Genomic DNA, 115,343 nt, shown 5'->3' with positions numbered 1-115,343 from the left:
GCGTTGTTGTACTATCATCATTCGCTGGTAACGTAATGTCATTAGGTGTAAATCTTGTTGGGGTAGATTCATGGTCTAAACAAAACCCACGTTTTGATAGTAAACTTAAAGATGTTGCTGAAGTATCAGATGAAAATGTTGAAAAAATCGCTGAACTAGATCCAGATTTAATCATTGGTTTATCAAATGTTAAAAATGTCGATAAGTTAAAGAAAATTGCTCCTACTGTAACATACACTTACGGAAAAGTTGATTACTTAACACAGCATTTAGAAATTGGTAAGTTATTAAACAAAGAAAAAGAAGCAAAAACTTGGGTTGATGACTTCAAGAAACGTGCACAAGAAGCTGGTAAAGAAATTAAAGCAAAAATCGGTGAAGATGCAACAGTTTCTGTTGTAGAAAACTTCAACAAACAGCTTTATGTATACGGCGAAAACTGGGGCCGCGGAACAGAAATTCTGTACCAAGAAATGAAATTAAAAATGCCTGAAAAAGTAAAAGAAAAAGCATTAAAAGAAGGTTACTACGCATTATCTACTGAGGTATTACCTGAATTTGCTGGTGATTACTTAATCGTAAGTAAAAACAAAGATACTGATAACTCATTCCAAGAGACAGAATCATATAAAAACATCCCAGCAGTAAAAAATAATCGCGTATATGAAGCAAACATGATGGAATTCTATTTCAATGATCCACTTACATTAGATTTCCAACTAGACTTCTTCAAGAAGAACTTTCTTGGTAAATAATACAAACATGAGGAATTCTTAATTTAAGAATTCCTCTTCCTTTATTCTATGAACAGAAAAGATGTGAAACGAATGACAAAAGATCATGATAATCCACGTTCTATAGCTTTTACATACAAACTAATTTTAAGCTTAATTGCATTCTTTCTTATTTTTATGGTTGCAATGGTATTAGGTGCTGCAGATACTTCGATAAAAGATGTATGGTTAGCACTCACTTCCTCCGCTAAAGGAGACAAAATATCTATTATTCGAGAAATACGTTTACCACGTGAAGTTGCTGCTATTTTTGTAGGAGCTGGATTAGCCGTTTCTGGAGCAATTATGCAAGGATTAACACGAAATCCACTTGCGGACCCTGGATTATTAGGGCTATCTGGTGGAGCAAATGCTGCGCTTGCACTAACACTTGCTTTCAATCCTTCCATTAGCTATCTTTACTTAACGTTAGCTTGCTTTATCGGTGCTGCAATTGGCGCAATTATGGTATTTGGAATTGGTATGGTGAAAAAAGGCGGTCTTTCTCCTCTTCGAATTGTATTAGCGGGCGCCGCAGTTTCAGCATTTCTACTCGCAATTTCAGAAGGAATTGGCATTTACTTTAAAATTTCACAAGATGTATCACTTTGGACTGCTGGGGGCGTAATTGGAACAACTTGGAGCCAATTAAAAATTATTATTCCAGTCATTTCAATTAGTATCTTTATCGCTATCTTACTAGCAAAAAAATTGACAGTTCTTAGTTTCAGTGAGGAAGTGGCTATTGGACTAGGTCAAAAAATTATTGTTATTAAAACTATTTTATTTATCATTATTATCTTACTTGCAGGTGCATCTGTAGCGCTTGTTGGAAATATGGCATTTATCGGTTTAATGGTACCTCACATGGTACGCCCAATTGTCGGTCCAGATTACCGATTTATTATACCGATGTCAGCAATTGCTGGAGCTTCCTTTATGCTACTTGCAGATACAATCGGACGTACTATTAACGCTCCGTACGAAACACCAGTTGCGGCAATTGTCGCGATTGTAGGATTACCATTCTTCCTATTCATTGTACGTAAAGGAGGAAAAACATTCTCATGATGCAATCTATTTTAAGAAAACGGCGTCTCATTATACTCGCTTTACTTATAGTAATCATCACAACCATTGTAGTTGGAATGGGACTTGGTTCAGCATCTTTATCTTATGATCGACTACTCCCAACATTAATGGGGCAAGGGACTTTTAAAGAGGAGTTCGTTTTATACTCTTTAAGACTACCTAGAATTGTCATTACATTATTAGCTGGTATGGCTCTCGCTTTATCAGGGGCTATTCTGCAAGGAATTACCCGAAATGATTTAGCTGAACCTGGTATTCTTGGTATTAACTCTGGGGCTGGTGTTGCTGTTGCTATTTTCTTTTTATACTTTCCAATAGACGTAGGTTCATTTCTTTACTTACTACCTGTCGTTGGATTTATTGGGGCATTTCTGACAGCTGTTCTAATTTACGTATTTTCATATAGTAAATCAACTGGACTTCAACCAATACGATTAACATTAACTGGTATCGGTTTTGCATTTGCACTATCTGGAGCGATGATTGTCCTTATTTCATCCGCTGATCGTATGAAAGTGGACTTTATCTCAAAATGGATTGCCGGAAACATTTGGGGAGATGATTGGACATTTGTTTTAGCAATGCTTCCATGGCTAATTGTATTAATCCCATTTGTCTTCTATAAAGCAAATCGATTAAACATTCTAGCATTAAACGAACCGGTCGCAATCGGTGTTGGAATTGAAATTGAAAAAGAACGAAGATACTTATTAATCGCAGCCGTTGCACTTGCAGCCGCAGCTGTTTCCGTAACAGGAGGAATTAGCTTTATCGGATTAATGGCTCCTCATATCGCGAAATCTTTAGTAGGTCCAAGACATCAAATATTCATGCCTATCGCCGTTTTAATTGGCGGATGGTTATTACTACTAGCAGACACAATCGGGCGAAATATCGTTGATCCTAATGGCATTCCAGCAGGTATTGTCGTTGCTTTAATTGGGGCTCCTTACTTTATGTATTTGTTGCTTAAGAAAGCGTAAAAACATCCTCAATTTTGAGGATGTTTTTTCCTTTCGTTTCCTTCTCCTAACCCTTTATTCACCATTCATATTTCCTACCTCAATACAATTCCTGAACAAAATATTTTTGATTGTAAAATCTATTAATGTTATATTATCACATATAACTTTTACGTTTTAAGGAGTATCGTATAATGAAAGCTATTTCTATTATTCTTATCTTAATTGGAATTTTTGGTATCTTAATGGGCGGAATGATGTTCGGAGATATCGGTATTGCTGCAATTATTGGTTCATTAGCAGCACTATTCTCAGGAATCGGTTTTTGGAAATTAGATTCGCAACTCAAAAATATATCTAAATAATTAAAATCCTAAAATGGCCATGGAAGAATATATATTCTTTCACGGCCATTTTAATACACATTGAATAACATTTCCGTTAGATTTCTACTGCTGCCCATACCCTTCAAACTTCTTCGCCAAATTCTCCATCTCATCTTCTGGCAAAAGCTTCGGTTCTCCGACGCTTTTCGTTTGATAATAAATTTGAGCACAAAACTCAATCTCTTCTGCAATAGTAAACGCCATTTTTATATTATTTGCCCCAGCAATTAAACCGTGATTCGCAAGTAACACTGCACGGCGGTCAATCATGCCTTCAAAAGCAGCATCTGCTAATTGCTTCGTACCAAATGTCTCATACGGCGCACAGCGTACATTCGGGCCTGCAAAAGCAATTAAATACGATACTGCAGGAAGTTCCCATCCTAATGATGCAATCGTCTTTGCATAAGGAGAATGTGTGTGTACAAGTGCATTTATATCTTCACGCTTTCTATAATAAATAAGGTGCATATCTAGTTCACTTGATGGCTTTCTTTCTCCTTCTACTACTTCACCATCTAAGTTTAATATAACTACATCTTCAGGCTTTGTTTCATAATAATCTAAACCACTTGGACTAATCGCAACAAGACCTTGTTCACGATTAAAGATACTAATATTACCGCCCGTCCCCTTTGTTAAACCACTAGAAATCATTTTCTTTCCATACGCTACAATTTCTTCTCTTTCTTTTTGTAATAACATATACATCCCCCTAAGTATGAAGCTTATGATGACTGACTTTTATATTTATCTACTTATTGAAATAGCTTTTTTAAATTCTCCGTAAACGGTGCCTTTACAATCCCTTTTTCTGTAATAATCGCTGTTACATTTTCATGTGGAGTAACATCAAATGCTGGATTATATACTTTACTTTCTTTCGGAGCTGAATATTGTCCAAAGCGATTAATCACTTCAGAAGCATCTCTTTCTTCAATCGGAATTTCTTTTCCTGTCGATGTCTTTAAATCAATTGTCGGTGTTGGCGCTGCTACATAAAACGGAATGTTGTAGTATTTAGCTAAAATAGATACGCCTAATGTGCCAATTTTATTTGCTACATCACCATTTGCTGCCACACGGTCGCATCCAACGATTACTGCATCAATCTTCCCTTGTGACATGACCATAGCTGCCATATTATCCGTAATAACAGTAACGTCAATACCCGCTCGCTGCAGTTCTAATGCTGTTAACGTTGAACCTTGTAATCTAGGACGCGTTTCATCCGAATAAATTTTTAAATTCCATCCTTTTTCTTTCGCTAAATACATTGGAGCCGTCGCAGTACCATACTTAGTCGTCGCTAAAGCACCTGCATTACAATGCGTTAATACTCCCATTTCATCATGGAATAATGTTAATGCATGGTCTCCAATTTGATGATTAATTTCTTCATCTTCTCTATGAATTTCTTTTGCCTCTTCTAGTAATCTATTTTTCAGCTGTGAGATTGATAAGTGAGCATTATCTATCGCTACACTTTCCATTCTTTCAAGCGCCCAAAATAAATTTACTGCAGTCGGTCTTGATGTCGCCAAGTATGTACATACCTTTCTTACTTCATCCATAAATCCTTCTTCCGTACTTTCAGCAAATTCCTTTATCCCTAAATACACTCCATAAGCAGCTGAAACACCAATCGCGGGTGCACCTCGCACTTTCATTACTTGTATTGCATTCCACACACTTTCAGCTGTTTTAAAAGATTCATAGACAATTTCATTTGGTAATAACGTTTGATCTAACAAAACTAAAGCATCATCTTTCCACTGAATTGGTATTAATTGCTCTTCCATCATATTCTCCCCTTACTTCGCGTAGTGCATTGACTGTTCTTTTAACGTTTCTACAAAACTTGTGCCCGTTCTATATTGATTCGCTCGTAAAATAAAACTCTTCGCTACTTGAAGACAAATTCGCTCCGCTCTAGCACGTGCTTCCTCATTCCCAATACAAGTAATATCTTTTACTTTCGCTAATCCAACAATACGGCGAATTAATTCCAGACCTGTCACTGCAGCTGTATCCTCTAATACAGATTGCAAATAGACTTCGCTAAAGCCTTCTTCCTTCGCCATAATCTCGGTCACATGAATATCCCAAGCACCTAAAAACTTCTGCTTAAATAAATCAATTACCTCTACCATCGTAGTTTGTAACCAATCCATATACGTATCTTTCTCAGCTCCAGGTGACATCGTTGCATCTGCATTCACCCAAGCAAACATTAAATTCGCCATTACATTCCCAACGTCATATCCCATAGGTCCATAAAAAGCAAACTCAGGATCAATAACCTTTGTAGAATCATCTCTTACAAAAACAGAACCAGTATGTAAATCACCATGAAGTAATGCCTGTGCATTCGTCATAAAAGAAAATTTACGTTTCGCTACTTCCATACGAAGCTCTTTATCACTATAAATATGTTCCCTAATCCATCCCTCATTTAACGGAAATAACTCATTACGCTTATTATGATTGGTAAATGGTTCTGAATATACGAGGTCCTCTGTAATCTCACATAATTCAGGATTTATATAATTCTTCACAAATTCCTTCTTCTCTTTATGATTCATTACAACATCCGATGTTAACAAAAGTGTATTTACCATAAAAGTAGTTAAATCATCCGCAAGCCTCGGAAATATTTGATGATTTATAAGTGCTGTACGTAATATTGTGTGATTCGATAAATCTTCCATTACGCAACAATTCATCACACTATCAAATAAATACATCTTAGGAACAAGTCCAGGTGCTAACTCATCCTCTAACTGCAAAAGATCTGATTCTATACGAATACGATTCGTCGACAACTTAAACTCATCTGAAATGCGAGCTGTATCCCCAGCTTGCTTTACGATGACAGACATGTTCTCTTTTTCATCCCAAACGCGGAACACATAATTTAAATTGCCATCACCTATTTCTTTACACTGTAACCCCTTTGCATTTTCAAACTTAGATAATTTCTCTTTCACATATGCAATCACATCTTTAGCTTCCATTAAAAAATACTTCGTGAACTTAGACATGGTTTCCCCTCCACACTAATTGTAAGCGTTTTCTAAAAGCTATAAAAAATAATAGGTTGAATTTTTTCATCCTATAAATATATATTCTTCTTTTTGAAAGGTATATCTAGGTTTTATTATATCTTGTTAGCACTTTGAGTCAATGTTTCTAACTATCATCGTAATATACTTCCTAATTATATATTTGGGATGACAAAAATTGTTCAAAAATTTTCCGATTCATTTTATTTTATTTATCACAAAATTCTTTGTAAAATAGAAGTAAGCAGTTCCTTTTCAAAACTACAACTTCTAAGAAATATTTCCTTCCCAAGAAATTAAACTTACACACTATCTCTAACATACACACTAAACTTTCAACTACTCATCTAAAATTTATAGACTTAAAATTACCTTTCCATTCCCTGTTAGTCTTAATTGAGAATAAATATTAATTAAATTGGTATAAAGTTGGTTTATTCTCTTGACAAAATAACCACTTCTATATGATAATTAATATCGAATTAGAATTATTATAGTTAATTAAAAAATATATTTTATGAGCACACTATTTTTTGATGCTCAAAACCAACATTTAGGAGGAATTTTAACATGTTATTAATCGGCACAGAAGTAAAACCGTTTAAAGCTAATGCTTACCATAATGGAGAATTTATCCAAGTTACTGACGAAAGTTTAAAAGGAAAATGGAGTGTAGTTTGTTTCTACCCAGCTGACTTCACATTCGTTTGCCCAACTGAACTTGAAGACTTACAAAACCAATACGCAACTCTAAAAGACTTAGGCGTTGAAGTATACTCTGTATCTACAGACACTCACTTCACTCACAAAGCATGGCATGATAGCTCAGAAACTATCGGCAAAATCGAGTACATCATGATTGGTGATCCAACTCGCACAATCACTACAAACTTCAACGTTTTAATGGAAGAAGAAGGTCTTGCTGCTCGTGGTACATTCATCATCGATCCAGACGGCGTTATCCAATCTATGGAAATCAATGCTGACGGTATCGGCCGTGACGCAAGCATTCTTGTTAACAAAATTAAAGCTGCTCAATACGTACGTAACAACCCAGGTGAAGTTTGCCCAGCTAAATGGCAAGAGGGTTCTGCAACACTTAAACCAAGCCTTGACCTTGTAGGCAAAATCTAAGGAGTTCGATCAAAATGATACTAGATGCAGATATAAAAACACAACTATCCCAATACCTTCAGTTAATGGAGAACGATATTTTACTTAAAGTAAGCGCAGGAGACGATAACGTATCTAAAGATATGTTAGCTCTAGTAGACGAATTAGCTACTATGTCATCTAAGATTACAGTAGAAAAAGTTGAATTAGAGAGAACACCAAGCTTTAGCGTAAACCGCCCTGGTGAAGACACTGGTGTCGTATTCGCTGGTATTCCATTAGGACACGAATTTACATCATTAGTGCTAGCTTTACTACAAGTAAGTGGACGCGCTCCAAAAATTGAACAAAAATTAATCGATCAAATTAAAAACATTCAAGGCGAATATCATTTTGAATCTTATATCAGCCTAAGTTGTCATAACTGTCCTGATGTTGTACAAGCTCTTAACGTAATGAGCGTTCTTAACCCTGGTATTACACATACTATGATTGATGGCGCTGCATTCAAAGAGGAAGTAGAAAGCAAAGACATTATGGCAGTACCAACTGTTTACCTAAACGGCGAATCTTTCGGAAGCGGTCGTATGACACTTGAAGAAATTTTAGCTAAAATGGGTAACGGTCCAGATGCATCAGAGCTTTCTGATAAAGATCCATACGATGTTCTTGTTGTTGGTGGCGGCCCTGCTGGTGCAAGTGCAGCAATTTACGCAGCACGTAAAGGCATCCGCACTGGTATCGTTGCTGAGCGCTTCGGTGGTCAAGTAATGGATACTATGGGCATTGAGAACTTCATCAGCGTGAAAAAGACTGAAGGTCCTAAGCTAGTAGCAAGCCTTGAAGAGCACGTAAAAGAATACGACATCGATGTAATGAATCTACAACGTGCGAAACGTTTAGAGAAAAAAGAACTTATTGAAGTGGAACTTGAAAACGGCGCTATTCTGAAAAGTAAGAGCGTAATCGTTTCTACAGGTGCTCGCTGGCGTAATGTTGGCGTACCAGGTGAAGCTGAGTTCAAAAATAAAGGTGTAGCATACTGCCCACACTGTGACGGTCCATTATTCACTGGAAAAGACGTAGCAGTTATCGGCGGAGGTAACTCTGGTATTGAAGCGGCTATCGACTTAGCAGGTATCGTTAAGCACGTAACTGTTCTTGAATTCATGCCAGAATTAAAAGCTGATGCTGTATTACAAGAGCGTCTTAACAGCTTACCAAACGTAACTGTTCTGAAAAACGTTCAAACGAAAGAAATCACTGGTACTGATAAAGTAAACGGTATTTCTTACATTGATCGTGAAACTGAAGAAGTTCATCACGTTGAATTACAAGGTGTATTCGTACAAATCGGTCTTGTGCCAAACACAGACTGGTTAGGCGAAACAGTTGAACGCGCTCGCGGTGAAATCGTAACAGACAAGCACGGCGCTACAAACGTACCAGGAGTGTTTGCTGCAGGTGACTGTACAAATAATCCGTACAAACAAATCATCATCTCTATGGGTTCAGGTGCAAACGCAGCTTTAGGTGCATTTGATTACTTAATCCGTAACTAATAAAAAAACAGGTGCCTTGGCACCTGTTTTTTTATTACCCTAATGTATAAACTAAAAACCTCTCATTCCCATTCCTCTCATAAGCACCTGACAATCTAACTTCTTTCTTCAGCTCAAACGCAGTCTGATTTTCTAAGAAGAAAATATAGTCCTCAGAGGGATAATATAAAATAATATCCACTTCTCTCTCCAATTCTTCTACCGAAAGCAAAATGTTATTTACTACATTCATAAACACTTGTACAGAAAATGGATTAAAGAAATAAAAACGGTTATCGCGTGGATCAATCTCATATTCCTGCGCTAAACAACATTGGAATTGAATTTTCCCCTTACTGTTTCGTGCCTTTCGTGCATAACGATCTCGATTATCCATTGCTTCTTTATAAAACTCTTCATTCATTTCAATTCCAACTGCTGAAGCACCACATTTATGATGCATATAAAAGTTTAATCGCCCTTTTCCGCACCCAAAGTCTACAATTCGGTCGCTACTTCGTATCTCATATTGATTCAATAACTCATCTAACCCGCTATACGGCGTCGGTTCATAGCGGTGATAATGCATAGACTTGTTAAACCCTTTTTGCTCACCGACTGTTTTTATATGTAAAACTGCATCGTAATATTGTTCGTTCATTCGTTTTCTCCTATTAAAAAATGGTACTTATTATTATACACCATGTACTGGAGGCTCATTTTTCATCAAATTAATAGGTATGTGAAATTATATTAACGATTTTCTTAATATATCTATCGTAACTTCAAATATATCAACGATTTTCTCAATATATCTATCATAACTCAAAATATATCGATTTGCCGACAATTCACGACAAAAAAACAGGAGCTCTCTAGCCCCTGTCTTCTAACACTTTCAATACAGTTTGTTTCAATATTTCTACCCCATCCATAATACAACTATGATCGAACCTCATATACGGATGGTGTAATCCAGGTTGTAGATCTGCTCCTAGTCCAAGCATGACAGCTTTTAAATGTGGTCTTTTCACTGTATAGTAATGGAAATCATCACTTCCCGTCGTATAGAGAGGTCCCGTACATCTCTCTTCCCCATACGCTTCGAGAATACCTTTACGCATAAAGCGCTCTGCTTCTTCAGAAACCTCCGCTCCCGGTGCAAGATCCATCCATTCGTATGAAGTTTTTGATCCCATCGATGCAGCTGATTCTATTACATGCTCAATCTTTTTCTTTAATTCTTCTAATAGTATATTACTCTCTGCTCTTACATCTAAACTGAAATGACCATTTCCCGGAATAATATTTAAATTATCACCACCAGCTTGGCATCTCGTCATTTTTACTGAATAAGAACTTTGCGGTGGCAGCCAAATATTTTTCAAACCGATATTAATCATGGAAATGACATCAATTGCATTCACACCTTGGTGTGGTCTTGCCCCGTGTGCATCCTCCCCATGAATCATACCCTCTAAAAATCCTGCTGCTCCATGGCGAATAGATGAGGCTGCTTGTTTCAAAGTTAGTTCTTCAATCGGTCTTAGATGGACACCAAATAAGAAATCAGCATCATCTACAGCACCTTTCTCCACCATCTTCAAAGCACCATTCCCCTTCTCTTCTGCCGGCTGAAAAATAAATCTAACCGTACCACTTTTCCATCTCATATTTTTCAATTGTAAAATAAGTCCCATTACAATAGTCATATGAGCATCATGACCACATGAATGGTTCGCTTTAAATTCTCCATCTACTTCTTGCCAAAGTGCATCCATATCAGCACGAATCGCAATAACTGGATTCCCGCCTCCAATCTCAGCAATTACACCTGGACAATCATCAAATGTTCTATATGAAATTCCTTCTTCTTTTAAAAAGTCAGTAATATACGCTGTCGTTTCATATTCTTTCCAACTTACTTCAGGGTTTTCGTGTAAATGCTGAAAAATCTCCGTTAAGCGCTCTTGTAGTTCTAATGTTTTCAACGTTCCAGTCTCCTTCCCACATTACAAACGATTCGGGTTAATTATACTTATGAAAAACAGATGTTTTTATGAACATATTGAATTTTAAGAAAAAAGTCAATTGTTTATTTTTAAATACTTAAAAAGCTTACTCCTCACCTATATTACAAACTAAACAAACAACTAGAACATTCCTTATTTTCTGTTTTTTATATTGACGCTTACATAAACTTTTAGTTATCATAACCTAATAAACGTCTATTTTACGACAATTCTAAAAATACAAACAAACATACGTAACAAGGAGGAACTTTATGAAAAAAGAAATACCTTTTGGAATAGCGCTTATCCCTATTATCATTACCGTTGCAGTTATGATGGTTACAATTGTTGTATTAAAACAAACCCCTCACGTTCCACTTATTATCGGTACAACCGTTGCTTCTATTGTCGCTTGGCGTTACGGTTACAAATGGAATGATCTTGAAGAAGCAATGTATAAAGGGATTCGTCTTGCATTACCCGCTATCGTCATTATTATTCTTGTCGGCTTAACAATTGGTGCTTGGATTGGCGGTGGAATCGTCGCAACGATGATTTATTACGGTTTAAAACTTTTAACTCCATCACTATTTTTAGTTTCCATTACCGTCATTTGTTCTATCGTTGCATTAGCAATTGGTAGCTCTTGGTCTACAATGGGCACAATTGGTGTTGCTGGAATGGGAATTGGCCTAAGTATGGGAATTCCAGCTCCAATGGTTGCTGGTGCCATTATTTCAGGATCTTATTTTGGCGATAAAATGTCACCGCTTTCAGATACAACTAACTTAGCCGCAGGATTAACAAATACAGATTTATTCGCACACATTCGTCATATGTTATTTACTACAGTTCCAGGTTTAATTATTACTCTTATCGTCTACGCAGTCTTAGGAAGAGGCTTCGGCGCTAACAATATTGATGCGAAGAGCATCGATCAAACGTTACAAGTATTGCAACAAAATTTTGTTATCTCGCCTTTCCTACTCATTATACCCGTAGTCGTTATGGTATTGGTCGCTAAAAAAGTCCCTGCTATACCAGCGATTCTCGTCGGTATTATTTTAGGATTCTTATCACAAGTCTTTATTCAAGGTGGTTCTGTCTCAGCATCTGTCGGTGCACTCCAAGCTGGATTTGTTATAGACACTGGAAACAAGCTAGTAGACGAACTATTTAACCGCGGTGGCTTAGATTCGATGATGAATACAGTCTCTATGACAATTGTCGCTATGACTTTCGGAGGAGTATTAGAACATACAGGTATTCTTCGCTCAATTGTAAATCAAATTTTAAAGTTAGCGAAATCAGCAAAAGGGCTTATCGCTTCTACTATCGCATCTTGTTTTGCAACAAACCTTACTTGCTCTGAACAATATATTTCAATTGTTGTCCCTTCAAGAATGTACGCAAATGCATACACGGAAAAAGGACTACATTCAAAAAACTTATCCAGAGCATTAGAAGATGGTGGAACATTAACTTCTGTCTTCGTTCCTTGGAATACGTGCGGTGTATTTATTCTCGCAACACTTGGCGTAGGTGCATTTGAATATGCTCCTTATGCTATTTTGAATTTCATCGTACCTATTATCTCAATCATTTATGGTATAACAGGCTTCACAATTGTAAAACTATCAGACATTGAAAAAGCAGAACTACTAAAGAAACAAAAAGCTCAACTAGAAGCTTAAAAATAGCGGTAAATTCAGTTCATATAGTGCGCGAGGTCGCCCTTGTTGATAGGGCATTTCCTCGCCGCAAATATGAGCATACCCGTAATCAACTAATTTCTTTAACAACCTTTCTGTCGATCTTCGAGTCACTTGTAAGTACTCAGAAAGGTCAGCTGCTGTAAACTTCAATGACGGGTGCGATTGACTAAATTGAATGATTTTTGACAAGTTGGCCGGACTAAGCTTTGTTTCCTTCGCTATTTTCATTAGTTCCGGATTATCATTTTTCAAACTTTGTACTCTCTGTTCTTTCGGGAACGGACCAAACAAATCTTTATCACTTGTTAGTATATAAAAACAACGATCTATTGGATTGTTCTTTGCAAAACTTTGAGCAATTTTTGCATTTTGCTCCGCTTCTTTCACGGTTTTCCCATAACCAAATCCAATAGCTATCGTTCCTTCTACGCTCGCAAACAAGTTATCTATCGCATTTGTTTTAATAATTGATTCGATATCACCACGAGTTGTATACAAAATGCATGTCAGTTCATCCACTTGTTTAAATGAACCACGTAGTTCTTTTGAAATGACATCTAGTTTTTCAAGCAAACTCGCTCGTAATTCTAAGGAAGAAATTATACAAGCACCAACAGTAGCTGAATAGCTTTTTGCTAACTCAGCTTTTATTTTTGCATCTTTTAGCCCATGTATAATGGATTGTGTTGGATCAATCATACGCTCTGAAGGAACACCTCTTTTTTGAAGCTCGTCGTAAACAGCGTGAATACTAGTTAAAGCTAAATGAGCTTCTCCAGATTGATATTTAGCTACATGAAAATCAACAACTCTATTTATCTCATCTTTACTCCACAGCATATTTTCATAATCCAACACTTGCGGACTTTCTTTTATACCGATATCATGAAACACATTTGTAATAAACGAGCGGTCTACTAAATCGATGGAAATGTTATGTGGTTGAATACTTTGATGATACATGATAGAAAGAATTGAAGATGCGACAGTTGTCTCGTCTTGCTGTAAGTATGTACTTGGAATTCGTAATTGTTCTCTTATTTCTTTTGCCATATAATAAGGTAAAGCACCTGAGAAAAAGATGACATCACAAGGCTTTAAACACTTTAATAGTTCAGAAGATTCCGCTGGATGAAGGTAAATATATGGATCAATTTCTATTCCCTCTAATTTTTGAGCAATAGGAAAAAGGTTGTCCATAAATTCCTTTGAACCGACAACTGCAATTTTTATCATCATTTTCTCTAACTCCTTATCATTAATTAACGACTATTTAACGTCAACTATATCAAATGTATAAAACTATTGTAAACAGGAAGGGGTTTCTATTCAATGAAAATTACAGCTATTCATCTTTACGCAATTCGTTTACCGCTTCGCAATCCGTTTGTTATTAGTTATGGCTCTTATTCTGATATGCCCTCTATTATCGTCAAAATGGAAACAGATGAAGGTATTATCGGTTACGGTGAAGGCGTTGCTGATGATCACGTCACAGGTGAATCATGGGAAAGTACTTTCCATACTTTAAAACATACGCTAGCCCCTGCTCTAATTGGGGAAAATCCAATGAATATCGAAAAAATACACGACATGATGGACAATACAATTTACGGTGTTCCAACAGCGAAAGCCGCAATTGATATTGCTTGTTTTGATATAATGGGCAAAAAACTAAATCAACCTGTATATCAATTAATTGGCGGGCGCTACCATGAAGAATTCCCTGTCACTCACGTTTTAAGTATTGCCGATCCTGAAGATATGGCTGGAGAAGCTGCTTCTATGATTCAAAAAGGTTACCAATCTTTCAAAATGAAAGTTGGTACAAATGTAAAAGAAGATGTAAAACGTATTGAAGCTGTACGAGAACGTGTAGGAAATGACATCGCTATTCGCGTTGATGTAAACCAAGGCTGGAAAAATAGCGCAAACACATTAACAGCACTGCGTTCATTAGGACATTTAAACATTGACTGGATTGAACAACCTGTTATCGCGGACGATATTGATGCCATGGCTCATATTCGTTCTAAAACAGACCTCCCGCTTATGATTGATGAAGGATTAAAAAGTTCTCGTGAAATGCGCCAAATTATTAAATTAGAAGCTGCTGATAAAGTAAATATAAAACTAATGAAATGCGGCGGCATATATCCAGCTGTAAAGCTCGCTCATCAAGCAGAAATGGCAGGCATTGAATGCCAAGTGGGATCAATGGTCGAATCATCTGTTGCCTCTTCCGCAGGATTCCATGTCGCTTTCTCAAAGAAAATCATTACGAGCGTAGAGCTAACAGGACCATTAAAATTTACGAAAGACATTGGAAACTTACATTACGATGTACCATTCATTCGCTTAAACGAAAAGCCTGGACTCGGCATTGAAATAAACGAAGATACACTACAAGAACTAACCGTCTTTCAAGACGTTGTACGCTAAAGGAGGACTATCATATGACGGTTCTATACGAAGGAACATTAAAACAAAATAACGAATCATTTCACGTTACATTACTATCACTAGAGCATATCGAGCAAATCTTATCACTACAAAACATTGTAGTTGAAGCACTAGAAGATAAAAGTCGTTTACAACCACTCTCACAAGAAGAATTTCAATACATTCTAGAAGGAAACGGCATGATGATCGGTGCTTTTATCGAAAACGAACTCATCGCATTTCGCGCTCTACTCGTCCCTCCTATCGATGATGAACATTTAGGGCTCGATATTGGTTTGCCAGAAAGTGAACTACACCGCGTCATCTATCAAGAAATCTCAAACGTTCACCCGAACTGTCGAGGAAATGGGATGCAAAAAATATTAGCAAACGTCATCATGGACGAATTACAAAAAGAAGATAGCAAATATGATTATGTATGCTGCACCGTTGCTCCTTTTAACATTCCGAGCTTGAAGGATAAGTTTGCGCAAGGGATGGAGATTGCTGCGCTGAAGGAGAAGTATGGTGGTAGTCTGCGGTATGTTTTTGTGAAGGAATTGCGCAGAGATAAGGAAAACGATTGGACAGATGTTCAAAGTATTCTAATGAGTGATGCTAGTGGACAGCAGGCTTTGCTTTCGGAGGGGTATCGTGGGTATGAGATGGCGAAAGTGGATGGGGATTTTGTTGTGAAGTTTGGACGATAATCTATATACTCGAAAAGAGGAGATGCCTGCTGTGACCTCTTCTCTTTTCGATTTGTTGAACAATCCTGTGGTAAATGAAATTATATCAACGATTTTTCGAATATATCTATCATAACTTACAATATATCAACGATTTTTAAAATATATCTATCATAACTTACAATATATCAACGATTTTTAAAATATATCTATCAAAACTCACAATATATCAACAATTCGACAAGAAATATCGATTTACCGACAAAAATCGATATCCCTTCCTAAACCGTCATCTTCCAACTAGATAAAGCTAACCAGTTCTCCATTTCCTTATAATCAGGCATTATCTTCCCGACAAGACGCCAAAAAGAGCGATCATGATTTAAATGAACCATATGACACATTTCATGAACGACTACATAGTCAATTACTCGCTGTGGTGCCATCGCTAGCTTCCAATTGAACGTTAGTTGTAAATTCGAATCGCAAGTACCCCAAGTACGACTACTATCTGTAATACGAATAGAACGTGGTTTTGTCTTAAAGTTACTTTGATGCACTTTAATGCTCTTCTCTACTAAGGTTTTACACTGCTTATAATAAAATCGTTTTAAAGCTTGTTGTATTTTCTCATCCTTAAGCTCTTTCACATAAATATGTAACTTATCCCCTTCAAAAATCGCATTGTCTTGCTCAATGCTTACATCTTGGGAAATCTGTATCGGATACGTATTCCCTAAATACAAAAAGCCTTCTCCTTGATCGTAATCCTTTTCCTGTGGTCCACGCGCTCGCTCAGCCATCTCCTTACGGGTTGTCTGAATCCAATCCCACTTTTCCTCTAGCAACTGGACTAAGTATTCAACAGGTGTCCCTTTCGGAGCCTGCACTTCCACATTTCCATACGAATCCACAAAAAGACGCACGGACTTTTTCTTCTTATAAGTTATATGAAAATTAATTGTCTCGCCTAAATATGTATGTACCATTTCATCACCTAGCATAGTATTTTTACAAATAAAAAAGAGTAGGATACGAACGTCCTACTCTACCTATTATATCATTTACTGCTTTAACGAACTCATTATCCTCTATACTTTACACCTAATCCCTTAATGAAATTCCTTGCGTATCTATCGCCGCACTCTTTGTAATTTTTATGACCTTTTTTTCTTAATAGAGCGCCTAACTCTCCTTTTGTTACCGTAACGCCCACGCTATCTAATATATCAAGTACGTCCTCACTCGTTAAAGATAGTGCGATTTTCATTTTCTTTAGAAGAAGGTTATTGGCACTCTCCTTGCTCTGTACAGGTGCAGGCTGCCCTGGTTTCGGATCTTGCTTTCCTCTTTTTAAAGTAATAAATCCATTTAAAAATGCCTCTAACATCATCATATCGCATGTTTTTACGTACTCATCTTCAGCTACCTCATCATTTTCAGCTTCATGCTGAGGAGCTCTCTTTATTTTTGTAAGCATATCAACTACGTCTTCTTTCGTTACTTCCATCCCGCCAAGTTTAAAGATTTCCACCATATCTATATCTTTTATATCTAAAGCGTATCTTACTCTTTTTAATATATCGTTGTTGCTCATTGCCATTGGGTTTCCTCCTGAAATGTTGATTATAGTAATGCTTTTAGCATGTGTAAATTAATGTCGTTAAGTTACTACTTTAACATTTTAGGAGGAGGTTTTGTAGTCTTAACCAAATTTATGATTATAGAGGCTATACTACAATCCAAGCAATAATTTGATTCTATAGAAGGGTTACAGTAACTTTTCGGTTCATTTTTTCTTAGTTCATTAGATCTACATTCTAGTTTATATTTGTTAACTATAAAAGCAGTGCTTTGATTCCTCAAATACACTGCTCGTCTCTTACATTGTTATATTTCTTCTATACAAACTAGAGTTTATGGGTTTCGATGAATTTTATCCATATAGGAGACTATTGCATATCATAAATTAGCCACTTTCCGTCAACTTTCTTCAAATCAATAGTAATATTGTCAGGATTAGGGCCGTATAAAGGTTTTGGAGAGATATCTATCGTAACTTTTAATTTTGCTCTATCTCCAACTTTTCTTTCTTCTATATTCAATATATCTATTGACGCATTTTTTGGAATTCCAATACGTTTTCCAGCTTCTACATCCCAAGGGAGACTCGGATGTATATACTCACCTGCTTTGTTTAAATCTCTTGATTCAAGAGCTTTAAAAAAGCCTTTTACTGTTTCTTGTGGACTATTATTTTGAATTAGAACGTTAACTAATATAACTATAAACACAATCCCAATTATCCACACGTACCAAGGAGATTTTTTTGCAATTCTTATTAATTTTATGTTTTTATCATTTCTATTTTGGGGCGTAATATCGTTATGGAATTCTCCATTATCAAATAGTTCTTCTGATTCATCCAAATTTATTCTCTCTGTACCACAACTAGTACAGTACTTATTTGTTTTCAATAATTTCTTATTACATGCTGTACAATTCATTATTTTATTTCTCCCTGCCCTATTATTAAAATCAAATCCCCAAAGTTTCACATATTAATTTTCTATTATTTTCAATTTTTTTGATGTAGTAGCATTAAAATTACCTGATGAATCCAATTCTGTATGATAAATGTACGTTTTGACTCTAAAATTTTTATGTGGAAACTTTTTATTTACAGCACTTACCACTAAATTGTTAATTTCATTTCCGATTTTCACAGCTTCTTCTACCGTAGACTTATTATCAACTCGAACTTTTATCGGAAAATCAGCTGTATAATACATATTTGGATTATCATACAGCGTTGCTTGAAATAAAAATGGGGCTAATCCGGTTTGTTCAATAAGTAAATCCTTCGTATCATAAACTTTTATATTTGCAATATTCTTTCCTACTTCCGATCCTGCCTCTGCATCAAAGGGTTCTAATTTCTCGTTAGCAACACTTGTTTCATTTCCTACCGCCTTACCCTTATAATTCATTTCAATAAATTTCACATTACCATCCCGGTCACAATCCAACCAAACAGTACCTTCTTTATTTTTGAAAGCCCCATCCACACTTACAGATATGCTACCGCCCCCAGTTCCTGAAAACTTCTCAATCTGCACACTTTCCGCATCATTTCCTCGAACATCATATTTTGCATACCCTTCCGCCTCAGTGCCTTCTGATTCAATTTTAGTACCTAACATAATATCAAGACCTAATAATTTGAAGGCATCCTTATACTTCAAATCTTTTGGCTCTAATAATTCAATCTTAATATGATTAATAATTTTCCCATCACTTTCAAATGTATATTTAGCATAATTATCTACATATAACCATCTAGTTTCCTCTTTTGTTCTTGGGGATGAAAGCGTTCTCTCTAAATCTTCAAGTCGATAAGTTTTTTTTAGGTACATTGCTATTCCACTTAAATTTGAAGTCGAAATATCATTGCTCTCATTCGTCATAATTTTCTTCTCATCTTGCTTAACATTTTGGCTTACTTCTTTTGTTGGTACTGATTCTGTTGATTTTTGACAACCCGATGTAATTAATCCTGCTGTAAGTAAAGCTATTAATACTTTCTTCATAATTTCCCTCCAATTAAAATAAAAAAATTCTGGTAGCTCCTATAAGAAAAAATCTTCAAATCAGAAGAAAATTCCACAGTACTCTAAAATTATTATCGAATATTTAAAAATAACTATTATTCAAAAGATCTTCATACCAATACTAAATAATTAACTTTATAAATTATGTCGAAAGAAGTCGAAAAACAATATTTTTATAATCGGAAATTCAGATTTATTTTTTCCTCTGTTAAATTAATTAATTTAAACATAAAATAGGACCTCCTTACATGCACTCTGCATGTAAGGAGGTCCTATTTAGATAAAAATCATACATTTTCTTAACTTGATGGCCATGCTCAAATAAAGAGATTTTTTATTTCTGTCTATTATTCAGATTACATTTCATACCTCGATAGAGCCTAATGTACTCTACTCCAGCTCTTGTCATTTTTCTCCTTACGAGTATTCGTTAGTTCATTATATTCTCAAAGACTTCTTTTTTCAGCAAGCAGACTGTATCAACAAAAAAAGTTACATTCACAAAAAAACTCAAAACTAAATAAAATAACTACCCACAAATTAATACAGTCCATTTTCCTCTATCTTCAGAGCGTTAAACCGTCTCACTATCCTGAGCCACACCAACACTATCCTCAAACCTATCCAACAAAGCACGCACCTCATCAGTAGATTTCGTACTCATCAATTGATTTCTCAATTCAGCAGCTCCAGGGAAGCCTTTTACATAAATTTTGAAGAAGCGGTGAAGCCCTGTGATTGAGCGTGGCAGTACTTCTGCGTATTGATCTTGAAGATCAAGTTGTAGTCTTAAAAGATCTAGATGTTCTTTACTGCTATGCTCTCTTGGCTCTTTTTCAAAAGCAAATGGATTTTTGAAGATGCCTCGTCCGATCATTACGCCATCAATGCCGTATTTTTCAGCAAGTTCCAGCCCCATTTTACGATCAAGGATGTCTCCATTGATTGTTATTAACGTATTTGGTGCAATGCGGTCACGTAATTTTTTTATTTCCGGAATTAGTTCCCAATGCGCATCTACTTGGCTCATTTCCTCTCTTGTGCGTAAATGAATAGAAAGGTTTGCAATATCTTGTTTGAAAATGTGCGTTAACCAATCTTCCCACTCGCTTAACTCTTTAAAGCCAAGTCTTGTTTTTACGCTGACAGGTAGTCCGCCCGCTTTTGCTGCTTGGATAAGTTCTGCTGCAACGTCTGGACGTAGAATAAGACCACTGCCTTTTCCTCTTGATGCTACATTCGGTACTGGGCAACCCATATTAATATCGATGCCTTTAAATCCTAGTTCTGCCATACCGATACTCATTTGACGGAAGTATTCAGGATTATCTCCCCAAATATGTGCTACCATCGGTTGTTCATCTTCTGTAAAAATCAAACGGCCACGTACACTTTTCATACCTTCTGGATGGCAATAGCTATCCGAGTTTGTAAACTCTGTGAAGAATACGTCCGGACGACCTGCTTCACTTACTACGTGACGGAAAACAACGTCTGTCACATCTTCCATTGGTGCAAGTACGAAAAATGGTCGTGGTAATTCACGCCAAAAATTATCTATCATTTCAAATTCAAATCCTCTCACTATGAATACAATTTCAAAATCTCAATTTATAATTTGTGAAAATCAGCAATATTTATTTTAACTAAAATCGCTTATGAATGGTATTTTTGTAAACCAAAAAGCAGGTGGTATAGATTTTTTCTATATCAACTGCTTTCCTATTATACTAACTTAAGCCAAGCCACACACTCCACATGCGTCGTATAAAGTATATCATATCTTTTGGTGTACCCTATACTACTGTTGTGCATTCTTCTGCGAAGAAAATAAATCCAAATGCATTCTTTTTGTTTTGAATAAATTTAATTTATTTTAAGTGTGTGGTCATTTTTGTGGTCAGTGGTCAAATGAATCATTACTTTTCATACATTCTATAAATTGGTATGATTTACTTAATTTAAGGGGGACGATTATATGAAGGTTGTTCAGTCTATATTTAGAGGAATTCGCTTAATTAGTAGAATTGTGAATCCGATATTAAAAGCATTATCTAAAAGCAAATTTTAATAACATAAAAAAAGAGCCATCAAATGATGGCTCTTTTTAACCAAACTATTCTTTTGTTTTATTTTTTAATGTACTCGTACCACCATTTACCTTCAGGTCTAGTATCCATCCACCAAGTAATCTTGTCTAATTCCTGATTAGGCAATACTTCCGTTTGTAAGTATGCTATTCCAGTTGAAGAATCCGAGATAACCTTTCCTTTGATTCCACGCTCGTTCATAGCGTTTACAACTTCTGGAACCAACGAGACGCCAAACCCACCAGATTTAACATATTGATATCCACCATTAGAAATGGATTGTTCTGGTTGCTTTGCTTCTGTAAACCAAGATAAAGGTTTACTTCCAATTAGTTCATTCAAATCACATTTGCCGACACCAGGCACATTTCCTGTTTCAGTGTATTGCCAAATATCGCATGGATAATCTGGTTTCTTCCCTCCGTAGCGGGGAATCCATACAAAATCAGCTTTTACATTTGCCATGCCAAAAGGAGCGTACATGTGATGACCGACATATAAACCAACTTTCTTAGCTCCTAAACGGCGTAATTCATCAATAAATGCTTGTGCGCCTGCTCTCATATCTCCCATCGTTTTTACTTCTACATCTGCAACCCAGACTGTCGCACTTTTATCTCCACGGTTCCAGAAGTCACGAGCTTCTATCCGCGCATCATTTTCAGAAACAAAACGACAAAATGCATAGTTACCAAAAGGGATACCATGTTGCTTCATTGCTTCTACATATCCTTTGTATAAAGGATCTACATAATTCGAACCATCTTGTACACGAGCGATAACAAAATCTAAGTATTGCTTTGCTACAGGCCAATTAATATTACCGTTCCATTTTGAAATATCTACAGTGTAACCCATTATTTATCGTCTCCTTCGCTATTTACATCATGATCAGACCAAATACCTAATGCAATACCAACTGACAGCAAATAAGGTGCTAATTCATCCAAAAAGCTCTTAGCTTCTGGAACACCAAACTTTGTAAACAAAAATCCAAGCAAAGAAAAAACCGCAACCCATGTTTTCCAGTTGCGGAATCGTTTTTTAATATTCTCTTTTGTCATAATTAATTTATCTCCTTTTCTAAAGTGTCAATGCGTTTGTGTGCTTGTTTAGAACTTTCCTCTACTCTTGTAATTCTTTCTCCAAATAAAATCATTTGTTTTTCACTTGCCTTTTGATCAATCCGAATATCATCAACTCCTTTCCTGATATACCCTAATTCTGCTCTCATTTCTGCACTTTCTTGTCCATCAGACTTTACAGACTTTGTTCTATTCAATGAATAGCCCAAATAGCTAACGGCAAGTGATAACGCTGCAATAAGTAAACCAATTTCAATTGTCATTTCTTCACTCCTTTTTATGCTGCAAAGCAACTTGGATCCATTCCAAATATCTCAGCAATATCTTCTTCACTTCTGTCTTTCAAATAAGATTCAGTTGTGGAGATATCAGAATGATTAGCGAGTGATTTTAGTTTTTCAAGCGGTACTCCTTGAACTTTTAAATTATCTAATCTGCTGTGACGGAAACAGTGAGGATTAATTTTAAATCCCTTCCCTTCCTTTTCGTTCAGCATCTTAGCAAATATTTCGCACCAATAATTAAATACACTCTTGTTCAATCTTTTTCTCTCACCATTCTTATAAACACGCACAAACAAATCTGGAATAGTATCCTTACCTCGCTGATTTATATATAAACGAATACATTTCTGCACTCGGTGATTGTAATATAATCTAAACTTCTTACCGCGTTTTCCTCGTACCACATTTGTATAATATTGTTCTGTCAGCCCTTCTTTTTGAACCTGATATACCTCATTCTTTCTAGCTGCACTGTAATAAGAAAGTGCTAAATACGTTGCTAACATATATTTTTCTTGCTCAAGTAATTCATCGATTAGCCAATTAATCTGGTCCTCTGTTATAAATGTAATGTCTCGAATTGGATTCTTAGGTAAACCACGCACCCTTGAGCCTACGTTGAACTCGTAATTATAATCATCATCGTCAGCACAAAATTCAAGAGCTGAACGTAATGCACTCATCAATCCATTCACACGTGCGTTTGACATTCCCATCTCTTGAAAAATAATAGATAAATTCCGAATATCTTTACGTGTTAAATCAATAAGTTTTTTATTTTCGAAGTGTTCATGTATCAGAAACAGAATAATTCGTAAATCCCAACTGTATTGCTGTAAAGTGCTTGCCGCTTTCCCTTGCGATTTCTTTTCAATGAGAAAATCTTTGACTAGGTTTTTATTTTCCTGGCTAACATGCTTTTCATAAATTACTTGGTCTACTATTCGTTTCACACTGATCATCTCCTCAAAATAAAAAGAGAAGTGAAATCACTCCTCTTGATTGATGAATTGAATCAAAGCCGTATTTTATACAAAATAAAAAACAGCCTATAGCTGCTCTGGTTTCTTATCAATTAAATTTTGAAGTAACAGTTGTTCTAAAACTTCAATTCTACTGTTCATTTGTTTATTCTCTTCTTTTAACTCTTGAATTTCAGCATCTTTCGCTTGTTTTTCTTCTTGAAACGCCTTTATTTGAATGGCTACTGAAGAATATATTTCAGCTGCATTTCTTGTTTTTGTAACAAAACACTCAGGAGTATTTTCATCATCTGCAATCCACCCATAGTGAGTTTCTATATCCTTTGTTGTAAGGATTGGATCACCTTCAACACGATTCATTCGCTTCTCATATAAATCTTCTATATCTGTTTTCAAGTTGTATTGTTGGATTTGAAGTGCCATAATTTTTTCTATTGCGCTAAACTGCACGTCACGAATATTTGTCTTGTACTCACGTTTCGATGCCGTTTGGAATGCCGATGCCGTAACAGCGTTATATGCACTTCCTGACCCGTTTTTAACTTGAAGTGTTGTATATCCATCGATGATACCATTACGTAGAGTTACTGTTTGGAAACGAAGATCAGTTTCGTTATTTGGTGTCGCGACCACATCAAGCATGTTTTTACCGTTTAAATTGAAAACAATAGCAGACTGGCTATCTAACGATACGGATTTAGCTCCTCCTTTTAATGCAATCCCACCTGTTGCTTCCACCCAATAAGACCCGTTAGCGATTGTTGCGCTTAATCCAGCTGCAGATTCAAACGACATTAGGCTATCGCTTTTTAACCTTGTCGTTCCATCTTTACCTAGTGAAATGTAACTTACAAATTTAGGGTCACCATTTGCATCTTTACCTTTTACCGTACCTAGAAAACCTTGCGTTGGTTGTTGACTGAGAACAACAGAACCATCTTGAAAACCTGCATCTCCGCCTAATACAATCGTTGGTTGCAGTTGTTTTACTGAGTTTGTATAGTATCCAAGGAATACACGGGTTAAATTTGACTCCATCAAGCGTATAAATTGCTTTTGAATGTGAACATAATTAGAACTATTGTCTGTACGTATGGTTGTACCTTTAAGTTCCTGCGCTTCTAAATACTTTGCTATTGTTGTTCCATCTAATTGTATTTTACCTGCACTAATTTTAACTGCCTCTGCTGTTTGATTGATAGATGAAATAATATCGCCTTTTTTGACTGTTGAATTAATTTCATTAGACATTAATGTAATAGAGCTTTCGTGCTTTTCCACCATTGCCTTACTTCCAAATTGACCGTTCGCTTCTGTTTTGGTGTATACATCCGTTTTCTCTGCCTTTAGGTCAATACGGCTAGATTGCTGATTGATCGTTGTTTCCATTTTAGAAACTTTACTGTCAAAATCAGAAGTAGCCACTTTCTTTGCAATTTCGCCTACAAGTTGGTCATAGTTGGCATAGTCTTTCGGATTCTCCATGAAACTAGAAGGTGTAATACCTTGTTGTAATTGTGGTTGCGATACCCAAAGTCTACCGTTTTTTCTAATAACCACTACGAAACGTATCGTAGTAACACTAGATGCAGGAGATGGCATAGTTACACTAACAAATTTCCATGATCCATTAGTCAGTAATGGTACAAGTTGTACGACTTTATTCGTAACCCAAGTAGAACCATTGTAAAATTCAATCATTACAAATGCTGTATTATCTATGGTAGCAACTGCATCTGTGTAAAACCATGCAGATAACACATAATCACCGGAGTTAGGAGATACAGGTAATGATTGATAGAACGCTGCATTTCTGTCTACTGTCTGCCCGGACGATTCTAATTTAACGGAATTCATACCGTCATGGTTTCTCGCTGTTTCTGGTACAGCTGTAAAGTTACTGCCGTTTGGACCGACACCCCATTTAGAAATACTCGGTTTTCTACTCGTTACAGCTCCTGTAGTAGCGTTTATTACTCGATCTTCAAATGCAGTATTAAATAGTAAGTTTGTACTTCCTAATCCACCTACATATTCTTGCATTTGAGTATCTGTTACTTTGGATTTAATTTGATTATTCAACTGTGTGATATCACTCGTGTTTTGTTGTACAATTTCTCCTTGTTTGCCTTGTGTTTGAGATAGAGTTGTAATGGTTTGTGAATTAGAATCCGTTGTTTGTTTAACTTGATTCAAGGTAGTTTGCATTGCACCTTGGTCTTTTTGAACAGTTGATACAGTAGTTTTTACACCATCCACACTTTTTTCGATTTCGGTTGTTTTCTTCGTGAATTCATCGGTTGTTACTTGATCTTCTGCTGCTGGTTTATAGTCTGTTGCTTTATTTCCAATTTCAATTTGCCATTCTTTTAATTCGATCATGCCTTTAACATTACGTAATAGCGTTTGCGGATTGAAAACCTCAATTGCTTTATCTTTAAGATTATAAGTAAAGGAATATGTTTTCCATTCTTGATTTGCGTTAACATCACTTTCGCAACGAACACCAGGCCATAATTGTTCACCATCTTTATACTTTATCCACACTTCTACCCCAGCCCATGGATTCGGTGTTCCCTTTTCATATCCAATAGTTCTTGCTTTAAAGCTAATAGTAAACTGCTGCCCTTGTAGCATCGATAAACCATCCGGCACAATTTTAAATAACTTATTTACTATATTAGACACTGTTGTTCCTGTGTCAGATTTAAGTGTGCCACCTGTACTTAACAGAATGTTACGTCCGCCAATCTTCATATCATCAAACTTTTTCTCCACACTACTCAACTTCTCGGTGACTTTTCCTGCTTCTTCTTTAATTTCAGTTGTTGTTTTCTTAAGCTCACTTGTTGTTTGCTGCACATCAGAAATAGTCTTCTTCGTACCTTCCACAGTGGATTCAACCGTATTTAATTTATTACTGATTTCAGTATCTTTTTTTGTTAACGATTCAATAGAAGTTTTAAATCCATCTGCGGTTTGCTCTGATTTCATTACACGTTCAGTAAGCTTTCCTTGTTCATTTTGAATATTAGAAACCGTCGTGTTAATCCCTTTAATAGTAGTCTCAATTTCTACCGTCTTTTTAGTAAAATCAGTTGTTGTTACTTGATCTTCTGGCGCTGGAGTCCATGCTGTAGCAACGTTAGATAATTCAAGTTTGACGTTTTTTACATACGCTGTACCTTCAATACCTTCGCCACCATATATATACAATCTAACAGCTTTAGTAACGTCAAATTTTTCATGAAGTTTCATGGTAAACGTATAGCGTTCCCATCTATTAACTTCACTTACGTTAAACACATACTGACCACTGTGAAAGCTTTGTGCTGTGTTACCTTCAATAAAATGATGTAACCCACCGTTTATACGGAAACCTTTTGTATCTGACCAAATATCCATACTAATAGTAATTTCTTTACCCGCGACATTATTTCTCGCAAATTCTGCAACCACATCTTCAGCGATACCCAGCCATCTATTTTTTTGACCGATAATACTGTTTTTATTAATAAACGCTACAACTGGATAACCGAAAGTAGTTATATCTAGATGGGCATGATAACCTTTTGTTGGATCTGCTACACCACCGTTATACCCACTTCCCCAACCAGATGCCTGAAGATTACCATTTAACGATTTGTCCCAACTTATAGAATCATTAACAATATAACTAGAAAAATTAGAGTTTTTAAGCGAATTTCGTCCATCTAGTTTTGTATTATCTACTTGCGTTTTAAGTTCTGTAAGAGTCTGTTTCGTCCCCTCAGCTGTTGTCTTAATCTCGTTTGTTTTCTGCTCCAACTGTGACATGCCTTCATTCGTTTTCTTTAATTCGGACTTCTCCGCTTTCTGTGTAAGAGCTTCATTTGTTTGACCAATCGATGTATTAATATCCTTGAATTTCTGTACATTCCCTTGTTTATCAGTTTCATAGATTTGTTTCCCTATAAAACCATTGTTAATTTCCTCTTTTGTAAACACTCCAGATTTATCGGCTTTATCTTTTAACTGTGTATTAATCCATGTTTGATCCACTTTGCCATTAACTTGCTTTTGAACATCCACTATTTGTCCAGCTATCTCTTGCGCTTTACCTTCCACACTTTGAACCTTTTGATTTAATTCCGTTTTAGCTGTTTCAATATCTTTCTTAACATCTTTAATACTTTGCTGTAATGGAGCTGTATCAGGAACAACAGGTTCCCACGATACACCTGTCCATATTTTTAAAATACCAGGCTTACCATTACTAATATCACGCCATAGTGTTTTATTAGGTTTAAGATTAGTAGTAGGTGGATTATCTCCTTCTATAATATCTACAAGATTTTGATTCATATATTTTTGTGTTGCTTCTGCCAAGTCTTTTGCTGTTTGGCTTTCTTTTTGAGCCTGATCAGCTTTATCTTTAGCATCAATGATGTCTTTGTTTTGTTCCTTTACTTTATTATTTAATTGGTCAAATAACTCCTGCGGAACCTTGTCATACAATGAACTTAGTATCTTTTGGTATAATCTTCGCAACTCATCATTTTGATCCACGATTTCACGATAATCACCAAATACATAGTTATCTTGTATAGGATCTTTAAAAGATTCATCACCAGCAATAGCTCGCGCTTCAAGATACAACTTAGGTGTAAACCCTTCATCTATAATTCGAATTGTATCTCCTTCATTGATCTCTTCATGTGATAAATTAGGTATTCTAGCTATATTTTGTACATCGACTCCATAAGAAACGGAAGCATTCACAAGCTTTCTCATTTCCGTTTTCATTAAAGTTAAAAGTCTTTCTGGAGACATATTTTGGTCGTCTGTTTGTGGAGTGTAGAAAGCGAATTTATGTTTTCCGTTCTCATTCCAGCGTTGATAAGCTGCATCATCCACAAGATAAGGAACACCCTTATTTATGGATGAGATTGTAATAAATTCTCCATTTTCTTTTTTCACAAAACCTAATAAGGCTGTACAAATGTTTTGAGAGTTCTCAATACGTTTAATTCCTATTAAATCTTTACCAAAGGTTACTTCTTTTCTTGTATCTCGCCCTCGTCTCTTAACCATATCCACATAACGACCAACAATTTTAGAACCAACAACTTCAGCTCGATATTGAATTTCTATTTCAAATGAAGCGGCAATTTGTTTAAGAAAATCCAATGGATTTGTAAATTCTTCAATTTCCATTGAATGTGCTCCATCATGTTCGGTTTTACCTATTTTCCACTTCGTCCCTTTAAGAGCTATTTCCATACACTGTTTTAATGTTTTGCTTTCCAATTTTTGTGGCTCTATAATTGCTGCTTTAGCAAGCTGAATCCATTCACCAGATGCATAAACCATTAATGATCTATCCTTAGAATCCTTTTCCGTTTCTGTAATGACATAAGGAATGATTCTACCGCCACGTACTTCCTTTAGTACTAAATTTTGTTGTACAAGTGTCACTGCATGATCTGTATTCTCAAATACCCTAAACTCTAGAGTATCAATATTATTTTTAATTTCCCAATGTCGTTTGTCATCCCAATAGTCTTTAGTTTGTACGGCTGAAACGATTTGATTTGTTTTAAAATCAACAACATGTAAGTCTCCACTTGGTGTACTCATCTAAATCGCTCCCTATACGTTAATTTTGCTATTCCTACATTTGCTGGACGTATTATAACTTCATTTTTCCCTCTCTTTATAACAGGGAATGAACTAAATATATCTTTTAGTGCAATCGCATTTGTTCCATTGATTGTTACTAACGATCTTTCTGTGTCTATTTGAATTTTATCTCCTATATCAAAAATATAAGGTGTTACATCTTTATCGAAATGATTAATCTTGTAAAACTTAACATCTTCAATAAATGCGACTTCCATCGCATCATTATTTCCGTATTTAGTAACTGCTACAGCAATTTTTTTGGGCTTCATACTTGTGTATTTAGATGTATTGCTTATATCTATCCAATAATCTAATTCAGTATCGTTATCAATCTCTGTATTCGTTCTATATTTAGATGCTTTAGCAAACCACTTGTTGCCCTCGCGTTTCATTGACAAATGACCTCTAAAGTCATTGAACGATCCTTCACGAATACCACCTGTAGATTCGATAATTCTATAGTTATCTTTATTGACTTCGGATTCCATCCAACCTACACCAACTCTAGCATTAATATTCTGCATAGTATTGTAGTAATCTGTTAAATCCAGCATAGTCATAACTTCATCATTATCTCCTAGAAGAAATACAGCTACAGAACCCATTTGACCAACCCTAGTAGATTGTAGTGTGAATTGACAATCTAAAATAAAATCAGTAGCATCTTGAGGGATTGCCCTAGTCATTACAGGTCCATGCCATGCGGTACCATTACCATAATCTTCAGCATAGAATGCGTAACCTTGCCATACTTTAAAACTACCTGCGGGCTGAATATAACCGATTTTTTGAGTATACGGTGTCCATTTGGCTAAGTCCGTCATTTCATCCCATAAAATACGTTCCTCTCTAGATACCACAACCGTCTGTATTGGGACTGGATAACCAAGTCTGAAGTACTCTAGCCCGTTCCATACATCCAGAAAAGGACTCTTTGCCCCTACAGTTATATCAATAATTGGATTAGACTCTACAGATCCTTTGTTAATAAAGTTAGACTTTAAGTCACTGTTCTCAATAGCAAGGGTTTTATTTTGTATAGGACCTAACTTATATGGCATTGGACAAATGAACTTAAGTGTTCCTATTCCAAGTGTTACAAACTCATCTGGATCAAAACTGTCATCCACAACTGCTAAATATGTTCTATTGGGTTCTACATCAAAAATAAGCTCTACTGGTTGATCTGTTATTAACCAACTTGCAATTTCTTCTTTTAACATTTCTAAATCAGTATCACCAGGAACTATAATCCCTACAGGAATTGATAAAACACGCATTTCGGTTTGTGTATTTAATAATCTTGCTCCTGGATATCCTGGGGTACGTAGAAAATTCCGTTTCAATGGTGCCCAAGTTGGTCTTTTCCACCCTTTTGCAATTTGGATATACTTTTTACGTTCATTGTTAAATTTGAAAGAGCTCATTTTGACACCTCATTTCTTTATAAAATAAAAGAAACCCAAACCTAAAAGTCTGAGTTTCTTTTTTCTTCTCTTTCTTGATACTCGGTTGTATATCGATAAGTACCACGTGCCACATCTCGTCCATCTAAAACAACAGGAACTTCAACAACTAAATCACCGCCAAGCATTGGGGTTACTCCATTACTTGATGAACCAAAAGAATTATTAACAACTTGATTTGATACACTATTTGTCATCGCCTGTCTGCTATTCGACATATTTCCATACACACCACTCATGACACTTTTTAGTCCTGCCAATTGGCTTGCGGAACTAGTCATCATACGTCCCATGTCACTCATTAATTGATTTATTTCACCTGACATAGCAAATTGACCTCGAGGCATGGCTGCTACGATTCCCGCACCAATACCTCCAAGTGTCTTTTTATTTAAAGGTAAAACAGCTTCATCACCAGCTTCGCCAGCCCCTTGTAGATTGCCACCGTTCATTCCGAATATTGTCGGCTTAGTGAAGATACCACCTTTTGCACGCCAGTCCACATTAACGCCTGATGGAATAGTGATATTTTTCCCCATAACTGTCCATGTACTAGTCTGCAAGCTAAAGTGTGGTAATTTAGGCATTTCTGGAGATGGTATTTTTAATCTTAAATTACTAAAGAATGACTTGATTTTATCTACAAATCGCTCTACTTTATCAACCGCATCTTTAATTGGATCAATAATAAATCGTTTCGCTGCTTCAAATTTTTCTTGCGCTGCATTCTTTACGGAATCGAATTTTTCTCTAGCTGAATTATATAAATCAGTAAATTTTTGCTTTGCCTGATTATAAGCGTCTGTTACTGGCTGAATAACATATTGCTTCACTAAATTCCAGGCTGAGAGTGTATACGATTTTATAGATTCCCAATTTCCTAATATCCAGTTAGCTAAATCTGAAAGCTTTTGTTTCGTTGTATTCCACAATTCTTGAACCGGTTGAATAACATACTGTTTTATTAAATTCCACCCTGCTAGTGTGTAAGACTTCGCTAATTCCCACTGTGAACCAAGCCAAGAAACTAAATCACTAAATTTTTGCTTCACTAAAGTCCAAGTTTCCTGAACCGGTTGAATGATATATTGTTTAAATAATCCCCACGCAACTTGCGCTACCGCTTTTGCAATTTCCCATTGTGTACCAAGCCATGTAACTAATTCGCCAATTTTTGTACTTACCCATTCATAAGCTTGTTGAATTGGTTGAATAATATATTGAGATATTGCCGCCCAAGCAATTTGCGCTCCAGCTTGGATTAATAGCCATCCAGCTTGTAGTACCGTTGAAATTAATGAAATAATTGGATCTAAGAATGTAAGTATAGAATTCCAAATTTCTTGCCATTTTTGGTATAGTTGCATGAAAAATTGAGTTGCTGTTTCTACCAATGATGACCACCAAGTAGATGCCGTCTCAACCAAAGAGGAGAGCCAACCTACAGCTGTATCAATTAAAGAAGAAAACCATCCTGAGGCTGTTTCTACTAGAGAAGATAGCCATGTAGAAGCCGTTTCTACTAGGGATGACCAATAAGACGATGCCGTTTCGACAAGTGAAGATAGCCACGTTGTCGTTGATTCTACTAGAGAAGCCCACCATCCAGACACTGATTCTACAAGCGAAGATAACCAAGATGATGCTGTTTCGACTATTCCACTCCACAATTCAGATAAATATTCACCTATAGAATTAAAGGTGTCTATCGTCCATTGACTTATAGAATCCCAATTTTGATATATAGTAATACCTAAAGCAACAACCGCGGCTACAACAATAGCAATTAATGCTACCCATCCCATCATTGCAGCCCCTATACTCGATATAACGACAACGATTGGTGCTAAAGCCATAAATGCTCCTGAAATTACACCAATAGCTACTGCTATAGCTGCCAACGTAGCCGCTAATTTAGGATTGTTAGAAATCCAATCCGCTATTTTAGCAACAACATCAGCGATAACTCCAAGAACAGGTTTGAGAGCCATTTGTAAATCTTGCATTGCCTTTTGGAATTTAACCGCTGGGTTTGCATCCATTTTCTTAATGGAATCATTCAATTTATCTTGTTGTTTTCCAAAATCAACCGTTTTATCTTTCGCACCTAGCAAAGTATTAATGATGTTTTGCCCTTGATCTTCATACATTGTCATTTTGTTATCGTAGAGGCTTTTTATCCTCTACTTCTTACAGTTCATTTCCTGTAAGTTCGGCATATGTATTCACTAAAAAGTGTCGCGGTCTCGTGGAGGAATTATATCTTTTCACCCTCTATGCTCTGCCCCTGACTATACTTTGTATAGCCTTCGGTTCAAATTAGGATTCGCACCCTCTTTGCTTTATACCGCGATTTTACTTCGGCACAATTTATCATCTACCGAAAAATTTAACACCTAATTCATTACGCTTGGTTTCATCATCAACTTGCGATAAGGCTTGTGCAATCTCGGTCATAGCTGCTGAACCTTCTTTACCACCATTAGCGACAGCTTGACCCCATTTTTGAACTTGTTCCGCTGAAATTTGTGTACCTTCAAGTGCTTCTTTCATAGCTTTATCGACGCCTTGACCGAATTCAGCCGCTTTGATACGACCTTCTTTTAGTCCATCTAAAAGATTATCAATCATTTGTATTCAACGTGACTCGCAACGTCACGCCCGTTCTCTTATGAACTGCTATACGTCACCGCATAGATTAGACTATATCTTCAACTACTTGAGTTGCTCCCCGTTTCGAGTGTCATTCGCTTACACCCTACATCTTTCGACTAGTCGTTGCACGTTCCTTAATTAAAAGGCTTCGCTCAGTATTGTCTCATTTGAGAGTTTCACTGAATTAAAGGAGTTTTTCATTGCATGTCGCCATACAAGGGAACTATAATCTAATTCCATGTTCCTGTTTCAACCCCAGCTGCCATGATTGCTTGGACCTCTTCAGCATTGTAGCCTGCTCGCGTCAGCTGACCACCATACTCAGCGATAATATCTAATTGTTCGGGTGGAAAACCCATTTTTAATAAGGCATCAGCCATACCGAGAGCGCCTTCTTGGGAAATCCCTAATTCATTTCCTATTTCATTTGTTTCTTGAATTAATTCAGTGAAATCTATACCTGCATATGCTTTAGAGATAACAGCTGCGCTTTTTACAAATGAAGCATTTGCTTCATCACTAACATTTTTATTTAAAGCCCATTGTCTTCTTACACCTTCAAGCGATTCTTCAGCATCTAATCCATATGCTGAAATGCCTCTTACTGCTTCCTCTACTGATTTTTTTGAGGACTCAGGAACATCGAAAGAAATATCAATTTTTGTTTGTAGCTTTGACATATCCATTGCTTTTTCAATAGCCGTTGCAATTCCGCCACCAGCTGCCATTCCACCGATAACATTTTCTAATCCAACTTTTAGACCTTCAAACTTCTTCTCAGTTCTTCCAGCTTCTTGTTGTAAATCTCTCAGTTCATTTCGTACTTGCTGAATTGAATTACCAGCATCTACAGATCGTAGTGCTCGCTGTAATTTCTCTATATCTGTTTCTGCCCCTAATGCTTCGCGGCCAATAATTCCAATCGCTTGCTCTAACTGACGACTTGTAGCTGTTCCATTTCGAATTGCATTCACAAGACGATTTCCTAATGCTCCTGCAAAATCATCGACGCTTTTTCCTGTAGCTCTAAACAATGTTTCTAATTGCCTTGTGGAACTCGCTACATTCTCTTGCTCAGCTTTCATGTTTCCTAGTTTATTTTTAAGACCATTAAGTGACCCTTCTGTAAATTCAATCTCACGTCTAAATGCACGATACTGTTCTTCAGAAATTTTACCGTTTTGGAATTGAGCTTGTACTTGTTGTTCCGCTGCTTTCAATTTATCTAGCTTTTGCGTTGTATTTTCAATCTGTTGCGTAAGTAATTTTTGTTTTTGAGAAAGTGCCTCAATATTCCCAGGGTCAAACTTTAACAACCGTTCAACGTCTTTAAGTTCTTTAGTTAAATCATTACTTCGTTTATTTACATCTTTTAAAGCATTTTGAAGTCCTGTGGTTTCTCCGGCAATTTCAATCGTAATCCCTTTAATTCTTCCTGCCATTTTCTCACCCCTTTCTTAGAATGAATCGAAGTCTTTTTGACCTGCTTTTCTAATTTTTTCTTTATCTGGATTCTCTAACTCAGCGAATTCAGCAATGTAATCAAAGCAATCACCAACGGTCATTTCTTCTAAATCACCTTGTGTTAAATTTGCTTTATAACAAAGAGCAAGAAACAATTCAGTGGTAAATTCTTCATCACTGAATGCCCCTTGCTCTCCATTGTTTTTCTTTATTTTTTTTTTGCTCCCATAGTGAGCTGAACTAATTCCATTACCTCTGGCATAATTTCTTCAATTGGGAATTCTTCAAATTCATCCAGCCATGTCATAGGATCAGGAATATTCGGATCAGCTGTTTTAGCGTATAACCAAGTTAAGTCATAAATAAGTTCAAAATCCACATTGCTTAAATCAACATTAGACATATCAATTGGTTGTTGTGAGCCACCTGGTGAAGTTACTGCACTAATTGCCCCTAATCCCATCAAATCTGCAAATAAATTTCGTCGGAATTGTGCTTTATATCGTTTAACTGTTGCTGCTGTAGCTTTTAATCTGACTTTTTTTCCGTCTATTGTAATTGTCTTTTCCATTCACTTACGCCCCTTTTGGTACTGCAGGTACTTTTGTATACACTTTTTTGTACCAATTATCATAAATTTCTTGTTTTGATTTAGTTGTAGTTTTCGTTTTAACCATACGTTTTCCATTAATATCAATAGGGCTTGATACAAATTTAAGCTCATTTGTATTTGGCTCTGCTGAATTAGTTTTCGTTTTAGAGGCAATCGTTGGACGGCTTGCTGAACAGTTAAACATAACATGTCGAGTCGCTCGTACATCGCCATCAAATTCAAACAATAAAGCAAATGGTTTTCCTTTTGCGTCAGCTAATTCATTTAATACACCATCTTCTGTGTCTAATTCCTCTCCCAATGCATCAACTGCAAATTGCTCTGGAATAGTCGCAATAGATAGCGTCCCATCATAACCTTGGTTATTACTTGCTGCATAGTAAAGCATGTCATCAGCGTAGAACTCAATTAGATCTCCTCGTGGATCAAAGGTTAATTCAACTGCACCTGGCAATCGAATCGGTGTACTGAATGTAATTGCACCATCTTTAATTTCATAGAGTGCATAGTGGACATTTTTCAGACCAAAAGCTACTTTATTTTCATTCATTTATATCAACCTCGTTTCATATATTTTTTGATACATTTTTTCAGATTCAATAAAAGTCCCGTACGAGTCATAAGGAATTTCATGATCGTCTAGGACTTTTTCAAGTTTTTCTTCAGCAACTAAATCTTTTTTAGTTGTGTAAAGTTCAATATTTGCATCGTCTATCTTGTGATACACCTTGTTATCAGCCATTAAATTTGCTGATCCATCCACAAGGAAACAAATATAAGGTGGCGCTGGCGCTGGTACTGGCTTACCTGGTGTTGCTATGAAATGCGAATAAGCCACAGGATAACCTGTAGCTTCAAGGATTTTTATTAACTCACCTAATGTCATTATTCAAGCGCCCTTTCAATACGTCTTGGCAACTCATCAATTACATATTGTTCAACTGGAAGGATATGAACTTGTGCCGGTACACGGCCACCACCGACTTTCGCATGTCCTTTTTCTAAAAGATGTGTTAATTGTCCTTGTGTATTATGGATAACAACACCATTACCTTCTTTTTTCTTACGCCAACCTTTACGATATGCACCTGTTTTTTTAGGGCTACCTTGCCTTAATTTTTCTACAGCTATATCAGCTACTTCTTCTTCTGCTGTCATTAACTCTTCTTCCACAACATTTGCATATCTTTGTAATTCTCTAGCAAGTTCACTCGTAAAATCGTTCATATTAAACATGCTCCTTTGCGATAATAGTCAATGTTTGATACATTTCATCATCATTCATTGGCGGTTCGATAATGTCAAAGATACGATCCTTCATTTTAATTCGCATTAATTCTGTAATATCAGAAGTATAAGGAATCACAAAACGATAAACTCGTGTAGCTTGTGAAGCCGAAGCTTCAATGTACTCGGAACCTTTCACCGTTTTTATCATTGACCAGGCTTTCTTTAATTCTTGCCAAGATGTTTCGATTACTTGGTTTAATTCATCTTTTATTACTACAGGTTGTTCAATGCTAATTCGATTCCTGAAATCACCTGTATTTAATGGTTTTTTATACTGAAAAGGACGCATATTAATCACCGTCCAACTTAATTTCTTCTAAAGCTTTTCCAATGCTTAAACTATTAATCTGGCTTAAAAAGTTCTTATCGAAATACTCTAAGGCATCGTTATAAACATAACGAGAACGTTCAAAGACTAATTCCTTGAACACCTCGTCAATATTAAGATTGTAATTACCACAAACCCTAGTTAAATCTTCATTGGATGCAAATAGGATGCGTCTCAGGTTGTCATCTTCATCATCACCTAATCGCATCCTATCTTTGAATTGCTGTAATATTTCATTTGAAATTACCTTATCCATTCACATCATTCCTTATTTAGTTGCTGGTGGAGTTGGTGGTGTAAAAGAAATTTTTAAATCATAAACAAGAGCCGCTTTATTATCTTTTGGTTTACCATTAGCAAACTGTTTGATTGTATAAAGCGTAGCATCTTCAATCGCTAATGTTTGGTCAAACTTTTTAAGTTTGTATCCACCTGCTATTGCTGCGATATATTGTCCTTTCACAAAGAATAACGCTTTTCCAACTGGAACTTCTTCAGATTCAACAGTTTGAATGTTATAAGGTAATGCCATTACCCATTGGCCATTAGCAGTTTGAATTGTGTTACGTGCTTGTACACCAATTGCATCTACAGGATTGACAACCATCACAATTTTATTTAACACTTTACGAGATTTTCCTTTTCCATCAACAGATAAAGCTTTTACTACTTCATAAAGCTCACCAGCAATTACTTCACCATTTTCAGAAGGAGCAAATGTTAATGTGCCGGATGATTTTTTATCAGTAACTGCGCCTGTAGTTGCATTTACATCTTTCATTAAACCTACTGGTTGATGCGCTACTGATCCGCCACCATTTACAAAGCCAAACTCTAAACCAACAGAATAACTTTCTACTAATAATGTTCGAACGTAACGCTCAACCCATACTGGACCTAATTCAAGCATGTCATTTGGAACAGCGCTAAATGCAGTTAATTTAAGTTGTCCAATTTGTTCTTCTCTAAAGGCTGCATTTATTTGTCCTCTAATATCACCGAATAATTCTCCCCATGCATACGCTTTTGTTGCGTCAGAATAAATAAACTTCGTTACTGCTCCTAAATCTTGCATTCCAATTGCTTCAAGTAATGGATGTTCAGTTACTAAATCTTCAAATACACGTTCTTGTGTAGTATATGGAAGAATTGAATCATCCTTAAATCCCCCATCTTGTACAACTGCATTAAAGAATTTACGTTCTTCAGACGTTAAAACGTTTTGTCCACGTGACGTCAAAATTTGAGCGTCTTGCGCTTCGATACGTGCTTGTGCTGAAATTTTTTCTGATAAATCCGTTACAAGAGTATCAAACATATCATCAAATGCTGCAGATAAATCCTCCATTTTTGTATCTTCCGCTTTCACCAGATTCATATATGCTTGTTTTTTCGCTTCAAAGTTTTCCATTGTACCTTTAATTTTCATAACCATAATTGTTTCCTCCTAATTTTTGAGAATTAAAAAAACCTTTTCCGTTTTTGATTGCCCTCCACTTGTAAATGTGGTGGTTCTGGATTAGGTTTATTTGATAAATTCATATTTTGTTGTAAGTTATTCGTTACCCTATTAATAATCTGTTCCAACTGTTCATCAGTAATACCACTATCACTTTCTCGATTATCAAATTCTACTTTGTCAGCAAAACCTTCTTGTACTGCTTGTTCAGCAGTAAACCACGTTTCAGCTTCTAATAAATCTGTAATCTCTTCACGACTTTTACCTGTTTTTTGCTGATAAATTGAAACTATCGACTCATCATACGCTTCGAGTGCATTCAATGTTTTTTGAATATCCTGCTTGTTTCCATAAGCTATTGTTGACGCTTCATGAATCATCATTCGTGAGCCTGTGCGCATAACAATCTCGTCAGCAGCCATTGCAATAATCGATGCAGCAGAAGCTGCTAGTGATGTAACTTCCACAATGACTTTTTTATCTAAGTCCTTTAAGTAATTATAAATCTCAACACCTTGATCGGCATCGCCACCACCACTGTTTAATTTAATTTTAACTGTAGATGCTCTAACTTCTTTCAAAGCGCTTCTTACACTTTCAGCACTAATAGCATCGTACCACCAACTGCTACTACCGATATAACCTGATAACACCATTTCGTGCTCATCATTTTCTGGATTAACTGCATTAGAAAACTGATAAGGAATATGTTGTATTTTATTTTTCATTCTTATCACCTCCTTCAATTGAATTTGCAGATTGATAATTCTTCGTAATTACAAATTCGTCTAGTTCTGGATTATTAGAGCGTTCAGCACCAAACAACTTCCTCACCTCATTTCTAGTGAATGCACCACTTGCTACTAATTTATCAACAGCTTCAGCATGATCTATAATATCTTTCTCTTTCACACCAGTTACTTCAATTTTTTCTCCTAATAGGAAATTCTTTTTTTCAATTAATTTCGCATTTAATTCATCTTCAATCTTTTTAATTAGAGGACTAATACAGAACTTTATATAGGCTTTAATTGATGTTTCGTAGTCTCCCATATCACCACGAACTAATGCCGTAGGAATACCTAAAATATTAGCCACATGATCTATTAAATCTTTTTTTAATTTTGATAGTTCCTCTACAGACCTTCCATTATTTGAACCATCGGCAATTTCCGTATAGTTAAAACCTTTTATTTTTGGAACGATTGCAAAAGCGTTTTTCCGAAACGCCCCAAACAATTTATCCATAAAGCTTTGTAATTTAGTAAGGTTTTCCCCCTCCAAATTCTGTGCGGATTCCATCTCGGCAGTTGCACGTATTTGATTAGAAAACATATTTGTCTCAATCATACGACTAAAAAGTTGAGTGTAATCCTTGAATATTCCACTCATAAATTTTGTCAATTCTTCATTGTTATAAGTAATGTAAATAACCTCGTCCATTTGAAATGACCTTTGGAATGTATAATCCTTTACGGTTACATTTTTAAACACATCAGGATATACTGCATATTCAACACGATCAAAATGATCAGCAATGAGTAAATCATTTTGATCTGTAAGAATTGCCAACACTTCATTATCAAGAATCAATTTATACACAAAATCTTGCCAAAAATCAGCTGCGCTTTGATCTGTATTGGGCCTAATATTCAATAAGTAATGCCAATCATTATATTGACGTGTATCCTTTTTCATCATCCGAAATTCAGACAACGAAACGGTTCGAGCAATAAAATTAATACAAGTTTCTAATGCTACCTTTTTTAAATACGCTCTTTGATTCGTTTCAATACCAAAGAAATCAAAATCATTTAGCATCATATTAATCTCTTTATTTTTACCAAGTACATCCGACAACCAACTCATATTTCCCCTTCACCCCCTTCTTAGAAGTTCAATGCATTCAGCAAGTCTAGCGCTGCACCAACATCTGTTTCTCTTACCTCATCTGCTCGATACATAGCATGTACAAATGCCTGGAATCCATCTGTTTTTCTGCGAACTGGTTCTTTCTTCTCATACATTTTATTTCCATCTTTTTTAATAACAACGAGTACATTATTGGTATACCAACGCATTATTGGATTATCACCAAATACAATTTGGCGATGTGCAAATGCAACTTCAATTCTAGGAGCAAGCAAACCATGAATAGCTCTCGGATTTCTAATTACTTCAACTTCAAATCCAGCATCCTCAAAAAGTGTTCTTAGTAAGTCCGCACGATAATTATCCATTATGATTTTTTTGATATCATAATAATTTCGCATTTCAACGAACCAAGCAACGATGGTATGCGGATCAATTGTTTCTCCTTCCACAACTGTCAGAAGGCCTTGCTCTTCCCATTCTCTAATTGGTGCAAACTTTTTCTTACCTGCAATTTCAGCATCATGCTTTTTGGAATAACTATAATATTTATCAACGAATTCCTTTCTAGCATACGAATGAGATTTCCATAAATAATCACCCTTACTTCTAAAAAGTAATCCACATGCTGCGAAATCACGAATACTTGCATAATCAAGTGCGCCGATACATTCATGACCTTGTAAATCTGGCAATTCGCGATTAGTTGCCGCAATCTCTTCCCATTTTGCAACTGACCTTTCTAAATCTGTAACAGGTAAATTCATTCGTTTTGTCATGAATTCTTCTCTATTACTTGGGTCATCTTCTAAATCTTCGTATTCTTCTTTTATAGTTTCAAGTAACCCCTCAGCATATTCGCTCAATGGTTTAGATAACATAGGATTAGCAAGTTCCCAATTATCAATATCATCCACTTCGTTTTCATCATTCAATTTACAGATAAAAGGAAAGACAGCATTCGGACGTGCTTCACCGTTCAATACCTTCATTGCCTTTTCTTTTTGCTTATCTAAGAAACCGTCACGAACATATCCATCTGTACCAATGTAAAATTCACGTGGGTTTTTCTTTTTCCCTAAACCACTGATATGAACACGGACATCTTTATTACTTTCGTATTGATGTATTTCATCAAATACTACAGCACCATCACGCAAACCATCTTTTGTATCACCGTTTGAAGTCCTAAACTTCAGTACACTTTCAGTAGCCTTTGAAACCGTTTGAGTTAACGTTGTTTTAAAGGCCCTCTTCAAGACCTCATTCTTCTTCACACATTTATGAACTTCATCAGGGCTTGTTTTCGCCTGTTCTTCACTATTCGCAACAACTGAAATGTTATACTCTGGAATGCCATGTAATTCACTAATTAAAAAATGAATAATAACAGAAATCAGACCATTTTTACCGCCGCCACGCCCTAACATCCATAGGAATTTACGATAAAATACACGTCCATTTTTCTTATAAAACAAAAAGACGAATGCTATTAAGAATTTTTGAAATGGTTGCATCGGAAAATACCACTTCTCACCGAAGTTAATACAATCCTCAATCATTTCATCATCAAAATACAAATCGTCTCTATTTAGAACGTATTTTTCTAGATATCCAATTAACAGTTCTCTTTCTTTATTGAACTTCACTTTCCCACTTCGATAAAGTTCAATATATTCTTCTACATATTTTTGCTTAATCATGTAAGATCACTTTTGTTATATCCTGTATCAGGGATAGTATTCTTAACAACAAACTTTATATCTCTCCCTAACGCAATTAAAGAACTGTTAATTTTATTCCTCTCACTTATAAGAGGGTGGGCCTTAACGAAAACTTGGGTTCCATTTTTGATTGTTACAGATTCCCCTTCTTTAGTTATCGTTTTATTAATTTTTCGAAATGCTTTAACTAGATCAATATAACGTTCCACCTTTTCAACTTCAACTAAATCTGTCGTATCAATACTATTCATTAACTGTTCCTTTAACCTTACAATACTAACAGCCATCTACCCACCCCCCCTTACGCGCGTATTTTCGAAAAAAACCTGACAGTTAACCCCCTCCTCCGGTGCCCCTTAGAGCATTTTTTGATGAAATATTTTAAGGGGGGGACTGTTTTCGAATCATTTTTACCACTTTTCATCGTGTTCCCATTTATTCTGTTTCTTTTTGAATGTTCTACCGTGTTCTTTATTGTGGCAATCCACACATACTGTTTCTAAATTGTTTATTTCTAACGCAAGTTCTGGATGATGTTCTAGTTCTTTTATATGATGGACAACGAGTTGTATCTTCTTACGCTTGGCACTCTCACTGTATTCATTAGTGTCTGTTTGAACACGACCATTCCGTTTACATTCCTGGCATTCATAGTTGTCACGCTTCTTTACTTGCTCACGTATACTCTTCCACTCACCACTGTCATAGAACTTACGCTTCTGTTGTTTGGTTTTGTATTCTTTCATAACCGATAAAGCTCCACTTGGTCTTCCACAATAGGATGATTATGTTGAATGACTTCAGTATTGAAACGCTTATTATCAGATGGTACATGTTCAATATGAATGTATGTCCGATTAATCTTATCTATCGATTGTGTTTCCCAATCAAATGCAACACGTAACTTTCTATCAATCTGTTTGCCTTTGTAATGAACTATCGGTTTAGCATCTATATCTGATAATGTAATTGTTAATAAAGGTTCTACAGTCTCGTTAGATTGCTTGTACTTCTCTAACTTCCACATATCCACAAAAGCACCGTTACATTTAGGACAAACCGTTACTTCTTGATACGCCTCTTTAGAAGGATAATTAACTCTATCCTGATGACCGCATGCTAAACATTTATGAGTATGATAATAGTTAATCTCTGTACGTACATCACACATATCCTTGCACTCCTTATCATCCTTTATTGCTTTCAGTTGCGCCATTTCCTTTTCAACCATCTTGTCTATTGGATCATGAGCTACAATCAAGGTTGCTTTTACTTGTTCGTGATTAGTAGCTTTGAATAATTTAATCACATCATGACCAAGAACCTTAACATCATGTGCAAACATTTTAAATATCCTAAACACACAAATCACCACCTATATAAAATTGTATTAACAAACCGTTCTCGCTCTTATGTTTTTAGGCTTACGATCTATAACCTGTGACCTCATTACTTTATGTTTAACATATCCGTATATTTGTTTAGGTGTTGCTGATTCATATTCACAATTAATAGATTGCATGTAAAGCTCAGCCATCTCTTTTATCCATTCCCAAGATTCTAAAATCCATTGGCTAATAACTTCACATGCTTTATGTAATTCATAGAACTCTTTTAATCGAATCTCAATGTCATCTTGCATCACCCTCACCCCTTACACTTAGATCCTTTCTCCATTTATCTTTTTCCAATAATTCTTTTATTGATGTTTGTTCTAGGTATTCCACAGAATAAAACATAGGCTTCCCACCATATAGCTTGTAATACTTAACATCTATTCCAGACTTTTTGTGCGCTTTTTCAAGTGGTTTAAGGTATTTGATATATGCTTTCTTATCAACAGACATAAGACCAAGTGCAGCAATCTTACCTTTTAAAACGCTATCCAATTATCCTCACCTCTTTTTTTATGTTTACTGTTTTAAAAACTCATCTATCGCTTTATCCAATACACTAATAAGTGATTCTCTTGTTTGTTTTGGCGTCATATCATCATTAATCTCATTATGTTGAGCTACAGCCTTTTCTAATTTCTGTGGATCGATGTGTTGCTTTACTAATTCCAAACCAATAACATTGTTGATTAAATGGCCGACGATAACTGTTTGTTCTTGTTTATTTAGTTTCATTCATTTCACTCCCTTTAATTACACGACATTTGATTGAATCGGCTGTATGTTCGACAATAGATTCCGCTACAACTCTTCCATCTAATGAAACTCCAACTTTACAATCCATAGGAATGGATTTACTATCGTTAATCTTCTTAATTATTTCAGATTGTTTATTTATCAATTGAACATGAGTTATATCCGCTTTCGTTACTAATCCCTTTTCTAACATATCAACCTTTCTATTCAATGCTTCTACTGCCGTTGAAACATGAAGTAATGTTTGTTTTAGACCATCTCTATCTCTTTGTAAATCGTTAACGCTTTTTTCTAAATTAGCAATTATTTTTGTTATAGATTCCATCCTTCATCCTCCTCCAAAATAAAAAGCACCCGAATGGATGCTTTGAAATGGGTTATTAATTTATACTTTAATTCCGGTATGTGAAGTTTTATTCTTCTCTCAGCTAACAACCGCGACAGACACCATCGGAAAACTTATCAGGTTCTCCTGATTCTGTCTACCTAGGATGTTGTTAGCTCAAAGAAGAGCAAAAGCTCTCCCTAATAACGGTAACATTCAATCATTACCATCTGCTGGTTTCGGATTTTATGTGCCATCATTATGAAATCGTTTAGACAACATATAGTTTATAAAGGAACATTGTGAGTTGTGTTTTCCGCCACTTCTCACAATACAAATATATCACGTGAATTCCAAAACAACCGGCACATTTCCTGCCAAAAAGCGGTCACGACTCTGCCACTTATTTTCCCTACCAATATCCTAATTTACTCTTTGCAACTGTTTTACCTAATTTATTAGTTTTTGGCAACTATTCTCTTGCCACGCTCTTTCTCTAATGACTTACCCATATCTTGTATTGTGTGTAACTGACCCCTTCGCCAAATCCCTTGGTATCATTGACTTAATTAAACTTTCCCTTTTGAGTTACACAGTACAAAATTTATGAGTAACTGTATAGATTTAAAAAGAAAAAGCAATGCTTAGATTTTAAACCTAGTCATTGCTTTATCCATTGCATCTTGGTTTACACCTATATAACGTAACGTGACCTTCTCTGATGAGTGATTGAATATCTCCATAAGTAATGCTATGTTTTTCGTTTGCATGTACATATGATACCCGTACGTCTTTCTCAATGTATGTGTTCCTATTTCATCTAAACCAAACTCTGCCGCCGCTCCGCTTAATATCTTATATGCCATGCTACGACCGATTGGACGATTACTGCCTTGTCTACTTTGCAATAAGTACTCATTATCTTCTCTTTCTTCAATAAACCATTTAAGTTCTCTTTTCAATGCTGCAGTAATTTGTATTCGTTTCTGTTTCCCAGTTTTCTTTTCTCTCATAGATATATGACTACCTTTGACATCTCCTACCTTCAATTTCAAAATGTCCGAGATTCTTAGGCCTGTATTGATTCCCATAATGAAGAGAATGTAATTACGTAAGCTCTTTTCTTTAAAATAATCTTTTAGCTGCTGTATTTCTTCTGGATCACGTATTGGCTGAACAAAATTCATTATTCATTACCTCCAGTCTCTTCTGTCTCGTAAACTTCTAATCCGAGTGCAAAAGCAAGCTTATAAAACGCTTTAGACTTCCAACGTCGATAAGTACGCTCTGACATTCCAATTTCGTTATAAACCATGTAATCACATACATCCTCTTCTTCTAAATAACGTTTATAAATGATATCCCTTTGGATGATTCCTGCACGCCCATTTCCTAATCGATTTAGAAATTGATTAATACGTAATGACATTATTGCTAACCATTCTTCTCGTTTACTTTGTTGGATATTTGCTATAGCAACATCTTCTAACGGCTTACCAACTGTATGTGTAGGACCGTGCTCGCGTATTTCATAAGAAGGAGTGACTTTCATTTCTTTACGCATCATCCCGAATTGTCTATGTATACGTACGCTTTCCAACACACCTTCTAATTTCTCTTGTGTCGCTATTCTATCAATTTTTGGTAAGAAAGATAATTGTTTAGTCATGTAAGACCACTCCTTTTTATTTTTAGATTACTTTTGTCTTATTGCTCCACGTCTTCGTTCATAACAAGGTCTATGCATCCCCATTAAATCCTCAATTTCACGAGTGCTAAATTTCTCTTTTCGTTTTTTCTTCTTTTTCTTTTTTGCTTGATTCGATTGCTTTTTCCATTCACGTAACTGATCCTTTAACCCCTTCATTTCCCCATCTCCCTTTTCAAAATAAAAAGGACACCTATTCCTAAAACAGCTTTTATTGCTGCTTTAATGAATTGGTGTCCTCTAGTTTTCTAGCCGGACTATATTTGTTTGCTTTTAGCTTTCTTGCTTCCCTTATAAAATCCATATCTATGATCAACTTCTGAAATCAAAATTACAAGTACCATAATAATTCCAGCTTGTATGAAGCTTTTCGCATTACTAAAGGTCACAAACATGATGATTAAGTAAAGAGCCAAATACATTCCGAAAAACTGTTTACCATTCATTTTCTATCCCTCCAGTACTGTTATTTTATTATTCCAGCTTTCACAAAAATATTTCTCCAAGCGTTATCAACTTGATATTTCTCTACTGCCTTTGTGCGACGCGCGATAGCTTTTCTAATTTTTCTTTTCTTTAAATTAGTCATTATCCTAACCTCGCTTTCTATTAAAAGGATTATTTTGTTCAGTTTTTCTTTATTTTGAGAAATTCAATACTACTATAAGGAATTAAAGTTCCATTACATTCAATAGCACCTTTCTTGGTATAATCCACTTTCTTCATTTGTTCCCACGTTTTTTTCATTTCCTGTTCAGTATCAAATATCCACCCTAAACTTCTTCCGCTTTTAAGATTAATCTCAATCATTTCCCTCTACCTCCTTATTAATATCGAAAAGAAATATAACTCGGATTTACCACGCTAGTTACAAATGATTCGCTATAAAAATACTTTGGTTTAACATGAAACCTCTTGCAAAGCACTTGTATTTGATTAAACGATGGAATGATTCTTGATCGCTCTATCTCAATCAACTTATTAATATCAACATCTAACAATTCAGCAACTTGTCCTTGAGTCATTCCGAATAAATGCCGAAGTTCCGTTAACTTCTCCCCGTTAAAATTACTCACAATATTTCGGTCCCTTCTGAATAAAACTCAATATTCCGTCAATACTATAGACAACCCATTAAGTTACTTTCTCCTTGTTCCCCCTTGGAGATGAGCAGTTAGCTTTTGCTAGCTGCTCTTTTATCGTTTTGGATGGCCACACGCCTCTGTATAATCCCAGTATCCTTTACACTTAGTTGAATTAGGTGTCATTTTGAAGTCTGCTAAGCTTTCCGATACGCATTCCTTTGAACTAGAACGATTAGGAAAATACATATTCCAGTAACACTCTGTACAGCTACATGTTAATTCTTGATCACCTTGTACTTGGGCCACCTTAGTAAATAACGCTTCAAATTCATCAACCATATCAATTCCCCCTCGAATAAATCCTCAAATCTTGTTCATACTATAAATACACTTGTATTCTGAACTTCCTTCTTAACGTTTTTTTCAGAGAGCAGTTAGCTTTTGCTAGCTGCTCTTTTAAATTTACGTCTATTACTTCTTCTGTCTTCTCTTTTTGCAATCCACATTGGATCTATCCAGCCAAACCACGCCGAAGACCATTCTTGCTTCTCTATAGTGAAGTTACGATGTAATTTCCGCTTTCGGCTACGCTCTTTGAGTTTTTTTAGCCGTCCATGCTCTCCACTAGCAGTTAATGTAGCTCTCCATCTATACATCCTCATATATATCCCTCCTTTTCTACAAAATGAAATTTTTATTTGATTATTTTCGCATAACATTTTCAACCCTGTTCATACTATAGTTGTAATTCGCAATTACAACAGCAATATTTGTTTAGCACCGTTTTCTTTTTTTACCAGGACAGCTAGCGTGATTAGCTAGCTGTTTAATTGTATAAAATGAAGTTTTTATTAAATACATAAAAATTTTTCCAACCTTCAACATACAGGATTTATGAATTAAATCTAGTAATATATAATTTATCTCCATGTAAAACTTTATCCTTAAATTTTTTAAAAAGGCCTACCCTCACAACAGGCCTTTTTAAAAAGGGGGGTTACTAAAACAGCGTTTTTATTAAATTTTTTCACCCTTATAAAAATCTCACATATAATACCATGTACCTCTACCAGCAAGAGGGATAACTTTTATCAAGAGCACTTCTATAAGTGCTCTTTTGTATTTCATAATTAAATAACCTCTTTATATAAAAATTTTTCACCTTTTAATCAGACAAGCATATATTATTGTGTAGGGCACTCCACAGTCCATACGTTCAAACCTTTTAGTCTAGAAGCACACTTATATGTGTGCTCTTTTTTTATTTGGTTTCAAATAACGATTTTGTTCAGTTGTTTATTTAGTATGCGTACCTTCTACGCCTCGTTTTTCCCTACCCAAAGTTCTTTTTCTAAGCCATAGTAACGCCTCTTCTAGCTTAGTGATTGCCATTGAGTTCTCTTTACAACGGAAATCCGTTTGATTGAAATGTTCAAGGCGACAAATAACCATAGCGATAAGATCCTCATTCATTACACCGTTAATACCAGCTTCTTGGATTGGTCCTTCTTGAAAATTAACCTCTCCAACCTTTAAAGGTAATGGATTATCGTTATCGACGTTATTAGGATTGTACATAACGATTCCAGTGTTAGCATAAACTTCAAAGTGATGTGGAGCATTGTTTGTAAACTCCTCTTCGTGAAATACCTCAGTGTACTTTCTCGTTAGCAAATCATGTTCTAGTCTTTTCATTTTTCATTTCTCCTTTTCTATTCAAATAACGCTTTTGTTCAGTTTTCTTTTTCTTCATAATCTACAAATTGGTTTTTAAAGAAGAACTCTAACGGTATATCAGAATGACGTCCGTTATCTTTATACTTAGGTGAATACGTAAGTACACAATTTTCAATAGTAAAAGCAAGTGCCATTGGCGCACCTTTACGCTGTATCCAATGTGTTTTCATTCGTTCAATTGCTTCAAATCCCGTATACGTCTCCATCTTTTAACCTCGTTTCTTATAAAATTCAAATTTTGTCTTACTTTACATCTACACGCGCTTGACTTGCTTCTCGACTAAAACCATCCGGATATCTTTTAGCTAATTTTGCGATATTCATTTGAGCAATATCTTCTAAGGTATATCCCATTTCGTGAGACATGATCGAAATGTAGTACAAGATATCTCCCAGCTCTAAAGCGATTTTATGCGTATTCCCTTCTTCTTCTCCTGGACAATGAGCTGGATCAAATCCATGACCATGAAAAATAGCTTTTTTTACAATATCAGCAACCTCACCAGACTCTCCCGAAAGCCCTAATGCTGCATTTAAAACACGTCCACCAAAATCCTGATTTGTATTCCATGTACGTAATGCCGCTTCTTGATATTGATCTAATTCACAAATTTGATTGTTGCTCATAAAGGCTTGTCCTTCCTTTGATTTACTGATTAATTTAGTTACTTCCATAACGCTGTTTTTCATTGCTTTCATTTTGATTTCCCCTTCCTATTTAGCAAATCCCTAATCCTATTGGACGATTTTCAATTAAATACTTATCAGCTTGATCTATTACAAGAAGCGCAACTTCCGCTTGGTGTCTCCTTAACGCTTTTGCCATCTTTGGTAAGCTCATACCTTGACTCCACATTTCACGAAAACGTACCACATCTCTTTCATCCCAAATGAAGTTAGCCTCTTCTAAAGCGATGTATACCTTCAAGCGTGATTCCTTCATCGCTTCATGATTTCTTGCTACACTCATAAGCGAACCCACTTTCTAAAAATAATTATTTTATCTTTTCAGTAAACTTAGTATCCACACGATCTACTTTACCGTTTACCCAAATCGCAACTTGCTCACCGAATCCGCTCATAGGTGGATTTACTGCCGTTACATTTCCGTCCTTCACTATTAAAAGTTTGTTGCTGCTAACATCGATTTCTATTTTTTTCATATGTCCCTCTCCCTTTTACTACCGCATGTACTCGACAACATCAGGTTTAAAGCCACTTCCTAAATAAACCCTTACCGGAATTATTTCTTTTTTATCCCTTGCTGCCTTACACAATTCTTCAGCTGTATCCCAATTGAAAAACTTATCTACAGCTCTTTGAAATCTCCATATTGCCATTACATATTGTTCAAAGATGTCATAGCGATCATCTTGTTTAGTTGTGCGTGGTAACTCATCCGTACACTTTGCATTCTTTGGAACTTGGACGCGTACATCAGCGTATGTATTGCGTCCAGTTCCTTTTTTAACATTGGCTTTCATTACATCAAACTCACAAATCGCTGGCTCTACTTCGAAAATATTTAGTTGTTTAGCCATGTGCCATTTCACTCTTTTCAAGAATGTCCAGTAGTTCAGTTGCTCCTTCTTTACTTAGAAACATTCTTCCATCAAGTAATTCAATATTTGATTCAGAAACTTGGCCCGTTACAAAGCATGACTTGTCATGTTTTCTTAAAACAATGTTTTCCCCTTCAACATGAAAGCCTAATGCTGTACCTTCAGCAATTCCTAAAATTCTGCGTAACTCTACTGGAATTACCACACGCCCTAGCTCGTCCACTTTTCTTGCAACACCTGTGTTTTTCATTCCTTTCTCCCCCTTGTTAACTAACTTTTTGTTGTTGATTCCGTTGCAACTCTTGTTTCATTGATTCAAATTTTATTAACCATGCTTGCCAACGCTTATCGTTGTCTTCTTGCTGTTGCTTTGCTACTTCACAGTTACATCCTTCCGTTAGACCTACACCTGGATAAATTTCTTTACGAATAATTCCTGTATTACGGCATAATACACACATGCTTATACCCCCTTTTTAAAATTACGTAATCTATAATTATCCCCATGCATTTCTAACATTTCAGCGTTTTCCATCATCCGACTAAAATCACGTTCTCCATACATTCCTGCTAATTCACCAATCGTAAAATTAGTAGTAAATAAAGTACTTTTACCTATACGGCTATCTACAATTTCATTTGTCTTCGTTTGTTTCCAAGTGACGCCTTCTTTATCTTTCTCTGTGAATTCCGCTCCAAAGTCATCGATAATCAAAACATCAACTTTTGCTAGTAGTGACATAAGCTTGTCTTCTGTCATTTCACTGTTTTTATTCCAAGTGGATTTGATTTTGGTAAATAACTTATTCATTTGAATAAACATTGCACTGTGACCCTTTTTCATAAGTTCTTTAGTAGCTGCTACACACAAATGACTTTTTCCTACTCCATAATCTCCCGTTATTATCATGCTTGTTGCTTCTTCTTTATTGAATGAAGCTACAAAATGCATGATTGTTTCTTTCGCATCAGCTAATTCCTTTTTCGTTGGTACATAATTTTCAAATGTAGCTTTTTTGAGTTTGTCATTTATTAAGCTGTTATCAGCAAATGAATCATACAAATGAATGATTTCATTTTTCTTTTTTATAGCAAGCGTCTCTATAGCTAATTTCTGATCTTCCTTTTCTACCGATCTACATTGAGGACAAAACTCCTCAAGTGTTTCTGTATCTATCAACATGCGTTTGCTGCAAACATCTTTGAAATTTTCTTTTCCTACTAAAAATACATTCGTACATCTATTAGGCGACAATACATATCTTTGACTAGCGTTTTGAGAAGTCGTATTTTTGAATGAATTCATTGTCTTTGTGCTTTTTAGAGCTTGCATTTGAATTCTCTCCTTTTACTGTTTCGTTCAAATAATTATCAAAATGTTTTAGAGCAAACAATGTACTTGGTCTTAGATATTGATCAAGAGGTTTCCCTTCTTTATCAAACTTTCCAAGCCATTGTGATACCTTGTTATCAATGACGGTTTTGAAGTTTTCAACTGTATAACCTTCATTCCATCTCGCTCTAATTAGTTTTTTGTGACTCTCGGCTTTATGATTAAAGTTTTTATCTGCTTTTTCATTTAAGTAATTTAGGATTTCTTGATAAGGGATTAATACTTTTGTATCTGATTCGTCAGAAGAAGATATATTAATTATTTCTAATTCTTTATCTTTATCTAATTCTTTATCTTCTTCTATATCTATTGCGTGACTTCGCGTGATTGTCTCGTGACCGTCACGTGACATCTCCAATTTAAGTTTTTCTCTCTGTTTTTGTTTGCGTAATCGGTTTTGCTCACGTATTTTTTCTAATCCATCAACGTTTTGATGTTTTTCCCAATTCGAAATACAAATGTACTGATCATCTGTTATCTCAATCATTCCAAATTGTTGAAATGTTTGAAGCGCCAATCTTACTGTTGCAATTGGTCTGTTAAACAGCGTTGCAAGCATTTCATCAGAGTAAGGAATGTTTTTACTAAGAAAAATATACCCACTTGCATTTGTTTTCCCGGCTTGCGCTAATAATCTAATCCATATAATTAGTAAGGTATCAGCTTCAGGCATGCTTTCGATTAAACGTATTTTTTCATCCTCAAACATACTAGTTGAAAGCTTTATCCATTTAACTTCTGACACTACAACTACCTCCTCGTACAAACTGCCACATATGCTTGTCCACTTTCGATAATCCGTTGAATTCCATAATTTGGATATCCAACACTAAAATACTGTTCAATCATTTTCTTTAATTCATCTTTGTTTTTTGCTAAGTCCCAGAACTTATTAGGTAATAGCACTTGATATTCAATTAAATCCATGTACTATTTCACTACTTCCCGTGGTATACTTATAACAACTTATTTTTTTCAAAGGACCCATTGCCGTGGGTCTTTTTATTTTGTTCTACTCCACTCCATGCCCATGCTTTTATTGGTTCATAAGTGATGTAAAACAACCATGAGCCACATGCGATTACCATTGCTAATATAGCTAATGATGTTGTATCTTCGATCATGCTGACACCCCCTTTTCTAGCCAATTAAAGAATGCATCTCTTGGAACTACTTTCTTTCTCCCAATTTTCACTAAAGGAAAACCTTTTTGATCCATAATGTCGTAAGCTGTTCTTTTGGCTATTCCTAATATTTCTTCTACGTGTGTTACGTTTAACATAATTGGATAATCGTTTGCGCTATCATTAGCAACTGGAATACTATCTAATTTTTCTACAGTTGTTTGTCTTTCATCTTCTTTATTGAAGCGAAGTAACTCAATAGCCTCCCAAAACTCTTCATCCCTCCATCCCTTTTGAGCTGAAAACTTTGTAATTGCCAACGCTATTTGAACTGTTGCATTCTTCATTTTTTATATCTTCCTTTCTTTTTATAAAATTTTAATTTTGTAATTAAGAAACATGACCATCGAATAAATTAGGTCTTTCAGGCGGATACCATCCAGAAATGAATTTCATTGCATTTTGATAGTATTTCCGTGGTATTTTATCGTATTTAGCTACCCCGAAATGCCTTTTTAATGCTCCATACACTCCTTGATAAGATGCGTTATCATAACCTTCTTTTCTTAGTTCAAAAACACGTTGTTTCACTTTTCGTTGAACAGCACCTTTGTTTTGTTCAGTAAGCCAAAGCTCATTATCTACTAAAAGTTTCATTTTGTTCATTTCTTCTTCCGTATGATCTTGGCGTGATTTGATTTGTTTTAATTCAGTCATGCTGTAAATAATTGAATCTTCAACTGAAGGTTGCTGCTGTTTTTGAATGTATTCTTTCATCCGTTTGAATTCTTCGATGAACTTTACTTTCATTTTCATTGCTTCGATTGTTGTATAAGACATCATTACCATTACAAATCCATCTTCGGTTAGATCGTATTTTGATCTCCATTCTTTCTTAGCGTCGTAGTATCCAACCGGAGCAATGTTGCGTTGGTTAAAATCAACTTCACCAGCTTCATTAAGTTTTTCTACATGCTTTCTGATATCTCTCAATACATCCGAGTGACGTTTACCTAACACTTGAGCTAGCGTCAAACTATCAGTTATAACTTCGTTTTCTTTCATAAATACCAATTTACTAACTGGATGCTGAATAACTTGTAATTGATTCATTTTCATGAAACCTCCTTATTTTGATTTATTATTTTTGATTTATATTTAGATAAAAAGAACTTTTTGTTCGATTTATCCTTAAAAAAAACATCCTCTATGGATTCTCCTAAGTAATCTGATATTTTTTTAGCTGTTTCCATTGAGGGGGTTCTTTCTTTGCTGTCTATCATCCTTATGTATCGTTCTGTAACACCACAATGTTTAGCTAATTCTTTATAAAGGATTGAATGTTTCATGTTTACCACCTTCCCTACAACGAACTCTTTGTTCGCTTTTATATTATCGAACATTTTGTTCTTTGTCAATGACTTTTCGAACATTATGTGCTAAGATTTTATTTAAAGTGAACAAATAGTTCAATCTTATAAATCAGCGAGGTGGATTTTAATGATAGGCATAGGGAATAAAATTAAAAATCTTAGAAAAAATCGTGGATGGACTCAACAAAATCTTGGCGAAAAAGTAGGAGCTTCTTCTCGTGTAATAGGGTACTATGAATCAGAAGAACGCTTTCCGCCACATGACATGATTACAAAATTAGCAGATACTTTACAAGTAACTACAGATTTCCTTCTTGGACGTAGTGAAGAAGCTGATTTAGATATAAGCACTTACAGTAAATTCAAAGAAATTATGGAACGTTTAGATAAATTGCCGGACGATCAACAAGAAATCGTATTACAACAAATGCTTGCAATAACTAAAACTTTAGAAGAACATCATAATAAAACAAAAAAATAGCCATCCCCAATTATGAGGCCTGGCTATTTTTTTTGGTTTCAAAACTTTCTTCTATGTATTCACCTTCCTTTTCAGGAACTACTTCCTTAACTGTCTTTAAAAACGCCTTTACGATTTCTTCTCTAATCATTTTTAATTCCCCCTATACTCTCCGTTGAGTCTGTGAATAATTCACAAGCGTGAAACTTTTACCTGAGTTACTAAAAAGTTTTATAGCCTATAATGCACGAAAGACGCTACCGAAGTAGCGTCTTTTTAAAATCCCCTTGTTTTAAGCTTAAAGCCCACCGGGGTCCGTCATCATATATTGAATTGTAGGTTTAACAGTTGAATTCGCATTGTTTGGAGTGTCTGCCTTATGTACTAATGCACATAGAGCGAAAGCACAAATTACTGTTGCTATAATTTTTTTCATTTAACTCACCTGCTCTTTCGTTAAGGCTTCACGAACAGCCTGCATATAATATATATTACCATTTTTAGCAAGTTCTAGCAACGCATTATTGAGATATTCTATTCTTTTTTCTGGTCTAGCGTAAGCATAGTAATACCATTGAAAACCAGTCAAATTTCCGTTCTCTTCTAGCAATTCATTTAGTAACTTAATAGCGATGTTTCGATCGCCGTATTTTGCTTCAAAAAAAGCAATTTCAGCTTTATCTATTTTTGTAAAATCGATTTTATCGAGATTGAAATTATGTTCTATGTAAAGAAAAGCTAATGTTGTATGAAATGATTTGTATTTTCTAGTTTTCTGTGCAGAAGATACTTCTTTTAATAAACTAATAGATTCTAGGATGTACTTTTCAGCTTTTAAAATTTCTCCCGAAAAGATATAAGATTCCCCAATGCAACATAATGCTGTAGCTTTAGTAATTAGAGCATTAAAACTTGATTCTACGACTTTATTAGCTATCCTACGGCTTTCACTAACATTATTATTTAGAAGCTGTATATAGGCTTGACGCTCATAAAAATGTAATTCTACACATTGTTTTACAAATTTATTTTTTACTTTTGGCAGTGCATTTCTAGCATTATCAGCATGCGGAAGCATCGCGCTATAATTCCCGTGGTCATACATGCATACCGTTAATAACAGTTCGATAAGTATTTCACGATCAACATCTTCTATTTGCACCAATTTGTTAACCAAATTACTTAGTTCTTGTCCACGCATCTCATTACGATTCCTTTTATTGAAAAGTTCGTATACGTCAATATACCTCTGTAAATTTTCGTTTCCTTTATATTTTCTAATTAAGTATTGAATAGTGTCATATTCCCCGGCTGCTTGACAATAAAAAAGAGCTTTTTTCACATTTAAATCACTTGTACATTTCATTGCGAATTTTTTTATTTTCAATCTAATTTCTCTTTGATTGTCATAGACTTCATTCAATAATTTCAAAAAAACATCAAATTTCATTTCGAATTTTCCATTTAGCCCATTGCCGAGTGTTGTATTACTGACACCTATTTTTATAGCAAAATCATTTCTCACCATATTGTTGGAATCAATAAAGTTTCGTACTTCATTCATTAACTTCTTCATTTTTGCTCCTCCTAATTGGAACAAAGACGCTTCGCTTTTTCTCAAATTTAATAATAGGAAAATCATACCATAGTAATGATTTAGTATTATCGGCATGTTATAATGTAAGTGTTACTCGTGTAGTAACCGAAAAGAGACTTATGGCAGATGTTCCCCTCGTGAGTCGGGCGAACGGTGTAAGAGTGTGACAGCACTACTTACACACGCTGTGAGTCTTTTTTTCGTTCCGTTTATTTTAATGTTTTAATAATACCACAAATTTCCCAAAATTCAGTCGTATAGTTATCTGATAAATATTGAGAAAATTGAGAAACGGCTCTACATCAACGTTTCTCGGGTTCCACGGAATAAGATATGCAATTGTGCATTTCGACATATAAAGACTTCATATGAATATTTTACCACTTAACAAACATTTGTTCTATAAATATTTGTTAAGGTTGAAAAAATACCTTTAATAATTTATAAAGTCAGATTATCGACCAATTATGGTATAGTGATAAGGCGATTATTATACTCAAACTATGAAAACTACAGTCGGGCAAAATATTAAACGGTTACGAAAGTCTTTTGATTTAACGCAAGAGCAATTATCTGAGAGAACAGGTTTATCACGGGGACAAATTAAGAATTGGGAAACCGATCGTCATGAACCTGATCTTGAAAGTTTAAAGGTAATTGCATCGTATTTTAACACCTCCACGGACGCTCTTCTTAATTTTGAGAACAAAAAAGAAGATGCGTTATTAGAATTACTATTTAACGATATCCAACGAGCTTATGAGGAGCTTGACGGACGTCAGCAAGGTCGTTTTGCAAAACAGGTTTCATTGTACGTAAAAATGTTGCAAAACAATAAAGATATTCTATGATGAAAACGATATGTTGTATTTCTGTTGACTTCATCATAAAAGAAAACATTTCCAAAATAGAAAAGGTAAAATTTTACATTACTTTACCTTTTTAACCAGCGAGAGCAAACGCTCTCTTTTTTATTTTCTTTCGATAAAATTTGACAAATCGTCGTAACTAGATTTGTTATGCTTAGCCCAATAAATTCACATGATAGGGGTCACTATAAAAAAAGACACCCTAAGGTGCCTTTTTTACGTTTTAGTAGTATCAAACATATTTTTCTCAATTTGTCCCCAAACATAATTCATACTAGTTGTTTCAAAATATCGCATAATAGTCGTTGTATATAATTTGTACTCTAATAATTCTTTGTTTTTTAGTCTTCTACCTTTTTCTTTATATAAAGAAATAAGTATTTTATTCAATTCATTTTTAGAGTATTTAGGTTGTTTTCTTACGCATGTTGGTAAATTAGCTTGTTTTCTTAAATTATTTAATCCATTAAACCTTATCGAGAAAACATTTGCGTTATATATATCATCACTTCGATCTAAATCTTTCGCACTAGCTACTTTTCCTATCTTTTCGCAAAAATTAATGTACATCTGTAAAAGTTCTTCTTTTGTTTCTTTAACTTCATCTATTTTTGAAAATACTATATTTACATCGGCTTCTTTTAAGGCTTCTTCATAAGAAGTAAATATAGCATATATTTGTTGGTCAGTTATCCCTTCTTTCGATAAATCAAGCAATGACGGGGTTTTATTTAATTTAATAGCAAGATCACCAATAATAGTAATCAATTCTTCTCTAGAAAATTTATATTTATTAATTCGTGATTTAGGGCAATTGGATAATAATAGCAAATCTGACCACTTTTTATTAAAACGATCCATCATACCAGATGAAGATAAAAAATCAGGATTTTTATGTTTATCATATAATTTAGAAGTTATTGCTCCACTTGTAATTTTTAAAATATAGTTAATTTCTACTTTAAACATATCCATTATTTCTTCATTTGAAATATTAGCATTTTTGAAACGGTAATGATTTTTAGAAGCTTCTCCATAACCAATCATTTCAATAAATTCAGCCCAAGTTTTTTTAAAACGTACTCTATATAGTTCTGGGCTAGGCACATCAGAAACATTACACCACTCTTTGCGATTAGGTATTTTATTATTTTCTTTAATCCACCTTACTACTATATTAATTAACTCTATGTCTGAATACGTTCGGTAAGAGCGTTCTTTATTTATGTTTAAACCAGCTTTTTTTAGCGATTCGTTCCATGAACCGAATCGATTAATTATAGTATGAGATTGGCTAATATCACTAATTTTAGGACTTCTATCTAACCTTTTCGCCGTTTCCTGTATTATGCAAATTAATTCATCATTTGAATACTTCATATAATGTCACACCACCAAACATTTAACAGTCGTCATATCATAAAAAATTATTTATATTTTTAGTATAATCTAACTTGACTGTTCTTGCCCATCCTAAAATAACGTCATTATTAATTAATTCTAAATAACTTTTAATAAAATATTGATTTGATTCATATTTCTCAACAAACTGTATAGATAAATATGGTAAAATTATATTTGCGAGATACATATTATTAAAATTAAAGTGGTTATCAAGTCGTATGAAGGCACCTTATGGTGTCTTTTTTTTGGTTAAAATACTGATTTTATATCAATAAAAAAGCCCGCAACATGTGCGGACTTAGAAGTATGGATACATATATTTTACCATGAAACTTTATTTTGTGGACCATTATAAATTTATTCTCAATCCCCGCTATTTGCGTTGACCAAAAAATATGACTATGGTAATATAGGCACTAGAATCACCATTGTATAGTGAATATATATTTACTATATATTGAGTATGACACTTATCTGAATTGCATAGAATAAAAGAAGAGATGCTGTAACATCTCTTCAGTAACTGCCGCCATCAGGTGGTAAGGTTGCTATTTATTTTCTTCTAGAGCTACCCTGCTTCTGACGGCGAGGGGTGGCTCTTTTACTTTTCTTAAACAAATTGTTAGCAAACTTATTTGCATAAGCTGTAACAACTATAGTTAGGAATACCTTGAGTAAATCCTGAGACAAAGAAAGTAAATATTCCATCATAAGGGTCACCTCCTTTCTCTCTAAAATAAAGAGAAAGGATAGCAACCAGCCACCCGACGTATACAGTTGAATATAGTTTACCATAAAGTAACTCATCTGAGTTACTTTTTCCTTTTTCTAATACTGGAATTATTTGTACTATTCGAATACTATTAGTTCAAGGAGGTATGGATAATGAAAGGATATTTTAGAAAACGCGGTGAAAAGTGGTCATTTACAATTGATATTGGAAGAGATCCTCTTACTGGCAAAAGAAAACAAAAAACAGTATCAGGCTTTAAAACAAAGAAAGAAGCCGAAAGAGCATGTAATGAACTTATTCATCAGTTTAATACTGGGAGTCTAGTTGATGATAAAAATCTTACTCTCAGTGAATATTTACAGGAGTGGCTTGAAAACACAGCTAAGCAACGAGTGAGAGATACTACATTCATTAATTATAGACGAGCTGTGAACAGTAGGATTATTCCAGTAGTTGGTTCGCATAAACTGAAAGATTTAAAACCTCTACATGGACAACGATTTGTTAAATCGCTAATCGATGAAGAATTATCTCCTAAATACATTGAGTATATTTTTATCGTTTTAAAAGGGGCATTAGAAGATGCTGTTAAATGGGAACTTTTATATAAAAACCCGTTTGAACATGTAGAAATCCCTCGCCCACGAAAAGTGGTCAATAATACGTGGTCAATTGAGGAGACGAAAACCTTCTTAACATACGCTAAATTTGACAATCCTATTTACTATCATTTATTTTTACTTGCACTTAATACCGGTATGCGTAGAGGTGAATTGCTAGGCTTAAAGTGGAAAAATGTAGATTTAGTTGAAGGTAAGGTTAGTGTGACTGAAACTCTAATTTACGATGAATTAGGATTTCGATTTACAGAACCGAAAACATCGGGTTCTAAACGCTTAATTTCCATTGACCAAAGCTTATGTAAAGAGTTGAAAAGTTATAAAGCAAAACAAAATGAATTTAAATTAGCTATCGGTAAAGCTTATGAAGATAATGACTTAGTTTTCAGTAGAGAAGATGGTAGGCCAATCTATCCAAGAACATTAACTACTGTCTTTGAAAGGTTTATAAAAACAGCACAAGTTCCTAAAATTAGATTCCATGACTTACGACATACTCATGCCACACTTCTTCTTAAATTAGGTATTAATCCAAAAATCGTAAGTGAACGATTAGGACATAATTCCATTAAGACCACATTGGACACCTATAGTCATGTTACGTTAGATATGCAAGAAAGTGCCACTATAGCGCTAAGTGAGGCGTTAAAATCATAAAATAATTGTTGATGTGGTCAAACTGTGGTCAAACCCATCAACAATTATTTTAAAACCCCTATATATCAAGGGTTAACCAAGCTACACACTCCACATGCGTCGTATGCGGGAACATATCAACAGGTTGTACTTCCTGTGTTTTATATCCACCTTCTTCTAGTACTTTTAAGTCACGTGCTAATGTTGCTGGGTTACACGATACGTATACGACGCGGTTTGGCTTCATGTCGATGATTGTGTTTAGTAATGCTTCGTCACAGCCTTTACGCGGTGGGTCTACGACCATTGTGTCGGCGATTACGCCTTCTTTGTACCATTTTGGAATGACTACTTCTGCTTCTCCTACGCCAAATTCAGCGTTTGTCATGTTGTTTAGTGCTGCGTTTCGGTTTGCGTCTTCGATTGCTTCTGGGACGATTTCAACGCCGTACACTTTTTTCGCTTTTTGCGCTAGGAATAACGAGATTGATCCGATTCCGCAATAGGCATCGATTACTGTTTCGTTACCATTTAATTTTGCGTATTCTAACGTTTTATCGTATAGCACTTTCGTTTGTTCTGGGTTTACTTGATAGAATGAACGTGCTGAAATCGCAAATTTAATGTCACCGATAAAGTCATAAATATATTCTGATCCGTATAGTACTGTAGTTTTGTCTCCGAAAATTACATTCGTACGCTTCGTATTTACGTTTTGAACAATCGATTTTACTTCTGGGAATTTCGCTGCAATTTCTTCAATGATTGCTTTTTTGTTCGGCAATTCTGCTGTACGCGTAATGAAGACAAGCATAATTTCCCCTGTTACTTGTCCGTAACGAGCCATTACGTGACGAAGTGTTCCTTTGTTACGCTCTTCGTTGTACGCATTGATACCGTACTTTTCACAAATACGTTTTACTTCTTGAATTAATGTATCGTTTTCTTCTGCCTGAATTAAGCATGATTCCATATTAATGATGTCATGCGTTCCTTGGCGATAGAAACCAGCTACAAGTCCGCCTTCACGTTCTCCGATTGGTACTTGTGCTTTATTGCGATATACCCACGGGTTCTTCATGCCAAGTACAGGATGAACAGGAACATCACCTAGTCCTCCGATACGCTGCATAACGTCACGTACTTGTTTTTCTTTCGCTTGTAACTGTCCTTCATAAGTTAAATGCTGAAGCTGACAACCGCCGCACTGGTTATATACTGGGCATTCTGCATCTTTACGATATGGACTTTCTGTATGAAGCTTCATTAAACGACCAAATGCGAAGTTTTTCTTCACTTTAATAATTTTAATTTGCGCTTCTTCACCTGGTAATCCGTTTTTAACGAAAATAGGATAGCCCTTTACTTTCGCAACACCGGCACCATCATGTGTTAAATCTTCAAATACTACATCTATAAACTCGTTTTTCTCAACTGGTGGCGTCATTTTAGTACTCATTTTCCGACCTCTCTTTTTCATAACACTGCGTTACATTTTATCATACTTATATGGTCTTTTTCTATTGGAAGAAAAAAAGCTATTGACGATAGTTCTCTGTTAATGTTACGCTACTACTAATTTAATACGGACGATGTTACCTCATATATACTTGATAATATGGATCGAGAGTTTCTACCCGGCAACCTTAAATTGCTGGACTATGGGGAAAACTAATGAATATTAGCCTATGCGCAAAAAAGGACTCATATTGATTAGCTTTCTCTCATAGATGAAAGTGAATCCATATGGGTCTTTTTTTATTTTTATTTTTCTAAAAGGTCAGACATCTTACGTATGACATAAAACCTCGTTCTTTTATTTTTAGTAATATAACGAGCGTTTTATGTACAAACTTTATACGAACTTCTGAAAGGGGCAACTACATGCAATATGTAATGAGCATTATCGGTATTCTTGCCGTGTTAGGTTTATGTTTTGCTTTGTCAAACAACAAAAGTAAAATCAACTTCCGTGCAATTGCAATTATGATTGGTTTCCAAATTTTAATCGGTTGGTTTATGTTTGCTACAAAGGTTGGTCAACAAATCATTATTTTCATTAGTAAAGTTTTCAACAAACTAATTAAACTTGGTACGACAGGTGTCGATTTTCTCTTTAATGGAATTCACAGAGATTTTGTCTTTTTCTTAAACGTATTATTAATTATCGTATTTTTCTCAGCACTACTTTCAATCTTTAGTTATTTAGGTGTTTTACCATTCATCGTTCGCGTTGTCGGCGGTGCTATTTCAAAAATTACTGGTTTACCACGCGTTGAATCATTCCACGCAGTAAACTCTGTATTCTTCGGTTCAAGTGAAGCGTTAATCGTTATTAAAAACGATTTACAGCATTTCAATAAAAATCGTATGTTTATCATTTGTTGTTCTGCGATGAGCTCCGTTTCTGCTTCTGTTACAGCATCATACGTAATGATGTTAGATGCAAAATACGTACTAGCAGCTCTTCCGCTAAATTTATTCTCAAGCTTAATCGTTTGTTCGTTATTAACACCAGTTGATACGAAAAAAGAAGATGAAGTGATTCAGAAATTTGATAGAACTCTATTCGGAGACAGCTTTATCGGCGCAATGATTAACGGTGCACTTGATGGTTTAAAAGTCGCTGGTATCGTTGCCGCATTAATGATCGCCTTTATCGGTGTGATGGAAGTTGTAAACTACGTAATTAGTGCAGCTTCAGGCGCAATGGGACATGCTGTTACTTTACAACAAATCTTCGGTTACGTACTTTCTCCATTCGCATTCTTAATGGGTATTCCAACTCAAGATATTATCCCAGCTGGTGGTATTATGGGTACGAAGATTGTTTTAAATGAGTTTGTAGCAATCCTTGATTTAAAAGACACAGCTACAACATTAGCTCCACGTACAGTTGGAATCGTTACAGTATTCTTAATTAGCTTCGCAAGTATTAGCCAAATTGGTGCAATCGTTGGTACAATCCGTGCCCTTTCTGAAAAACAAGGAAGCGTCGTTTCTAAATTTGGTTGGAAAATGCTATTTGCATCAACACTTGCTTCTATTTTATCTGCGACAATCGCTGGATTGTTTATTTAATAAAAAACCACCTTACTTTAACAAGTAAGGTGATTTTTTTGATTCTTTATGAAACCGAACGGAATTCGACTACTTCCTCGTTACTAATAAGTTTTCCTTCGTGTATGCCTTTTACTGAAATAACCATAACAGATTTATCTTCTCCTTCAAGCTTTCCTAAAGAGAATAAATAGATTAAATTTTCTTTTTGTAACATCCATTGTTTGCCATTTACTCGACCTAATATTCTTTTTTCTGAAGATGGCTTTATTTCTCCAACATACTGACATTCTCCAAAAGAAGTTTTTATTATATTCTTCTCTGTATCAATTACTAGATGCTGGAATAGTTCTAGGTTTCTACTTGAAACAATTTCAATTTCATGGTTACTTTTTTGCTTAAATTGAAGTTTTCCATCACTTGTATTAGATAAACTACTATTCTCAACGGCGTTTCTAAAAAAGTTATATTCTTCTTCTGTAATACCAAAGTTAGGATGATACGGCTTCACCTGTTTATCTATATGCCCTGATATGTAGTTTACGTACCACTCTTTATCATTCTTCACATGATCACTCATCTTTTTAGTAATAACCTCTACTTTTTTACGTGTATCACGATCCATCTCTAGTGTCATGATATCCGCCGTCACTTCCGCATTCATAAGATGCGATGGAATATACTCTTCCACACTATTCGCTTTACTCACTTCACTTTGGCAACCAACTATAAATAGTGATATGAAAAAGATATATATTATTTTTTTATATTTCATTTCTATTCTCCACTCCATACATTATTCTTACTTAGTTTTATAGCGGTTTTTATTATAGTATAAAATCTTTATATTTTAATAAAAACCATATCTGTATGCAAAATTGCATATCAATAAGTCTTCTTCTTACTTTAAAATTAGCTTAAATTACTTTCCAAATTATACAAATAACAAGTTTAAAATGTTATAATTTTCAAAAAAAAAAAAAAAAAAAAAAAAAACATTGGAGGATATTATGAAAGCCCACGCAATTTTCGATTTCTTACATTTACTAGTCTTAACGCTGAAAAGCTATTATGTATGGGGAATGCCTATCTATGTCTTCATTATTCCTCTTATCTTTGTAGTCGGTTATATCATTATTAATTCTAATAAGAAACAAAAAAATACATCTATTCAAAGTCACTAATCTATTACCTTAATAGCCTCCTAAAAATCATATTCCCCTCATTTTCTTCAAATGATATGATGAACAAGGGTATATCCCCACCACTCTTATAGCGGTGGGGATTTTAATGTCAATATGCAACATACTACACAATAGAAGGTGATTTTCATGAGAAAATACGCAGCAATTGCTTTATGTACGTCTGCCATTCTAGCAGGCTGTAATACTAACAATGTAAGTCTAGAACCTAAAAAAGAGAAAACGGCTCAAGGGATTAAGAAACAAGAAGAGACTGTGCAAAAACAAGGTAAAATCTCATATAATGCAGTTACACACGAATCTACAAACACAAGTATTCATATTACAGACATAAAAGATTCTTTAAATGAAGTACAATATAAAATTTGGCGCACAGCTGATGGCAAGGAAAGTGCTAAATCTTTTTCTTCTAAAGAAAAAGAGAAGCAATTCACACTTCCTTTTGATATAAAGGAATTTGAAGGAAAACGCGGTGAGTTCCAAATTGAAGCAACAGGAATGAAAGAAGCTGGGAAAACAATCCCGCTTACGAAATCTACTATTACTTTCGAACAAAAGGTTCCTGTTCTTATGTATCACGCAATTGATGATTATCATGGTCAAGGTATTAAAGACTTATTCGTATCACCAGCTAACTTTGAAGCACAAATGAAACATTTAAAGGACAATGGTTATACGCTGTTAACGTTTGAACGCTGGGGCGATATAAATAAAGTAAATAAGCCGATTTTCGTTACATTTGATGACGGTATGAAAAATAATATGAATGCATTTCGCGTTTTACAAAAGCTAAAAGATGATACTTTTAAACCGGCAGCAACAGAATATATGATTGTTGATAACGTTGATGTAGAAGGAGCATTGTCTACTTCTGAAATAAAAGAAATGGTTGATTCCGGCATTTTCTCGGTGCAATCTCATACTGCAACACATGCAGACTTACCGAAAATTACAAACTATGAGGAAGAGTTAAAAGGTTCAAAAGAAAAACTAGAAAAAATAACAGGTAAGCCTGTTATCGCGATTGCTTATCCATTCGGTCATGTAGATGATAAGGTTGTTACAGAAACGAAGAAGTATTATCAATTTGCGACGACGACAAAGCCTGGGCAATTCATTACGAAGGGTGAACCTGATGAATTGTTAAAGATGAAGCGCGTTCGTATACACCATACAACGACTGTAGAGCAGTTTGCTTCTTCAATTAAGTAAATATAAGGGCTCAATACATTTTGAGCTCTCTTTTTACTTTATATTTATATATATTTTTAGAATTTTCTTGTATTATATATAGTAAGAAATCTTTCAAATTAAAGGAGATTATACATATGTCATTTGAACAAACGTTAGAGAAATATGCTGCTCTTGCAGTTAATGTTGGTGTTAATATTCAACCTGGACAAACTTTATCAATTAGTGCACCTCTTGAAGCTGTACAATTTGTACGCCTCGTTACAGAAAAAGCATATAAATCTGGTGCAAAACACGTATATGTAGATTGGAATGATGAGACGTTAACACGCTTAAAGTTCGATCTAGCTCCTGAAGAAGCTTTCGCTGAATTTCCATCTTGGAAAGCACATGCTCGTGAAGAATTAGCAAAAGAAGGCGCTGCATTTATGTCTATCTATGCAGAAAACCCTGATTTATTAAAAGGTGTAGAAGCATCGCGTATTGCAACAGCTCATAAAGTAGCTGGAGAAGCAATGAAAGTATACCGTGATTACGTACAAGCAGATAAAGTAAGTTGGTGTGTCATTTCTGTTCCTACGAAAGAATGGGCTGCGAAAGTATTCCCTGACGTAGCGCCAGAAGAACAAGAAGCAAAGTTATGGGATGCTATTTTCAAAGCTACTCGTGCTGATTTAGAAAATCCTGTAGAAGCATGGAAAGAACATGATGAAACATTACATACAAAAGTGGATTACTTAAACGAAAAGCATTATAAAGCTCTTCACTATACAGGTCCTGGAACAGATTTAACAATCGAACTTCCAGAAAAACATGTATGGGCTGGTGCTGGTAGCTTAAATGAAAAGAACGTACCATTTATGGCTAATATTCCAACTGAAGAAGTATTTACAATGCCACTTAAAACAGGTGTAAACGGCCAAGTTTCTAGTACAAAACCGTTAGTATTTGCAGGTAATATTATCGATAATTTCACGTTAACATTTGAAAACGGGCGTATCGTAGACTATAAAGCTGAAGCTGGTGAAGAAGCTTTAAAACATTTAGTAGAAACAGATGAAGGTTCTCACTTCTTAGGAGAAGTAGCTTTAGTACCTCATGACTCACCAATTTCAAACACAAATGTTTTATTCTACAATACACTATTTGACGAAAATGCATCTTGCCACCTTGCAATCGGAAATGCTTATGCATTTAACTTAGTTGGCGGAAAAACAATGTCTAAAGAAGAACTTGCTGAAAACGGCGCAAACGCTAGTATCACACACAACGACTTCATGATTGGATCAGCTGAGCTTGATATTGACGGTATTACTGCTGATGGCAGACATGAGCCTATCTTCCGTAAAGGTAACTGGGCGTTTTAAATTTATTACCATAAAGAAACACATTGGATAATCCAATGTGTTTCTTTATTTATTTGGTTTCAATTCAAATTTTATCGTTCTATTTTCATGCGTAAACTCCGGTCTATATGTAGCGATATACGTATTTTCTTTCGCTACGTCAAATAGCATGATATCTTGAATTTTTTCATCTGGTGCTAACTTTTTACTAATAAAGCTATCAGGGTTATTATATTCTTTAAATCTTGTACCTTTCTTATCGGTAATCTCAAATTCATAAAATGCAAAAGGTATTTCCTTTTCACTATTATTTTCCACTTTGAAAATAACCCCCAAAATCTCTTCTTTCTTTTTATCCTCATCATAATCCGGATATCCTAATTCAACTGAATCGATAGTTACTTGCAAACCATCTACGTCTACTGTCTCCCCTATTTTATACACTTTATCTTGAACATCTTCTTGTTTACTTTCATTACTATCTTTAGTCTCAGTGCAAGCACTTAAACTAAAAGCTATGCCAAAAATTAAAACAATTTGACTCACCTTTTTTAACATACTTTTTCCTCCACATAAGACAATATTTCATATGTATCATAACAAAACGCTTTACTCTTTCTTGTCATATTTTGTCGTATTAATTGCTAACTGCACAAATAGAAAAAAGCTATCTTCTACAAAAGATAGCTTTCATGATGCCGATGAAACCTTAAGCCCAATGACACCCAAAACAATAAAGAGAATACAAAATGCTTGGAATAAGCTAATATGCTCTTTAAAAAAGTACACACTAATGATTGTAATAAGTAACGTTCCAACGCCAGACCAAATGGCATAAGCAATACTTAAATGAATCTTTTTAACGACGATAGCAAACACGCTGAAACAAATTCCATAAAATACGAAAATAAGTACACTTGGAACGAGCTTTGTTAAACCATTTGATAGTTTCATTGCGATTGTTCCAGCTACTTCAAAAATAATTGTAACAAGTAATAATAGCCAATATACCATACTAGAATCTCCTTCTCTGTTACCTTATAGAGATTCTAGTATACTACTTATAGTCCTAATGAAATATATTTAATTTCTAAATATTCCTCGATGCCGAAATGGCCTCCTTCACGGCCGATACCACTTTCTTTAAATCCACCGAATGGTGCTTGTGCAACTGATGGAAGACCATCGTTTAGACCAATAATACCGTACTCTAGCGCTTCACTAATTTGGAATGCTTGGCTAATGTCTTTCGTGAAAATATACGCAGCTAAACCGTATGGTGTATTATTTGCACGTTCAATTACTTCATCAACTGTTTTAAATTTCGCAACTGGTGCCACTGGCCCAAATGTTTCTTCATTCATACAAAGCATCGTATCATTTGCCAACCCAATTACAGTCGGTTGAATGAAATGTCCCTCTAACTCTGCGACCTTTTGACCACCATATAAAACTGTTCCACCTTTTTGAATAGCATCTTCAATATGTTCTTGTACTTTTGAAACTGCATTCTCATCAATAAGTGGCCCGACAGTCGTTCCGTCACCGAAACCGTCTCCTACTTTCAACTGCCCTACTGACTTTTGGAACTTCTCTACAAATACTTCGTATACTTCTTCTTGAACGAATACTCGGTTTGTACATATACACGTTTGTCCTGCATTACGGAATTTCGAACCAATCACCGCTTCTACTGCTTTATCTAAATCTGCATCATTCATTACGATAAACGGAGCGTGTCCCCCTAACTCAAGCGAAACTTTTTTCATCGTTTGCGCCGCACTAGCCATTAACTCTTTCCCGATTTCCGTTGACCCTGTAAAGGACACTTTTCGAACGCGACCATCTTCCATCCATGTATCAGCAATTGCTTTTGCACTACCTGTTACGATATTGATTACGCCCTTTGGAATATCTGCTTCATGGGCTAATTCAGCTAATTTCAATGCAGTTAATGGCGTTTGACTTGCCGGTTTCACAACGGCTGTACAGCCTGCTGCAAGGGCTGGGGCTACCTTTCTCGTAATCATAGCAGCTGGGAAGTTCCAAGGTGTAATAGCTGCCATAACGCCAACTGGTTGCTTCATAACTAAAATGCGCTTATTCGGATGAGCAGCAGGAATCATTTCACCATATACGCGTTTCCCCTCTTCTGCATACCATTCAACAAAACTGTTTGCATAATTTACTTCACCAATCGCTTCTGCAAACGGCTTCCCTTGTTCCTTCGTCATAATCGCTGCGATCTCTTCTTTATTCTCATCAATAAGCGTAAACCACTTTTTTAACTTCGTGGCACGATCTGCTGCCGTTAACTTAGACCACGTTTTAAAAGCTTCATGTGCAGCATCAACAGCTTGCTTTGCCTCTGTTACTCCGCCTTTTGGTACAGTTGCAAATATTTCCTTCGTCGCAGGATTATTTACTTCAATTTGTTCTTGTAGTGTAATCCACTCACCATTTATATACATCGCCTTTTTATCTATACTTACGAAAGTCGCCTTTTTATCCAATATTTTCTTCCTCCTCTATGAACTTCTTAATTTTCCTAGTAGCAGCAGATTGACTAATTTGCAAAAACTCAGCCACTTTATAACTTGATCCATACGTTTTATACGCTTTAAGAATAATATTTCTCTCTACCTCTTCCAGCATTTTATAAAGGCTTTGCCCCGATTGTTCAACTGCAGCCTCTTGCATAGAGAGTGGCAAATCCTCTACCGTTACAACATCATCGACAGTAATAACAATTCTCTCAATTACATTCTCTATCTCTCTATTGTTTCCTTCCCACGGATATCCGACAAACATTTGTAATGTACCCGGTGCTAGTTTCACATCTCGTCCGTACTTTTTATTAAAGTGCTGCAAGTAATGATAAATAAGCGGTAAAATATCTTCTGTTCTTTCCCTAAGCGGGGGAATTGCAATTGGAATGACATTCAGACGATAGTATAAATCTTTCCGAAATGTTCCTTGTTTCACCATCTCGCTTAAATCTCTATTTGTTGCCGCCACAATTCGAACATCTACTTTTTTTAATTCTCTTCCCCCTATAGGACGAAATGTTTTTTCTTGCAATACTTGCAAAAGCTTCGCTTGAATTTCAATCGGCATTTCACCGATTTCATCTAAAAAAAGAGTTCCTTTATGCGCGGATTCTAATAGTCCCTTTTTCCCTTCACGATTCGCACCTGTAAAAGATCCACCTGAATATCCAAAGAGCTCCGATTCAATTAAATTAGTTGGCAATGCCGCACAATTAATTTCATAGAAACTTTCATGCTTACGGTGACTCACTTCATGTAAATGGCGTACTAATCGACTTTTTCCTACTCCAGTCTCGCCTAAAACGAGAACAGTACTATCCACTACAGATACTTTTTTGATTGTATCGACTATTTTTTGCATAGCTAGACTTTTAAAAATAAGTCCTTCATGCTCATATGTTTCTCTTAATTCTTTTTTATATGTTTTTAGCTGATTATCCATTTCCTCTACCTTTTGACGTAATTGATAGAGTTCAGTAAGGTCGCGAGAATAACTAATCACTCTTCTTAAATTTCCCTCATCATCAAAAACAGGCCTTGTACGAACGTGTAAATACTCTCCTGATTTTGTAGTTTGAACGAGTTCAATTGGCCTCTTTTTTTCAATCACTTCTAATGTCGCTGATGGATAAAAGATTCCATTCTTTTGTAGTTCTTTTACATGCTTACCAACTAACTCTTCTGCAGCTAGTTGGTAGTGCCTTTCACATGTACTATTTACACGCACAACGATCCCTTGCTCATCTGTAACAAAAATTTCGTCAAACGCATATTCAAATACATCTTTTAAATCCATTAACACTCGTTCCTTTTCTGCAACCATCCTAGCCACCCCTAACTTCAAATCCATCGATCCACTTCACTACCTTTATTATAAAGTGAATTTTCTGCATTTAATATAGAGTCAGCTAGAATGTTTGCTATTTATACTTCAGTTTTTAAACGCGAGCGATGTTCGTTTGCTCATAACAAGCTTGCAATGATTCTTCAATTATTGTTAAACCTTCTTCAAGTTGCTCATCTGTAATAACTAAAGGCATTAACACACGGATAACATTTCCATACGTTCCTGCTGATAATAAAAGTAACCCACGCTTATTTGCTTCTGCACATAGATTAGCCGTTAACGTTTTGTCAGGTGCTTTCGTCTTACGATCTTGAACGACCTCAAATGCACACATTGCTCCTAACCCACGCACATCACCGATGCAATGATATTTATTTTTCATCTCTTCGAATCGGTTCATTACGACTTTTCCTAATTCTATCGCTCTATCATTTAATTTCTCATTTTCTATTACATCGAGAACAGCTAATGCAGCTGCACATCCTAATGGACTTCCTGCATACGTTCCACCAAGTTCACCTGGTGCAGATTCATTCATAATTTCTTTACGTCCAATGACACCACTTATCGGTACACCAGCCCCTAATGATTTAGACACTGTAATTAAATCTGGAACGACATCATAGTGATCAATTGCAAAATATTTTCCTGTACGACTAAAGCCTGTTTGTATTTCATCCGCTACAAATAAGATGCCGTTCTCTGAACAAATGCGGCGTACTTCTTGAACAAATTTCTTACTTGGGACGATAAATCCACCTTCCCCTTGAACAGGTTCCATTACAACAGCTGCAATTGTTTCTGGTGCTACTTCCGATATGAAGAAGTTCTTAAACTCTTCAATAATAAAATCATCATACTGCTCTTCCGTTAATCCCTCTGGGCGACGGTATTCGTATGGAAATGGCGCTTTATATACTTCTGGAGCAAAGGGACCAAACCCAAATTTATATGGCTTCACTTTACTTGTCATCGTCATTGTCATTAATGTACGACCGTGGAAACCTTTAGAAAATGCGATAATACCAGATCTCTTCGTATATTTACGAGCAATTTTCACCGCGTTCTCAACTGCTTCTGCACCACTATTTAAAAATAGGACTTGCTTATCGAAACTTCCTGGTGCCAATGCCGCAAGCTTTTCTGCTAATTCAATATATGGCTCATACATCATGACATTAAATCCAGTATGAATGTATTGATCGACTTGTTTATGGAGCGCTTCTTTAACCGTTGGATGACAATGCCCTACGTTAATTGTCCCGATTGCTCCTGCAAAATCAATGTACTGATTGCCATCAACATCTGTTACAAGAGCACCATTTGCAGATTGTACAAACGTTGGGATGCCGTTACTTACTCCTTTTGGTACTATATTTTGACGGCGTTCTAATAAAGATGCCGCTTTCGGTCCTGGAATTTGTTCATTTACTTTAGCAAATTTTTTTGTGTTCATTGCGTACCCCATCCTTTTCTTTACATTGTTTTCTCTTCTTATTGCAAAATATATGCCAACTTCCTTTTCTAGCATTTATCCTATATTCTTTGTATCCAGGCATAAAAAATAAGTCTATAAAGACTCATTAAGAGTCTTTATAGACTTATTTTCCTTACACATTAGACTTTTCTTTCTCCCAGAAAAACTCACCCGATTGAGAAATAAACTCTCCAACAGAATCTAACACTAAATCAGCAAGTGGTTCTAATGTTGGACGGTCTCCCGTACCAGATAGCACCCCAATTGCATAGCAATCGCCATTTTTAGCTAAATGTAAATCAGTTGGCGTATCTCCAACAACCGCAACCTCACATGATTCTAAATTAAATTTCTCACAAAACACTTCTATAATCTTTTTATCTGGTTTTTGCGCCGGGAATGTATCCGAGGCTATAATATAATCAAAAAAGTTGTCCAACTTATATTGTTTTAAAAATAATTCTGTCGGTGCAAAATCGTCCGCCGTGACAACCCCTAATATAAATCCTTTATCTTTTAATGCCTGTAACACTTTCGGTAAATCCGCTGTCATTTTCATATGCGAACGATACTCATACATAAGGGAAAATAACTTCTCACTTACCCACTGATGCATCTCTTCTTCTCTAGCAGACTCAATATAATTACAAAGCCCCTTCGCTACATCAAGGCTTGTTCCAGCAGCTATTGCACTCCTCGGATTAACAAATGCTCCCTCTACACCAATCTCTTCTAATAAGGTCTGCCCTATTGTACTTGGTAAATGATATAAACTTATACATTCAGCTACAAGTTCTTCAGCTACTTTTATCCAAATTGAATGAAAATCCATTAATGTCCCATCTTTATCAAATAGTATTGCTTTTACCTTCTCCATAGCATCCTACCTCTCGTTTCTTATCTCCTCCAGTGTATCAATAAAATATGGATGTAAAATAAAAGAATTGTAAAAATACCATAAAAATCAAACTAACTCCCAATTTACAATTCATTTTAACAAAGTAAAAGAGGATGCCTTTACAGGGCATCCTCTTGATGTTCAGGAACAAATAGTTCTAAACAATGATATATATTTTCGAATTCCATCGGTGCATCTCCACCGTACTCACCATCTAAATTAATCATTAGTTTATCTGGTGAATGTACTTTAATTCGGTTCGCTTGTGTATATAACACTTTTGGATTATTAATATGTTCACCACGTTGTGCTTGTGTTGCTGCTTTAATTAAATCAGCGATAGAACCTTTTTTCAGTACTAATAGGTCAAATAACCCATCGTTAATAGATGCATACGGTGCTACCTTTTCAAATCCACCTACTGAACGAGTATTCGTAATTAAAAACATCGTAATTTCTTCTTGTAGTAATTTTCCATCATACTCAATTTCAACATATGTTGGATGTAATGATGGTAACATCTCGATACCTTTTAGGTAATAAGCAAGTTGTCCTAATACTGTCTTTAACTTACTCGGTACCTCGTATGTTAATTCTGTAATACGACCGCCACCAGCGATGTTAATAAAATATGTATCGTTCGCTCTACCAAGGTCTAATGGCACTGTTTTTCCTTCGCAAATAATATCTGCTGCCTCTTCAATAGAACGAGGTACACCAATCGCACGTGCAAAGTCATTTGTCGTTCCAACTGGAATAATTCCAAATTTCGGACGGAATTCATGCCCAACTAAACCGTTTACTACTTCATTTAACGTACCGTCGCCACCAGCCGCAATAACAACATCAAACTTACGATCCGCAGCTTGCCTCGCCGCCACAGTAGCGTCTCCAGGACCCGTTGTCGCATGACAAGATGTCTCATAGCCAGCTTGTTCTAATTTTTGTAATACTTCTGGTAAGCTCTTCTTAAATAGCTCACGCCCAGAAGTAGGATTATAAATAATTCTTGCTCGCTTCATCATTTATTAGCACAGGAAATTTCTTTATGTATCGAAAAAGAACATACTGAACTTCTATTCAGTATTCCCATGCCTACCTCCTCTCATCTTGCTATCCTTCTTTTATCCCGCTCAAACAGGCAGTAAGAACCCGATTCGTGTAGTCCATCAAAAGTAAATATTCATTTCAATGGTTTTTTTATTTGACCCAAAAATTTATCCCGCTATTTGCGGGCAGTAAATGCCCGATTGGTGAGGGCTAATAATCAGTGTTGGATGAACCTCCTACTGATTAAAGTTTCACTTTATTTCTATCCATTCTTCCATAAAAATTTACATATAACGAATAATAACTATCTATTATTTCATGAGATGAAAAAAACCTCTATGTTTAGATTTATCATTATTCCCACCTTTTTGCAACTATCATACCATAGTTGCTATACAAACATTTTTCCACTTTTGACAGTTAATCAAACGTTTGTTTAAACGATTTTGTCTCATTTAAACAAACGTTTGATTAACCTAGAAAAACACCCATGTACGGGTGTTTTTCTGCTTAATCTTTAAAAGTCACTACTATTATCGCTTATTAATCTCTTCAAGTAAGATTTTGTTAACAAGCGGTGGATTTGCTTGTCCTTTTGTAGCTTTCATAATTTGACCAACTAAGAAGCCAATTGCACGGTCTTTACCGTTTTTAAAGTCTTCGATAGATTGCTCATTATTATCAAGAATTTCTGTTACAACTTTACGAAGTGTACCCTCGTCAGAAATTTGAACAAGACCTTTCGCTTTAACGATTTCTTCTGGGTCTCCACCTTTTTCAATTAATTCATTAAATACTTTCTTCGCGATTTTAGAAGAAATTGTACCTTTTTCAATTAATTGAACCATTTTAGATAAACCAGCAGGCGTTAATGCAACGTCTTTTAATTCTTTTTGTTGTTTGTTTAAGTATGCAAGTACTTCACCCATTAACCAGTTCGATGTTAATTTCGCATCAGCACCGTCTGCAACAGTTGCTTCAAAGAAATCAGACATCTCTTTCGTTAATGTTAACACGTGTGCATCATAAGCTGGTAAGCCTAGTTCTGCAACGTAGCGAGCTTTACGTGCATCTGGAAGTTCTGGAATAGAAGCTCGAACTGCTTCTTTCCACTCATCATCGATGTAAAGTTCAACTAAGTCTGGCTCCGGGAAGTAACGGTAATCGTCAGATCCTTCTTTCACACGCATTAAGATTGTTTTCTTCGTTGCTTCATCATAACGACGTGTTTCTTGTTGGATGATGCCACCAGATAACAATTCTTTTTCTTGGCGCACTTGCTCATGCTCAAGACCTTTTTGTACGTAAGTGAATGAGTTTAAGTTTTTCAGTTCCGCTTTTGTACCGAACTTTTCTTGTCCAACTGGACGAAGAGAAATGTTCGCATCACAACGCAAGGAACCTTCTTCCATCTTACAATCAGATACACCAGTGTATTGAATGATTGATTTTAACTTCTCTAAGTATGCATATGCTTCTTCTGGCGTACGCATATCTGGCTCAGATACGATCTCGATTAAAGGCATACCTTGACGGTTGTAGTCTACTAATGAACCATCAGCTGTATGCGTTGATTTACCAGCATCTTCTTCTAAATGAAGACGTGTAATACCGATACGTTTCTTTTTACCGTCTACTTCGATTTCAATCCAACCATTTTCACCAATTGGCTTATCAAATTGAGAGATTTGGTAAGCTTTCGGGTTATCTGGATAGAAATAGTTTTTACGGTCAAACTTCGTTTCCGTTGCGATTTCACAGTTTAATGCCATTGCAGCTTTCATTGCAAAGTTAACTGCTTCTTTATTTAAAGTAGGAAGTACCCCTGGGTATCCTAAGTCAATTACACTTGTTTGTGTATTTGGCTCCGCTCCGAATTCTGTTGGACTCGCAGAGAAAATTTTCGAATTTGTTTTTAACTCAACGTGAACCTCTAAACCAATAATTGTTTCTAAATTCATCTATGCTCGCCTCCTTACAGACTTGCTTTTTTTGTATGATAGTCTGTTGCTTGCTCAAACGCATGTGCAACGCGGTAAATTGTCGCTTCATCGAAGTGTTTACCAATAATTTGTAGACCAAGTGGCATGTTGTTAGCACCGAATCCACATGGAACTGAAATCGCTGGAACACCCGCTAAGTTTACTGGGATTGTTAAAATGTCATTTGCATACATTGTCATTGGATCGTCAACTTTTTCTCCCACTTTAAATGCCGGAGTTGGTGTTGTTGGTCCAATAATAACATCATAGTTAGCAAATACATTTTCAAAGTCGTTCTTAATTAATGTACGTACTTGTTGTGCTTTTTTGTAATATGCATCATAGTAACCAGAGCTAAGAGCAAATGTACCAAGCATAATACGACGTTTAACTTCATCACCGAAACCTTCACTACGTGTGTTTTTGTAAAGGTCTAATAAGTTATTTACATTATCAGAACGAACACCGTAACGCACGCCATCAAAGCGTGAAAGGTTAGCAGATGCTTCAGAAGAAGATAGTAAGTAATACGTTGCTAGAGCGTATTTAGAGTGTGGAAGAGATACTTCCTCCCAAGTTGCGCCCATACCTTCTAATACTTTTAAAGCAGCTAGTACTGACTCACGAGCTTCTTCGCCAACACCTTCGCCTAAGTATTCTTTCGGTACAGCAATGCGTAAACCTTTAACATCGCCTGTTAAACCAGCTAAATAGTTTCCAACTTCAACGTTTGCAGAAGTTGCATCCATGCGGTCAATACCTGAAATAGCTTGTAATAAGTATGCATTGTCTTCTACTGTACGTGTAATCGGTCCGATTTGGTCTAGTGAAGATGCGAATGCTACTAATCCGTAACGAGATACGCGTCCGTAAGTTGGTTTTAAACCTACAACACCGCAATATGCAGCTGGCTGACGGATAGAACCACCCGTATCAGAACCTAGAGAGAATAGTACTTCTCCTGCTGCTACAGCTGCTGCAGAACCACCACTAGATCCGCCTGGAACGTAATCTAAGTTCCATGGGTTTTTCGTAGCGTAGAATCCTGAGTTTTCATTTGAAGAACCCATTGCGAACTCGTCCATGTTTAATTTACCGATTGTAATTGTGTCAGCAGCTTTTAGCTTTTGCACAACTGTCGCATCATAAATTGGATCGAAGTTTGCTAACATTTTGCTCGCACAAGTTGTACGAAGACCGTTAGTTACAATGTTATCTTTTACACCAATTGGCATACCGAATAATAAACCATTATCTTCAGCGCCGATTTTTGCATCTAATTCTTTCGCTTTTGCGCGTGCATTTTCTTCATCTAATGTAAGAAAAGCTTTTACGTTATCTTCAACATCCGCAATACGTTTGTAAGATTCTTCTACTAAATCCGTAACGGAAATTTCTTTGTTGTTTAACTTCTTATGTAACTCTGATACTGAATGATCAAATAATGACATCGAAATTCCCCTCCTCTATTCTAATACTGCTGGAACACGGATTTGATTATCTTTGTGATCCGGTGCATTTTTTAATACTTCTTCGACTGGTAAACCTTTTTCTGGTACATCTTCACGCATAACATTTTTCATAGTTAATACATGAGTTGTTGGTTTTACATCTGTTGTATCTAATTCATTTAACTGTTCTGCAAATGTAACAATTGCATCTAGTTGTTTTTGAAATTTTTCTGCTTCTTGATCAGTAATTGCAAGACGTGCTAAATGTGCTACGTGCTTTACATTCTCAACGGAAATTCTTGACACGGCTAGGCCACCTCCATAATATATCGTTCAATCTACAATACTATTGATGATACCAAATTTTCAGTACTTCAAGCAAGTCAACACAGAGTACTTACGCCATTTTTACATAAAAAAAGAAAGGCAAATGCCTTTCTTTACAATCTACTCTTTATCTAACGGTTTATTTTTCGGAAATCTCTCGTTATCTTCTTCATTATCACGAATTGTTTTTTGTAATACAAAACAAGACATCGTTAAAAATAATGTTCCAATTAAATAGTATCCTTTTACACTAAGCGTTTCATCTAACGTATAAATCCCAATTAGCATACCTGAAAGCGCACAAACAAATGAAGTCCATGCTAAAAACGTGAACGCTTGCGTATTACGTCTTCTCATCGTTCTCCCCCTCGTTAGCTGTATACCCATTATAGATAAGTATATTTACCATGATGGATTTTTATGTAAATTCTAGTTTTATATTTATAAATCTATCATAAAAGAATACTATTTTAAAGAAAGTTTTCTGCCTAATCTGAAAAAACAATCTAAACAATTGGTTTTTCAGATTACCTTACTGTTCGCTAGCTACTTTCATTCATAAAAAAAGACCAGGAAAACTCCTGGTCCATTACTCTACTTAACAAACATTGGATTCTACGTTATACAAAATTGGAAGGTACAGAATTAGGGTTCGTTTGTTAAGTTTATATGTTGAACGAACTAACAGCGGAGGGGTTCCTTCTGTTAGTCCATTAAACTCAATCATTATTTTACGATTTTTTCAAGCTCCTCAAGTGAAAGATCAACTGAAATTGAACCATCATTTGTTTCTTTCTTAATTGCATCTGTTACTTCTTTTGAATGGTATAGTTCAATTACTTTTTTCAGTGTTGGATCATCTTTATCTTTCGTACGAGCTGCGAAAATATTAATATAAGGCTTCGCATTTTCATTCTTTGGATCTTCTAAGAAAATAGGATCCTTCGCTGGATCTAATCCAGCTTGACCAGCAACACCGTTATTAATAACTGATGCCGCTACATCTTTTAACACACGAGGTGTTTGCTGTGCGATAACCGGCGTGATTTTTAACTTCTTCGGATTTTCAGCAATGCCGCTTGGATCTCCAAATAAGCCAAAATCTTTTTTAAGCTTTAATACTCCAGCTGCATCAAGAAGTTTTAATGCACGTGCTTGGTTCGTTGGATCGTTTGGAATTGCAATTTCTGAACCATCTGGAATTTCATTTGCCTTCTTATATTTTTCAGAGTATAAACCCATTGGCGCAATTTGTGTTGTACCAACAGCTGTAATATCTAACTTATGCTCTTTTTTAAATTGCTCTAAGAAAGCAATATGCTGAAATGAGTTTAATTCAATATCTCCATCAGCTAAAGCTTTATTTGGAGTTGTATAATCAGAGAACTCCACCAGTTTAATCTTAATCCCTTCTTTTTCAGCTTTTTTCTTCAAAATTTCCCAAGCGTCTCCATCCGTTCCAGTTACACCGACGCGAACTACTTTTTCTTTCGCTCCTGCACCCGTGTCTCCACTTGAGCAGCCACTTAATGCTGAGACTCCTACAATCGCTGATAATGCAAATGCTAAAATTTTCTTCATTTTCTTTTCCTCTCTTCCTTTTTATGATCTACGTAACAAGACTTTCGCAAAGTAGTTTCCTAAATTTTGAGCTATCTGTACGAGAATAATAAGTAAAACAACCGTTACAGACATAACTGATGTATCAAAACGTTGATAACCATATGTCATTGCCAAGTCACCAAGACCGCCACCACCGACAAGCCCAGCAACTGCAGAAAATTCAATTAAACCAACTGTCATAAATGTGACACCTAAGATTAATGGTGCTAACGCTTCTGGTACAAGGATTTCAAAAACGATTCTAATTGGCGAGGCGCCCATTGCTTGTGCTGCCTCAATTACTCCTTTCGGAACGGAAACAAGATTTGTTTCAACCATTCTAGCAATACCAATTGATGCGACTAACGTCATCGGGAAAATTGCTGCTGCTGTTCCAATCGTCGTTCCGATAACACTTCTCGTTAGTGGACTTAACGCTACTAAAAAGATAATGAATGGTACCGGACGAATTGTATTAATTATGATGTTAAGAATAGAAAAGACCCATTTATTTTCTAAAAAGTTTCCTTTTCTCGTTACATATAAAAGTAAACCTAGCGGTATACCAAGAATTGTAGCGAATATAAGGGTTACAATTACCATTAAGAGGGTATCCCCCGTCGCATCTAGTATGCGCGGCCAAAATATACTCCAATCAACTCGCATGAGCTTCTACCTCCTTCAGCTGCACTTGCAGTCTTAGATGTTGTAATGCTTTTTGAATTTCCCTCTGCTCACCTTGCAATTCTACAAGCAGATTTCCAAATAGCACATTTTGAAGTTCAATAATATTTCCGTACAGTACATTTACATCGACGTTATAGTTTTTTGCGATATATGATAGTACCGGCTGCCCTGTCTCCTCACCAGTAAATGTTAGACGATAAATTTGACCACCATTTTGAATTTTCGCTAGAACACTTTCTGGTAAATGATCATTAATAACAGAACGTACAAAGTTTTGAGTCGTCTTTGTTTTTGGTTGCGTGAAAACATCGAACAGTTTTCCTTCTTCAATAACTTTTCCCTTCTCCATTACAGCTACACGGTGACAAATTTCTTTCACAACATGCATTTCATGTGTAATAAGAAGAATTGTTAAATTGTATTCTCGATTTACTTTCTTTAATAAGTTTAGAATTTCTGTCGTCGTTTCTGGATCTAAGGCTGATGTTGCCTCATCACATATAAGAATATCTGGCGATGTCGCAAGTGCTCTAGCAATACCAACACGTTGCTTTTGTCCCCCTGATAGCTGTTCTGGATAATAGTTTGCTTTATCTTCTAACCCTACAAACTTCAGCAGTTCATTCACTCGTTCCTTTATCTCGTTCTTTGGCAATTTCGCTAACTTTAATGGATAAGCAATATTCCCAAACACTGTTCTTGAATTAAATAAATTAAAGCTTTGAAAAATCATTCCGATTCTTTGTCTTAGTTTGCGTAATTCTTTCGTCGATAATGATGTAATATCTTTATCATCTATTGCAATCGTTCCTGACGTTGGTCTCTCTAACATATTTACTAAGCGTAATAATGTACTCTTTCCAGCGCCACTAAAACCGATAATGCCAAAAATTTCGCCTTTCTCAACTGATAATGTTACATCCTCCACCGCATGAACAGATTGCCCAGCTGATTCATACACTTTACTTACATTGTTAAAAGAAATCATTTTTTCCCCTCCTATATGCTGTAAAAACTTGAAGTAGAGCTTTCGAGGTAAAATAAAAAGTGCTCTCCTTCTTATCAACCATAAAGATAAGAAGGAGAGCACTTATATGTACTCGTTCACATCTTCTCATCTTCCAAGCCTTTATATGGCTTGCTGGAGTTAGCACGGTATTAAAAAACCCGTTGCTGAGGTATCGTAGGGCCAGTCCCTCCACCTCTCTGGATAAGAATGTATCGATTTAATTGTCATTTAATTAATTCTCATTATAGAACTCAGAATAATAAGAGTCAATACATTTTTTAGAAAAATATTAATTATTCCTTTATTAAAATTTTCAGATGAAAATTCATGAGAAAATAGTAACTTTCAAGGTTATTTAAAATTCTTCTTCCTCATATTTTTAAACAGGAGAATCCTCTCTACAAATTGAATAAATTTATTTGAATATGAAACTCGGAGGCAGATAAATATATGAAAACAGCTCTTTTACTCGTCGATATTCAAAACGATTATTTTCCAAATGGAAAGATGGAATTGCGTAATCCAGTAGAAGCAAGCGAATATGCTAATCAGTTATTACAACACTTTAGAACAAACAGCGAACCTATTTTTCATATCCAACACGTAGCTATAAAAGATGACGCTACTTTTTTCCTACCTAATACAGAAGGTGTACATATTCACGAAAGCGTACGTCCACTTAGAGAAGAAACCGTTATAGTCAAACATTATCCAAATAGCTTCCGAGAAACTAATCTTCTAGAGCAATTACAGCGTTTAGACATTGAACATGTCGTCGTATGCGGGATGATGACTCATATGTGTATTGATGCTACAGTAAGGGCTGCATTCGATTTTGGCTTTCAATGTACCGTTATACATGATGCTTGTGCTACAAAAGACCTTTCTTTTAAGAACGCTACTATACCAGCTGTTTATATTCATAATACAATTTTAGCAAGTTTGAATAATATATATGCGGAAATACTTAGCAAAAAAGAGTTTGTCCAAAGAAAAAAATCCTTTTGAAAATTCAAAAGGATTTTTTTCGACTATATTATATTTACCATCTATTCATGCCCTATTTTGAGGAATTCATATTCTACTTATAAAAACCTCACTAATTATTTACATTGATACATTATCATTTTTAATATCTTTTGATTGAGTCCAATTTCCCCATAAAAATTGAATATTACATGTACGAGAAGCTTCCTTAAAACTCATTCCTGTTAATGGATAACATGTGATTTTTATACTTGCAAAAATTATAATTGCTATCATTGTTATAACTGTAATTATTATGAAAGCAACTAATAACATCCAAATTGATTGCGCTGGCCAAATATTCAATCTATTCCCAATATATACAACTACTAAATTATGCATTAAATACACACCAAATGAAAAAGCAGATAAAATTTGTATCCACTTAAACATAAACGGATTCATTGAGTAATTTCTAAAATACTCTTTTACTAATAAGAAGATTGAACCTGAAAGCATTACTTCGAATACTCTAACGTATGCCTTAAAATCCTCAGAGTATTCCCCTATTTTAACCGTTGCATACCAAGTACCCAATATAATTAAAAATGTATCTATAACGATTATGGATAGTAACAACCTTTTGGATACCTTCTTCTCATATGTCATTAAATAATAACCTATGAGGAAATACCCTATATATCCGCCTAAAAAGTTCATATCAAAATTAGGATACAACGTAAATATTGGTTTTAATTCATTTGGAACTAGTACTGCAATTGTTGGCAATAGCGAACTTACTATAAACCAAAGAATTAACATGTACTTTATAAGCTCTTTACTTAAAGCATCTACCATTTTCTTCAAAAGAGGAGAAAGAATATACAAAGGAATAATGGCATACATAAACCAAAGATGTACTGTCGCTGCTTGATTCGGCATGTATAAAATACTCTTAATAACATTTGTTATTTGTATCGGCCTTGGCGTAAAGTATAACACAGCAATAGTTGACCATATAATAAATGGCACAATTAATTTTGGCAAACGTTCTGTATAAGTTATTTTAAGTGATTCCGTTTTACTACTCCTCATTAACATCGCACCAGAAATCATAAAGAAGATAGGTACACTCGTACTAAATACAGTTGTCAGTGCATTCGTTATATGCCAAGTACCCGAACCGATATTCCCCCGTAAACTTCCTGCAGCAGTATGAAGAAACACTACCGCAAACATCGAAAATACACGTAGTACGTCAACATATTCAACATAATTCTTTTTATTCATCTAACAATCATCCCTTCCCACATAACATTTCCCCTCACCATTTTTGTCTTTTCCAAAAGTACAAATCTATTATGCCAGAATATAATAAATATTAAAACAATAATTAAAACTTAAAATCTAGATATTCGATTATAAAATCACTTAGTATACTATACAAAATCCTAAAAATAAATTTAATTTTTTTCTTATATATTTAATATTTTCCAAATCAACTACTTAAATAGAGAGTTTTTCTTCTATCTAATTATTGAAGATTCCGAAATCAAGACTCTTGATCTATGTCAATAAAAAAACACTCCTTTCAGTGAGCAAAACCGAAAGGAGTGTTCCTTGTCGAACCATAGATTTTCTTTCAAATTGTATTATACAGGAAATTCTCAAAATGAATACTAAAAAATATGACTAATACGTCAATTTTTCTCATTATTTTATTTCTGTTTACATGTTTATCCCGCTATTAATAGGTTTTAGCTCATTCTCTTCGAACGACGGTAATATATGGGGTTTCAACTTTAAAAGGAGCTCTCCACACTTTGTGAAGAGCTCCTCTACTATTTCTTATAAAGTTTCAGAAGTAGTTTTTGCTTGCATGTGAAGTGCTAAGTAATCAGGTCCACCAGCTTTAGAGTCTGTACCAGACATGTTAAAGCCACCGAATGGTTGGTAACCTACGATTGCACCAGTACATCCACGGTTGAAGTATAAGTTACCAACGTGGAAGTCTTCACGTGCTTTTTCAATATGGTCACGGTTGTTAGTAATAACAGCACCTGTTAAACCGTATTCCGTATTGTTTGCAATTGCAAGTGCATGATCGAAGTCTTTTGCTTTACAGAATGCTACTACTGGTCCAAAGATTTCTTCTTTCATTAAGCGAGCATCTTCTGCAACATCAGCAACGATTGTTGGTTGGATGAACCAGCCTTTAGAATCGTCTCCTTCGCCACCTGCTAAGATTCTACCTTCTTCTTTACCAATTGCAACATAGCTCATTACTTTATCGAATGCAGCTTGGTCATTAACAGGACCCATGTTTGTACCTAATACTGCTGGGTTAGCAACTGTTAATTCTTTTGTTAATTCAACAGCACGATTTAATACGTGATCGTATACATCTTCGTGGATTACTGCACGAGAACATGCAGAACATTTTTGTCCTGAGAATCCGAATGCTGATGCAACGATAGACTTAGCTGCTAATTCAAGATCTGCTTCTTTATCAACAACGATTGTATCTTTACCGCCCATTTCAGCGATAACGCGTTTTAACCAAATTTGGCCTGGGTTTACTTTCGCTGCACGCTCATAAATACGGATACCTACATCACGAGATCCCGTGAAGCTTACGAAACGTGTACGAGGATGATCTACTAAGTAGTCACCAACTTCAGAACCATTACCTGGAACGAAGTTTACTACGCCAGCTGGTAAGCCAGCTTCTTCTAATACTTCCATAAATTTCGCTGCTACTACAGGAGTTGTACTAGCTGGTTTTAGTAATACTGTGTTACCAGAAACTAAAGCAGCTGTTGTCATACCTGCCATAATTGCGAATGGGAAGTTCCAAGGAGAAATGATAACACCTACTCCTAATGGAATGTAAGAGAAACGATTATATTCAATTGGACGGCTTTCTACTGGAATACCGTCTTTTAATTTTAACATTTGACGACCATAATATTCCATAAAGTCGATTGCTTCTGCTGTATCAGCATCTGCCTCATTCCATGGCTTACCTGCTTCTTTTACAAGAATAGCAGAGAATTCATGTTTTCTGCGACGAACGATTGCTGCAGCACGGAATAAAATGTCTGCACGCATTTCTGGCTTTGATTTTCTCCAAGTTTGGAATGTTTCATCCGCTACTTGCATTGCTTTTTCAGCTAACTCACGGCTTGCTTTTGAAACACGACCAACAAGTTCCTCTTTATTTGCAGGGTTTACAGAAACAATTTTGTCTTCTGTAGTAATTTTTTCTCCCCCAATAATTAATGGATAGTCTTGTCCAAGATAAGATTCTACTTTCTTTAAACCTTCTTCAAACGCTAATTTGTTAGCCTCCACTGAAAAATCTGTAAATGGCTCATGTTTGTATGCTACTACCATTTTTTTTAGCCTCCCCTTAGAAAAACGTTTACATTTTACAACATTATTCTACACGATAATTTAGATTTATTCAAATATTCCTAGACTTATATTTTAAAAATTAATAAATTTTTAAAATATAATAAAAAAAAAGAGATTCATACATGCGTATGAATCTACAAAATATGAGTATATTCCAAAACATTTTTCCCGATCAATAATATAGTAACTAATAAAAATAAAGTCCTTACATATCCAACGCCTTTTTGAACCGCAAACTTCGATCCCAAATAAGCACCTAAGATCATTGATAATCCCATGATAATACCGTATTCAAAATGAATTATATCTAAAAATAAAAAAGTAATTAAAGATACAATATTACTAACAAAGTTCAAAAGTTTTCCAGATGCTGCCGCTTGAATAAAATCCAAACCAATTAATAAAAATGCAAAAATTAAAAATGACCCTGTCCCTGGTCCAAAAAATCCATCATAAAATCCTATCATTAAAATAACAAAGAAAAATATTAATGTTTTTCTTTGCGTCATCTTCTTATAGGTAGACACACTTCCCCAATTCTTTTTTGCAATAATATAAATAGCAATAAATACCAACATTACAAGTACTAATGGGCGTAAAATATCCGATGGAATAAATTTTACTACTAAAGCACCTGCAACAGCTCCGACAATAGTTAACGGGATTAACTTTCCTACAATTTTAAAATCAACTTTTCCTGATCGAATGAAATACATCGCACTCGTAAACGTCCCCATTGTTGCTGCTAATTTATTCGTTGCAATTGCCGAAGCTGGCGATAAGCCAACAAACATAAGCGCAGGAAGCGAAATTAACCCTCCTCCTCCAACAACGGAATCAATAAAAGCTGCTAAAAAACCGAATGCAATTAATAAAATAATGACTTGAAAACTTAATTCTTCCATGAACTTTACCCCTTACCCCTATTATTTACAACATTTTAAATTATAACAAAATTACATAAGAAAAAAAGCTGTTCCATAGAGGAACAGCCTTCATATTTAATCTAAAATTTTCACAAGTGGTTCATCTTGTTTTGCTTCACGTATAATAATAGCTTCTGGGCGTTCTACAGATTTAATCGTTACTTGTACTTTCATATAATTCGGGAAGTATTCCATAACAAGCCCTGCCACATATTGTGTAAAACCAATTATTTCAGCTTTTCCATTAAACTGGACAGGAATATCAAGCTTCATTTCTCTTAATTCATCATCTCTATACATACCAGTACCAATAACAGCTGTATAGTCGCCTTGGAAATAATCGCTTAGTTTTGCCTTAAAGTTGGATACTCTTGCAAGATCTTCACGTTTATTATCTGTTTTCGCTTGCTCTGATGGGAACAAGTAGTATTTCTCATTAATTTGTTTCCAATCTTCAACCGTTTCACTACCTTTTTCTACATTTGCATAAGAAACAAAGTTACCTGGTACGAGCGAAGACTTTGGAGATTGGCGATAAATCGCAAATGTTATCGGAATATTTTTTGTATCAGGTTGTTTTTGATGTATGACTTTCAAAATTTCTTGCGCCATTTTTTTCCCTTCAGCTAACATCTTTTCATCCGGGATTGCAGCTTCACGTGGATAACCATGCTCTTCGTTAAAATATTGAACAGAATTCATTGCTAATCCAACTACCATACCAACACGTTCCTCGCTGTTATCGCCTTTTTTCACATAATAATCATGCTCTAAAATATTTGAAATATATATTGGATTTTTTTTATTTTTCACTTCTAGTGATTCGGATCCCGTTCCTAACGCAGGGTTTAATCCTATATTAGGAAATTTAACTGCATCTTTTTTTAATTTGTCCTCTAGTTCCTTTTGTTCAGCATCTGTACGTTTTCTTTTAACAAGCATCTGTATCACTTGAGTATCTAGAGCACTTCCGCCTTTTAAAAAATTATCTTTCGTATTAAATGATTCTTTTGCAATTCGCATTAATCCTGTTTCAAATTCATCTATATCAAGACGACTATTTAGCCCTTGCACCACTAAACCACGTGCATTTCCACCATCAAATGGAATAGTCGTCTTATAATATTCATCCGAAATAGCGTATTTTGGAACAACTGATTGTTCTTTTGCTTTCCCCGATTTCTCAGCCACTTTTTCATCTTTGTCGGCACCTGCACTACACCCACTTACAAGTAGGCCCAGGCTTAATATCGCTAATGCTATTTTTTTCATGGTAAGTTTGCACCTCTTACTTATTTAGCTCTTGTAAGAACCTCTCTTCATTCCAAACCTCAACATTATGTTTCTCCGCTTGTGCTAATTTCGAACCAGCTGCTTCACCTGCAACAACCAAATCCGTACTCTTACTAACACTTCCTGTTACTTTTCCACCTAATGCCTCAATCTTCTTCTTCGCTTCACTTCGTCCCATAACTTCTAGCTTACCTGTTAAAACAACCGTTTTTCCTGCGAAGTAAGATTCAACATTTTGTAAATCTGCAATTTTTATACCTTTGTATGTCATATTCACGCCATACTCTTTAAACTGCTGTAATAATTCTAATACATCTTCATTATCAAAATATGTCACAACAGATTGAGCCATTTTTTCGCCAATTTCATTAATTGCTTTTAGTTCTTCTTCTGTTGCTTTTACAAGCTCATCCATCGTTTCAAAGTGCTCTGCAAATGTACGTGCTGCTTTCGCTCCAACGTGGCGAATTCCAAGACCAAATAATAATCGCTCTAACGAGTTTTCTTTAGAATTTTCAATTGCTTGTATTAAGTTTGTTGCTGATTTTTCACCAAAACGTTCTAACTGTAATAATTGCTCTTTCGTCAATGCATATAAATCAGCAAATGTACGAATATAATCTGCATCAAAGAGTTGTGTAATGACACGTTCTCCAAGTCCATCAATATTCATCGCATTTCTTGAAACGAAATGGATTAATCCCTCTCGAATTTGAGCCGGACAAGTCGGATTTATACATCGAAGTGCTACTTCTTCTTCTAAACGAACAAGTTCACTCTCACATGCTGGGCAATGCGTTGGCATACGGTATTCTTCTTCTTCACCAGTACGCTTATCAAAAATAACGTTCACAACTTCAGGAATAATATCTCCAGCCTTCTTCACAACAACGTAGTCACCAATTCGAATATCTTTTTCACGAATCAAATCTTCGTTATGTAAAGAAGCACGGCGAACAATCGTACCAGCAACTCTCACTGGCTCTAGCTCTGCAGTCGGCGTTACAACCCCTGTTCGGCCAACACTTAATTCAATGCCTGTTAGTCTCGTTACAACTTCTTCAGCTGGGAATTTATAAGCAATCGCCCATCTTGGACTCTTCGCTGTAGTTCCTAGACTTTCTTGAAGAGCAACATCATCTACTTTTATAACGATTCCATCAATCTCATAATCAAGATGCGGACGTTTTTCTTGCCATTCTTCTACATAAGCTATAACCTCTTCGATTGTTTCACATGTACGGCGATTTGGATTTGTCTTAAATCCGAGTTCACCTAAGAAATCAAGCGATTCACTGTGCGATGGAATTGTTTTTTCTTCTACATTCGCAAGACCGTACACAAACATAGATAAGTTACGCTTCGCTGCAATTTTCGGATCAAGTTGACGTATTGAACCTGCTGCTGCATTACGCGGATTCGCAAATACGTCTTCTCCATTTTGCTCTTTTTCTTCATTTAGTTTAACGAATGAACGCTTCGGCATATAAGCTTCGCCTCGTGCTTCTAACGTTACTTCTTCATTTAAAAGAAGCGGGATAGCTTTAATCGTTTTTAAATTTTGAGTAATATCTTCACCCGTTACACCATCACCACGTGTCGCCCCTTGAATGAAGCGTCCTTTTTCATAATGAAGCGAAACGGCAAGCCCGTCAATTTTTAATTCACATATATATCTTACATTCGCACCATCAATTCCTTGACATACTCTTCTGTCGAAATCACGCAAATCCCCTTCGTTAAATGCATTCCCTAAACTTAACATTGGTGACTTATGTGTTACTTTTTCAAATATATCAAGAATAGTTCCCCCAACGCGAACGGAGGGAGAATCTTCACTCATAAACTCTGGGTTCTCTGCTTCTAATTTTATAAGCTCCTGCATATCACGGTCATATTCCGCATCAGAAACAGAAGGATTGTCTAATACGTGATATTGATAATTAAATGTATTTAACAAATCACGCAGTTCTTCTATACGTTTTTTTGCTATCTCTTTTGACATATCCTCATTCCTTTCTATTGTTTCGTCACAGGTGCAAATTTTGCTAACAAACGTTTAACACCAATTGGGCTTGGGAACGCAATATCTAATTCTTTTGCATCACCTTCACCTTTTACACTTACAACTGTACCGATTCCCCATTTTTGATGGGAAGCTTTATCGCCTACTGCCCAGCCAATTTGCTCACCGCCTGTCGTCTTAGCTGCTGGACGCGCGAAAGCTGAACGAGAGCGTGTTGTGGTTGTCGTTGTCATTTTACTGCTACTTGCTGTTCTGCCTTTTGCACCAAACGAATTTTCACGCTTCGGCGCTGTTTCATTTAATGATTCCACTAGTTCTGCCGGGATTTCTGTAATGAAGCGAGACGCAGCATTCATACTTGTTCTACCAAATAAAGTACGCATTTGCGCATTAGATAAATATAACTCTTCTTCTGCACGAGTAATACCTACATAAGCAAGACGACGTTCTTCTTGCATTTCATCCTCTTCCATAAGAGAACGAGTATGAGGAAATATCCCTTCCTCTAAACCAACAATAAAGACAACCGGGAACTCTAATCCTTTTGCTGAGTGCATCGTCATTAAAATAACTTCTTCACCAGCAGTTGGGTCTTCATCTACACGATCAATATCAGCAACAAGTGCTAAATCTGTTAAGAATGCAACAAGGCTCTTATCTTCACTTTGAGATTCAAATGTTTGCGTAACAGATAAGAATTCGTCTAAGTTTTCTAAACGACCTTCCGCTTCTAAAGAACGCTCATTTTTCAACATATCGCGATAGCCTGTTTTTTCAATAACTTCTTCTACTAATTCTGTAACAGATAAATACTCTTGCATATTTACCCAGTTGTGTAATAAACTTGCGAATTCTTTTACTGCCTTTGTAATTTTTGCACTTACTCCAACATGCTCAATCTCATCAAATACAGCAGTTAATGAAATTCCGTTTTGCACACCATAATTAATAATTTTATCGATAGAAGTCGCACCAATACCACGCTTTGGCATGTTAATAATACGTGCAAAACTAATTTCATCATCTGGATTACCGATTAAACGTAAGTACGCCAAAATATCTTTAATCTCTTTACGGTCGTAGAACTTAGTTCCCCCGACAATTTTGTACGGAATGTTAGATTTAAGGAAAATCTCCTCGACCATACGAGACTGAGCATTCGTACGATATAGCACTGCAAAATCAGTGTATTTTCGTTTCCCCATTTGAAGATCGTCACGAATTTTTTTCGCAACAAAATATGCTTCGTCCTTTTCAGTTGCGGCACGATAATACGAGATTTTACTTCCAACTTGATTGTCTGTCCATAATTTCTTCGGTTTACGATTCGTATTTTTTTCAATAACAGCATTCGCTGCATTTAAAATATTTTGTGACGAACGATAGTTTTGTTCTAACAAAATTACCTGTGCATTCTCATAGTCTTTTTCAAATGACAAAATGTTAGAAATATCTGCACCACGCCAGCGATAAATAGACTGGTCAGAGTCACCTACAACGCAAAGATTTTTAAAACGTGCTGCCAAATGTTTAACAAGAAGATATTGCGCTTTGTTCGTATCTTGATACTCATCAACATGAATATATTGGAACTTACGCTGATAAAACTCTAATACTTCTGGAACACGTTCGAATAGCTGAATCGTCGTCATAATTAAATCATCAAAGTCTAATGAATTATTTTTCAAAAGACGTTTTTGATACTCTGTGTATACATCGCTCGTTAATTTTTCATATGGATCAGCCATTGTAATTTTTTTTGCATATTTATCCGCAGATAACAATTCATTTTTTGCATTACTAATACCCGCTAAAATAGAGCGCGGCTCAAATTTCTTCGGATCAATATTGCGCTCTTTCATAATTTTTTTGACTACAGTTAGCTGATCACCTGAATCTAAGATTGTAAAGTTACGATTAATACCAATACGATCGATATCGCGTCGTAAAATACGTACACACATAGAGTGGAACGTCGAAATCCAAATATCTTCTGCTTCTGGTCCCACAAGTTTATCAATACGCTCGCGCATTTCACGAGCTGCTTTATTTGTGAAGGTAATAGCTAGTACATTCCATGGTGCTACACCTTTTTCACCAAGCAAATACGCAATACGGTGTGTTAACACTCGTGTCTTACCACTACCTGCACCTGCCATTAGTAGCAGTGGTCCATTCGTTGTTTGTACTGCTTTTTGTTGCTGTGGATTTAAACCGTTTAATAACTTATCTGTCATACTCATATACGCCTGCACCTACTCTCCTTTTACTGCTTTAACTGTTTTTAACGCCGATTTTATATCATCATAAATAATATTTCCAACAACTACTGTATCAGCATATTGCGCCATTTCTTTCGCCTGTTCTGCATTAGAAATACCACCGCCATAATATAACTTGGCTTGTTTCAATTCTGCTTTTACATTTTTAACAAGTTCAACATCTCCATACGTACCGCTATATTCTAAATAAAATATCGGTAAATGTAATAACTTGTCTGCTAAACGCGCATATGCAATAACGTCATCTTCTGTTAAATCACATTTCGCATCTGTAAGCTGAGCTACTTTCGCTTCGGGATTTAAAACACAATACCCTTCCATAAAAATTTCGTCCCAGTCCATAATATCCCCAAATTCTTTCAATGCCTCATGATGAACACCTGTTACCCATTCTACTTTTCGGCTATTTAAAACACTTGGGATGTAATAAAAATCAAATCCTGGTGTAATTGCTTCTACATCAGAAACCTCTAATACACAAGGAACTGCATATCTACGAATGCTAACTAGCATGTGTAATACGTTATCAATTGTAACTCCATCACTTCCGCCTACAATAACAGCATCCGTTCCAGACTCACAAATCATTTCTAAATATTCATCGCTTAACTCCTTATTTGGATCAAGCTTAAATACATGTTTCCATCCGGAAATATCGTACATGAAAACACCCTTCCTTTTCTCTAGTTATATCTATAGTTCTGTTTAAAATAACAGTTAGTTTTTATCTTGATTTTTTAAAATAGCTATCAAATATTTTTCAAAAAGAAGGATTTAATTTCACCTTCTTTTAATGCATTCTTTCATTATAACAAAAAAAGCTACTGACACACACGCCGATTCCAACATCTTTTTCAACGTCAAATGTTGGATTACATATCCCAAAAATCACACGGGATACTAATAAGAGAAGTAGTATTTACTATTTCAATTTTCATAAAAAGGAGTGTTTTTCTAATGAAGCAAAACATCGGGACAATAAACGCTCTAATTCGAATTACACTTGGGCTTGTCCTCTTCGGATGTAGTGCAACTAAACTTGTACGCAAGCCGTGGTGCACTTGGTCTAACATTTTTCTATGGATTGGTGCAATGAAAGTTGCAGAGGGAATTGTTCGCTTCTGCCCTATTGTTGAAGCGTGGAAATTTGGAAAATACATGAATATGGGCGCATTTAAAATGCCTGGCATGAATTTTGCTGAAAAAGGACATGCTAAAGAAGAAGTGAATCAAACTTCCGCTCATGACAAGCCAAAGTCAAAGGGAAGTTATGACGCTTCTGACAAAGAGATTGAGTCAGCGATTGAAGAAATAATCCTGGCAAAACCGCTTTGAATCATTTGTCACGATGCAAGATGCTCTCAAAGGGACTTAGCTGCTGCAGTGGGCGGTTAAGTCTTCTTTATTTTACCATAAAACAGAACGTATATTCTTATTTCTAACTTTAAAATGTACATAAAAGATATCAATCAATAAATTTCAGAAAATTAGGTGCATACCCCTTGCTTAAAATGATATAAAAGTGATATCATTTTTATATCAGGAGGCGATCATATGAAAGAAAAACAAGTATTTTATGTAAATGGTTTTCTCGGTATTATTGGAATTTTGATTTTAGCTGCTATCGGTGTATTTTTCCTTGCACAAGAAATTTTTGTAGGAGCAGCACTAACTATTATATTAGCGGCAATTCTCGCTACAGGTATCGGTATTGTTCAACCGAATCAAGCGAAAGTTATTACGTTCTTTGGTAATTATTTAGGAACAATTCGTCAAAATGGTTTATTTTTAACAATTCCATTCGCATTCCGTCAAACTGTCTCATTACGTGTTGAAAACTTTAATAGTAAGAAATTAAAAGTAAACGATGTTGAGGGAAATCCGATTGAAATTGCAGCTGTTATTGTATATAAAGTAGTTGATTCTGCAAAAGCAATGTTCGGTGTTGAACATTACGATCGATTTGTAGAAATTCAAAGTGAAACAGCAATCCGCCACGTCGCAACAAAATATCCTTATGACAATTTCCAAGATGAAACTTGCATTACGTTACGCGGGAATACTGAAGAAATCTCTGAAGAATTAAAGCGTGAGTTAGAAGCGCGCCTTGAAATCGCAGGCGTAGAAGTATTAGAAACTCGTTTAACACATTTAGCTTATGCAACAGAAATTGCCCATGCGATGCTACAACGTCAACAAGCAAAAGCGGTATTAGCTGCTAGAAAAGAGATTGTTGAAGGTGCTGTGAAGATGGCGAAGGATTCAATCCATATGTTAGATGAGGAAGGCGTACTTGAATTAGATGACGAGCGTAAAGCGAATATGGTAAACAACCTATTAGTTGCCATCGTTTCAGATAAAGGTGCGCAACCAGTTATTAATACAGGAAGCCTATACTAAGGGCTATAAGTAATTATGGCTAAAAAGAAAAGCTTTCCATTACGTATTGATCCTGAATTACACGCAGTCATCGAAAAATGGGCAAATGATGAGTTTCGTAGCGTCAATGCACACATCGAGTATTTACTTCGAGAAATGGCAAAGCAAAAAGGAAAATTGAAGAAAGATAAAGATGCATGAACAAACAGCCCACTGAATTTTCAGCGGGCTGTTTTTATACAAAGCAAGTCATCAATAAACTTGCTTAACGCTGCTGTTCTCACACTATCTTTCCGATAAATAAAATAAGTCGGAATAAACCTGTTTTCATGTACTAACGGTGTATGAATAAGTTCTTTATGGCTATCAAATTGCTCTGCTACTTCACGTGGTAACATAGACACCCCAAGTCCAGCTTTTACGCACCCAATAATACCGTCTAAAGAATTTAATTCCATTATTTTTTTTGGAACAATCCCTTCAGATAGTAACCATTCTTCTAAAACTTTTCTATAAAAACAACCTGATTGAAAAACGATAAAAGACTGCGATTCCGAATATCCGTTATCCCACAAAACATTCCGCTTTGAAAGTAACATCATTTCCTCTTGGAATACTTCTATCTTTTCTAAAGCTGGATCAGCTATACAATCAGCTACAAATGCCCCCTCTATTTCATATAAGAGTACCTTCTTCGTTAATTCTTCCGTATTGTGCGTTTGCAACATAATTTCCACTTCTGGATAGCGCATATGATAATTAGCTAAAATCGTGGGCATTCTAACAGCTGCTGCTGTTTCCATCGCTCCAATTTTCAATACTCCTCCAGGCTCCGCTGTATGTTTCACTTGCCTTTTTGATTCATTTAATAATTGAATCATTTTTTCAGCGTATGTTAACAACTTTTCTCCGGCTGGTGTTAATGTAACTCCATCTCGATGCCTATAAAATAATTGTGTTTCATATTCAGCTTCTAGCCGTTTTATTTTTGCTGTTATGTTTGATTGAACAAAATTCAACCGAATAGCTGCTCTTGAAATACTTTTCTCCTGCGCGACCATATAAAAAGCTACAAAATCTTGTAAGTTCATTCGTTCATATCCCTTCGTTCATATCATTAATTTTGATATTACATATAAAAAATCAGTATTTTACGCCCCATATATATTCCTCTATCATATATATTAGAAGATATTTCAAGAAGGGAGATTATATGAAAGAAACAAAAACATGGAAAATGATTATAGCTGGGATATGTTCTTTAATAGCTGTCATGGGTATTAGTCGGTTCGCCTACACACCGATTATTTCTTTTATGGAAAAGCAAGCCCATATAGAAGATGACCTCGCTGGATATTTAGCGTCCAGTAATTATCTTGGTTATTTACTTGGGGCATTCTTTATTGGATTCATTACGATAAAAAATCGTGAAAAAATATTACACCACTGTTTATTCTTCAATGTTCTTTCAACTCTTTGTATGGGCTTAACCTCTTATATCTTTTTATGGTTTCCCCTTCGCTTTATCGGTGGTTTCACAAGTGCAATTGTATTTGTTCTTGCCTCTAGTATTGTTTTAGATTATTTATTTCAAAGTAATAAAGTCATGCTAGGTGGCATGATTTATAGCGGTGTTGGAATTGGCATTATTTTCTCTGGAAGTTTCGCACCTTTATTCAACTCAATTTGGAATTGGCAAGGTGCATGGATTGGGTTAGGAATTATTAGTTTTAGTTTAGCTATCCTTGTATGGAAATGGTTAAGAGAGGACAGTAGACATACTATACAGCAACCAAAAAGTACTATACAAGCTACATCTCATAGAAAAAGCTATTTATTTTGGCTTATTTTAGCTTACGGATTCGAAGGATTTGGCTATATCATTACAGGGACCTTCCTTGTCACCATTGTAGAAAGAATTACACTATCACCCTTCTATGCATCTTGTAGCTGGATTATTGTCGGTATTGCTGTCATCCCATCTAGTTACCTTTGGTCCACTGTTGCTCGGAAGTACGGACCAACACGAGCTCTTACATCCGCCTATATGTTACAAATTATAAGTGTACTTTCTCCACTCCTTATTCCAAACCTTTTTGGGGCATTTCTAAGTGCATTCCTTCTAGGTGCTACATTCGTCGGAATTACAATTTTAACAACTACAGAAGCAAAACGAATAAGACCGAATGAAAGTAATAAAATCATTGGTTATACGACAGGTGTTTATGGGATTGGCCAAATTATCGGTCCAATCTTTACAGGTATTATTGCGGAGCAAATGCAAAGTTTTTCCCTCCCACTCCTTGTCGCTGCTCTTACGTTAATCATCTCAATACTGCTATTATTAATTGGAGAAATAAGATGTAAGCAGGTAGAGAAAAAGTGTATATAGATACAAATAGTTTATAATCTCTTGAAAAGATTCAACGTACTATACTCTATTTCCTATAAAAAAAGAAGCTAACATATGTTAGCTTCGCGTAATCTCATGCCCAATCGCACGATATCCTATATCACTACGATAAAATAAGCCATCGCTCTCAATCTTTGCGATTTCTTTATACACTCTATCTTTCGCTTCTTGTAAGTCTTTCGCTTTATAAGCAATAAATAGTACACGGCCACCATTTGTTACAAAATCCCCATGCTTCATCGCTGTACCTGAATGAAAGACAATAGCATCTTCTAAACGATCTAATCCTGTAATAATTTCACCTTTTTTATACGCTTCTGGATATCCTTTTGAAGCAAGTACAACACCAATTACTGCTTCCTCTGACCACTCTAACACTAACTCACTTTCATCTAATACAGCGTTACATACATCAACTAAATCATTTTCTAAGCGAGGTAATACAACTTCTGTTTCAGGATCACCAAAGCGTGCATTAAATTCAATTACCTTTGGACCATCATTTGTTAAAATAAGCCCTGCATATAAAATCCCTGTAAACGATCGATTTTCTTGGAGCATTGCTTGAGCAGTTGGATGTAATACGGTTTGAATCGCTTCTTGGACTGCTGATTCTGGAATTTGTGGTACTGGAGAATATGCACCCATTCCGCCTGTATTTGGGCCTTTATCAGCATCAAAAGCTCGTTTATGGTCCTGAGCGATTACCATCGGATGTACAGTTGTTCCATTTACAAATGCCATTAATGAAAATTCTTGTCCATCTAAAAACTCTTCAATAACAACCTTCTTACTTGCCGCGCCGAACTTCACATCTTGTAGCATTTCTTTCACAGCCTGTAATGCCTCTTCAAGCGTCATTGCTACCGTTACCCCTTTACCAGCAGCTAATCCGTCAGCTTTAATAACGATTGGTGCACCAACTTTTTGAATGTACTGTACTGCTTCTTCATAATCGGTAAAAGTTTCGTACGCCGCAGTTGGAATATCATACTTTTTCATAAGCTCTTTTGTAAAAGCTTTACTACCTTCAATAACAGCAGCCGCTTTATTCGGACCAAATACGCGAAGTCCCTCTTCTTTAAAACGATCAACAATTCCATTCATAAGTGGAATTTCTGGTCCAACGAAAGTTAACTCAATATTATTCTCTTTGGCAAATAAAACTAATGCATCAAAATCATTTTCATCAATATCAACTGGTATTGCAACATCTCGCATACCTTCATTACCTGGTGCTACATATACCTTTTTCACTTTTGCAGATTGTGCAAACTTCCAAGCTAAAGCATGCTCACGCCCACCGCGGCCAATTAGTAAAACATTCATATTTCATCCCCCAATAATTAAATAAGTACAAACTAGAAGCTATGCTCCTAGTTTGCTTTTTCATATCAATAAAAGGTTATCTTAACCAGACTTTTTAAACATCCATCTCAATAAAGGTTTAAAAAGGAGGATCAAGAGCACCGAGCAGGTCTAGGCGCATTTGCCAGGAGGACACGGAGTGTAGCTTTCCTACATGAGTACCGCACTGGCGATGCAACGACGACATGCGAAGGTTATCTTGACCGGACTTTTTAAACATCCTCTATTAGTGTTTGAAATGACGTACGCCAGTGAACACCATAGCAATCCCATACGTATCTGCCACTTTAATAGAATCTTCATCACGGATTGATCCGCCTGGTTGAATGATTGCTGTAATTCCCGCTTTTGCTGCTTCTTCTAATGTATCTGGCATTGGGAAGAAAGCATCAGATGCAAGCGCGCTACCTTGTGCTTTTTCACCAGCTTGTGTAATCGCGATTTTTGCAGAACCTACACGGTTCATCTGTCCCGCACCGACACCAATTGTCATGTCATCTTTCGCTAAAACAATTGCATTTGATTTCACATGTTTTACAACTTTCCAAGCTAGTTTTAAATCTTTCCATTCTTGCTCTGAAGGTTCACGTTTCGTTGGAATTGAAATTGTACTTTCATCTAATGATAACGTATCTTCCTCTTGAACGAGAAGTCCACCTTGTACAGAAGTTAGTTTTTTGCTTGCACTTGTCGCTTTTTCAATATTTATAGTTAATAAACGTAAGTTCTTCTTACTTTGCAACACTTCTAAAGCTTCTTGCGAGAACGAAGGTGCGATAACAATTTCTAAGAAAATTTCATGTAACTTTTCTGCTGTAGCTTTATCAATTTCACGATTTGCTGCAATAATACCGCCGAAGATTGATACTGGATCTGCTTCATAAGCACGAGTATATGCTTCGTGAATATTAGTTCCTACTCCAACACCACATGGATTCATATGTTTTACTGCTACTACTGCTGGTTCTGTAAATTCTTTTACGATGCTAAGCGCTGCGTCTGCATCATTAATATTGTTATACGATAATTCTTTACCGTGTAATTGTTCTGCGTATGCAACAGAAGAAGTTGCTGCGAATGGCGCTTTATAGAAAGTTGCTTTTTGATGTGGGTTCTCGCCATAACGTAAGTCTTGCTTTTTCTCAAATGTCACAGTTAATGTTTCTGGACTTTCTTCACCCATTTGCTCTGTTAAGTAGTTAGAAATTAACGCATCATACGCTGCTGTATGACGGAATACTTTCGCTGCTAGTTTACGTTTCGTTTCCTCTGCTACTTCACCGTTCTCTTTCAGTTCTGCTAACACAATATCATAATCTACTGGATCTACAATTACAGATACGAATTTATGATTTTTCGCAGCAGAGCGAATCATTGTCGGGCCACCGATATCAATATTTTCAATTGCATCAGCAAATGTTACATCAGGCTTAGCGATTGTTTCTTTAAATGGGTATAAGTTAACAACAACAAAATCAATTGCTTGAATACCTAATTCATTCATTTGCGCTACATGTGTTTCATTATCACGAACTGCTAATAGACCACCATGAATATTTGGATGTAAAGTTTTCACACGACCATCCATAATTTCAGGGAAACCAGTTACTTCAGAAATACCAATTACTTGTAAGCCGTTTTCTTCTAGTAACTTTTTCGTACCACCTGTTGAAATAACTTCAATCCCTTGCTCTAGTAACCCTTTAACAAATTCTACTACTCCTGTTTTATCTGAAACACTTACTAATGCACGCTTTTTCATTTATCCTTCACCCCTGGTTGTATGTTAGTTAACAGTTGCTTCTTTCACAGACTGAACAATTTGATTCACTGTATTTACGTATAATTTATGTTCAACTTGCTGAATTTTCTTTTGTAAGCTTTCTCTCGTATCCCCTTCAGAAACAACCACTGCTTCTTGCGCAATAATTGGCCCTGTATCCATACCTGCATCTACATAATGAATTGTTACTCCAGTTACTTTCACACCTGCTTCTAACGCTTGACCGACAGCATCTTTACCCGGAAAGCTCGGTAGTAATGATGGATGAATATTAATAATCTTTCCGCCGTATGCTTCTAGTAACGTCGGCCCGATTAAACGCATATATCCAGCTAAAATAATATAATCAATTTCATATTCTTCTAGCTTCTTTAATATCTCTTTTTCAAACGCTTCTTTAGACTCATATGCTTTCGCTGAAAAAGCGAAACACGGAATATGATGATAATGCGCTCGCCCAACAGCACGTGCTTCTGGTTTATCACATACTAATAAACTAATTTCTGCATCCAATCTTTTTTCTTCTACCGCATTAACGAGAGATTGAAAGTTAGATCCACTTCCAGAAGCAAAAACTGCTAATCTACTCATAGTGCTTTGCCCCCATTAAAAGTAACGCCAGCTCCTTGTACAGTACGTCCAATAATACGAGCCGTTTCTCCTTGCTCTTCAAGAAGACGGACAACATCTTTTGCATCTTCTTCCTTCACTGCTACTACCATACCAATACCCATGTTAAAAATATTGAACATTTCTTTCTCTTCCAGTTTCCCAACTTCTTGAAGTAAATGGAAGATCGGCTGAATTTTCCAAGATCCTAGTTCAATCTCAGCACCAATTCCTTCTGGCAACATACGTGGGATATTTTCAATAAATCCGCCCCCTGTAATATGCGCCATACCGTATACTTCATGCTTCTTCAATAGTTCTAAAATAGGTTTGACATAAATTTTCGTTGGTTTTAATAATTCTTCACCAAGAGGTAGTTCTAAGCGTCCATAAATACGCTCTAAAGATAGTTCTCCATCTTCTAGTAACACTTTTCGTACTAAAGAGTAACCATTGCTATGAATACCGCTAGATGCTAAGCCAATTAGCACGTGACCAGCTTCAATCTTTTCACCTGTTACAATTTTCTTTTTATCAACAATCCCAACTGTAAAACCAGCTAAATCATATTCTTCCGTAGAATACATTCCTGGCATTTCAGCTGTTTCTCCACCGATTAATGCACAACCAGCTTGGCGACAGCCCTCTGATATACCTTTGACGATGTTTTCAATTTTACTAGGTTCAGCTTTACCACAAGCAATATAATCAAGGAAGAAAAGCGGCTCTGCTCCTTGGACAACAATATCATTTACACACATTGCTACTGCATCAATACCAATTGTGTCATGTTTATCTGCCATAAAAGCGAGCATCAATTTTGTTCCCACGCCATCTGTTCCAGATACTAATACAGGTTCTTCTAATGCAAATTTTGATAGATCAAACATACCTCCAAAACCGCCTAAACCGCCTAGTACTTCTTTTCTCATAGTTGTTTGTACGTGTTTTTTCATGCGAGATACCGCTTCATATCCAGCTTCAATATCTACTCCTGCTTGCTTATATGCATTCGCCATCGTTATTTACACCTCGTCTTTTAATTTCTCCCCATCCAGGGCGGGCCGTTTTAAGAAAAAAGCTAGCTTCTACAGCAAAAGAAGTAGAAGCTTTTTTCACTTTTCTTATTTCATACTTTCTAAAAGCTCTTGCTCATAATCATAAAGAGCTGTTGGATAGTCCCCATTAAAGTAAGCCATGCATAGGCCGCCATATTTCCCTTCATATGGACGTCCAATTGCATCTACTAATCCATCTTCGCTTAAAAATGTTAAAGAATCTGCTCCGATCATTTCGCGGATTTCTTCTACTGTATTATTTGCTGCAATTAATTCTTTTCTCGTTTGAATATCAATGCCATAGAAACATGGATATTTCAGAGGTGGTGAAGCAATTCTTACATGAACTTCTGTCGCTCCAGCCTCACGAAGCATACGAACAATTCGTTTACTTGTCGTTCCTCTTACGATAGAGTCATCAATCATAACAACTCGTTTCCCCTCAACCACACCTCTTACTGCGGAAAGCTTCATCTTAACCCCTTGCTCACGCAGTTCTTGAGAAGGCTGGATAAAAGTACGTCCAACGTAACGATTTTTAATTAATCCTAATTCATACGGAATGCCTGTTGCCTCCGCATAGCCAATCGCAGCTGAGATACTAGAGTCTGGTACACCAGTAACAACATCCGCTTCAATAGGAGCTTCCGCTGCTAAACGTTTTCCCATATTTTTACGCGCTGCATGAACGTTAACACCAGCAATATTAGAATCTGGTCGTGCAAAGTAAATATATTCCATACTACAAATCGCATGTTCTACATCGTTTGTGAAACGATCTACGTGAATTCCTTCATCATTAATGATAAGTAATTCACCAGGTTCTACATCGCGAATGTATGTTGCACCTACTACATCAAAAGCACATGTTTCAGATGCTACAACGTAAGCATCCCCCATCTTTCCAATTGAAAGCGGACGGAATCCATTTGGATCTAACGCAACGATCATTTCATTTCCAGTTAGTAAAAGATACGCAAAAGCACCTTTCACTTTATTTAGAGCCTCTTTTACACTTTCAATTAAAGAGTCTTTCGTACTACGTTTAATAAGATGTAAAAGTACTTCTGTATCTGAACTAGTTTGAAAAATACTTCCCTCTGCTTCTAATTCACGACGAAGCATTTTTGCGTTAATTAAATTTCCGTTATGAGCTAACGCCATACTATGATCGGAAAAACGGAACAACAATGGTTGAACGTTAGCAACTTCACTTCCACCAGCTGTTGCATATCGTACATGTCCGATTGCTGATTTTCCATTTAATCCTTCTAACTCACCTCTTGAAAACACTTCTGATATTAAACCTAACCCCTTGTGACCGACGATTTTTTCCCCATTATTTACGACAATGCCTGCGCCTTCTTGCCCACGGTGCTGTAAACTGTGCAATCCGTAGTATGAAACTTGTGCTGCATTTTCATGCCCCCAAATTCCGAAAACGCCACATTCTTCGTTTAACCCCTTTATTTCAGCAAGCATGGGATTGCCCCTTTCCAAGCCTTTCTCATTTCATCTACATTTGCTGTAAGTAATACTTCATTTTCTTCATTATGAATTGTTACTTCATTTGTACTTGTTACTTCTCCAACTTGGATTGCTTCTACCGCTTTCTCAAACGCCTCTTTATTTTCACGTTTTACAGTTATCACGAAGCGAGACTGTGATTCAGCGAATAATGCTGCTGTTGCTTCTCCATCTAATTTCACAGTAGCACCTAAGCCGTTAGCACCAATTGCACTTTCTGAAATTGCAACTGCTAAACCACCCTCAGCAACATCATGTGCAGATTGAACAAGACCAGCTTGAATTGCTTCTAATACTTGTTTTTGGCGTTTTAATTCTACATCTAGATCGATACTTGGTGATTGACCGAAAATTTTTCCGTGAATCATTTTCTGTAATTCACTTCCGCCAAACTCAGCTTTCGTCTCACCGATTATATAAACTAAATCACCAGCTTGCTTAAACTCTTGTGTTGTTACATGTTTTAAGTCATGTACAAGTCCGACCATCCCAACAGTTGGTGTTGGATATACAGCTTCGCCACTACGTTCGTTATACATCGATACGTTTCCGCCGATAACTGGTGTTTGTAATGTGCGACAAGCTTCACTCATACCGTCTACTGATTTCTCAATTTGCCAGAAGATTTCTGGTTTTTCTGGGTTACCGAAGTTTAAGCAATCTGTAATTGCAAGTGGCTCACCGCCAGAGCATACAATATTACGCGCTGCCTCTGCTACTGCAATTTTACCGCCCATTTCTGGATCTAGATAAATGTAGCGAGAATTACAATCTGTCGTCATTGCTAATCCTTTTTCTGTACCGCGTACACGTACAACTGCTGCATCTGAACCTGGTGTAACCACTGTGCTTGTACGAACTTGATAATCGTATTGATCGTATACCCACTCTTTACTTGCAATTGTTGGTTGCTGTAATAGAGCGAATAACGCTTCTTTATAATTTTCTACTTTTGGCGTTTCCATTTTCATTGCTTGGAATTCAGCAAAGTATGCTGCTTCTTTTGATGGTTTATGATAAATTGGTGCTTCTTCTGCTAAAGCATCTGCTGGAACTTCAGCTACCTTTTCACCTTTATGGAATAAACGAAGCATTTTATCTTCCGTTACTTTCCCCATCGTAACCGCTGCGAGACCATACTTCTCAAATAAATCTACTATTTCTTGTTCTCTACCTTTTTTCACAACAATTAACATACGCTCTTGTGATTCAGACAGCATCATTTCATATGGTGTCATTCCTGTTTCACGTTGTGGTACATCATCTAAGTACATTTCAATACCCATTCCTGCTTTACTTGCCATTTCTGCAGATGATGATGTTAAACCAGCCGCACCCATATCTTGAATTCCAACAAGTGCATCAGATTGAATTAATTCTAAACACGCTTCAATAAGAAGTTTTTCCATAAATGGATCCCCTACTTGAACCGCTGGACGTTTCGCTTCTGAGCTTTCAGATAGTTCTTCCGACGCGAATGTTGCACCGTGAATACCGTCACGACCAGTTGATGCTCCTACGTACATTACTGTGTTACCAGCACCGTGCGCTTGCCCTTTTTTAATGTCTTCGTGGTTAATCAAACCTACGCACATTGCATTTACAAGTGGATTTCCTTCGTAACATGGATCAAATTGTACTTCGCCGCCAACAGTCGGAATACCGATGCAGTTACCGTATCCTGCAATTCCTGCTACTACTTCTTCGAATAAATATTTCACACGTGGTGACTGTAATTCACCGAAACGAAGTGAGTTTAATAGAGCTACCGGACGTGCTCCCATAGAGAATACGTCACGAATAATACCACCAACACCTGTTGCTGCTCCTTGATATGGTTCAATAGCTGAAGGATGGTTATGACTTTCCATTTTAAATACAACTGCTTGATTATCACCGATATCTACAATTCCAGCGCCTTCTCCAGGTCCTTGCAGAACGCGCTCACCTGTCGTTGGAAACTTACGAAGAACTGGTTTTGAATTTTTATAACTACAATGTTCAGACCACATTACAGAGAACAATCCTGTTTCTGTATAATTTGGCAGACGACCTAAAATCTTTTCAACCATGGCAAACTCTTCGTCTGTTAGCCCCATTTCCGCATATATACGCTCTTCTTTAATTTGTGTTGGATTTGGTTCAAGCATTAACGACATATGTTTCCCTCCACTGTTTTAAGATAGATTGAAAGACTTTTAACCCTTCAGCACCGCCAAGTAATTCATCTACAGCACGCTCTGGATGTGGCATCATACCAAGTACATTTCCTTTTTCGTTTACAATACCAGCAATATCTGAAACGCTACCGTTAGGATTTTCTACGTAACGGAATGCGATTTGATTATTCTCTTCTAATTGTTTAAGAGTCTCTTCGTCACAATAGTAATTCCCCTCACCATGAGCGATTGGAATATTGATTACTTCATTTTTTTCATATTGTGATGTAAACATCGTTTCATTATTTTCAACACGCAACTGAACAGTACGACACATAAATTTTAAGTTTTCGTTTCTCATTAATGCTCCTGGTAGTAATCCTGATTCAACAAGAATCTGGAATCCATTACATACACCTAAAATCGGCTTTCCTTGCTCAGCAGCTTTTTGTACTGCTTTCATTGCATTAGCAAAGCGAGAAATAGCACCGCAGCGTAAGTAGTCACCGTAAGAGAATCCACCTGGTAGTAAAATTGCATCATATTCATCTAAATTCTCTGTATCGTGCCAAACGTAATCTACTTCTTCGCCAAGCTCATCTTTAATTGCATGGAACATATCGACATCACAGTTCGAACCTGGAAATACTATTACGGCAAATTTCACTGTGCGACAACCTCCTCAACTTCATAACGGAAGTCTTCCATTACAACGTTCGCTAATAGTTTTTCACACATTTCTTTTACCTTGCTATCTAAGTCAGATACAGATTTATCAATTGTTAGTTCCATGTACTTTCCGATTCGAACGTCTTGTACTTCTGTGAATGAAAGACTATGAAGAGCTCCTTTTACCGCTGTTCCTTGTGGATCTAATACGCTTTCTCTTAATGTTACATATACCTTAACTTTATACATGTGAAATTCCCCCTAAACGTTTTAAAATCTCTTCATAAGCATCTGTTAAATTTCCAAGATCGCGACGGAATACGTCTTTATCAAACTTCTCATTGCTCGTTTCATCCCATAAACGGCAAGTATCTGGTGAAATTTCATCCGCTAATATGATTTCTCCCTCTTCCGTTACACCAAACTCTAATTTGAAATCTACTAATCTTACACGACAGCTTGCGAAATGATCAATCAACACTTGATTGATTTGTAGAGCCATATCTCGTAATACGCTTACTTGCTCTGGCGATGCAACGTTTAATACACGAATATGATCTTCCGTTACAAGCGGATCTCCTAAATTATCATCTTTGAAGTAAAATTCTACGATTGGTTCTGCAAGTACAGTTCCCTCTTCCATTCCTAATCGTTTTGAAAGACTTCCTGCAATTACATTTCTTGTGACAACTTCTAAAGGAATAATACTCACTTTTTTAACAAGTTGTTCTGTTTCAGATAACTTCTCAACAAAATGTGTTTTAATTCCTACTTCTTGTAACTTTCTGAACAATAAAGTTGTAATCTCATTGTTCAAACGACCTTTTCCTGTAATCGTCTCTTTTTTCTCCCCATTGAAAGCAGTCGCACTATCTTTGTACTCTACCCAAACCATATCTGCTGATTCTGTACGATAAATTCTTTTTGCCTTACCTTCATACAGCAATTCTAGCTTTTGCATTTCGCAAGCCCCCTGTAGTTTGAAAAATGTGAATAATTTTTTTATAAAGAATGGCACAGAATGACTCTATTCTGTGCCATATGAAATTTTACGCTTCGTTTAATCCAAGGCGTTCAAAGATTGTATCAACGTGTTGCATATGATGCTCATAGTTGAAGCATTCATTAATTTCTTCTTGTGTTAACTTACTTGTAATACGCTCATCAGCTTCTACAAGCTCTTTAAATTGTACTTGTGTTTCCCAAGCTTCCATCGCTTTAGGCTGTACGATATCATAAGCTTCTTCACGTACCATACCTTTGTCGATTAGTGTAAGCATTACGCGCTGAGAATAAATTAAGCCGTATGTTCTTGTCATATTGCGTTTCATATTCTCTGGGTATACAGTTAAGTTTTTAACGATATTACCAAAGCGATTTAACATGTAATTTAATGCGATTGTAGCATCTGGTAAAATTACGCGTTCTGCTGAAGAGTGAGAAATGTCACGCTCATGCCACAATGGAACATTCTCATAAGCTGTCATCATATAACCGCGGATAACACGAGCTAAACCAGTCATATTTTCAGATCCAATTGGATTACGCTTATGTGGCATTGCAGAAGAACCTTTTTGGCCTTTTGCGAAAGCTTCTTCAACTTCACGTGTTTCACTCTTTTGTAAGCCACGAATCTCAACTGCCATCTTTTCGATAGATGTTGCGATTAATGCAAGTGTTGACATGTAGTGTGCGTGACGATCACGTTGCAATGTTTGTGTTGAAATTGGTGCTGCTTCTAATCCTAGATTTTCACAAACATATTTTTCTACGAATGGATCGATATTTGCATATGTACCAACCGCACCAGATAGTTTACCAACACGAACTGTATCAGCAGCTTGTTTGAAACGCTCTACGTTACGTTTCATCTCTTCATACCAAAGACCAAGTTTTAAACCGAATGTTGTTGGTTCTGCATGAACACCGTGTGTTCTTCCCATCATGATTGTGTATTTATGCTCTTTCGCTTTGTTAGCTAAAATGCTTACAAAGTTCTCTAAGTCTTTTAATATAATTTCATTCGCTTGTTTTAAGATGTAAGATAATGCTGTATCTACTACATCTGTAGATGTTAAACCGTAATGAACCCATTTACGTTCTTCGCCTAGTGCTGGCGTTTCTGATACAGCACGAGTGAATGCAACTACGTCATGACGTGTTTCTTTTTCAATTTCATAAATACGATCAATATCAAATGATGCATGTTCACGAATTTTTTTAACATCTTCTTTTGGAATATCGCCAAGCTCAGCCCATGCTTCACAAGCTAAAATCTCAACTTCTAACCACGCTTTAAATTTGTTCTCTTCCGTCCAAATCGCACCCATTTCAGGGCGTGTATAACGACTAATCATCTTTTTCCCTCCAACAGTTGTTCTTGATGGTCCCAAATATGCAAACTCTTCGCTTTTTCTAGAGCGACTTCAATATTATCATTTAAAATATTAACATGCCCCATTTTTCGCTGTGCTTTTGCTTCTTCTTTTCCATACAAGTGTAAATAGCACCCGGTTAATCTATTCACTTGTCTTAGGACCCCTTCTATATGTTCGCCTAAAATGTTTACCATGACAACTGGTTTTAACAAATTTGTTTCTCCTAGAGGTAAATTACAGATTGCTCGAATATGTTGACCAAATTGGCTCGTTTCACATGCATCCTGTGTATAGTGTCCTGAATTGTGAGGTCTTGGTGCTAATTCATTAATGTAAATCTCACCATTAGCTGTAGCAAACATCTCTACAGCTAGTGTTCCCACAAGTTTTAATTCATCCGCAAGTACCTTTGCATAAGCAATTGCTTTGTGAGAAAGCTCTTCTGTAATACGAGCTGGAACGATAGATTCATGCAAAATGTTATTTACATGAATATTTTCCGCTACCGGAAATACTTTCGTTTCACCACTTACACTACGAATCACAATAACGGATATTTCTTTTTCAAAAGGCACCCATTTCTCTAAAATACACTCTGCTTTATCCACAAGATCTCTTGCTGTCTCAACATCAGCCTCACTTCTTAAAACAACTTGCCCTTTCCCATCATATCCACCTGTCGTCGTTTTTAAGACGGAAGGGAATGATAACTCAGCAATTGCTTCTGTAAGCTGATCTTGATTTTGAACTAATCTATACGTTGCTACTGGTAACCCAGCCTTCTCAATTGCATTCTTTTCTGTAAAACGATTTTGCGTTTTATTTAACAACTGACTACCTTGTGGCAAGTAAGCATGTTTTTCAAGCCATTGTAAACATCTATAATCAATATTCTCAAATTCATATGTGACAACATCACTTATCTCTGCTAAATGCTGAATTGCCTTTAAATCGTCATACGGTGCAACAATTTCAATATCAGCAACTTGTGCACATGGTGAATGCTTTGTAGGATCTAAAACAGCAATTTTATATCCCATCTCCTTGGCTGCCAATGCCATCATTCTTCCTAGCTGGCCGCCTCCAATAATGCCGATTGTTTTTCCAGGTAAAATGATTCTCTTCATACTAGCTCACTACCTTCACGCACATCTTTTTCAATCGCTTCTCGTCTCAATTCTAATGCATCATGTATATCATCATGGAATGATCCAAGTATTTGTGCAGCAAGTAATCCAGCATTCGTTGAACCGGCTTTACCAATTGCAACAGTTGCAACTGGAACACCTCCTGGCATTTGGACGATGGATAATAATGAATCTAAGCCGTTTAATGCTTTTGATTGAACTGGAACTCCAATTACAGGAAGATTTGTCTTCGCTGCAACCATTCCTGGTAAATGTGCTGCTCCACCAGCTCCAGCAATAATAACTTTCAATCCACGTTCACGAGCCGTCTCTGCATATTCAAACATATAATCCGGAGTCCGATGAGCGGATACAACTTTTTTCTCATACGGTATATTTAATTCATCTAAAATGTCACAAGCATATTTCATTGTTTCCCAGTCTGATGTACTTCCCATTATGACTCCAACTAGTGATTTCATATTAGAATCCCCCCGATTCAAATAAAAAAAGCCTGAAATAGAACAGTTTCTCTTTTACTATGAGAGAAAGCGCTCTACTCAGGCATACGTATCCCTTGTGAATAGAAAAATACCGAGTGACTTTCCCTCATAGTCTAACGAATAACGGTCGTTAGGTAGAGACTTGCAGGCCATATCCCCGCGATTATATGAGGTCTTATATTATTGTTTCTATGGCTATATTAACAATATTTCATAAACGATGTCAATAAATAATCGAATGTTTTTTTATTAGTAGTCAATAACGTTCGTGTTTTAGTTATATTCAAAACAAGAATTGCAACTATATGCAAGAAGAAAAGGGAATTAGAATATATATTTCTAGAGATCTATTTACTTATAATCGTTTATATAGTACTTCAGTATGTTTTAAATCACAATATGTACAATCTTGTATTCTACACATCAATAGAACTTTTATTATAACGATTTAATTTCTAAGGAGGATAAACATGAAAGAAAGAACTACGCTATTATCCTATTTATTTTTTCTATCGCAGTAATTGTTGTAATTATTGAATACTTATTTATAGCATCTCATTATTTAAAATATATACTTATGATAGAAATAATGTGTCCTATTTTAAGTATTACTTTAGCGGCATTAGGAAAATCAGAAACACAAAAAATCATTGCTATTATTTTAAACAGTCTCTATTTCATTCTTTTTTCGTCTTTAGCGTTTTTAAATTTATGGATTATAACATCCGGTAAATAAAAATAAACACAAAAAAACCTAAGTCGAAACGACTTAGGTTTTTGCTTGGCGACGTCCTACTCTCACAGGGACAAGGTCCCAACTACCATCGGCGCTAGAGAGCTTAACTTCCGTGTTCGGTATGGGAACGGGTGTGACCTCTCTGCCATCATCACCAAACTATGAAGGCATATTCCTTCAAAACTAGATAACATTGCTACATATTATATGGTTAAGTCCTCGATCTATTAGTATTCGTCAGCTCCACATGTCACCATGCTTCCACCTCGAACCTATCAACCTGATCATCTTTCAGGGATCTTACTAGCTTACGCTATGGGAAATCTCATCTTGAGGGGGGCTTCATGCTTAGATGCTTTCAGCACTTATCCCTTCCGCACATAGCTACCCAGCTATGCCCTTGGCAGAACAACTGGTACACCAGCGGTGCGTCCATCCCGGTCCTCTCGTACTAAGGACAGCTCCTCTCAAATTTCCTACGCCCACGACGGATAGGGACCGAACTGTCTCACGACGTTCTGAACCCAGCTCGCGTACCGCTTTAATGGGCGAACAGCCCAACCCTTGGGACCGACTACAGCCCCAGGATGCGATGAGCCGACATCGAGGTGCCAAACCTCCCCGTCGATGTGGACTCTTGGGGGAGATAAGCCTGTTATCCCCGGGGTAGCTTTTATCCGTTGAGCGATGGCCCTTCCATGCGGAACCACCGGATCACTAAGCCCGACTTTCGTCCCTGCTCGACTTGTAGGTCTCGCAGTCAAGCTCCCTTATGCCTTTGCACTCTACGAATGATTTCCAACCATTCTGAGGGAACCTTTGGGCGCCTCCGTTACACTTTAGGAGGCGACCGCCCCAGTCAAACTGCCCACCTGACACTGTCTCCCGGGTCGATAAGACCCGTAGGTTAGAATTTCAATACAGTCAGGGCGGTATCCCACCAGCGCCTCCACCGAAGCTAGCGCTCCGGTTTCAATGGCTCCCGCCTATCCTGTACAAACTGTACCAAAATTCAATATCAGGCTACAGTAAAGCTCCACGGGGTCTTTCCGTCCTGTCGCGGGTAACCTGCATCTTCACAGGTACTATAATTTCACCGAGTCTCTGGTTGAGACAGTGCCCAAATCGTTACACCTTTCGTGCGGGTCGGAACTTACCCGACAAGGAATTTCGCTACCTTAGGACCGTTATAGTTACGGCCGCCGTTTACTGGGGCTTCAGTTCAGAGCTTCGCTTACGCTAACCCCTCTCCTTAACCTTCCAGCACCGGGCAGGTGTCACCCCCTATACTTCGCCTTACGGCTTCGCAGAGAGCTGTGTTTTTGCTAAACAGTCGCTTGGGCCTATTCACTGCGGCTTTCCGTTAAGAAAGCACCCCTTCTCCCGAAGTTACGGGGTCATTTTGCCGAGTTCCTTAACCAGAGTTCTCTCGCACACCTTAGGATTCTCTCCTCGCCTACCTGTGTCGGTTTGCGGTACAGGCACCTTTTATCTCGCTAGAAGCTTTTCTTGGCAGCGGGGAATCAAAGACTTCGCTCCATAAGGAGCTTCCCCATCACAGCTCAGCCTTCACGATAAGCGGATTTGCCTACTTATCAGCCTAACTGCTTGGACGTGCACAACCAATCGCACGCTTCTTCTATCCTTCTGCGTCCCTCCATTGCTCAAACGATAAAGAGGTGGTACAGGAATATCAACCTGTTGTCCATCGCCTACGCCTGTCGGCCTCGGCTTAGGTCCTGACTAACCCTGAGCGGACGAGCCTTCCTCAGGAAACCTTAGGCATTCGGTGGACGGGATTCTCACCCGTCTTTCGCTACTCATACCGGCATTCTCACTTCTAAGCGCTCCACCAGTCCTTCCGGTCTGACTTCACTGCACTTAGAACGCTCCCCTACCACTGATACCATTGGTATCAATTCGCAGCTTCGGTGGTGTATTTAGCCCCGGTACATTTTCGGCGCAGAGTCACTCGACTAGTGAGCTATTACGCACTCTTTAAATGGTGGCTGCTTCTAAGCCAACATCCTAGTTGTCTAAGCAACTCCACATCCTTTTCCACTTAATACACACTTTGGGACCTTAGCTGGCGATCTGGGCTGTTTCCCTCTTGACTACGGATCTTATCACTCGCAGTCTGACTCCTAAGGATAAGTCATTGGCATTCGGAGTTTGACTGAATTCGGTAATCCGATGAGGACCCCTAGTTCAATCAGTGCTCTACCTCCAAGACTCTTACACTTAAGGCTAGCCCTAAAGCTATTTCGGGGAGAACCAGCTATCTCCAGGTTCGATTGGAATTTCTCCGCTACCCACACCTCATCCCCGCACTTTTCAACGTGCGTGGGTTCGGGCCTCCATTCAGTGTTACCTGAACTTCACCCTGGACATGGGTAGATCACCTGGTTTCGGGTCTACGACCACGTACTAAACGCCCTATTCAGACTCGCTTTCGCTGCGGCTCCGCCTCTTCAGCTTAACCTTGCACGGGATCGTAACTCGCCGGTTCATTCTACAAAAGGCACGCCATCACCCATTAACGGGCTCTGACTATTTGTAGGCACACGGTTTCAGGATCTCTTTCACTCCCCTTCCGGGGTGCTTTTCACCTTTCCCTCACGGTACTGGTTCACTATCGATCACTAGGGAGTATTTAGCCTTGGGAGATGGTCCTCCCAGATTCCGACGGAATTTCACGTGTTCCGCCGTACTCAGGATACATTCAAGAGAGAACGAAGTTTCGACTACGGGGTTGTTACCCTCTACGACGGACCTTTCCAGGTCGCTTCGTCTACCTCGTTCCTTTGTAACTCCGTATAGAATGTCCTACAACCCCAAGAGGCAAGCCTCTTGGTTTGGGCTATGTTCCGTTTCGCTCGCCGCTACTCAGGAAATCGCATTTGCTTTCTCTTCCTCCAGGTACTTAGATGTTTCAGTTCCCTGGGTCTGTCTTCCATACCCTATGTATTCAGGTAAGGATACCATACCATTACGTATAGTGGGTTTCCCCATTCGGAAATCTTCGGATCAAAGCTTACTTACAGCTCCCCGAAGCATATCGGCGTTAGTCCCGTCCTTCATCGACTCCTAGTGTCAAGGCATCCACCGTGCGCCCTTTCTAACTTAACCAAACTAAAAATTAAAAAATATGAGCTACACTGTTATCTAGTTTTCAAAGAACATACATTTATATATGAGAGATAGTTCTCTCAAAACTGAACAAAACGAAACACGGAAACTTATATTGATGAACAGCGTTCATCAATTCTCCATAGAAAGGAGGTGATCCAGCCGCACCTTCCGATACGGCTACCTTGTTACGACTTCACCCCAATCATCTGTCCCACCTTAGGCGGCTGGCTCCAAAAAGGTTACCCCACCGACTTCGGGT

General features: G+C 36.2%; 120 protein-coding genes, 3 rRNA genes, 3 pseudogenes and 3 riboswitches (2 of these 129 running past the window's edge). Of the genes and pseudogenes, 22 read left to right on the top strand and 104 right to left on the bottom strand.

The features are described 5' to 3' along the window. The 4 genes from MHH27_RS02285 to MHH27_RS02270 form a co-directional block, all read left to right on the top strand. Positions 1-755: the 3' portion of an iron-hydroxamate ABC transporter substrate-binding protein gene (locus MHH27_RS02285; RefSeq protein ID WP_098251208.1), read on the top strand. It extends 163 nt beyond the left edge of the window; the window shows 755 of its 918 coding nt (coding positions 164-918); its start codon lies off the left edge, out of view; it ends in the stop codon at positions 753-755. A gap of 48 nt (positions 756-803) precedes the next feature. Next, entirely contained in the window at positions 804-1,844 is a 1,041-nt protein-coding gene (locus MHH27_RS02280; RefSeq protein WP_340941528.1) for a FecCD family ABC transporter permease, read from the top strand. Continuing rightward, on the top strand, positions 1,841-2,848 hold the full coding sequence (locus tag MHH27_RS02275) for a FecCD family ABC transporter permease (RefSeq protein ID WP_340941526.1): 1,008 nt from the start codon (positions 1,841-1,843) through the stop codon (positions 2,846-2,848). The genes MHH27_RS02280 and MHH27_RS02275 overlap by 4 nt, the downstream gene beginning before the upstream one ends. 173 nt (positions 2,849-3,021) lie before the next feature. Further along, positions 3,022-3,192, top strand: coding sequence for a hypothetical protein (locus MHH27_RS02270; RefSeq protein ID WP_000644466.1), 171 nt, complete (start codon positions 3,022-3,024; stop codon positions 3,190-3,192). Between the two features lie 84 nt (positions 3,193-3,276). Here MHH27_RS02270 and MHH27_RS02265 read toward each other — a convergent pair whose 3' ends face one another. Genes MHH27_RS02265 through mtnK form a run of 3 tightly spaced genes read right to left on the bottom strand, consistent with a single transcriptional unit; the run spans position 3,277 to position 6,257 of the window. Then, positions 3,277-3,918 (bottom strand): L-fuculose-phosphate aldolase, encoded by a 642-nt coding sequence (locus MHH27_RS02265; protein ID WP_000926548.1) that lies wholly within the window; start codon positions 3,916-3,918, stop codon positions 3,277-3,279. 53 nt (positions 3,919-3,971) lie between these two features. Beyond that, positions 3,972-5,018, bottom strand: coding sequence for an S-methyl-5-thioribose-1-phosphate isomerase (mtnA, locus tag MHH27_RS02260; protein WP_340941524.1), 1,047 nt, complete (start codon positions 5,016-5,018; stop codon positions 3,972-3,974). A 9-nt stretch (positions 5,019-5,027) separates the two neighbouring features. Beyond that, the gene (mtnK, locus tag MHH27_RS02255) at positions 5,028-6,257 is read right to left on the bottom strand and encodes an S-methyl-5-thioribose kinase (RefSeq protein WP_098251206.1); all 1,230 of its coding nucleotides are present in this window, start codon (positions 6,255-6,257) and stop codon (positions 5,028-5,030) included. Positions 6,258-6,848: 591 nt separating this feature from the next. On the opposite strand from mtnK, the gene ahpC reads away from it, so the two are divergent. Beyond that, a complete protein-coding gene (ahpC, locus tag MHH27_RS02250; RefSeq protein WP_000924420.1) occupies positions 6,849-7,412 on the top strand; it encodes an alkyl hydroperoxide reductase subunit C in 564 nt (187 codons plus the stop codon). A gap of 14 nt (positions 7,413-7,426) precedes the next feature. Beyond that, positions 7,427-8,953, top strand: a complete 1,527-nt coding sequence (ahpF, locus tag MHH27_RS02245) for an alkyl hydroperoxide reductase subunit F (protein ID WP_071731333.1) — start codon at positions 7,427-7,429, stop codon at positions 8,951-8,953. A gap of 34 nt (positions 8,954-8,987) precedes the next feature. On the opposite strand, the gene MHH27_RS02240 is transcribed toward ahpF, so the two are convergent. After that, positions 8,988-9,593 carry an SAM-dependent methyltransferase gene (locus tag MHH27_RS02240; protein WP_016513314.1) on the bottom strand — a complete coding sequence of 202 codons (606 nt, stop codon included), beginning with the start codon at positions 9,591-9,593 and terminating at the stop codon, positions 8,988-8,990. Positions 9,594-9,807: 214 nt separating this feature from the next. Continuing rightward, on the bottom strand, positions 9,808-10,923 hold the full coding sequence (locus MHH27_RS02235) for a M20 peptidase aminoacylase family protein (RefSeq protein ID WP_090978186.1): 1,116 nt from the start codon (positions 10,921-10,923) through the stop codon (positions 9,808-9,810). Positions 10,924-11,216: 293 nt separating this feature from the next. Between MHH27_RS02235 and nhaC the strand changes: the two genes are divergently transcribed. Then, positions 11,217-12,638, top strand: coding sequence for a Na+/H+ antiporter NhaC (gene nhaC / locus MHH27_RS02230; RefSeq protein WP_098251205.1), 1,422 nt, complete (start codon positions 11,217-11,219; stop codon positions 12,636-12,638). Here the strand turns inward: nhaC and MHH27_RS02225 are convergent. Beyond that, the gene (locus tag MHH27_RS02225) at positions 12,627-13,898 is read right to left on the bottom strand and encodes a transcriptional regulator (protein ID WP_090978184.1); all 1,272 of its coding nucleotides are present in this window, start codon (positions 13,896-13,898) and stop codon (positions 12,627-12,629) included. The two genes, nhaC and MHH27_RS02225, sit on opposite strands and share 12 nt — an antisense overlap. 93 nt (positions 13,899-13,991) lie before the next feature. Between MHH27_RS02225 and MHH27_RS02220 the strand changes: the two genes are divergently transcribed. Continuing rightward, positions 13,992-15,101 carry a mandelate racemase/muconate lactonizing enzyme family protein gene (locus MHH27_RS02220; RefSeq protein WP_090978182.1) on the top strand — a complete coding sequence of 370 codons (1,110 nt, stop codon included), beginning with the start codon at positions 13,992-13,994 and terminating at the stop codon, positions 15,099-15,101. 14 nt (positions 15,102-15,115) lie between these two features. After that, positions 15,116-15,811: a hypothetical protein gene (locus MHH27_RS02215; RefSeq protein WP_000217550.1), complete on the top strand. Its 696-nt coding sequence runs from the start codon at positions 15,116-15,118 to the stop codon at positions 15,809-15,811. Between the two features lie 260 nt (positions 15,812-16,071). On the opposite strand, the gene MHH27_RS02210 is transcribed toward MHH27_RS02215, so the two are convergent. The 56 genes and pseudogenes from MHH27_RS02210 to MHH27_RS01935 all read right to left on the bottom strand — a co-directional run bounded on the left by MHH27_RS02210 (position 16,072) and on the right by MHH27_RS01935 (position 54,811). Further along, complete coding sequence (locus MHH27_RS02210) at positions 16,072-16,779, bottom strand: M48 family metallopeptidase (protein WP_000233764.1); 708 nt, start codon at positions 16,777-16,779, stop codon at positions 16,072-16,074. A gap of 95 nt (positions 16,780-16,874) precedes the next feature. Beyond that, entirely contained in the window at positions 16,875-17,393 is a 519-nt protein-coding gene (locus MHH27_RS02205) for a YehS family protein (protein ID WP_001251702.1), read from the bottom strand. Between the two features lie 349 nt (positions 17,394-17,742). Next, the gene (locus tag MHH27_RS02200) at positions 17,743-18,348 is read right to left on the bottom strand and encodes a zinc ribbon domain-containing protein (protein ID WP_002195128.1); all 606 of its coding nucleotides are present in this window, start codon (positions 18,346-18,348) and stop codon (positions 17,743-17,745) included. Positions 18,349-18,351: 3 nt separating this feature from the next. Continuing rightward, positions 18,352-19,380, bottom strand: a complete 1,029-nt coding sequence (locus tag MHH27_RS02195; RefSeq protein WP_000756602.1) for a hypothetical protein — start codon at positions 19,378-19,380, stop codon at positions 18,352-18,354. Positions 19,381-19,975: 595 nt separating this feature from the next. After that, positions 19,976-20,965: a tRNA dihydrouridine synthase gene (locus MHH27_RS02190; protein ID WP_016083712.1), complete on the bottom strand. Its 990-nt coding sequence runs from the start codon at positions 20,963-20,965 to the stop codon at positions 19,976-19,978. Between the two features lie 565 nt (positions 20,966-21,530). Next, positions 21,531-22,349: a GH25 family lysozyme gene (locus MHH27_RS02185; RefSeq protein WP_340941516.1), complete on the bottom strand. Its 819-nt coding sequence runs from the start codon at positions 22,347-22,349 to the stop codon at positions 21,531-21,533. Then, entirely contained in the window at positions 22,349-22,555 is a 207-nt protein-coding gene (locus tag MHH27_RS02180; RefSeq protein ID WP_000159645.1) for a hypothetical protein, read from the bottom strand. Before MHH27_RS02180 ends, MHH27_RS02185 begins: the two co-directional genes overlap by 1 nt. Before the next feature lie 2 nt (positions 22,556-22,557). Continuing rightward, positions 22,558-22,839, bottom strand: a complete 282-nt coding sequence (locus MHH27_RS02175) for a hypothetical protein (RefSeq protein ID WP_000151210.1) — start codon at positions 22,837-22,839, stop codon at positions 22,558-22,560. Positions 22,840-22,853: 14 nt separating this feature from the next. Next, positions 22,854-23,813 (bottom strand): tyrosine-type recombinase/integrase, encoded by a 960-nt coding sequence (locus tag MHH27_RS02170; protein ID WP_197234736.1) that lies wholly within the window; start codon positions 23,811-23,813, stop codon positions 22,854-22,856. Between the two features lie 96 nt (positions 23,814-23,909). Further along, positions 23,910-29,462, bottom strand: coding sequence for a phage tail spike protein (locus MHH27_RS02165; RefSeq protein WP_340941509.1), 5,553 nt, complete (start codon positions 29,460-29,462; stop codon positions 23,910-23,912). Continuing rightward, positions 29,459-30,934 carry a distal tail protein Dit gene (locus tag MHH27_RS02160; RefSeq protein ID WP_340941507.1) on the bottom strand — a complete coding sequence of 492 codons (1,476 nt, stop codon included), beginning with the start codon at positions 30,932-30,934 and terminating at the stop codon, positions 29,459-29,461. Before MHH27_RS02160 ends, MHH27_RS02165 begins: the two co-directional genes overlap by 4 nt. 41 nt (positions 30,935-30,975) lie before the next feature. Then, entirely contained in the window at positions 30,976-33,129 is a 2,154-nt protein-coding gene (locus tag MHH27_RS02155; protein WP_340941505.1) for a phage tail tape measure protein, read from the bottom strand. Positions 33,130-33,352: 223 nt separating this feature from the next. Further along, positions 33,353-33,601 (bottom strand): annotated as a pseudogene (locus MHH27_RS02150) (hypothetical protein); the annotation flags it as partial. A gap of 260 nt (positions 33,602-33,861) precedes the next feature. Beyond that, positions 33,862-35,070 (bottom strand): annotated as a pseudogene (locus MHH27_RS02145) (hypothetical protein); the annotation flags it as partial. Positions 35,071-35,085: 15 nt separating this feature from the next. Next, complete coding sequence (locus MHH27_RS02140; protein ID WP_098366180.1) at positions 35,086-35,247, bottom strand: hypothetical protein; 162 nt, start codon at positions 35,245-35,247, stop codon at positions 35,086-35,088. A gap of 53 nt (positions 35,248-35,300) precedes the next feature. Then, positions 35,301-35,663, bottom strand: a complete 363-nt coding sequence (locus tag MHH27_RS02135; protein ID WP_069355651.1) for a hypothetical protein — start codon at positions 35,661-35,663, stop codon at positions 35,301-35,303. 4 nt (positions 35,664-35,667) lie between these two features. After that, positions 35,668-36,255 carry a major tail protein gene (locus tag MHH27_RS02130; protein ID WP_076876172.1) on the bottom strand — a complete coding sequence of 196 codons (588 nt, stop codon included), beginning with the start codon at positions 36,253-36,255 and terminating at the stop codon, positions 35,668-35,670. Then, the gene (locus tag MHH27_RS02125) at positions 36,256-36,591 is read right to left on the bottom strand and encodes a hypothetical protein (protein ID WP_340941503.1); all 336 of its coding nucleotides are present in this window, start codon (positions 36,589-36,591) and stop codon (positions 36,256-36,258) included. It lies immediately after the preceding gene. Continuing rightward, a complete protein-coding gene (locus MHH27_RS02120; RefSeq protein WP_340941501.1) occupies positions 36,591-36,932 on the bottom strand; it encodes an HK97 gp10 family phage protein in 342 nt (113 codons plus the stop codon). Before MHH27_RS02120 ends, MHH27_RS02125 begins: the two co-directional genes overlap by 1 nt. Position 36,933: 1 nt before the next feature. Continuing rightward, the gene (locus tag MHH27_RS02115) at positions 36,934-37,284 is read right to left on the bottom strand and encodes a phage head closure protein (protein WP_340944807.1); all 351 of its coding nucleotides are present in this window, start codon (positions 37,282-37,284) and stop codon (positions 36,934-36,936) included. A 1-nt stretch (position 37,285) separates the two neighbouring features. Then, positions 37,286-37,579 (bottom strand): hypothetical protein, encoded by a 294-nt coding sequence (locus MHH27_RS02110; protein WP_016125626.1) that lies wholly within the window; start codon positions 37,577-37,579, stop codon positions 37,286-37,288. 12 nt (positions 37,580-37,591) lie between these two features. Continuing rightward, positions 37,592-38,752 carry a phage major capsid protein gene (locus MHH27_RS02105; protein WP_374058638.1) on the bottom strand — a complete coding sequence of 387 codons (1,161 nt, stop codon included), beginning with the start codon at positions 38,750-38,752 and terminating at the stop codon, positions 37,592-37,594. Between the two features lie 32 nt (positions 38,753-38,784). Further along, a complete protein-coding gene (locus tag MHH27_RS02100) occupies positions 38,785-39,510 on the bottom strand; it encodes a head maturation protease, ClpP-related (protein ID WP_000791073.1) in 726 nt (241 codons plus the stop codon). Then, entirely contained in the window at positions 39,500-40,651 is a 1,152-nt protein-coding gene (locus MHH27_RS02095; RefSeq protein WP_046392743.1) for a phage portal protein, read from the bottom strand. The genes MHH27_RS02100 and MHH27_RS02095 overlap by 11 nt, the downstream gene beginning before the upstream one ends. Positions 40,652-40,671: 20 nt before the next feature. Then, entirely contained in the window at positions 40,672-42,357 is a 1,686-nt protein-coding gene (locus MHH27_RS02090) for a terminase large subunit domain-containing protein (RefSeq protein WP_016125622.1), read from the bottom strand. Then, positions 42,354-42,665, bottom strand: a complete 312-nt coding sequence (locus MHH27_RS02085; protein WP_016125621.1) for a P27 family phage terminase small subunit — start codon at positions 42,663-42,665, stop codon at positions 42,354-42,356. Before MHH27_RS02085 ends, MHH27_RS02090 begins: the two co-directional genes overlap by 4 nt. A gap of 123 nt (positions 42,666-42,788) precedes the next feature. Then, positions 42,789-43,124, bottom strand: coding sequence for an HNH endonuclease (locus MHH27_RS02080; RefSeq protein ID WP_340941497.1), 336 nt, complete (start codon positions 43,122-43,124; stop codon positions 42,789-42,791). Beyond that, complete coding sequence (locus MHH27_RS02075) at positions 43,121-43,549, bottom strand: hypothetical protein (protein WP_340944804.1); 429 nt, start codon at positions 43,547-43,549, stop codon at positions 43,121-43,123. Before MHH27_RS02075 ends, MHH27_RS02080 begins: the two co-directional genes overlap by 4 nt. A 219-nt stretch (positions 43,550-43,768) precedes the next feature. Next, complete coding sequence (locus tag MHH27_RS02070) at positions 43,769-44,020, bottom strand: hypothetical protein (protein ID WP_340941495.1); 252 nt, start codon at positions 44,018-44,020, stop codon at positions 43,769-43,771. After that, positions 44,010-44,267, bottom strand: coding sequence for a hydrolase (locus tag MHH27_RS02065; RefSeq protein WP_340941493.1), 258 nt, complete (start codon positions 44,265-44,267; stop codon positions 44,010-44,012). The genes MHH27_RS02070 and MHH27_RS02065 overlap by 11 nt, the downstream gene beginning before the upstream one ends. 24 nt (positions 44,268-44,291) lie before the next feature. Next, positions 44,292-44,507 (bottom strand): hypothetical protein, encoded by a 216-nt coding sequence (locus tag MHH27_RS02060; RefSeq protein WP_340941491.1) that lies wholly within the window; start codon positions 44,505-44,507, stop codon positions 44,292-44,294. After that, the gene (locus MHH27_RS02055; protein WP_340941489.1) at positions 44,494-44,853 is read right to left on the bottom strand and encodes a hypothetical protein; all 360 of its coding nucleotides are present in this window, start codon (positions 44,851-44,853) and stop codon (positions 44,494-44,496) included. The genes MHH27_RS02060 and MHH27_RS02055 overlap by 14 nt, the downstream gene beginning before the upstream one ends. A 644-nt stretch (positions 44,854-45,497) precedes the next feature. Then, positions 45,498-46,040 (bottom strand): site-specific integrase, encoded by a 543-nt coding sequence (locus MHH27_RS02050; RefSeq protein ID WP_069354856.1) that lies wholly within the window; start codon positions 46,038-46,040, stop codon positions 45,498-45,500. Then, on the bottom strand, positions 46,040-46,522 hold the full coding sequence (locus MHH27_RS02045) for an ArpU family phage packaging/lysis transcriptional regulator (protein ID WP_088065331.1): 483 nt from the start codon (positions 46,520-46,522) through the stop codon (positions 46,040-46,042). The genes MHH27_RS02050 and MHH27_RS02045 overlap by 1 nt, the downstream gene beginning before the upstream one ends. A gap of 27 nt (positions 46,523-46,549) precedes the next feature. Continuing rightward, a complete protein-coding gene (locus MHH27_RS02040; RefSeq protein WP_000677276.1) occupies positions 46,550-46,720 on the bottom strand; it encodes a hypothetical protein in 171 nt (56 codons plus the stop codon). Between the two features lie 98 nt (positions 46,721-46,818). Beyond that, positions 46,819-47,007, bottom strand: a complete 189-nt coding sequence (locus MHH27_RS02035; RefSeq protein WP_078400816.1) for a hypothetical protein — start codon at positions 47,005-47,007, stop codon at positions 46,819-46,821. A gap of 20 nt (positions 47,008-47,027) precedes the next feature. Next, positions 47,028-47,150: a DUF3983 domain-containing protein gene (locus MHH27_RS02030; protein WP_000183173.1), complete on the bottom strand. Its 123-nt coding sequence runs from the start codon at positions 47,148-47,150 to the stop codon at positions 47,028-47,030. Between the two features lie 38 nt (positions 47,151-47,188). Further along, positions 47,189-47,371, bottom strand: coding sequence for a hypothetical protein (locus MHH27_RS02025; RefSeq protein WP_021728831.1), 183 nt, complete (start codon positions 47,369-47,371; stop codon positions 47,189-47,191). A 17-nt stretch (positions 47,372-47,388) separates the two neighbouring features. Next, positions 47,389-47,637, bottom strand: coding sequence for a helix-turn-helix domain-containing protein (locus tag MHH27_RS02020; protein ID WP_081097548.1), 249 nt, complete (start codon positions 47,635-47,637; stop codon positions 47,389-47,391). Between the two features lie 120 nt (positions 47,638-47,757). Continuing rightward, positions 47,758-47,985 carry a hypothetical protein gene (locus tag MHH27_RS02015; RefSeq protein ID WP_098648915.1) on the bottom strand — a complete coding sequence of 76 codons (228 nt, stop codon included), beginning with the start codon at positions 47,983-47,985 and terminating at the stop codon, positions 47,758-47,760. Positions 47,986-48,080: 95 nt separating this feature from the next. Beyond that, on the bottom strand, positions 48,081-48,308 hold the full coding sequence (locus MHH27_RS02010) for a hypothetical protein (RefSeq protein ID WP_340941482.1): 228 nt from the start codon (positions 48,306-48,308) through the stop codon (positions 48,081-48,083). Between the two features lie 634 nt (positions 48,309-48,942). After that, the gene (locus MHH27_RS02005) at positions 48,943-49,341 is read right to left on the bottom strand and encodes a hypothetical protein (RefSeq protein WP_340941480.1); all 399 of its coding nucleotides are present in this window, start codon (positions 49,339-49,341) and stop codon (positions 48,943-48,945) included. A gap of 38 nt (positions 49,342-49,379) precedes the next feature. Beyond that, positions 49,380-49,589 (bottom strand): hypothetical protein, encoded by a 210-nt coding sequence (locus MHH27_RS02000; RefSeq protein WP_011731650.1) that lies wholly within the window; start codon positions 49,587-49,589, stop codon positions 49,380-49,382. Between the two features lie 37 nt (positions 49,590-49,626). Continuing rightward, entirely contained in the window at positions 49,627-50,082 is a 456-nt protein-coding gene (locus MHH27_RS01995) for a nucleoside triphosphate pyrophosphohydrolase family protein (RefSeq protein WP_098208517.1), read from the bottom strand. A gap of 19 nt (positions 50,083-50,101) precedes the next feature. Then, a complete protein-coding gene (locus MHH27_RS01990) occupies positions 50,102-50,353 on the bottom strand; it encodes a hypothetical protein (RefSeq protein ID WP_000109496.1) in 252 nt (83 codons plus the stop codon). A 25-nt stretch (positions 50,354-50,378) separates the two neighbouring features. Next, complete coding sequence (locus MHH27_RS01985) at positions 50,379-50,546, bottom strand: DUF3954 domain-containing protein (protein WP_080451815.1); 168 nt, start codon at positions 50,544-50,546, stop codon at positions 50,379-50,381. An 18-nt stretch (positions 50,547-50,564) separates the two neighbouring features. After that, entirely contained in the window at positions 50,565-50,924 is a 360-nt protein-coding gene (locus tag MHH27_RS01980) for a cell division protein SepF (RefSeq protein ID WP_340941470.1), read from the bottom strand. Then, positions 50,917-51,195 carry an AbrB/MazE/SpoVT family DNA-binding domain-containing protein gene (locus tag MHH27_RS01975; RefSeq protein WP_340941468.1) on the bottom strand — a complete coding sequence of 93 codons (279 nt, stop codon included), beginning with the start codon at positions 51,193-51,195 and terminating at the stop codon, positions 50,917-50,919. Before MHH27_RS01975 ends, MHH27_RS01980 begins: the two co-directional genes overlap by 8 nt. Positions 51,196-51,211: 16 nt before the next feature. Further along, positions 51,212-51,406: a hypothetical protein gene (locus tag MHH27_RS01970; RefSeq protein ID WP_340941466.1), complete on the bottom strand. Its 195-nt coding sequence runs from the start codon at positions 51,404-51,406 to the stop codon at positions 51,212-51,214. 2 nt (positions 51,407-51,408) lie between these two features. Continuing rightward, the gene (locus MHH27_RS01965) at positions 51,409-52,251 is read right to left on the bottom strand and encodes an ATP-binding protein (protein ID WP_445687302.1); all 843 of its coding nucleotides are present in this window, start codon (positions 52,249-52,251) and stop codon (positions 51,409-51,411) included. Next, a complete protein-coding gene (locus MHH27_RS01960) occupies positions 52,214-53,083 on the bottom strand; it encodes a phage replisome organizer N-terminal domain-containing protein (protein ID WP_340941461.1) in 870 nt (289 codons plus the stop codon). The genes MHH27_RS01965 and MHH27_RS01960 overlap by 38 nt, the downstream gene beginning before the upstream one ends. A gap of 5 nt (positions 53,084-53,088) precedes the next feature. Further along, complete coding sequence (locus tag MHH27_RS01955; protein ID WP_086421888.1) at positions 53,089-53,265, bottom strand: hypothetical protein; 177 nt, start codon at positions 53,263-53,265, stop codon at positions 53,089-53,091. A gap of 29 nt (positions 53,266-53,294) precedes the next feature. Continuing rightward, the gene (locus MHH27_RS01950) at positions 53,295-53,462 is read right to left on the bottom strand and encodes a hypothetical protein (protein WP_176281419.1); all 168 of its coding nucleotides are present in this window, start codon (positions 53,460-53,462) and stop codon (positions 53,295-53,297) included. Further along, positions 53,459-53,809, bottom strand: a complete 351-nt coding sequence (locus MHH27_RS01945; RefSeq protein WP_086421887.1) for a helix-turn-helix domain-containing protein — start codon at positions 53,807-53,809, stop codon at positions 53,459-53,461. The genes MHH27_RS01950 and MHH27_RS01945 overlap by 4 nt, the downstream gene beginning before the upstream one ends. 43 nt (positions 53,810-53,852) lie before the next feature. Next, positions 53,853-54,575, bottom strand: a complete 723-nt coding sequence (locus MHH27_RS01940) for a Rha family transcriptional regulator (RefSeq protein WP_340941458.1) — start codon at positions 54,573-54,575, stop codon at positions 53,853-53,855. Positions 54,576-54,577: 2 nt separating this feature from the next. Beyond that, complete coding sequence (locus MHH27_RS01935; RefSeq protein ID WP_086421886.1) at positions 54,578-54,811, bottom strand: helix-turn-helix transcriptional regulator; 234 nt, start codon at positions 54,809-54,811, stop codon at positions 54,578-54,580. Positions 54,812-54,965: 154 nt separating this feature from the next. Here MHH27_RS01935 and MHH27_RS01930 point away from each other — a divergent pair, with 154 nt between their 5' ends. Continuing rightward, complete coding sequence (locus MHH27_RS01930; RefSeq protein WP_050552554.1) at positions 54,966-55,316, top strand: helix-turn-helix domain-containing protein; 351 nt, start codon at positions 54,966-54,968, stop codon at positions 55,314-55,316. Positions 55,317-55,731: 415 nt separating this feature from the next. Here the strand turns inward: MHH27_RS01930 and MHH27_RS01925 are convergent, their stop codons facing one another. Further along, entirely contained in the window at positions 55,732-56,871 is a 1,140-nt protein-coding gene (locus MHH27_RS01925) for an AimR family lysis-lysogeny pheromone receptor (protein WP_340941455.1), read from the bottom strand. 524 nt (positions 56,872-57,395) lie between these two features. Between MHH27_RS01925 and MHH27_RS01920 the strand changes: the two genes are divergently transcribed. Then, positions 57,396-57,743 carry a helix-turn-helix transcriptional regulator gene (locus MHH27_RS01920; protein WP_086421884.1) on the top strand — a complete coding sequence of 116 codons (348 nt, stop codon included), beginning with the start codon at positions 57,396-57,398 and terminating at the stop codon, positions 57,741-57,743. Positions 57,744-57,977: 234 nt separating this feature from the next. On the opposite strand, the gene MHH27_RS01915 is transcribed toward MHH27_RS01920, so the two are convergent. Next, positions 57,978-59,141: a homing endonuclease associated repeat-containing protein gene (locus tag MHH27_RS01915; RefSeq protein ID WP_340941453.1), complete on the bottom strand. Its 1,164-nt coding sequence runs from the start codon at positions 59,139-59,141 to the stop codon at positions 57,978-57,980. Between the two features lie 576 nt (positions 59,142-59,717). Beyond that, positions 59,718-59,876, bottom strand: a complete 159-nt coding sequence (locus tag MHH27_RS01910; protein ID WP_000970855.1) for a hypothetical protein — start codon at positions 59,874-59,876, stop codon at positions 59,718-59,720. 174 nt (positions 59,877-60,050) lie between these two features. Between MHH27_RS01910 and MHH27_RS01905 the strand changes: the two genes are divergently transcribed. Beyond that, positions 60,051-61,175, top strand: a complete 1,125-nt coding sequence (locus tag MHH27_RS01905; RefSeq protein ID WP_089607176.1) for a tyrosine-type recombinase/integrase — start codon at positions 60,051-60,053, stop codon at positions 61,173-61,175. A 58-nt stretch (positions 61,176-61,233) separates the two neighbouring features. Here MHH27_RS01905 and rlmD read toward each other — a convergent pair whose 3' ends face one another. After that, positions 61,234-62,613, bottom strand: a complete 1,380-nt coding sequence (gene rlmD, locus MHH27_RS01900) for a 23S rRNA (uracil(1939)-C(5))-methyltransferase RlmD (protein WP_340941447.1) — start codon at positions 62,611-62,613, stop codon at positions 61,234-61,236. A gap of 121 nt (positions 62,614-62,734) precedes the next feature. Continuing rightward, positions 62,735-62,836: riboswitch (purine riboswitch) on the top strand. A gap of 202 nt (positions 62,837-63,038) precedes the next feature. On the opposite strand from rlmD, the gene MHH27_RS01895 reads away from it, so the two are divergent. Beyond that, positions 63,039-64,235, top strand: a complete 1,197-nt coding sequence (locus tag MHH27_RS01895; protein WP_001200494.1) for a NupC/NupG family nucleoside CNT transporter — start codon at positions 63,039-63,041, stop codon at positions 64,233-64,235. A 46-nt stretch (positions 64,236-64,281) separates the two neighbouring features. Here the strand turns inward: MHH27_RS01895 and MHH27_RS01890 are convergent, their stop codons facing one another. Next, positions 64,282-64,989 carry a hypothetical protein gene (locus MHH27_RS01890; RefSeq protein ID WP_079245002.1) on the bottom strand — a complete coding sequence of 236 codons (708 nt, stop codon included), beginning with the start codon at positions 64,987-64,989 and terminating at the stop codon, positions 64,282-64,284. 235 nt (positions 64,990-65,224) lie between these two features. Here MHH27_RS01890 and MHH27_RS01885 point away from each other — a divergent pair, with 235 nt between their 5' ends. From MHH27_RS01885 to MHH27_RS01875, 3 genes are all read left to right on the top strand, one after another. Next, on the top strand, positions 65,225-65,398 hold the full coding sequence (locus MHH27_RS01885) for a hypothetical protein (protein ID WP_000643592.1): 174 nt from the start codon (positions 65,225-65,227) through the stop codon (positions 65,396-65,398). A gap of 147 nt (positions 65,399-65,545) precedes the next feature. Further along, positions 65,546-66,628, top strand: coding sequence for a polysaccharide deacetylase family protein (locus MHH27_RS01880; RefSeq protein WP_098251203.1), 1,083 nt, complete (start codon positions 65,546-65,548; stop codon positions 66,626-66,628). 116 nt (positions 66,629-66,744) lie between these two features. Then, a complete protein-coding gene (locus MHH27_RS01875) occupies positions 66,745-67,974 on the top strand; it encodes an aminopeptidase (protein ID WP_000007349.1) in 1,230 nt (409 codons plus the stop codon). Positions 67,975-68,019: 45 nt separating this feature from the next. Here the strand turns inward: MHH27_RS01875 and MHH27_RS01870 are convergent, their stop codons facing one another. The 14 genes from MHH27_RS01870 to MHH27_RS01805 all read right to left on the bottom strand — a co-directional run bounded on the left by MHH27_RS01870 (position 68,020) and on the right by MHH27_RS01805 (position 82,312). Further along, positions 68,020-68,511, bottom strand: coding sequence for a DUF4352 domain-containing protein (locus MHH27_RS01870; RefSeq protein WP_098251202.1), 492 nt, complete (start codon positions 68,509-68,511; stop codon positions 68,020-68,022). Positions 68,512-68,643: 132 nt separating this feature from the next. Next, positions 68,644-68,967, bottom strand: coding sequence for a DMT family transporter (locus MHH27_RS01865; protein WP_000263262.1), 324 nt, complete (start codon positions 68,965-68,967; stop codon positions 68,644-68,646). Positions 68,968-69,014: 47 nt separating this feature from the next. Then, a complete protein-coding gene (gene gabD, locus MHH27_RS01860) occupies positions 69,015-70,466 on the bottom strand; it encodes an NADP-dependent succinate-semialdehyde dehydrogenase (protein WP_000358131.1) in 1,452 nt (483 codons plus the stop codon). Continuing rightward, positions 70,459-71,826, bottom strand: coding sequence for a sigma-54 interaction domain-containing protein (locus MHH27_RS01855; protein WP_097913183.1), 1,368 nt, complete (start codon positions 71,824-71,826; stop codon positions 70,459-70,461). Before MHH27_RS01855 ends, gabD begins: the two co-directional genes overlap by 8 nt. Before the next feature lie 115 nt (positions 71,827-71,941). Continuing rightward, positions 71,942-73,306, bottom strand: coding sequence for a 4-aminobutyrate--2-oxoglutarate transaminase (gene gabT, locus MHH27_RS01850; protein WP_097821977.1), 1,365 nt, complete (start codon positions 73,304-73,306; stop codon positions 71,942-71,944). Between the two features lie 154 nt (positions 73,307-73,460). Next, positions 73,461-74,204: an HAD family hydrolase gene (locus MHH27_RS01845; protein ID WP_072941050.1), complete on the bottom strand. Its 744-nt coding sequence runs from the start codon at positions 74,202-74,204 to the stop codon at positions 73,461-73,463. 140 nt (positions 74,205-74,344) lie between these two features. Continuing rightward, positions 74,345-75,250 (bottom strand): diacylglycerol kinase, encoded by a 906-nt coding sequence (locus tag MHH27_RS01840; RefSeq protein ID WP_000977679.1) that lies wholly within the window; start codon positions 75,248-75,250, stop codon positions 74,345-74,347. Positions 75,251-75,808: 558 nt separating this feature from the next. After that, positions 75,809-77,236 carry an Asp-tRNA(Asn)/Glu-tRNA(Gln) amidotransferase subunit GatB gene (gene gatB / locus MHH27_RS01835; RefSeq protein ID WP_001047685.1) on the bottom strand — a complete coding sequence of 476 codons (1,428 nt, stop codon included), beginning with the start codon at positions 77,234-77,236 and terminating at the stop codon, positions 75,809-75,811. Positions 77,237-77,250: 14 nt separating this feature from the next. Next, a complete protein-coding gene (gene gatA, locus MHH27_RS01830; RefSeq protein ID WP_000051441.1) occupies positions 77,251-78,708 on the bottom strand; it encodes an Asp-tRNA(Asn)/Glu-tRNA(Gln) amidotransferase subunit GatA in 1,458 nt (485 codons plus the stop codon). A 15-nt stretch (positions 78,709-78,723) separates the two neighbouring features. Continuing rightward, on the bottom strand, positions 78,724-79,014 hold the full coding sequence (gatC, locus tag MHH27_RS01825; protein WP_000086999.1) for an Asp-tRNA(Asn)/Glu-tRNA(Gln) amidotransferase subunit GatC: 291 nt from the start codon (positions 79,012-79,014) through the stop codon (positions 78,724-78,726). A 141-nt stretch (positions 79,015-79,155) separates the two neighbouring features. Next, a complete protein-coding gene (locus tag MHH27_RS01820; RefSeq protein WP_001254393.1) occupies positions 79,156-79,392 on the bottom strand; it encodes a YiaA/YiaB family inner membrane protein in 237 nt (78 codons plus the stop codon). Positions 79,393-79,761: 369 nt separating this feature from the next. Beyond that, entirely contained in the window at positions 79,762-80,616 is an 855-nt protein-coding gene (locus tag MHH27_RS01815; RefSeq protein WP_016083725.1) for a MetQ/NlpA family ABC transporter substrate-binding protein, read from the bottom strand. A 21-nt stretch (positions 80,617-80,637) separates the two neighbouring features. Next, on the bottom strand, positions 80,638-81,303 hold the full coding sequence (locus MHH27_RS01810) for a methionine ABC transporter permease (RefSeq protein ID WP_340941440.1): 666 nt from the start codon (positions 81,301-81,303) through the stop codon (positions 80,638-80,640). Next, positions 81,293-82,312, bottom strand: coding sequence for a methionine ABC transporter ATP-binding protein (locus tag MHH27_RS01805; RefSeq protein WP_000622973.1), 1,020 nt, complete (start codon positions 82,310-82,312; stop codon positions 81,293-81,295). The genes MHH27_RS01810 and MHH27_RS01805 overlap by 11 nt, the downstream gene beginning before the upstream one ends. Before the next feature lie 123 nt (positions 82,313-82,435). Next, positions 82,436-82,541: riboswitch (SAM riboswitch) on the bottom strand. Between the two features lie 242 nt (positions 82,542-82,783). On the opposite strand from MHH27_RS01805, the gene MHH27_RS01800 reads away from it, so the two are divergent. Further along, entirely contained in the window at positions 82,784-83,341 is a 558-nt protein-coding gene (locus tag MHH27_RS01800; RefSeq protein ID WP_000844908.1) for a cysteine hydrolase family protein, read from the top strand. Positions 83,342-83,440: 99 nt separating this feature from the next. Here MHH27_RS01800 and MHH27_RS01795 read toward each other — a convergent pair whose 3' ends face one another. The 7 genes from MHH27_RS01795 to MHH27_RS01765 form a co-directional block, all read right to left on the bottom strand. Next, entirely contained in the window at positions 83,441-84,589 is a 1,149-nt protein-coding gene (locus tag MHH27_RS01795; RefSeq protein WP_001035908.1) for an acyltransferase, read from the bottom strand. A gap of 558 nt (positions 84,590-85,147) precedes the next feature. Further along, a complete protein-coding gene (gene pruA / locus MHH27_RS01790) occupies positions 85,148-86,695 on the bottom strand; it encodes an L-glutamate gamma-semialdehyde dehydrogenase (RefSeq protein ID WP_000259555.1) in 1,548 nt (515 codons plus the stop codon). A gap of 155 nt (positions 86,696-86,850) precedes the next feature. Continuing rightward, positions 86,851-87,621: a TSUP family transporter gene (locus tag MHH27_RS01785; protein WP_000391979.1), complete on the bottom strand. Its 771-nt coding sequence runs from the start codon at positions 87,619-87,621 to the stop codon at positions 86,851-86,853. A gap of 96 nt (positions 87,622-87,717) precedes the next feature. Next, positions 87,718-88,914, bottom strand: coding sequence for a CamS family sex pheromone protein (locus tag MHH27_RS01780; protein WP_000717011.1), 1,197 nt, complete (start codon positions 88,912-88,914; stop codon positions 87,718-87,720). Positions 88,915-88,930: 16 nt separating this feature from the next. Continuing rightward, complete coding sequence (ligA, locus tag MHH27_RS01775; protein WP_000031418.1) at positions 88,931-90,940, bottom strand: NAD-dependent DNA ligase LigA; 2,010 nt, start codon at positions 90,938-90,940, stop codon at positions 88,931-88,933. 14 nt (positions 90,941-90,954) lie between these two features. Next, a complete protein-coding gene (gene pcrA, locus MHH27_RS01770; protein WP_002094226.1) occupies positions 90,955-93,204 on the bottom strand; it encodes a DNA helicase PcrA in 2,250 nt (749 codons plus the stop codon). A 12-nt stretch (positions 93,205-93,216) separates the two neighbouring features. Beyond that, a complete protein-coding gene (locus MHH27_RS01765; protein WP_000272109.1) occupies positions 93,217-93,906 on the bottom strand; it encodes a heptaprenylglyceryl phosphate synthase in 690 nt (229 codons plus the stop codon). Between the two features lie 294 nt (positions 93,907-94,200). Between MHH27_RS01765 and MHH27_RS01760 the strand changes: the two genes are divergently transcribed. The 3 genes from MHH27_RS01760 (at position 94,201) to MHH27_RS01750 (ending at position 95,823) form a co-directional block, all read left to right on the top strand. Beyond that, on the top strand, positions 94,201-94,578 hold the full coding sequence (locus tag MHH27_RS01760; RefSeq protein WP_000812340.1) for a YgaP family membrane protein: 378 nt from the start codon (positions 94,201-94,203) through the stop codon (positions 94,576-94,578). Positions 94,579-94,797: 219 nt separating this feature from the next. Beyond that, on the top strand, positions 94,798-95,643 hold the full coding sequence (locus tag MHH27_RS01755; RefSeq protein ID WP_000660675.1) for an SPFH domain-containing protein: 846 nt from the start codon (positions 94,798-94,800) through the stop codon (positions 95,641-95,643). Positions 95,644-95,658: 15 nt separating this feature from the next. Continuing rightward, positions 95,659-95,823 carry a toxin-antitoxin system HicB family antitoxin gene (locus MHH27_RS01750; RefSeq protein ID WP_001085171.1) on the top strand — a complete coding sequence of 55 codons (165 nt, stop codon included), beginning with the start codon at positions 95,659-95,661 and terminating at the stop codon, positions 95,821-95,823. Positions 95,824-95,843: 20 nt separating this feature from the next. Here the strand turns inward: MHH27_RS01750 and MHH27_RS01745 are convergent, their stop codons facing one another. After that, complete coding sequence (locus MHH27_RS01745; RefSeq protein ID WP_001053120.1) at positions 95,844-96,713, bottom strand: LysR family transcriptional regulator; 870 nt, start codon at positions 96,711-96,713, stop codon at positions 95,844-95,846. A 122-nt stretch (positions 96,714-96,835) separates the two neighbouring features. Here MHH27_RS01745 and MHH27_RS01740 point away from each other — a divergent pair, with 122 nt between their 5' ends. After that, a complete protein-coding gene (locus tag MHH27_RS01740; protein ID WP_000665321.1) occupies positions 96,836-98,014 on the top strand; it encodes a YbfB/YjiJ family MFS transporter in 1,179 nt (392 codons plus the stop codon). A 78-nt stretch (positions 98,015-98,092) separates the two neighbouring features. On the opposite strand, the gene purD is transcribed toward MHH27_RS01740, so the two are convergent. The 12 genes from purD to purE all read right to left on the bottom strand — a co-directional run bounded on the left by purD (position 98,093) and on the right by purE (position 111,195). Then, complete coding sequence (gene purD / locus MHH27_RS01735; RefSeq protein WP_001101737.1) at positions 98,093-99,364, bottom strand: phosphoribosylamine--glycine ligase; 1,272 nt, start codon at positions 99,362-99,364, stop codon at positions 98,093-98,095. Positions 99,365-99,629: 265 nt separating this feature from the next. Next, positions 99,630-101,165: a bifunctional phosphoribosylaminoimidazolecarboxamide formyltransferase/IMP cyclohydrolase gene (purH, locus tag MHH27_RS01730; protein WP_000745406.1), complete on the bottom strand. Its 1,536-nt coding sequence runs from the start codon at positions 101,163-101,165 to the stop codon at positions 99,630-99,632. A 24-nt stretch (positions 101,166-101,189) separates the two neighbouring features. Further along, the gene (gene purN / locus MHH27_RS01725) at positions 101,190-101,777 is read right to left on the bottom strand and encodes a phosphoribosylglycinamide formyltransferase (protein WP_000088577.1); all 588 of its coding nucleotides are present in this window, start codon (positions 101,775-101,777) and stop codon (positions 101,190-101,192) included. Beyond that, the gene (gene purM / locus MHH27_RS01720) at positions 101,774-102,814 is read right to left on the bottom strand and encodes a phosphoribosylformylglycinamidine cyclo-ligase (protein WP_001262442.1); all 1,041 of its coding nucleotides are present in this window, start codon (positions 102,812-102,814) and stop codon (positions 101,774-101,776) included. Before purM ends, purN begins: the two co-directional genes overlap by 4 nt. A gap of 105 nt (positions 102,815-102,919) precedes the next feature. After that, positions 102,920-104,335, bottom strand: coding sequence for an amidophosphoribosyltransferase (purF, locus tag MHH27_RS01715; protein ID WP_000879026.1), 1,416 nt, complete (start codon positions 104,333-104,335; stop codon positions 102,920-102,922). Continuing rightward, entirely contained in the window at positions 104,320-106,539 is a 2,220-nt protein-coding gene (gene purL / locus MHH27_RS01710) for a phosphoribosylformylglycinamidine synthase II (RefSeq protein ID WP_000055560.1), read from the bottom strand. The genes purF and purL overlap by 16 nt, the downstream gene beginning before the upstream one ends. Next, a complete protein-coding gene (gene purQ, locus MHH27_RS01705; protein ID WP_000666784.1) occupies positions 106,523-107,206 on the bottom strand; it encodes a phosphoribosylformylglycinamidine synthase subunit PurQ in 684 nt (227 codons plus the stop codon). The genes purL and purQ overlap by 17 nt, the downstream gene beginning before the upstream one ends. Then, positions 107,203-107,457: a phosphoribosylformylglycinamidine synthase subunit PurS gene (gene purS / locus MHH27_RS01700; RefSeq protein WP_000278823.1), complete on the bottom strand. Its 255-nt coding sequence runs from the start codon at positions 107,455-107,457 to the stop codon at positions 107,203-107,205. The genes purQ and purS overlap by 4 nt, the downstream gene beginning before the upstream one ends. Further along, complete coding sequence (gene purC, locus MHH27_RS01695) at positions 107,450-108,169, bottom strand: phosphoribosylaminoimidazolesuccinocarboxamide synthase (RefSeq protein WP_001170549.1); 720 nt, start codon at positions 108,167-108,169, stop codon at positions 107,450-107,452. The genes purS and purC overlap by 8 nt, the downstream gene beginning before the upstream one ends. Before the next feature lie 88 nt (positions 108,170-108,257). Further along, a complete protein-coding gene (gene purB / locus MHH27_RS01690) occupies positions 108,258-109,565 on the bottom strand; it encodes an adenylosuccinate lyase (RefSeq protein ID WP_000625682.1) in 1,308 nt (435 codons plus the stop codon). Then, positions 109,562-110,713: a 5-(carboxyamino)imidazole ribonucleotide synthase gene (gene purK / locus MHH27_RS01685; RefSeq protein WP_098251200.1), complete on the bottom strand. Its 1,152-nt coding sequence runs from the start codon at positions 110,711-110,713 to the stop codon at positions 109,562-109,564. The genes purB and purK overlap by 4 nt, the downstream gene beginning before the upstream one ends. Continuing rightward, positions 110,710-111,195, bottom strand: coding sequence for a 5-(carboxyamino)imidazole ribonucleotide mutase (gene purE / locus MHH27_RS01680; protein ID WP_000839367.1), 486 nt, complete (start codon positions 111,193-111,195; stop codon positions 110,710-110,712). Before purE ends, purK begins: the two co-directional genes overlap by 4 nt. Positions 111,196-111,305: 110 nt before the next feature. Beyond that, positions 111,306-111,407: riboswitch (purine riboswitch) on the bottom strand. 279 nt (positions 111,408-111,686) lie between these two features. Here purE and MHH27_RS01675 point away from each other — a divergent pair. Continuing rightward, positions 111,687-111,952, top strand: a pseudogene (locus tag MHH27_RS01675) (hypothetical protein). A gap of 43 nt (positions 111,953-111,995) precedes the next feature. Here MHH27_RS01675 and rrf read toward each other — a convergent pair. The 3 genes from rrf to MHH27_RS01660 all read right to left on the bottom strand — a co-directional run. After that, positions 111,996-112,111 (bottom strand): 5S ribosomal RNA (gene rrf, locus MHH27_RS01670). A 48-nt stretch (positions 112,112-112,159) separates the two neighbouring features. Next, positions 112,160-115,081: ribosomal RNA gene (locus tag MHH27_RS01665) — 23S ribosomal RNA — on the bottom strand. A 146-nt stretch (positions 115,082-115,227) separates the two neighbouring features. Next, positions 115,228-115,343 (bottom strand): 16S ribosomal RNA (locus MHH27_RS01660) (it continues 1,436 nt past the right edge of the window). Together the 16S, 23S and 5S rRNA genes form the textbook arrangement of a ribosomal RNA operon.

This window comes from Bacillus sp. FSL L8-0152, from assembly GCF_038006365.1.
Classification (GTDB): Bacteria; Bacillota; Bacilli; order Bacillales; family Bacillaceae_G; genus Bacillus_A; species Bacillus_A cereus.
The sequence above is the reverse complement of the archived record's forward strand: the minus strand, read 5'-3'. Positions and strand labels throughout refer to the sequence as shown.

Excerpts from the sequence above, each read along its gene's own strand:
- MHH27_RS02280 (WP_340941528.1), top strand. The coding sequence starts at position 804 with ATGAACAGAAAAGATGTGAAACGAATGACAAAAGATCATGATAATCCA.
- MHH27_RS02275 (WP_340941526.1), top strand. The coding sequence starts at position 1,841 with ATGATGCAATCTATTTTAAGAAAACGGCGTCTCATTATACTCGCTTTA.
- MHH27_RS02270 (WP_000644466.1), top strand. The coding sequence starts at position 3,022 with ATGAAAGCTATTTCTATTATTCTTATCTTAATTGGAATTTTTGGTATC.
- MHH27_RS02265 (WP_000926548.1), bottom strand. The coding sequence starts at position 3,918 with ATGTTATTACAAAAAGAAAGAGAAGAAATTGTAGCGTATGGAAAGAAA.
- mtnA (WP_340941524.1), bottom strand. The coding sequence starts at position 5,018 with ATGATGGAAGAGCAATTAATACCAATTCAGTGGAAAGATGATGCTTTA.
- mtnK (WP_098251206.1), bottom strand. The coding sequence starts at position 6,257 with ATGTCTAAGTTCACGAAGTATTTTTTAATGGAAGCTAAAGATGTGATT.
- ahpC (WP_000924420.1), top strand. The coding sequence starts at position 6,849 with ATGTTATTAATCGGCACAGAAGTAAAACCGTTTAAAGCTAATGCTTAC.
- ahpF (WP_071731333.1), top strand. The coding sequence starts at position 7,427 with ATGATACTAGATGCAGATATAAAAACACAACTATCCCAATACCTTCAG.
- MHH27_RS02240 (WP_016513314.1), bottom strand. The coding sequence starts at position 9,593 with ATGAACGAACAATATTACGATGCAGTTTTACATATAAAAACAGTCGGT.
- nhaC (WP_098251205.1), top strand. The coding sequence starts at position 11,217 with ATGAAAAAAGAAATACCTTTTGGAATAGCGCTTATCCCTATTATCATT.
- MHH27_RS02225 (WP_090978184.1), bottom strand. The coding sequence starts at position 13,898 with ATGATGATAAAAATTGCAGTTGTCGGTTCAAAGGAATTTATGGACAAC.
- MHH27_RS02220 (WP_090978182.1), top strand. The coding sequence starts at position 13,992 with ATGAAAATTACAGCTATTCATCTTTACGCAATTCGTTTACCGCTTCGC.
- MHH27_RS02215 (WP_000217550.1), top strand. The coding sequence starts at position 15,116 with ATGACGGTTCTATACGAAGGAACATTAAAACAAAATAACGAATCATTT.
- MHH27_RS02210 (WP_000233764.1), bottom strand. The coding sequence starts at position 16,779 with ATGGTACATACATATTTAGGCGAGACAATTAATTTTCATATAACTTAT.
- MHH27_RS02205 (WP_001251702.1), bottom strand. The coding sequence starts at position 17,393 with ATGGCAATGAGCAACAACGATATATTAAAAAGAGTAAGATACGCTTTA.
- MHH27_RS02195 (WP_000756602.1), bottom strand. The coding sequence starts at position 19,380 with ATGAAGAAAGTATTAATAGCTTTACTTACAGCAGGATTAATTACATCG.
- MHH27_RS02190 (WP_016083712.1), bottom strand. The coding sequence starts at position 20,965 with ATGATAGATAATTTTTGGCGTGAATTACCACGACCATTTTTCGTACTT.
- MHH27_RS02185 (WP_340941516.1), bottom strand. The coding sequence starts at position 22,349 with ATGGGTTACACTGTAGATATTTCAAAATGGAACGGTAATATTAATTGG.
- MHH27_RS02180 (WP_000159645.1), bottom strand. The coding sequence starts at position 22,555 with ATGACAAAAGAGAATATTAAAAAACGATTCCGCAACTGGAAAACATGG.
- MHH27_RS02175 (WP_000151210.1), bottom strand. The coding sequence starts at position 22,839 with ATGACAATTGAAATTGGTTTACTTATTGCAGCGTTATCACTTGCCGTT.
- MHH27_RS02165 (WP_340941509.1), bottom strand. The coding sequence starts at position 29,462 with ATGAGTACACCAAGTGGAGACTTACATGTTGTTGATTTTAAAACAAAT.
- MHH27_RS02160 (WP_340941507.1), bottom strand. The coding sequence starts at position 30,934 with ATGAGCTCTTTCAAATTTAACAATGAACGTAAAAAGTATATCCAAATT.
- MHH27_RS02155 (WP_340941505.1), bottom strand. The coding sequence starts at position 33,129 with ATGACAATGTATGAAGATCAAGGGCAAAACATCATTAATACTTTGCTA.
- MHH27_RS02135 (WP_069355651.1), bottom strand. The coding sequence starts at position 35,663 with ATGGAAAAGACAATTACAATAGACGGAAAAAAAGTCAGATTAAAAGCT.
- MHH27_RS02130 (WP_076876172.1), bottom strand. The coding sequence starts at position 36,255 with ATGAATGAAAATAAAGTAGCTTTTGGTCTGAAAAATGTCCACTATGCA.
- MHH27_RS02125 (WP_340941503.1), bottom strand. The coding sequence starts at position 36,591 with ATGACATTAGGTGAGTTAATAAAAATCCTTGAAGCTACAGGTTATCCT.
- MHH27_RS02120 (WP_340941501.1), bottom strand. The coding sequence starts at position 36,932 with ATGAACGATTTTACGAGTGAACTTGCTAGAGAATTACAAAGATATGCA.
- MHH27_RS02115 (WP_340944807.1), bottom strand. The coding sequence starts at position 37,284 with ATGCGTCCTTTTCAGTATAAAAAACCATTAAATACAGGTGATTTCAGG.
- MHH27_RS02110 (WP_016125626.1), bottom strand. The coding sequence starts at position 37,579 with ATGGATAAGGTAATTTCAAATGAAATATTACAGCAATTCAAAGATAGG.
- MHH27_RS02105 (WP_374058638.1), bottom strand. The coding sequence starts at position 38,752 with ATGAAAATTAAAGGTACAATGGAAAACTTTGAAGCGAAAAAACAAGCA.
- MHH27_RS02100 (WP_000791073.1), bottom strand. The coding sequence starts at position 39,510 with ATGAAAAATAAAATACAACATATTCCTTATCAGTTTTCTAATGCAGTT.
- MHH27_RS02095 (WP_046392743.1), bottom strand. The coding sequence starts at position 40,651 with ATGAGTTGGTTGTCGGATGTACTTGGTAAAAATAAAGAGATTAATATG.
- MHH27_RS02090 (WP_016125622.1), bottom strand. The coding sequence starts at position 42,357 with ATGATTAAGCAAAAATATGTAGAAGAATATATTGAACTTTATCGAAGT.
- MHH27_RS02085 (WP_016125621.1), bottom strand. The coding sequence starts at position 42,665 with ATGGCTGTTAGTATTGTAAGGTTAAAGGAACAGTTAATGAATAGTATT.
- MHH27_RS02080 (WP_340941497.1), bottom strand. The coding sequence starts at position 43,124 with ATGAAAGAATACAAAACCAAACAACAGAAGCGTAAGTTCTATGACAGT.
- MHH27_RS02075 (WP_340944804.1), bottom strand. The coding sequence starts at position 43,549 with ATGTGTGATGTACGTACAGAGATTAACTATTATCATACTCATAAATGT.
- MHH27_RS02070 (WP_340941495.1), bottom strand. The coding sequence starts at position 44,020 with ATGCAAGATGACATTGAGATTCGATTAAAAGAGTTCTATGAATTACAT.
- MHH27_RS02060 (WP_340941491.1), bottom strand. The coding sequence starts at position 44,507 with ATGAAACTAAATAAACAAGAACAAACAGTTATCGTCGGCCATTTAATC.
- MHH27_RS02055 (WP_340941489.1), bottom strand. The coding sequence starts at position 44,853 with ATGGAATCTATAACAAAAATAATTGCTAATTTAGAAAAAAGCGTTAAC.
- MHH27_RS02050 (WP_069354856.1), bottom strand. The coding sequence starts at position 46,040 with ATGAATTTTGTTCAGCCAATACGTGATCCAGAAGAAATACAGCAGCTA.
- MHH27_RS02045 (WP_088065331.1), bottom strand. The coding sequence starts at position 46,522 with ATGACTAAACAATTATCTTTCTTACCAAAAATTGATAGAATAGCGACA.
- MHH27_RS02040 (WP_000677276.1), bottom strand. The coding sequence starts at position 46,720 with ATGAAGGGGTTAAAGGATCAGTTACGTGAATGGAAAAAGCAATCGAAT.
- MHH27_RS02035 (WP_078400816.1), bottom strand. The coding sequence starts at position 47,007 with ATGAATGGTAAACAGTTTTTCGGAATGTATTTGGCTCTTTACTTAATC.
- MHH27_RS02030 (WP_000183173.1), bottom strand. The coding sequence starts at position 47,150 with ATGACTAATTTAAAGAAAAGAAAAATTAGAAAAGCTATCGCGCGTCGC.
- MHH27_RS02025 (WP_021728831.1), bottom strand. The coding sequence starts at position 47,371 with ATGATTGAGATTAATCTTAAAAGCGGAAGAAGTTTAGGGTGGATATTT.
- MHH27_RS02015 (WP_098648915.1), bottom strand. The coding sequence starts at position 47,985 with ATGGTTGATGAATTTGAAGCGTTATTTACTAAGGTGGCCCAAGTACAA.
- MHH27_RS02010 (WP_340941482.1), bottom strand. The coding sequence starts at position 48,308 with ATGAGGATGTATAGATGGAGAGCTACATTAACTGCTAGTGGAGAGCAT.
- MHH27_RS02005 (WP_340941480.1), bottom strand. The coding sequence starts at position 49,341 with ATGAAAAGACTAGAACATGATTTGCTAACGAGAAAGTACACTGAGGTA.
- MHH27_RS02000 (WP_011731650.1), bottom strand. The coding sequence starts at position 49,589 with ATGGAGACGTATACGGGATTTGAAGCAATTGAACGAATGAAAACACAT.
- MHH27_RS01995 (WP_098208517.1), bottom strand. The coding sequence starts at position 50,082 with ATGAAAGCAATGAAAAACAGCGTTATGGAAGTAACTAAATTAATCAGT.
- MHH27_RS01990 (WP_000109496.1), bottom strand. The coding sequence starts at position 50,353 with ATGAGTGTAGCAAGAAATCATGAAGCGATGAAGGAATCACGCTTGAAG.
- MHH27_RS01985 (WP_080451815.1), bottom strand. The coding sequence starts at position 50,546 with ATGAAAAAAATAGAAATCGATGTTAGCAGCAACAAACTTTTAATAGTG.
- MHH27_RS01980 (WP_340941470.1), bottom strand. The coding sequence starts at position 50,924 with ATGGCTAAACAACTAAATATTTTCGAAGTAGAGCCAGCGATTTGTGAG.
- MHH27_RS01975 (WP_340941468.1), bottom strand. The coding sequence starts at position 51,195 with ATGAAAAACACAGGTGTTGCAAGAAAAGTGGACGAGCTAGGGCGTGTG.
- MHH27_RS01970 (WP_340941466.1), bottom strand. The coding sequence starts at position 51,406 with ATGTGTGTATTATGCCGTAATACAGGAATTATTCGTAAAGAAATTTAT.
- MHH27_RS01965 (WP_445687302.1), bottom strand. The coding sequence starts at position 52,251 with ATGAATTCATTCAAAAATACGACTTCTCAAAACGCTAGTCAAAGATAT.
- MHH27_RS01955 (WP_086421888.1), bottom strand. The coding sequence starts at position 53,265 with ATGGATTTAATTGAATATCAAGTGCTATTACCTAATAAGTTCTGGGAC.
- MHH27_RS01950 (WP_176281419.1), bottom strand. The coding sequence starts at position 53,462 with ATGATCGAAGATACAACATCATTAGCTATATTAGCAATGGTAATCGCA.
- MHH27_RS01945 (WP_086421887.1), bottom strand. The coding sequence starts at position 53,809 with ATGAAGAATGCAACAGTTCAAATAGCGTTGGCAATTACAAAGTTTTCA.
- MHH27_RS01940 (WP_340941458.1), bottom strand. The coding sequence starts at position 54,575 with ATGAATCAATTACAAGTTATTCAGCATCCAGTTAGTAAATTGGTATTT.
- MHH27_RS01935 (WP_086421886.1), bottom strand. The coding sequence starts at position 54,811 with ATGAAACATTCAATCCTTTATAAAGAATTAGCTAAACATTGTGGTGTT.
- MHH27_RS01925 (WP_340941455.1), bottom strand. The coding sequence starts at position 56,871 with ATGAAGAAGTTAATGAATGAAGTACGAAACTTTATTGATTCCAACAAT.
- MHH27_RS01920 (WP_086421884.1), top strand. The coding sequence starts at position 57,396 with ATGAAAACTACAGTCGGGCAAAATATTAAACGGTTACGAAAGTCTTTT.
- MHH27_RS01915 (WP_340941453.1), bottom strand. The coding sequence starts at position 59,141 with ATGAAGTATTCAAATGATGAATTAATTTGCATAATACAGGAAACGGCG.
- MHH27_RS01910 (WP_000970855.1), bottom strand. The coding sequence starts at position 59,876 with ATGATGGAATATTTACTTTCTTTGTCTCAGGATTTACTCAAGGTATTC.
- MHH27_RS01905 (WP_089607176.1), top strand. The coding sequence starts at position 60,051 with ATGAAAGGATATTTTAGAAAACGCGGTGAAAAGTGGTCATTTACAATT.
- rlmD (WP_340941447.1), bottom strand. The coding sequence starts at position 62,613 with ATGAGTACTAAAATGACGCCACCAGTTGAGAAAAACGAGTTTATAGAT.
- MHH27_RS01895 (WP_001200494.1), top strand. The coding sequence starts at position 63,039 with ATGCAATATGTAATGAGCATTATCGGTATTCTTGCCGTGTTAGGTTTA.
- MHH27_RS01890 (WP_079245002.1), bottom strand. The coding sequence starts at position 64,989 with ATGAAATATAAAAAAATAATATATATCTTTTTCATATCACTATTTATA.
- MHH27_RS01885 (WP_000643592.1), top strand. The coding sequence starts at position 65,225 with ATGAAAGCCCACGCAATTTTCGATTTCTTACATTTACTAGTCTTAACG.
- MHH27_RS01880 (WP_098251203.1), top strand. The coding sequence starts at position 65,546 with ATGAGAAAATACGCAGCAATTGCTTTATGTACGTCTGCCATTCTAGCA.
- MHH27_RS01875 (WP_000007349.1), top strand. The coding sequence starts at position 66,745 with ATGTCATTTGAACAAACGTTAGAGAAATATGCTGCTCTTGCAGTTAAT.
- MHH27_RS01870 (WP_098251202.1), bottom strand. The coding sequence starts at position 68,511 with ATGTTAAAAAAGGTGAGTCAAATTGTTTTAATTTTTGGCATAGCTTTT.
- MHH27_RS01865 (WP_000263262.1), bottom strand. The coding sequence starts at position 68,967 with ATGGTATATTGGCTATTATTACTTGTTACAATTATTTTTGAAGTAGCT.
- MHH27_RS01855 (WP_097913183.1), bottom strand. The coding sequence starts at position 71,826 with ATGGTTGCAGAAAAGGAACGAGTGTTAATGGATTTAAAAGATGTATTT.
- gabT (WP_097821977.1), bottom strand. The coding sequence starts at position 73,306 with ATGAACACAAAAAAATTTGCTAAAGTAAATGAACAAATTCCAGGACCG.
- MHH27_RS01845 (WP_072941050.1), bottom strand. The coding sequence starts at position 74,204 with ATGGAGAAGGTAAAAGCAATACTATTTGATAAAGATGGGACATTAATG.
- MHH27_RS01840 (WP_000977679.1), bottom strand. The coding sequence starts at position 75,250 with ATGATGAAGCGAGCAAGAATTATTTATAATCCTACTTCTGGGCGTGAG.
- gatB (WP_001047685.1), bottom strand. The coding sequence starts at position 77,236 with ATGAATTTAGAAACAATTATTGGTTTAGAGGTTCACGTTGAGTTAAAA.
- gatA (WP_000051441.1), bottom strand. The coding sequence starts at position 78,708 with ATGTCATTATTTGATCATTCAGTATCAGAGTTACATAAGAAGTTAAAC.
- MHH27_RS01820 (WP_001254393.1), bottom strand. The coding sequence starts at position 79,392 with ATGAGAAGACGTAATACGCAAGCGTTCACGTTTTTAGCATGGACTTCA.
- MHH27_RS01815 (WP_016083725.1), bottom strand. The coding sequence starts at position 80,616 with ATGAAGAAAATTTTAGCATTTGCATTATCAGCGATTGTAGGAGTCTCA.
- MHH27_RS01810 (WP_340941440.1), bottom strand. The coding sequence starts at position 81,303 with ATGCGAGTTGATTGGAGTATATTTTGGCCGCGCATACTAGATGCGACG.
- MHH27_RS01805 (WP_000622973.1), bottom strand. The coding sequence starts at position 82,312 with ATGATTTCTTTTAACAATGTAAGTAAAGTGTATGAATCAGCTGGGCAA.
- MHH27_RS01800 (WP_000844908.1), top strand. The coding sequence starts at position 82,784 with ATGAAAACAGCTCTTTTACTCGTCGATATTCAAAACGATTATTTTCCA.
- MHH27_RS01795 (WP_001035908.1), bottom strand. The coding sequence starts at position 84,589 with ATGAATAAAAAGAATTATGTTGAATATGTTGACGTACTACGTGTATTT.
- pruA (WP_000259555.1), bottom strand. The coding sequence starts at position 86,695 with ATGGTAGTAGCATACAAACATGAGCCATTTACAGATTTTTCAGTGGAG.
- MHH27_RS01785 (WP_000391979.1), bottom strand. The coding sequence starts at position 87,621 with ATGGAAGAATTAAGTTTTCAAGTCATTATTTTATTAATTGCATTCGGT.
- MHH27_RS01780 (WP_000717011.1), bottom strand. The coding sequence starts at position 88,914 with ATGAAAAAAATAGCATTAGCGATATTAAGCCTGGGCCTACTTGTAAGT.
- ligA (WP_000031418.1), bottom strand. The coding sequence starts at position 90,940 with ATGTCAAAAGAGATAGCAAAAAAACGTATAGAAGAACTGCGTGATTTG.
- pcrA (WP_002094226.1), bottom strand. The coding sequence starts at position 93,204 with ATGAGTATGACAGATAAGTTATTAAACGGTTTAAATCCACAGCAACAA.
- MHH27_RS01765 (WP_000272109.1), bottom strand. The coding sequence starts at position 93,906 with ATGTACGATATTTCCGGATGGAAACATGTATTTAAGCTTGATCCAAAT.
- MHH27_RS01760 (WP_000812340.1), top strand. The coding sequence starts at position 94,201 with ATGAAGCAAAACATCGGGACAATAAACGCTCTAATTCGAATTACACTT.
- MHH27_RS01755 (WP_000660675.1), top strand. The coding sequence starts at position 94,798 with ATGAAAGAAAAACAAGTATTTTATGTAAATGGTTTTCTCGGTATTATT.
- MHH27_RS01750 (WP_001085171.1), top strand. The coding sequence starts at position 95,659 with ATGGCTAAAAAGAAAAGCTTTCCATTACGTATTGATCCTGAATTACAC.
- MHH27_RS01745 (WP_001053120.1), bottom strand. The coding sequence starts at position 96,713 with ATGAACTTACAAGATTTTGTAGCTTTTTATATGGTCGCGCAGGAGAAA.
- MHH27_RS01740 (WP_000665321.1), top strand. The coding sequence starts at position 96,836 with ATGAAAGAAACAAAAACATGGAAAATGATTATAGCTGGGATATGTTCT.
- purD (WP_001101737.1), bottom strand. The coding sequence starts at position 99,364 with ATGAATGTTTTACTAATTGGCCGCGGTGGGCGTGAGCATGCTTTAGCT.
- purH (WP_000745406.1), bottom strand. The coding sequence starts at position 101,165 with ATGAAAAAGCGTGCATTAGTAAGTGTTTCAGATAAAACAGGAGTAGTA.
- purN (WP_000088577.1), bottom strand. The coding sequence starts at position 101,777 with ATGAGTAGATTAGCAGTTTTTGCTTCTGGAAGTGGATCTAACTTTCAA.
- purM (WP_001262442.1), bottom strand. The coding sequence starts at position 102,814 with ATGGCGAATGCATATAAGCAAGCAGGAGTAGATATTGAAGCTGGATAT.
- purF (WP_000879026.1), bottom strand. The coding sequence starts at position 104,335 with ATGCTTGCTGAAATAAAGGGGTTAAACGAAGAATGTGGCGTTTTCGGA.
- purL (WP_000055560.1), bottom strand. The coding sequence starts at position 106,539 with ATGTCGTTAATGCTTGAACCAAATCCAACACAAATTAAAGAAGAGCGT.
- purS (WP_000278823.1), bottom strand. The coding sequence starts at position 107,457 with ATGTATAAAGTTAAGGTATATGTAACATTAAGAGAAAGCGTATTAGAT.
- purC (WP_001170549.1), bottom strand. The coding sequence starts at position 108,169 with ATGCAAAAGCTAGAATTGCTGTATGAAGGTAAGGCAAAAAGAATTTAT.
- purB (WP_000625682.1), bottom strand. The coding sequence starts at position 109,565 with ATGATTAGTCGTTATACACGCCCTGAAATGGGTGCGATTTGGACGGAA.
- purK (WP_098251200.1), bottom strand. The coding sequence starts at position 110,713 with ATGAAGAGAATCATTTTACCTGGAAAAACAATCGGCATTATTGGAGGC.
- purE (WP_000839367.1), bottom strand. The coding sequence starts at position 111,195 with ATGAAATCACTAGTTGGAGTCATAATGGGAAGTACATCAGACTGGGAA.